This window comes from Barrientosiimonas endolithica, assembly GCF_030296655.1.
Taxonomy (GTDB): domain Bacteria; phylum Actinomycetota; class Actinomycetes; order Actinomycetales; family Dermatophilaceae; genus Barrientosiimonas; species Barrientosiimonas humi.
The window spans coordinates 728,078-841,666 of sequence record NZ_AP027735.1; the positions used below are offsets into that span (position 1 = coordinate 728,078).

The window sequence follows — 113,589 nt, forward strand, 5'->3', positions numbered from 1 at the left end:
GACGATGGCCTGGGTGTTGAAGCTGCTGAACGCGCTGTCCAGCTCGGCCTGGGAGGCCGCACTGCCGAGCTTGTCGCGAACCTTGTCCTTGATGCTGTCTGCGGTGAGCAGCGTGACGATGGCATTGACGACGGCCAAGCCGGCACCGGCGTACATCAGCTTCTGGGCCAGGTCGATCGACTTCGGCTTGGCCGCGTCGACCGGTGCGCCCATGCCGCCACCGGGCATCTGCGGCGCGCTGCCGTAGCCACCCTGCGGAGCGCCGGGGTAGCCGCCGCCCTGCGGGGCGCCGTGACCGGGCTGACCCTGGGGCGCGCCGTAGCCGGGCTGCCCCTGCGGGGCGCCGTAGCCGGGCTGACCCTGCGGGTAGTTCTGGCCGCCGGGCTGACCGCCCTGCGGGTCATACGGAGGCTGGTTGCTCATCTGGGATCCCCCAACGAAGAAGATTGTGCGGTCGCACGCCACCTTGTCAGGTTCGCCACACCGGTACCAGTGCGACACTGCCGTTCGGCGGTCGAAAATGTGCGCCCTCCGGGGGCGGGGCAGGGCGCCGGCCGCCTCACAGCGGCTGCAGCACCTCCAGGCCGGGCAGGTTGCGCACGATGCCGAAGACCAGGAAGGCCACGGCCACGCTGATGCCGATCCCGGTGGGGGCGAGCCCGCCGCCGCGTGCGTCCGGGTCGCGCCCGCGCCACAGCGACCGGACCAGGAGCACCCCGACGACCAGCAGGAGCGGGAGCAGGAGGGCGTGCTCCTGCATCGCCTCGCTCACGTCACCGTGCAGCAGGTCGTACGCCGCGCGCGTCCCGCCGCATCCCGGGCAGGCCAGGCCGGTCGTGGAAAGCAGGAAGCAGTCGGGGTACGCCCCGGGCTGGTGCGGGTCGTTGCGGTAGAGGTAGGTGACGAACGCGGCCGCGCCGAGCAGCCCGGCGGCCCACGCCAGCAGGCGGGGCCACCGGGCTCGCGGAGCCTGGGCCGAGGTCACTACTCCTGGTTCTCCAGCTCCTGCAAGAAGGACGGGTCGGCGAGGCCGCTCGCCACCATGGCGATGAGGGCCAGGGCCGTGGCCAGCGCGATGATGCTCGTGACCAGGCCGACCGTCGCCATGGTGCGGTTGGTCTGGACGCCGTTGGACCGGTCGATCTCGCCCTTGCCCATGAAGCTGAGCACGATCCCGGCGATGGCCATCGGTGCCCCGAGGTAGCAGCAGAACATCAGCGGGATGCTCGCGATGCCGAGGATCATCGACCACAGCGCCTTCTGGTTCTGCGGGTTCGTCGGCGGGCCGTAGCCGGGCTGGCCGTACCCCGGCTGGCCGGGGTAGCCACCGGGCTGGCCGTAGCCCGGGGCGCCGTACGTCGGCTGCCCGGGGGCGCCGTACGTCGGCTGCCCGGGTCCGCCGTAGCTGCCGCCCTGCGGGCTCCCGTAGCTGCCGCCCTGCGGGCTCCCGTAGCTGCCGCCCTGCGGGCTCCCGTAGCCGCCGTCCTGCGGGCTCCCGTAGCCGCCGCCCGGCGGGGTGCCGTAGCCGCCCTGGGGGCTGCCGTACCCACCGGGCTGCTGCCCGCCCTGGGGGTAGTTCGGGTCACCGGGCTGGCCGCCCTGGTCCTGCGGCGGTTGGTTGCTCATCTGGGGGTCCTTGCGACGGAAACGTGCGGGCGGGAGACACCCTGTCACCTTCGTCGCCCCGCGACCATCGCGACACCGCGGCTACCCTGCGGCAATGCGGATCGACCTGCACACCCACAGCTTCGCCAGCGACGGCACCGAGAGCCCCGGCGATCTCGTGCGGGCGGCTGCGGCGGCGGGGCTGGACGCCGTGGCCCTGACCGATCACGACACCACCCAGGGCTGGGCCGAGGCCGCGCGCGCCGCCCGCGAGGCCGGCATCGCGCTCGTGCCGGGCATCGAGGTCAGCACCCGCACCGACGACGGCATCAGCGTGCACGTGCTCGGCTACCTGTTCGACCCGGCCGAGCCGGCCCTGCTCGCCGAGCTCGATGCCTCGCGCGAGTCGCGCGTCGGCCGGGCGCGCACGATGGTCGACCGGCTGGCGCAGGACTACCCGATCACCTGGGACGACGTGCTCGCTCAGGCCAGCGAGGGCGCCACGATCGGCCGTCCGCACATCGCCGACGCCCTCGTGGCGAACGGGGTCGTGCCCGACCGGTCGGCCGCGTTCGCCGACCTGCTGCACTCCCGGTCGCGCTACCACGTGCCGCACTACGCGCCGCACCCCGTCGAGGCCGTACGCCTGCTGCGCCGAGCGGGCGGCGTCGCCGTCATGGCCCATCCGTTCGCGGCCCAGCGCGGACGCGTGGTGGCCGACCCGGTGGTGGAGGAGATGGCGGCCGCGGGTCTCGCGGGGCTGGAGGCGAACCACCGTGACCACGACGAGCCGGCGCGCTCGCACGCCCTCGACCTGGCGAACCGGCTCGGCCTGCTCGTCACCGGCAGCAGCGACTACCACGGCACCGGAAAGCCCAACCGGCTCGGTGAGAACCTCACCGAGCCGGCTGTGCTGGAGCAGATCGAGGCGCTCGCGAGCAGCGGCACCTCGATCGTGCGTCCCTAGAAGTCGCTCGTCCGCGACCCGTCGTGCCCGTCCGAGCCGTTGTCGCGCGGGTCGACCCGGCCGTCGACGCGCTCGCGGCGCACGGCGCGGCGGGCGCGGGTGACCAGGTGCAGACCCTCGGGGCCGTGCTCGGTCACGCCCTCGATGACCGCGCGCTCGACCAGCTCCTGACCCAGGGCGCCGCGGCGCATCATCGGGTCGGCGTTGAGGTCCTTGACCAGCGCGAAGCACATCACGGCCATCACGAGCACGAACGGCAGCGCCGACACGATCGTGATGTTCTGCAGCGAGGTGAGTGCCGCGGACGCGTCTCCCTCGGCGAACCCGGCCAGCAGCATGACCGCGGCCACGCCACCGGTGAGGACACCCCAGAAGATGACCGTGCCGCGGGCGGGCTCGGTGTCGCCCCGCTCGGACAGCGTGCCCATCACGATGGACGCCGCGTCGGCACCGGACACGAAGAAGATCGCGACCAGGAACATCACCAGCACCGCCGCGACCGTGGCGAGCGGGAAGTGGTCGAGCACCTGGAACAGCGCCGTGTCGGAGTTGACCGAGCCGTCGGCCGCCGCGAGGTCCTTGGTCTGGCTCTGCTGCCAGATCGCGGCGCCACCGAAGATGGCGAACCAGACCAGGCTGACCAGGCTCGGGACCAGCAGCACACCGGTCACGAACTGGCGGATGGTGCGGCCCTTGCTGATCCGGGCGATGAACATGCCGACGAAGGGCGTCCAGCTGACCCACCACGCCCAGTAGAAGATCGTGTAGCCGGCGAGCCAGTCGTGCATCGCGGCGCCGCCCGAGGCGTCGGTGCGGGCACCCATGCTGGCCAGGTTGTCGAAGTAGCTCCCGATCGCGGTCGGCAGCAGGTTGAGGATGAAGATCGTCGGGCCGACCACGAACACGAACACGGCCAGCACCAGGGCCAGCACCATGTTGATGTTGGACAGCCACTGGATGCCGCGGGCCACGCCCGACACGGCGCTCAGCACGAAGCCGATGGTCAGCAGGCCGATGATCGCGACGAGGGTGAGCTGGCCGACGGTGTCGACCCAGCCGGTGGCCTGCAGACCCGCGGAGATCTGCAGCGCGCCCAGACCGAGCGACGCGGCCGAGCCGAAGAGCGTCGCGAAGATCGCGAGCATGTCGATGATCTTGCCGATGGGGCCCTCGACCCGCTCGCCGAGCAGCGGCCGGAAGACCTCCGAGATCAGCTGGCGGCGGCCCTTGCGGAACGTGCCGTAGGCGATCGCGATGCCGACGACGGCGTAGATCGCCCAGGGGTGCAGCGTCCAGTGGAACAGCGTCGTGGCCATCGCGACCTGCGTGGCTTCGGGGTCTGCGCCTCCGCGCCGGAGCCGGGCGGCGGCGACAGGTAGTGCGACAGCGGCTCGGCGACACCGAAGAACATCAGGCCGATGCCCATGCCGGCGCTGAACATCATCGCGATCCACGAGACCGTCCGGAACTCCGGCTTCTCGTGGTCGGCGCCGAGCGGGATGTTGCCGTAGCGGCTCGCGGCCAGCCAGATCGCGAACACCACGAACGCCGAGGCCAGCGTCACGAACAGCCAGCCGGTCGTGTTCATGACCCAGCCGAGGGCGTCGCCGGACGTCTCGCTCAGCTGCTGCGGCGCGGAGAACCCGAACACCACGAAGGCCAGCGCCAGCACCGAGGTGACGCCGAAGATCAGCCAGTCGACACCGCTGCTGTTGCGCTCGCCCCACGGCTCGCGGATCGGTCCGCGGATGCCGCCGAGCAGCGGGTGGCTGGGTTCGGGCGGCGCAGCCGTCGCCCCGGTGTCGTGGGGCTCGTCGGGGTAGAACCCGTCGGTGCGCTCGTGCTCATTTCGTGTCGTTGACACGGATCGACCTCGCTCGTCGTCGTACGTCGTTTCGTGCGGTCGTCATCTGCTTCAGACGGTGCGGCCTACCGGACCTGGCCGAAGACCGACTACCTACTTTTGTGCAACGCCTAGATCAGATCAAGTCGAGACTAGGCCCGCGCGCAGGTCGTGACCGGATTGAAGCCCTAGGAATTCGGGCGTACGAACGTGGTCGGCGGCTGCCGCTGAGCGACCCCCTGCGGTCGTTCACCGGCAGCCGCCGACTCGAGCTCCGCCGTGGGTGGCGCCGGCGATCCCCTCGTCGACCGGCGCCCCCGTGGCGCGTGACGGCGGTTTCCCCTGCGCCGTTCACGTCGGCTCGCGGCCCCCGACCGCTTGCCTGTAACCATGGTGCGCGAGCGGGCGCTGCGCTCGCCATGGGACTACGGCCGATCTTTCCCTCGCGTAGGTCCTACGACCTTGGCCGAGGGACCCGACAGGGACCGGTCCTAGGACTCCTGCTCGGCCTCGGTCTCGGGGACCCGGCCGAGCAGCTCGGGCGGCAGCGTCCAGGCGATCGCGGCCCGCTGGGTCACGCCGAGCTTGCGCAGCACGTTGCCCACGTGGGTCTTCACGGTCTTCTCGGAGATGTGCAGCCGGCGGGCGAGCTCGGCGTTGCTGGAGCCGTCGCGCGCGATGAGCACGGCGACCTCGACCTCGCGGGCCGTGAGGTCGGTGGAGACCACCGGCGGCTGGTAGGTGCGGATGAGCTCGGCGACCTCGGTCTGCACCCGCTCGCACAGGTCGGTCGCCTCCTTCGCCTGGCCGGAGACGGTGGCGATGCCGGCGTCGTCGGCGCTGCGCCGCAGCTCCTGCAGCGTGCGGGTGAGCACGTCGAGACGCTCGCCGATGCGGTTGAGCAGGTCGGCCTCGGTGCGCACCCGTTCGCTGTCCAGCTCGGGGTAGAGCTCGTACAGCTCACCGCCCAGCTGCTCGTCCTGCAGCAGGGAGACCATCAGCGCGCGCGACAGCCAGGTCTGGGCGCGCACGAACTCCTCGGAGAAGGTGTGCGGCTTCAGGCTCTGCGAGCTGATCATGCCCACCGGCTCGCCGGTCTCGACGTCCAGCAGGGGCGTGAACACGGCGTCGTTGGACAGCTGCTCGGCGTCGCCGAGCGGCGCGCCGCGGTGCAGCATGCGGCCGTCGTCCTGGCTGTAGAGGTAGGGCTTGCCGGAGGAGCGCACCCAGTGCGAGACGCCGCCCGGCGCGGCGGTGAGCATCTCGGAGGCGAGCCGCTGGTCGCCGTCGAAGATGTAGGACAGCACGATGCTGCTCTCGCCCCGGAAGTGCCCGATGTAGAACGCGTCGAGCGGCGCCAGCCCGGCCAGCGCCGCCTTGATCGCGGCATAACGGCGGGTGGTGTCGCCGCGGTCGGCCGAGCGCAGCCGGCGGTCGGCGTTGCGCAGGATCGCCACCGACTCGGGGCTGAACCGTGACTCTGCCTCGGCCACCGCGCCGCTCCCGGTCAGTCCTGCGACGGGGTGCTCTGGCCGGACTGGCCCCCACGCGTACGACGACGGCGGCGCCGCGGCGCGTCGCCCGAGCGGCGCGGGGTCTCGCCCGCGGCCTTCGGCTCGCGCTGGTCACCGCGCTGGCCGCCGCGGGAGCGGCCGCCACCGCGCGAGCCACCACGGCCCCCACCGCGCTGCCCGCCCCGGCCGGCGGAACCGCCGCGGGACTTGCCCGTCTCGCCCAGGTCCTCGATCGCCTCGCTGTCCAGCCCGGCGCGGGTGCGCTCGGAGCGCGGCAGGGTGCCCTTGGCCCCGGCGGGGATGTCGAGGTCGGCGTACAGGTGCGGGGAGGAGGAGTAGGTCTCGGCCGGCTCGGGGATGCCGAGGTCGAGGGCCTTGTTGATCAGCCCCCAGCGCGGCATGTCGTCCCAGTCGACGAAGGTCACGGCGATGCCGGTGTTGCCGGCGCGACCGGTGCGGCCGACGCGGTGGACGTAGGTCTTCTCGTCCTCGGGGCACTGGTAGTTGATGACGTGGGTGACGTTCTCGACGTCGATGCCGCGGGCGGCGACGTCGGTGGCGACCAGCACGTCGACCTTGCCGGTGCGGAAGGCCCGCAGCGCCTGCTCGCGGGCGCCCTGACCGAGGTCGCCGTGGATGGCGGCTGCGGCGAAACCGCGGTCGACCAGCTCGTCGGCGACCTTGGCGGCGGTGCGCTTGGTGCGGGTGAACACGATCGTCAGCCCGCGCTCCTCGGCCTGCAGGATGCGGGCGAGCATCTCGACCTTGTCCATGGCGTGGGCGCGGTAGACGAACTGCTCGATCGCCTTGACGGTGTGGCCGTCCTCGCCCTCCTCGGACATCGCGCGGATGTGCGTGGGCTGGGTCATGTAGCGGCGGGCCAGCGCGACGACCGCGCCCGGCATGGTGGCGCTCCACAGCATGGTCTGGCGCGAGGCCGGCGTCTGCGCCAGCAGCTTCTCGACGTCGGGCAGGAAGCCCAGGTCGAGCATCTCGTCGGCCTCGTCGAGCACCACGATGCGCACGTACGACAGGTTCAGGTGGCCCTGGGCCGACAGGTCGATCAGTCGGCCGGGGGTGCCGACCACGACCTCGACGCCGCGGCGCAGCGCCTCGATCTGCGGCTCGTAGGCGCGGCCGCCGTAGACCGTGAGCACCCGGGCGCCACGCTTCTTGCCGGCGCGCTCCAGGTCGCCGGCGACCTGCACGGCGAGCTCGCGGGTCGGCACCACGACCAGCGCCTGCGGGGCGCCGGGGGAGGGCAGCTCGGAGAAGCCGGGGTCGGTCGGGGTGACGGCGTTGTGCACGATCGGCACGCCGAAGCCCAGCGTCTTGCCGGTGCCGGTCTTGGCCTGCCCGATGATGTCGTGGCCGCCGAGCGCCACGGGCAGCGTCATGGCCTGGATGGGGAACGGGTTGACGATGCCGGACTCGCGCAGCGCCTGCACGATGTCGGGGTTGACGTCGAAGTCGGCGAACGTGGTCTCGCCCGGCTCGGGGGAGCCCTCGACGGTGGGGATGCTCTGGTCGGTCACGGGGTGTGCTCTTCTCGATCGGCGGGGCCGCGCGCACGACCGTGCGGGCCCCCTCAGGTCCAGGAGCCGATCGGAGTTCTCCATGCCCGCGCGGAGGCGGGCTCGGTCAAGTCGTCGCAAGCCGACCGGGCACCAGTTGTCGCGCTCATCGTATCGGGTGGGTCGGGCATGACTAGCATCGAGCCATGGCTGAGGGCTCCCCGCGCGACCTGTCCGACCCGGCGTTCCGCGAGGGGGTCCTGGACCTGCTGGGGGCGCTGGCCTACGGCGAGCTGGTCGGGTTCTTCACCATCGTGCGCGACGCCGAGGGCGCCCCCGAGATGTCGATCCGCATGCGCCTGGCCCAGGTCGCGGTCACCGAGTTCGCGCAGTACGAACGTCTCACCGCGCGCATCGAGGAGCTCGGCGCGAGCCCCGAGAAGACGATGGAGCCGTTCGCCGCGAGCTTCGACGAGTGGCACCGCCGCACCGAGCCGGGCAGCTGGCTCGAGGGGCTGATGAAGGTCTACAGCGGGAACGCCCTGGCCGCCGACTTCTACAAGGAGATCGCCAAGTACGTCGACCCCCAGACCCAGGACCTCGTCGCCGACGTGCTCGGCCGGGGGTCGCACGTGGAGTTCGCCGCCGCCACGCTGCGCGCGGCGATCGCCGACGACGACAAGGTCGCCGGCCGGCTGGCGCTGTTCGGGCGCCGGATGATGGGCGAGGCCCTGTCCCAGGCTCAGCGGGTCGCGGCCGACCGCGACGCCATCACCGGGCTGCTCGTCGACGACGGCAGCGGCACCGGCGCCGACCTCGCCGAGCTCACCCGGCTCTTCGCCCGGATCACCGGCAACCACACCGCCCGCATGGAGGCGCTCGGCCTGCAGGCCTGACGGCCCCGACCCACCCCTGGGGAGGCGTTCCGCGCCGCGCGGGAGCGACTGAGTAGCGCTTCGGAAGGGGGCGCCACACCCCTGCGGGTATCGCTGTATATCGATTACGGCACAAGATCGGGCGATCGCTGGACATCCCCGCGCGTGTCCTTGCCAATGGCCCCCACCAACGGCAAAGTCGAGGCAGAAAGATCCCGTGCGCCTCCCCTGCGCACGGGCCGCACACGGGACCGCGGACGCGGTCCAACGAAGGAGCTGTGTCACATGGTTTCTCAGATCATCTGGTGGATCGTCGTCGGCCTCATCGTCGGCGCCCTGGCCCGCCTCGTCATGCCCGGCAAGCAGGGCATCAGCATCGTCGCGACGATCCTGATCGGCATCGTCGCCGCCTTCCTCGGCGGCCTCATCAGCTACTCGCTGCTGGGCATCAACGACGACGGCGGCATCCAGTGGATCCCGCTGATCATCAGCGTCGTCCTCGCCGTGATCGGTGTGGGCGCCTACGCCGGCATGCAGTCCAAGCGCGTCGGCAGCTCGCTGCCCGGCCGCATGGACGGCAGCGGCCGCGCTCGCTGAGCCGCAGCAGGCGTACGACCGTAGACAAGCGAACGGCCCGACCCCGCGAGGGGTCGGGCCGTTCGTCGTGCGCTGCGTCTGTCGTCAGCCGCCGAAACCCACGCGGCCCTTCGTCTCGCCCGCGATGTCGACGTAGCCGATCGCGGTGCCGGGCACGACCACACGCTGGCCGCGGCTGTCTGCGAGGGTCAGCGGGCCGCCCGAGGCCAGTGCCTCGGTGACGGCCTTCTCGACCTCGTCGGTGCTCAGGTCGGTGTCGACGAGCACCTCTCGTGCGACGTTCTGCACGCCAATACGAACCTCCACGGTGCCTTCCTTTCGAGTGCGGCGACGTTTCGGTCAGCGTAGGCAGCCGCCCGCGCGTCAGGCCGGTGGGGTCTCGCTCTCGTCCTGCTTGGGGAAGCCGGTGAGGCCGCGCCAGCCCAGCGTCGACACGATGCGCGAGGCCTCCTCGCGCGGGATGTCGTCGCCGCGGGCGATCCAGTAGCGGGCCACCACCTGGGACATGCCGACCAGCGCGACCCCGATGAGCTTGGACTGCTCGTGCGGCAGACCGGTGTCCTCCTGCACGACCGCGGCGACCGACTCGGCGCACTTGTCGGACGCGCGCAGCACCCGCCGGGCCACCTCGGGCTCGTTGATCAGGTCGGACTCGAACACCATCCGGAAGGCGGCGTCCTTGCGCTCGACGAAGTCGAAGAAGGCGCCCACCGCGGCCGCGACGCGCTCGGAGTTGTCGGTCGTGGAGTCCAGCGCGTCCTGCACGAGCGAGGGCAGCTCGGAGGTGTGCGTCTCCAGCAGCGCCAGGTACAGGTCGAGCTTGCCGGGGAAGTGCTGATACAGCACCGGCTTGCTGACCTGGGCGCGTTCGGCGATCTCGTCCATCGCCGTGGCGTGATAGCCCGACTCGACGAAGACCGACTGCGCCGCCTCCATCAGCTGGGCGCGGCGCGCCGAGCGGGGAAGACGCCCCGACCGGCCGCGAGTCTCGGGAACAGACACCTGGCTTGCCTCCTCGTATAGCTCGGGCAATCTTATGGGTGATTCGTTACCCACGAGTTCACCGGAGCGCGATCCGTTCTCGACCGGGCGCTGCCGGGGTGACAATGGGCCGGTGACCAGTGCGCGTTATGCCCGGCACCTGCTGCTCCCCGAGGTGGGCGCGGCGGGCCAGCGCCGGCTGGCCGCCTCGCGCGTCGTCGTGATGGGCGCCGGCGGGCTCGGCGCCCCGGTGCTCAGCTATCTCGCGGCCGCCGGCGTCGGCGAGCTGACCCTCGTCGACGACGACACCGTCGACGTCACCAACCTGCAGCGGCAGGTGCTGTTCGCGACCGACGACATCGGCCGCCCCAAGGCCGAGGTCGCCGCCGAGCGGCTCGCCGCCCTCAACCCCGACGTACGTCTGTCGCCCCGCCGCGAGCGCATCACCGAGGAGTCCGTGGCCGGCCTGGTCGCCGGCGCCGACCTGGTCGTCGACGGCACCGACAACTTCGCGACCCGCTACCTCGTCAACGACGCGTGCGTGCTCGCGGGCGTGCCGCTGGTGTGGGCCTCGATCCTGCGGTTCGACGCGCAGGTCGCGGTGTGGTGGGCCGGTCACGGGCCGTGCTACCGCTGCGTCTTCCCGCGCCCGCCCGAGGCCGGGCAGGTCCCCTCGTGCGCCGAGGGCGGGGTGCTCGGCGCGCTCGCCGGCACGGTGGGGGCGGTGCAGGCCACCGAGGCGCTGAAGCTGCTCATGGACGTCGGCGACCCGCTGGTCGGGCGGCTGCTGGTGCACGACGCGCTGCGCCAGACCTGGGACGCCGTCCCGGTGCGCCGCGACCCGGGCTGCGCGGTCTGCGGGGACGCCCCCACCATCCGCGCGCCGCGCACCGAGCAGGTGACGTGCGCGGTCGCCGCCGACGACGTACCCACCGTCTCCGCGCAGGAGGTCTCGGCGCTGCTGCGCGACGACGCCGTGCGGGTGGTCGACGTGCGGGGCGAGGCCGAGCGCAGCATCGCGGCGATCGCGGGGAGCGAGGCGGTGCCGCTCGAGGCGTTCCGCGACGGGTCGGCCTTCGCGCTGCTCGCCGACGACGAGCGGCCGCTCGTCCTGGTCTGCAAGTCCGGGGCCGCTCCGCGGAGGCCGTACGCCTGCTGCTGGCCGGCACCGGCCGCGCGGCCCGCTCGCTCGACGGCGGCGTGCTCGCGTGGGCGCGTGACGTCGACCCGGCCGTGCCGACGTACTGATCTCGTGGGGGACACCGTGGACGAACCCGTCGGCGAGGGCGCGCAGCAGGTGCGCGAGCTGCCCGAGGTGGCCGACCGGGTGCTGGCCGTGGTCGACCAGGTTCCGCCCGGGCGCGCGGTGAGCTACGGCGACGTGGGGCGGGCCGCCGGGTGCGGTCCGCGGCAGGTCGGCCAGGTGATGTCGCGCTACGGGTCCCTGGTCGCGTGGTGGCGGGTGCTGCGCGCCGACGGGCGACCGCCCCAGTGCCACGAGGCGACCGCGCTGGAGCACTACCGCTCCGAGGGCACGCCGCTGCGCGGTGAGCGCGTGGACCTCACGCTGGCCCGGCACCCGCTGGAGGCGCCGGTGGCCGTGCCGCACGAGGATGCCCCGCGCGACTGAGCGTTGTCGGTGCTGCGTGATGGGATGGCGCCGTGCTGAGGATGCGTCGCGCGGCCGAGCTCGGAGCCGCCCCACCGCTGCTGGACGAGGTCCAGCAGCGCGCCGTCGACGCCACCGACCCGGTGCTGCTGGTGCGGGGCGCGCCGGGCACGGGCAAGTCGCTCGTGGCGGTCGAGATGGTGGCCGCCGCGGTGGCGCGCGGGGTGGCCCCCGAGCACTGCCTGGTGCTGTCGCCGACGCGGCAGGCCGCCGCCGCGCTGCGCGACCGGGTCACCGCGCGGCTGGCCGGCACGACCAGCGAGCCGCTGTCGCGCTCGCACCAGGCGCTGGGCTTCGGGCTGCTGCGCCAGGCGGCAGCGCTGCGCGGCGACCCGACGCCGCGGCTGCTCAGCGGCCCCGAGCAGGACGTCGTGCTGCGCGAGCTGCTGGCGGGTTATGCCGCAGGTGACGCCCCGTCTCCACCGTGGCCGGTCGACCTGCGAGAAGCCTTGGGCACCAGGGGTTTTCGGGCCGAGCTGCGTGATCTGCTGATGCGCGCGGTCGAGTGGGGGCTCGACGCGCCGCGGCTGCGCGAGCTGGGCGAGCAGCTCGACCGTCCGGCCTGGGTGGCGGCCGCCCAGGTGCTCGCCGACTACGACGGCGTGACGGCGCTGAGCCGGCCGGGGGCGTACGACCCGGCGTGGATCCTGGGCGCCGCCGCCGAGCTGCTGCAGGACGACCCCGAGGCCCTCGCCCGGGCGCGCGACACGATCCGGTTCGTCGTGGTCGACGAGGCGCACGAGCTGACCTTCGCGGCGGCGCGGTTGCTGCGCACGCTCGTCGGGCCGCAGACGCAGGTGCGGCTGCTGGCCGACCCCGACAGCACCGTGCAGGGTTTCCGCGGGGCCGACCCGCGGCTGGCCGGGCAGCTCGCGAGCGAGTGGGGTGCGGGTGAGCCGTTCGTGCTCACCCACTCCCACCGGCAGCCCGCCGAGCTGCGCGCGGCCGCCGAGCAGGTCAGCACGCGCATCGGCGCGGTCGGGGGCGCAGCGCACCGCGAGCTGAGCACGCGGCCGGGCGGCCGGGTCGAGGTGGCGCTGCTGCGCGCGGTGGCGCAGGAGGCCCAGTTCGTCGCCGGCGTGCTGCGCCGCGCGCACCTGCTCGGCGGCGTGGCCTGGTCCGACCTGGCGGTGGTCGTGCGCGGCCGGGGCCGCACGGCTCCGCTGCGCCGGGCGCTGGCCGCCGCGGGCGTGCCGGTGGCCACGCCACCCGCGAGCGTCCCGCTGCGCGACGAGCCTGCGGTGCGCCCGCTGCTGATGTGCCTCGACGTCGCCATCGACCTCGCGCTCGGCTCGGGCGAGCGAGCCGCGGGCGACGACGCCTCGGTCGCGGGCGACGATGCCGACCGGGCGAGCCTGCGCGCCGGGGCGGAGGAGGAGCCGCGAGCGATCAGCGCGGAGCTGGCGGTCGACCTGCTGACGTCGCCGCTGGGCGGTGCCGACGCGGTGACGCTGCGGCGGTTGCGGCGCGAGCTGCGCCGGGCCGAGATCGAGGCCGGGGGCGAGCGCAACAGCGACGAGCTGCTGTCGGCCGCGGTGGTCGACGACCCCGACCGGTTGCGCCTGCTCGGCCCCGAGGCGAGCGCGGTGCGCCGGGTGGCGACGGTCGTACGTGCTGGCCGCGAGGCCTATGCGCAGCCCGGGGCGACCGCCGAGACCGTGCTCTGGGCGATGTGGCAGGCCAGTGGTCTGGCCGAGCCGTGGGAGCAGCGGGCGCTGGCCGGTGGGGTGTCGGGGGAGCGGGCCGACCGCGACCTCGACGCGGTGGTGGCGCTGTTCGGTGCGGCGGCGGCCTACGTCGACCGGTTGCCCGCCCACGGCGTGCGCGACTTCCTCGAGCACCTGCGCAGCCAGGACGTGCCGGGCGACAGCCTGGTGGCGCGCGCGCCCGACGACGAGCAGGTGGCGCTCGTGACCCCGGCCGCGGCGGCCGGCCGCGAGTGGCACACGGTGGTGGTCGCCGGCGTGCAGGACGGCGTGTGGCCCGACCTGCGGCTGCGCGGCTCGCTGCTCGGCTCCGAGCAGCTCGTCGACGTGCTGACCGGGCGCGGCTCGACCTACCGCGAGGCGCAGGCCGCGGTGCGTCACGACGAGACCCGGCAGTTCCTGGTCGCGCTCACCCGCGCGCGCGAGCGCGTGGTGGTGACGGCCGTGCGCTCCGAGGACGAGCAGCCGTCGGTCTATCTCGACATCGTGGATCCCCTTGATCAGCAAGCGGATTCAGACGACCACCTGGAGCTGCTGCGCCCGTTCACCGACGTGCCCCGGCCGATGACCCTGCCGGCGGCCGTCGCCGACCTGCGCCGTTCGCTGACGAGCCCCGAGACGACCCCGAGCAGCGCGAGCGTGCCGCCCGCGACCTGGCCCGGATGAGCCGTGAGGGGATCGCCGGGGCCGACCCCGACTCGTGGTGGGCGCTCACCGAGCTCACCGACGACCGGCCGCTGCGCCGGCCCGACCAGCGGGTGCGCATCAGCCCTTCCAAGCTCGACGCGTTCAGCACGTGCGGGCTCAACTGGTTGCTCACGACGCGCGGCGGCGAGGGCCCCGACGTCGGTGCCGCGGGCGAGGGCACGCTCATCCACGAGATCGCCGCCGAGCTCGGCGACACCGACCCCGACGCGATGCACGACGCGCTCGACGAGCGGTGGGTGCGGCTCGGGCTCGGCGACACCTGGATGTCCGAGCGCAAGCGCGCCCAGGCCCACCAGATGATCGACAAGCTGCGCGCCTACCTCGACGAGGCCAAGGCGGCCGGGTGGGAGCCGGTGGGGGTCGAGCGCGCGTTCCGGCTCGACCGCGGCCGGGCCCGGCTCGGCGGCGAGGTCGACCGACTCGAGCAGCACGGCGAGCAGGGCCTGCGGGTGATCGACTACAAGACCAGCTCCACCCCGGTGCCCAAGAACGACCTGCCGGAGCACCCGCAGCTCGGCGCCTACCAGGTGGCCGTGCTGGGTGGCGCCTTCGCCGAGGGTGACACCAGCGCCGGCGCGGCCCTGGTGCAGCTGCGCGCGAACAAGAAGTTCGCGGTCCAGCCGCAGCCGCCGCTCGAGGGCGAGGAGACCTGGGCGCACGAGCTGGTCGACGAGGCGGCCGAGGGGATGGCCGGGGCGACGGTGCTCGCCAAGATCGGGGAGCGGTGCCGCATGTGCCCGGTGAAGCGCTGCTGCCCCTTGCAGCCCGAGGGAGGGGTGGTGTCGGAGTGAGCGCAGCAGTCGCCGACCAGGCGCCGGTCGAGGTGCGCCACGACGCCGACGCGATCGCCGACGCCCTCGGCCAGCACCGGCCGACCCCCGAGCAGCGGGCGGTGATCGAGGCGCCGCTCGCGCCGCTGCTCGTCGTGGCGGGGGCCGGGTCGGGCAAGACCGAGACCATGTCGGCCCGGGTCGTGTGGCTGGTGGCCAACGAGCTGGTGCGACCCGAGGAGGTGCTCGGTCTCACCTTCACCCGCAAGGCCGCCGGCGAGCTCGCCGAGCGGATCGGCCGGCGGCTGCGCCGGCTGGAGCGGGTGGGGCTGTGGACCCCGCACGTCGACGACGACGGCACCCCCGGGCTCGGCGACAGCCCGACGGTGTCCACCTATCACGCCTACGCCGGGCGCATCGTGCGCGAGCACGGGCTGCGGCTCGGGGTCGAGCCCGACTCGCGCATGCTGTCCGAGGCGGCTTCCTGGCAGCTGGCGCACGCGGTGGTGACGGCGTACGACGGTCCCGTCGACGCGCTCGAGCGCACCGAGCGCACGATCACCGCCGACGTCGTCGACCTCGCGGGTCAGCTCGCCGAGCACCTGCGCACGCCGGAGGAGCTGCTGGCGCACGACCTGCGCCTGGTCGAGGCGATCGACGCGCTGCCGTTCGGAGCGGGTCTGCGCTCGCTGGGCGAAGACGTCAAGAAGCTGCGCGACACCGCGCTGTCGCGCACCCAGGTCGTGCCGATGCTGCAGCGCTACGCCGAGCTCAAGCGCGAGCGGTCGGCACTCGACTTCGCCGACCAGATGAGCGTCGCCGCCCGCCTGGCGCAGGCGTTCCCCGTCGTCGGGCAGCGCGAGCGGCAGCAGTTCCGGGCGGTGCTGCTCGACGAGTTCCAGGACACCAGCGAGGCCCAGCTGGTGCTGCTGGAGTCGCTGTTCGCCGCCGAGGGCGAGCGGGTGCCGGTGACCGCGGTGGGCGACCCGCACCAGTCGATCTACGGCTGGCGGGGCGCCAGCGCGACCACGCTGGCGGCCTTCCGCGACCGGTTCCGCGACGCCGACGGGCCGGCCCGCGTGGTGCCGCTGTCGACGAGCTGGCGCAACGACGCGGCGGTGCTCGACGCGGCCAACCACGCGGCCGGCCCGTTGCGCGACGCCAGCCTGGTCCCGGTCACGACCCTGCGACCGCGGCCCGGTGCCGGGGTGGGCGCGGTGCTGGCCGAGCGGCACCTCACGGCCGCCGACGAGGCCCGGGCCGTGGCCGCGTGGGTGCGCGGGCGCTGGTTCGACGACGAGGGGCACCGCACCGGGGCGACCGCCGCGGTGCTGTGCCGCAAGCGCTCGCAGTTCCCGGCGGTTGCCGAGGCGCTGAGCGCGGCCGGCCTCCCCGTCGAGGTCGTCGGCATCGGTGGTCTGCTCACCACCCCCGAGGTCAACGACCTGGTGAGCCTGCTGTGGGTGGTCCAGGACCCCTCGCGCGGCGACCGGTTGATGCGGCTGCTGGTGGGTCCGGCGGTGCGCCTCGGCCCCGCCGACCTCGACGGGCTGGCCGCGTGGTCGCGCGAGCTGCTGCGGCGCGGCGCGCCCGAGACGTCCGGCCGCCAGGTCGACATCGCCGGTGACAGCCGCGAGCAGGCGTCGCTGGCCGAAGCCGTCGACGAGCTGCCCGACGCCGACTGGCGCGGGCCCGACGACGAGCGGGTGAGCGAGGCCGCGCTGCGCAGGCTGCGCCGGTTGCGCAGCGTGATCCGCCGCATGCGCTCGCTGACCGGGCTGCCGCTCACCGAGCTGGTGCACGAGGGCGAGCAGGCGCTCGGGCTCGACATCGAGGTGCTCGCCCGCCCCGAGCACACCCCGGCCACCGCGCGCGTCCACCTCGACGCGTTCGCCGACGTCAGTGCCGGCTTCGCCGCCTCGGCCGACCGGCCCACGCTGGGCGGTCTCCTGGAGTGGCTCGACGCTGCCGAGAGCGAGGAGCGCGGCCTCGATCAGGGCTACCTCGAGGTCGAGCACGACGCCGTGCAGGTGCTCACCGTCCACGCGGCCAAGGGCCTGGAGTGGGACGCCGTCGCGGTCCCCGGGCTCAGCGAGGCGGTCTTCCCCGCGCACAACGGCGGATCGCAGTGGTGCGCCGACCCGCCGGGGTGGCGGATCAGCAGCCAGGGCAGCCCCGGCCAGCCGGCCTCCTGGGCGCTCAACGACAAGGCGTGGGTCAGCGGGGTGAGCGAGCTGCCGTACGCCCTGCGCGGCGACCGCGAGGGCCTGCCGGTGCTGGAGTGGTCCACCGCCCCCGACGTGAAGGAGCTGCGCGGGCGGATCAGCGCCTTCTTCGCCGAGGGCGGGCAGTGGGCGATCGCCGAGGAGCGGCGACTGGCGTACGTCGCGCTCACCCGGGCGCGCTCCGCGCTGCTGCTCACCGCGCCGGTCTGGGACACCACCACGAGCCCGCGGGTGACCTCACGCTTCCTCACCGAGCTGGTCGACGCCGGGCTCGTCGAGCGCGGGACCTGGGTCGAGCCGCCGGTCGTCGAGGACGGGGTCAAGCCCGAGAACCCCACCCTCGCCGAGCTGCCCACCGCCGTGTGGCCGCACGACCCGCTCGGGCGGCGGCGCGAGCAGCTGGCCGACGGCGCCGACGCCGTGCGGGCGGCGCTCGAGACGGTCCCCGACCAGGGCGCGCTGCCGCTCGACGAGCACGACGACGAGATCTTCGTGCTGCTCGCGGAGCGGGCCCAGCAGCAGGCGCCGCGCGACCCGGTCGTCACGGTGCCGCGGCACCTGTCGGCGTCAGCAGTGGTCGGGCTGGCCTCGGACCCGGTCGCCTTCGCCCGGCAGCTGCGGCGCCCGATGCCGACGCCGCCGGCGATCGCGGCCCGGCGGGGCACGGCGTTCCACGCGTGGGTCGAGCAGCACTTCGCGCAGGCCGCGCTCGTCGACATCACCGAGCTGCCCGGCGCCGCCGACGACGACCCGGCGCCCGACGAGCAGCTGCCCGCGATGAAGCAGCACTTCCTCGACTCGGAGTGGGCGGGGCAGCAGCCGCTGGAGCTCGAGGTCGCGGTCGAGACCGTGATCGACGGCATTGCCGTTCGCGGTCGCATCGACGCGGTTTTCCCCGACCGCGAGATCGACGACGCGACAACGGGTTTCGTCATCGTCGACTGGAAGACCGGGCGCGCCCCGAGCGGTGCCGACGCCCGCATCCGCACGCTGCAGCTCGCGGCCTACCGGGTGGCCTACGCCCGGCTGCGCGACGTGCCGGTCGACCGGGTCCGTGCGGCGTTCTTCTACGCCGCCGACGGCGTCACCGTGTGGCCCGACCTGCCGGACGAGAGCGACCTGGTGGAGCTGCTGCGCACCATCCCCGGCTGACCGCGGCGCACGCCACGCGCGAGGTGCGGCGCGGCCGCACGCCTTGGCGGTGGTCCGCCGGGGGTGCGGTGGGGCGCACGGTTCGGCGGTGGTCCGGCAGGGCGTACGGCGGTCACGCCTTGGCGGTGGTCCGTCACCAGGTGCGGTGGGGCGCACGGTGCGGCGGTGGTCCGGCAGGGCGTACGGCGGTCAGGCCATGGCGGTGGTCCGTCACCAGGTGCGGTGGGGCGCACGGTGCGGCGGTGGTCCGGCAGGGCGTACGACGGTCACGCCTTGGCGGTGGTCCGCCGGGGGTGCGGTGGGGCGCACGGTGCGGCGGTGGTCCGGCAGGGCGTGCCCGCACGGGTCAGCGGTGGTCCGCCGCCTGGGGGCCGTCGGTGCCCGTGCCGGTCCCGCCACCGGTGCTGGCGTCGTCCCGGTTGTCGTCCGTGGCGACGTCCTCGTCCCCAACCACGTCATCGTCGCCGTGGCCGACCGACGTGACGTCGTCCGCGGACGCGTCCGACTGCTTCGCCTCCACGGACTCCTGGTCGCCCGTGTCATCCGCGGCGACCGTGCCACCCTCGTCACCCTCCTCGGACGCAGCCGCGGGTCGCCCGTCGGGTCCGGCGACCGGGATCTCCAGCGTCTCCTCGTCGTCGGTCGACGGGTGCTCGTCGACCGACTCGATGTCGTCGGGGTCGACCTCCTCGGACACCGCGGCCGGGGCGGGGCGGCGGCCGGGCGGGGGCGGGGTGAGGCTGTCGTCGAGCGCGGTCTGCTCGTCGAGGCGGCGCAGCGCCCGGGTGCAGCGCGCCACCAGGTGCTCGTCGCCGACGGCCCGGGCGTCCATCAGGTCGGCCATCAGCCGCAGCTCGGCCGCGAGGCGGATGCGCCGCTCGAGGTGCTGGTCGGGCCGCTCGCGGCGCGCCTGGGCGTAGGACTCCACGACGGTGTCGAACGCGTCGGGTGCGGCACCGAGGAACAGCAGCGCGAAGTCGGCGGCCGGGTCGCTCACCGCCGCCGACTGCCACCCGTCCAGCGCCGTCACCTGCTCACCGTCGACCAGCACGTCGGTCTCGTCGAGCGTGCCGTGCGTCGGGACCGTGGGGAAGTGCCACAGCGTGACGCCCTCCATCGCGCGCTCCCACCGGGCCAGCAGACCGGTCGGCACATGACCCGTCGCGGCGGCTCGGTCGAGGTCGCCGAGCCGGCGCGCGCGCACGGCCTCGGCGTCGTACGTCGGCAGCCCCGCCTCGTCGTAGACGGCCGGGTCGAGGTCGTGCAGCTGCGCGATCACGGTGCCGAGCGAGCGGGCCAGCGGCGAACGGGCCTGCAGGTCGCGGAAGGACACCGCCTGGCCGGGCAGCTGCGGATAGACCGCGACGATGCTGTCGTCGGACGTGCGCGCCACCCCGGCCACCTCGGGCAGCGCGACCTCGAGCCGGGGGCGCAGCAGCCGGGCCAGCGCGCTGCTGCTGTCGACGGCCGCCCCGGCGGCGGTCGTCAGCGAGGCGCGCACCGTCCAGCGCTTGCCGTCCTCACCGGTGACGTCGACGCACTGGTAGGGCGCGCCGCTGCGCACCGGCTGCCCCTCCACCTCGATGGGGCGCAGTCCGGGGACCGCGGCGTCGGCGAGGGCAGCGAGCACGAGTGGTCGACGAAGCACGCCCCCAACGGTACGTGCCGGACGGGGCCTAGCCTGGGAGCCGTGGCCGGGAGCACGGAGACCTTGTTGGAGCTGAGCCTGTCGCGATCCGCGCTCGACCGCGCCGCGATCCTGCGACGCGACCCCGAAGCCGTCCCGCGGGCCCTCGCCGACCCGCGCACCAAGGTGCTCGACCTGTTCGGCGACCGCGCGCCGTACGCCGGCACCGCCGACGCGCCGCGGCTCGTCTATCGAGCCGGTGACCCGAGCGACGCCGACGGCCTGGTCCTGCTCCTCGGGCGCGACCGCGACGGAGCGACCGTGCTGGCCGTCGTGCACCCGCCCGAGGACGACGGCGGGCAGCAGCGCGGCAACCTGCGCAAGCTCGCCGTGGCCCTCGACGACCACGACGTCGACGTGTTCGCCAGCGCGCAGGGACTCGCGAACTGGCATGCGGGACAAGGGTTCTGCCCCGCCTGCGGCGCGCCCACCGAGCCCTCCGAGAGCGGCTGGACGCGCGTGTGCACCCGCGAGGGGCGCAACCAGTTCCCGCGCACCGACCCGGCCGTGATCATGGCGGTCGTCGACGCCGACGACCGGCTGCTGCTGGCCCGCGGACCCCAGTGGCCGCAGGGGCGGCTGTCGGTGCTCGCGGGTTTCGTCGAGCCCGGGGAGTCGCTCGAGGCAGCCGTCGCGCGCGAGGTGCTCGAGGAGGTCGGGCTGGTCGTCACCGGCGCGACCTACCGCGGCAACCAGCCCTGGCCGTTCCCCGCCTCGCTCATGGTCGGGTTCACCGCCCGGGCGCAGGGCAGCGAGCTGCACCCCGACGCCGACGAGATCGTCGAGGCACGCTGGCTGACCCGCGCCGAGGTCGCCGAGGAGGTGGCCGCCGGGACGCTCGGCCTTCCCGGCCGGCTGTCCATCGCGCGGCTGCTCATCGAGGACTGGTTCGGCGGTCCGATCGACGAGCCGCACCCGTTCGACGACCCGCGCAGCCGGTGACCGCGGCGCGGTCCGCACCCGGCCGGCGCTGTCGTACGTCTCTGCGAGACTGGCGGGGATGAACGCCGACGAGGTTCTCGAGGGCCTGGACCCCGAGCAGCGCGCGGTCGCTGCCACCCCGCTCGGCCCGATGGTCGTGCTGGCCGGTGCCGGCACCGGCAAGACCCGCGCGATCACCCACCGCATCGCCTACGGCGTGCACAGCGCCGCCTACCAGCCGCAGCGCGTGCTGGCCGTGACGTTCACCGCCCGCGCCGCCGGCGAGATGCGCACCCGGCTGCGCTCGCTCGGGGTCCCGCAGGTGCAGGCCCGCACCTTCCACGCCGCGGCCCTGCGCCAGCTGCACTACTTCTGGCCGCGGGCGATCGGCGGGGCCGCGCCCGAGGTGCTGCCGCACAAGGCGCCGGTGGTCGGGGAGGCGGCGTCGCGGCTGCGGCTGCAGCTCGACCGGGTCGTCATGCGCGACCTCGCCTCCGAGATCGAGTGGTCGAAGGTGTCGATGCTGACCTCCGAGACCTACCCCGCGGCGGCCCGTCGCGCCGGCCGCAGCCCGGCCGAGCTCGACCCGACGGCGATGGCCCGGCTCATCGAGCTCTACGAGGAGGTCAAGACCGAGCGCGGCGTCATCGACTTCGAGGACGTGCTGCTGCTGATGGTCGGGATCCTCGCCGAGCACCCCGAGATCGCGCGCGAGGTCCGCGCGCAGTACCGCCACTTCGTCGTGGACGAGTACCAGGACGTCAACACGCTGCAGCAGCACCTGCTCGACCAGTGGGTGGGGGAGCGCGACGACCTGTGCGTCGTCGGCGACCCGGCGCAGACGATCTACTCCTTCACCGGGGCCTCGCCGCGCCACCTGCTCGACTTCGGCCAGCGGCACCCGTCGGCGCAGCAGGTGCGCCTGGTGCGCAACTACCGCTCCACCCCGCAGGTCATCGGCCTGGCCAACCTGGTGCTGGCCGGCTCGGGACGTGACGCGGTGCAGCTGCAGGCGCAGCGCGCGGGCGGCCCGGCGCCCGAGCTGACCGCCTACCCCGACGACCAGGCCGAGGCGCGCGGCGTCGCCTCCGAGCTGCGTCGGCTCGTCGACACGGGCGAGAGCCCCGCCGAGATGGCGATCCTGTTCCGCACCAACGGCCAGTCCGAGGCGCTCGAGGCCGCGCTCACCGAGCTCGAGGTGCCCTACCTCGTGCGCGGGGGCGAGCGGTTCTTCAACCGCGCCGAGGTGCGCAACGCCGTGCTGCTGCTGCGCGCCGCCGCCCGCAGCGACGACGGCAGCACCCCGCTCGGCGACCTGGTGCGCGACGTCATCACCGGGGCCGGTTGGTCGGTCGAGCCCCCGGCGGGCGGGGCCCAGCGCGAGCGGTGGGAGTCGCTCAACGCGCTCGCCACCCTGGCCGACGACTTCGCGGCAGCCGGCGAGGACGTACGCCTGCCGCACCTGGTCGCCGAGCTCGACCGGCGCGCGGGGAGCAGCACGCGCCGACCGTGCAGGGCGTCACGCTCGCCTCGCTGCACGCGGCCAAGGGTCTGGAGTGGGACACCGTCTTCGTCGTGGGCGCCTCCGACGGGTTGCTGCCGATCTCGATGGCCACCGGTCCGCAGGAGATCGAGGAGGAGCGGCGCCTGCTCTACGTCGGCATCACCCGGGCGCGCCGGCGGCTGGGGCTCTCCTTCGCCGCGGCCCGGTCTCCCGGTGGCCGCGCGACCCGCCGCCCGTCGCGGTTCCTCGACGGCGCGGCGAGCGTGCTGGGCGAGCAGGCGCGCTCGCGCCCCAAGGCCAAGCCGGTGCGCGAGCGGCGGGTGGCCCGGGCGTCCAAGTGCGCCGGCTGCGGCCGCGACCTGACCACTGCTGCCGAGCGCAAGGTGGGCCGGTGCGCCGACTGCCCACCGACGTACGACGTCGCGCAGTTCGAGGCGCTGAAGGCCTGGCGGCTGGCGGTGGCCAGGGCGACCAGCGTGCCTGCGTTCGTCGTGTTCACCGACGCGACGCTGACCGCGATCGCCGAGAAGCGCCCCGCCAGCGAGGCGCAGCTGCGGCAGATCGCGGGGGTCGGGACGACCAAGCTGGAGCGCTACGGCGCCGGCGTGCTGGCCGTGATGGCTGGAGGCGACCCCGAGCAGGAAGCCGAAAAGTGTTGTGCCGCAATGGGATCCGCGGACGACTGATCGGCCGTCTCACGATGTGGGACGTTAGACGGAAAATCAAGTTGCCGCGCGTTATCGGGCGGCCATAGCCTTTCGATCGTTCAGCCCACCGGCCTCGGCGGCCGGGTCGGGGACATCGAGACGAGAGGAGGGTTGGCCAGATGGACAACGCGATCACCATGACGAAGCAGCTGCCGCACGGCATCGCAGCGGCGTCCCTGCGTGCTGCCCAGCCGATCCTCCGTGATCTCCCGCTGGCGGCCCAGGGGACCCGTGTGTCCGCCTGCGGCGCCATCGGTGTCGCGCAGCGCGGCGGTGTCTTCATGGGCGGTTACGACGCCCTGATCGAGGGCTCCGTGCGTCCCAAGGGCGACGACGCCGCCTTCGTCAGCACCATCCCGACCTTTGCCGACCGTGTCGGCCGTTCCGCTCCCAGGAGAGCACCGGTCTAGCCAGACCGACCTCCTCCAGGCCGCGGAACCCGACACAGGGTCCGCGGCCTTTCTCGTGTCGCGGGGCCAGAGCAGAAAGCCAGCAGATGCCGACCAGCACGCCAGCCGCTCACCAGCACACGACCATGAAGGAGGAGGAGGAGACCATGCCGCTCACCGACCTGATCGACCAAGCGGTCGACGCCGTCGGCCTCGGCGCCGAGCTGCCCTGCCGGGTCAACGACCCGGAGCTGTGGTTCGCCGAGCGCCCCGAGGACGTCGAGTTCGCCAAGGCGCTGTGCGCCGCGTGCCCGCTCCAGCAGGCCTGCCTCGACGGCGCCAAGGACCGCCGCGAGCCCTGGGGAGTGTGGGGCGGTCAGCTCTTCCAGCAGGGCGTCGTCATCCCGCGCAAGCGGCCGCGTGGCCGCCCGCGCAAGCACCCGGTGGCCGCGTGACGTGCGCCGCCACCACTTCGCACCGAGACTTCAGGAGCACCACGATGTACCAGCTCATGCAGCAGCAGCTGGCGCAGCAACGCTGTCGCCAGCACGAACCAGTCGGCGTCCGACGGCGGTCACTCCAGGTGGCCCTGAGCGGTCGTCGCCAGGAGCGTCGTCGCCTCGAATCCTGAGCGATGACAACGAGTTCCGCACTACGGGCAGCGCCCCGGTCGTCCCCGGCCGGGGCGTTGTTCTGTCCGCCCGTCCCCGGGCTCTGCCCCGGCCTCCCGCCCTCGCCCCCGCCACTGGGGAGGGGTTCAGCGGCGCAGGAGCGAGCGGCCCAGTACGCCCAGCGCCAGCACGGCGCACCCGGCCAGCACCGAGGTGAGCGGCAGCGAGAACGCCAGCACCAGGCAGCCCAGCAGCCCGACCACCTGCACCGCGCGCGGCCAGCGGCGCTCCTCGGCCGGCTGCCGCCAGGCCGAGGCGTTGGCGACGGAGTAGTAGACCAGCACCCCGAACGAGGAGAAGCCGATCACCCCGCGCAGGTCGGTCGTGAGCACGAGCACCACGAGCACGGCGCCGATGACCAGCTGCGCGTGGTGCGGGACCCGGTGCTGCTCGTCGACCGCGGCGAACCAGCCCGGCAGGTCGCGCTCGCGGGCCATGGCGAGGGCCGTGCGGGAGACGCCCGCGAGCAGCGCGAGCAGCGCACCCAGCGCCGCGGCGGCGGCCCCGACGCGCACGACCGGGGTGGCCCAGCCGGCGCCGGCCGCGGCGACGGCCTCGGCCACCGGCGCGCTCACCCGGGGCAACCGGTCGCCGAGGAGAGCGACCAGGGTGGCGCCGACCGCGACGTACAGCACGATGGCGGTGGTGAGGGCGACGAGCACCGCGCGCCCGATCATCTCGGGGCGGCGCACCTCCTCGGCCAGCGTCGCGATACGGGCGTAGCCGGCGAACGCGAAGAAGAGCAGCCCGGCGGCCATCAGCACGCCGCGCAGATCGCCCGAGGGCAGCGGCGTCACCGCGGGGCGGCCACCCGCGAGTCCGGCCCACCCCACGACGAGCACCAGCACAAGCGTGACGAGCGACATGACCAGCAGCACCGAGGCGACGCGGGCCGTGCGGGTGACGCCGCGCAGGTTGGCGACGGTCAGCGCGACCACCGCGGCCACCGCCACGAGCCGAGCCCACCAACCTCCGGCGGGGACGGCGTACGACGCGAAGGTCAGGGCCATGGCGGCGCACGAGGCGGTCTTGCCGACCACGAACCCCCAGCCGGCGAGGAAGCCCAAGGTCGGGCCGAGCATGCGCCGGCCGAAGACGTACGCCCCGCCGCTGGTCGGGAAGGCGATGGCCAGCTGGGCGGTGCTGGTGGCGTTGCACAGCGCGACGAGCGCCGCGAGGGCGAGGGCGGCGAACAGCCACGAGCCGGCTTCCGCGGCGGCCGGGGCGAAGACGACGAAGACGCCGGCGCCGATCATGGCGCTCAGGCCGACGACGACGGCATCGGTGGTGGTGAGGCGGCGGGCGAGCTCCGGCTGGGGCGCAGCGGTCACGGCGCCAGCGTATGGGGGTCAGCCCACCTGCGGGAGGCGCGCCCCGGGGACGTACTCGTCGACGATCCCGCGCACCGGCACCGTGCCGCCGATCTGGCACAGCACCGCCAGCGCGCCCATCCACGCGCGGTGGATCAGCAGGTACTGCGGGGGCATGTTGAGCCGGAAGCCGACGGTGAACTCCGAGCTGCGTGGGTCGTTGAGGTAGGCGAAGATCCCGCGCAGCCAGTCGCGGGTGAAGTGGAAGGTGTCGCTGCGCAGCGGGTCGAGGAACGCCTCGAGGTACGTCAGCAGCGACTCGGCGTCGACGCTGATGCTGGAGCGCACGAAGCCTTCGTCGCGCAGCACCTCGAGCAGGTCCTCGGCGCGGTCGGCCAGCGCGAGCGTGAGCATGGCGCCGAGCGCGGGCGGCAGACCGTCGGGGAGGCGGCTGACCGCGCCCAGGTCGAGCACGCCCATCCGGCCGTCGGGGAGCATCCGGAAGTTGCCGGGGTGGGGGTCGGCGTGCAGCAGGCCGGTGCGCTGCGGCGCGCTGATGATGAACTCCAGGTAGCGCTCGGCCGCGGCGTCGCGCTCGTCGGGCGTGCCCTCGCGGATGATGTCGGCGAGCGGCCGGCCCTCGATCCACTCCGAGACGATGACCTGCTCGGAGACCTCGAGCACCTCGGGCACGCAGATGGCGGGGTCGCCGGCGTAGGCCTCGGCCATCTGGCCCTGGGAGTAGGCCTCGAGCTGGTAGTCCAGCTCCTCGGCCATCCGTCCGCGCAGCTCCTCCAGGACCGGCTGCAGGTCGAGCCCGGGCACCCATCCGGCGCTGACCCGCGCGACACGGGTGACCTGGGTGAGGTCGGACATGAGCGCCTCGGCTGCCCCGGGGTACTGCACCTTGACGGCGACCTCGCGCCCGTCGTGCCAGACCGCGCGGTGCACCTGGCCGATCGAGGCGGCCGCCGCCGGGACGTCGTCGAAGCGCTCGAACAGGTCACGCCAGTCGTCGCCGAGCTCGGCGGCCAGGACCGCGTGCACGGTGCGGGCCGGCAGCGGCGGCGCGGCCTCCTGCATCTTGGTGAGCGTCGCGCGGTAGGGCGCGGCCATGTCCTCGGGGATGGCCGACTCGAACATCGACAGCGTCTGCCCGAACTTCAGCGCTCCGCCCTTGAGCCCGCCCAGCACCTCGAAGACCTGCGCGGCGGTGCGCGCCTGCATCTCCCGGGAGACGGCCTCGGCGGGCTGGCCGCCGACCCGCTTGCCGAACCCGATCGCGGCGCGCCCGGCCATGCCGAGGGGGATCGTCGCGAGTCGCGCGGAGCGCGCGACGGCCTTGCGGGGCAGCTCGGTCATGGCGCCATTGTCACGCAGTCGCATCTCGGGTGCGGGACCCACTCGTGGTGTTGCACGACGGGATAGGGCAGTCGCGCGGTCAGCGACAGGCTCGGGGGCACCGGGATGCCGTGGGCCAGGCAGCGAACGAGCGTCGCGACCAGGCCGGTGACCAGGGCCGCGTGGGCGGGGTCGAGGTCGAGCTGGGCCGGGTCGCGCAGCCCGGTGTCGAGCCCGGCGAGCAGGTGGGCGCGGTGCGGGTCGCGGTCGAGCCGGTGCAACTCGAGGCAGCGCGCGCACAACGGCCCGCGCGTCGGCAGCAGCGGCCCGACGACCGCCTGGTCGCCGCGCACCAGCACCGGCAGCACCGGCACCCGTTGCTCGCGCCAGCCGGCGCAGGCGTCGAGGTCGAGGGCCTCGCAGGTGACGTCGACGACGAGCCCCACCGGTCGCCCGTCGTCGGCCGGCGTGCCGGGCAGGACGACGTCGAGGGCGTAGTGGCGCAGCACCTCGCCGATGCTCGCCGGCAGCGTGCCGCGCCCCTCGACGAGGATCCGCTCCAGCACGGGGCGCGACAGCGTCGCGCGCTCGGCCGCCCGGGCGAGATGGTCGAGCAGGTCGGCGATCGGCGCCGGGGTCGACGGTCGCTCGGCGACCGCGTGCAGCTCGAGCGAGGACGAAGCACCCAGCGCCAGCAACGCCCTCGCCGGGTCGGGCTCCACGTCGTCGACGATCAGCGGCGCCCGGCGCGGGAGGCGCACGAGGAGGAGTGCTCGCCGCGGCGGGTCGTGCGCAGGGGGACCACCGGCCGTGGGGTGTCGGTCACGGGTCCTCCTGCGGTCGGGCGGCTCTGGCGTCGGATGGCTCAGCCTGGCACTACCCACCGACAGGGCCCGGAAGTTGTCCACAGGCTCCCGTCGCCGCGGCATGCTGGTCTCGTGACGACCGTCGCCGTGCTGTCCGACATCCACGGGGTGCGGCCCGCGCTCGAGGCAGTGCTGGCCGAGCCCGACGTCGTCGCGGCCGATCGCGTCGTGCTGACCGGCGACATCGTCTCCGGACCCCAGCCCGCGCAGGTGATGGAACGGCTGCTCGGCCTGGGGGACAGGGCCGTCTGGGTGCGCGGCAACGCCGACCGCGAGGTCGTCGAGACGGTCGACGGAAAGCACAGCCAACATGCCGAAACCGTCTGGGCTGCAAGGAGTCTGAGCGACAAGCACGTGGCGGTGCTGCGTGGGCTCCCGCATCCGCTGACGCTGCCGGTCGGCGGCTTCGGCGAGGTGATGTTCTGCCACGGGAGCCCGCGTGACGACGACGAGGTCGTCCTGGTCGACACCCGGGTGAGCCGGTGGCGGGAGGTGCTCGCGGACGTACCCGACGACGTGCGCACCCTCGTCTGCGGGCATACGCACATGCCGTTCCAGCGCCTCGTGGAGGGGCGGCTGGTGGTGAACCCGGGCAGCGTGGGGATGCCGTACGGCCGCGCCGGAGCGCACTGGGCCCTGCTCGACGGGCGCGCACCGGGTGGCGTGGTGCAGCTGCGCGTGAGCTCGTACGACATCCCCGCCGCGGTCGAGGAGGTCGCCGGGTGCGGCATGCCCGGTGCGCGCGAGTGGGCCGAGGAGTTCCTGACCGCCGCGAACAGCGACGTGGACGCGCTGACTGCCTTCGGGCCGCGCGACGGCAGGGCGGCTCACGGCTGACGCCCGCTCGACGGTGGGTGCTTGTCGGTGGGGCTGCCTACGGTGTCCGTATGAACCAGCAGCTGCCGTTCGAGAGCGGGAGCCCGGCGCCGGCCGAGCCGGAGTTCGAGGTCGAGATCCGGCGCAGTGCCCGGCGCAAGCGCTCGGTGAGCGCTCGCCTCGAGGGCGGCCGGATCATCGTGATGGTGCCCGACCGGCTCTCGGCGCGCGAGGAGCAGCGCTATGTCGACGACATGGTGGCCAAGATCACGGCGCGCACCCGGCGGTCGAGGTTCTCCGACGCCGACCTGGCGCGCCGGGCCGAGCAGCTGTCGCGGACGTACCTCGCGGGTGCGGCCCGTCCCGCCGGGGTGCGCTGGGTGACCAACCAGAACTCCCGCTGGGGCTCGTGCACCCCAGCGACCCGGCAGATCCGGCTGTCGCACCGTCTGCAGGGGATGCCGCAGGAGGTCGTCGACTACGTGCTGCTGCACGAGCTCGCCCACCTGCTGGTGCCGCGCCACGGCCCGCGGTTCTGGGCGCTGCTCGAGGGCTACCCGCACCTGGAGCGAGCCAAGGGGTTCCTCGAGGGCGTCGCGCACGCCGAGCACCGACCCGAGCCGTTCGCGGACGACGTGGAGGGCGTCGACGAGGCGGACTGATTCGCGGGCCGGGCGCCGGGTCCGCGTCCTAAGCCCCGATATCGGCCCTTGTTGCAGAGTTTCGTGGCCGCGAGGTGTCGTAGCGGCCGATATCGGCCCTTGTTGCAGAGTTTCGGGGCCGCGAGGTGTCGCAAGCGCCGATATCGGGGGTTGTTGCGGGGTTTTGGGCGGCGAGGTGTCGTAGCCGCCGATATCGGGGGTTGTTGCGGGGTTCTGGGGCGGCGGGGTGTCGCAAGCGCCGATATCGGGGGTTGGTGCAGGGGTTACGGCGCCGGGCGGGTGGCGGCGCGGGCAGCCGCGACCAGGTGCGGCAGGTCGGGGTCGGAGGCCTCGGGCAGCGCGTCGACGGGCCACCACGCCAGGTCGTCGGACTCCTCGGAGATCTGCTCCTCGGCACCGGCTGGCGCCCAGGCGGCATAACGCACGTCGAGGTGCTCGGTGCAGCGGGTGAAGCCCGACCCCAGCTCGTGAGCGTGCAGCTCGATCGGCTGCTGCGAGACCACGATGCCGGGGATGCCCGACTCCTCGGTGGCCTCGCGCAGCGCGGCGTCGCGCAGCGAGGCGTCCTCGGGCTCGAGGTGGCCGCCGAGCTGCAGCCACAGCCCGACCTTGGGGTGCAGCGTCAGCAGCACCCGGCGCTCGTCGTGGTCGAGCAGCATCACGCCGGCGGTCAGGTGACAGGTCGGCCCGTCTCGCCACGCGCCGCCCGGCTCCTGGGCGAGATGCTCCAGATAGCGCAGCTGCAGCGACTGCTGCCGCTCGTCGGGCGCGGCCCAGGCGGCCAGCGCCGCGTGCGCGTCAGCACGCAGCGCCAGCATCCCGGGCGGTACGTCCGCGGCCGCCCCGCTCACCGGTCGCCAGCGCCGGGGGAGTCGCCACCGCGGGGGTCGTCACCGTCGGAGTCGTCACCGCGGGAGTCGTCGCCCGGCGCGTCATCACCGGGAGAGTCGTCACCGGGGAGTCCTCGTCCGCGGAGTCCGCCGTCCCTCCCGACGAGCCGTCCTCGCTGAAGTCACCGGTCGACTCGGTCGCCGGGTTCGCCCGGAAACCGATGCCCTGCGACCCTCGCCGGTCGGCGTCGAGCTCGGCCTGCCCCTGCGTCAGCAGCGCGTCCAGCGCCTCGTCGACCTCGTCGCGGGCCGGCTCCTGCGGCAGCTCGCCGGTGCGCCGCGCGACGTAGCCGAGCGGGTCGTCGAGGTCTGCCACGCCCGGTGCCGAGTCGGGGTGGCTCCACGCCTCGTCGCGGCCCTCGGGCCCGGCCGCGTCCTCGAGCGCGGCCCACACGGTGGCGGCCTCGCGCAGCCGGCGTGGGCGCAGCTCGAGCCCGACCAACGACGCGAAGAGACGCTCGGCGGGGCCGCCGGCAGCCCGGCGACGGCGTACGGCCTCGGACAGCTGGGCCACGTGCGGCAGGTGCGGCTCGCACGCCTTCTGGGACACGGTGTCGACCCAGCCCTCGACCAGGGCGAGCAGCCGCTCCAGCTGGACCAGCGCCCGCTGCTGGGCCTCGCTCGGCTCGGGCGTGAACAACGAACCCTGCAGCGCCTTCTGCAGCTCCTCGGGGTCGGACATGTTGGCCTCGCCGATGGCCCGCTCGATGCGCTCGGTGTCGATGCTGATGTCGCCGGCGTAGGACTGCACCGCGGCCAGCAGCGCCGGGGCGAGCCACCCGACCTGCGCGAACAGCCGGGCCCGGGCGGCCTCGCGCACCGCCAGGTAGAGGTGCACCTCGCCGGTGTCGACCCCGAGGCCGTCGGCGAACGCGGGCACGTTGGCCGGCAGGATCACCACGGCGTTGTCCTTGATCAGCGGCAGCCCGACCTCGGTGCCGGTGACCAGCTCGCCGGCGAGCGCCCCGACCGCCTGGCCCACCTGCATGCCGAACATGGCCGAGCTCATCCGCGCCATCATCGGCTCCAGCTGGCCCATCATCGAGCTCAGGTCGACGCCCGGGGGCAGACCCAGCTCGGGCGGCAGGCCCTCGCTGCCGAGCTCGCGCATCTGCTGCTGCATCGCGCGCTGGATCGCCGCGCCGACGCCGCTCGCGACCGGCTCGACCAGCTGCTTCCAGACCGGCATCGTCTGCTCGATCCACTCCGCGCGCGACCAGGCCTGCCCGCGCGAGGCGGGAGCAGTGAAGTCGGTGACGGCGTCGAGCCACAGGTTCGCGACCTGCACGACCTGCTCGACGTCCTTGGTGGTGGCCTCGCCGACGCTGGCGTCGCCGCCGGCGGCCACGGCCTTGCGGGCGACGTCGGTGGCGAGCGAGATGTTGATCGGCCCGTCGGTGGAGCCGCTCATCATGGCCTGCATCTGGGCCTGGACCATCTGCAGCATCGCGGGGTCGACCTGCTCCAGGCCCATCGAGCGCAGCGCCTCGGCGAGCTGGGGGTTGTCGGCCGCGCCGTCGCCGAGCAGCGCGCGCAGCATCTCCTCGAGCTGCTCCTGGCCCTCGTCGTCGTCACCCGGTCCGCTGGGCTGCAGGTGCGGTGTGTCGGGCACGCGTGGCTCCTTCGAACGAAGTCGTGCGGCGGTCGCCGCAGCAGGACGGAACTCCTGCCCAGATAACCACGTCACCCGGGGGCGGAGTTCCGCAGCCCGGGAAGGTTCGCGGTCGGCGTAACCGGGAATGTCCGTACGCCGGGGGCCGGCTGGCCCAGCACCGTGCGGTCGGGCAGGATGCCAGGGCGCCCACGGGCAACGTGCAGGTTGATCGGCGAGGATGTCCGCGCCCCGTCGCCCCGGGCGTGGCGGGCCGGGCGCGTGAGCGCGAACGAGGGGTGCGACGGGTGTCGCGACGAACGTGAGGGAAGTGCGTGACCGAGCAGGAATCGATGGACCCGAGGGTGCGTCTGGCGCAGGTGCGCGACGAGCCGTTGTCGGTGGACGAGGTCCTCGGGGCCGTGCGTGACCCCGACGCCGGCGGCGTCGGTCTGTTCGTCGGCGTCGTCCGCCGCCACGACCACACCAAGGGGGTCGAGGCCCTCGACTACTCCGCGCACCCGACCGCCGAGGCCGTGCTCGCGCGCACGGCCGAGCAGGTCCTGCGCGACGACGTCACCGCCGTCGCGGTGACCCACCGCACCGGGCACCTCGAGGTGGGCGACCTGGCCGTGGTGGTGGCCGTCAGCGCCCCGCACCGCGGGCCGGCGCTGGAGGTCTGCCGCGAGCTCATCGACACCCTCAAGACCACCGTCCCGATCTGGAAGCACCAGCAGTTCGACGACGGGTCCGACGAGTGGGTGGGTCTGCCGTGAGCACCCCGGCCCCGCCGCCGGCCGGCGCCCCCGCCCCGGCCCCCGCCGCCCCCGGACCGCTGCGCCGGTCGGGGAGGGCGCTGTCGACGCGCTCGGTCGTGCTGCTGTGCGCGGTGCTGCTGATGCTCGTCGTGTTCGCGATCGGTCAGCTCATCCGGATGCCGTACGTCATCTTCAGCCCGGGGCCGGCCCAGGACACCCTGGGGAGCTCCGACGGCAAGCCGGTCGTCCAGATCGACGGGACGCGGACGTACCCCACCGACGGCAGCCTCGACTTCACCACCGTCTCGCTGTACGGCGGTCCGGACCACCCGGTGAGCTTCTGGCGGTGGGTGCGGGCCAAGTTCGACGAGAACAGCGTCATCCAGCCCGAGGAGGACGTCTTCGGCGACAAGACCGGGCAGGAGATCCAGCAGGAGTCGGCCGCGGAGATGACCGGGTCGCAGCAGGCGGCCGAGGTGGTCGGGGTGCGGGCGACCGGCGCGAAGGTCGGCGAGCAGGTCTACATCGGGAGCATCGGCGAGGGGTCGCCGGCGACGGGCAAGCTGCGCGCCGGTGACCGGCTGCTGCAGATCAACGGCACGGACACCCCGACCCTGGCGTCGGTGCACGCGGTGATGGACAAGGTCACCGCCGGGCAGCCGGTGCGGGTCACGTTCAGCCGCGACGGCAAGCAGTCGACCGTCTCGGTCGGCACCACCCGGGGCGAGGACGGCCGCGCGCTGATGGGCATCGTGCTCGCGCCGCGCTACACCTTCCCCTACACGGTCAAGGTCAACGCCGGCGACGTCGGCGGGCCGTCGGCGGGGCTGATGTTCAGCCTCGCGATCTACGACAAGCTCACGCCGGGCGCGCTCACCGGCGGCAAGGAGTTCGCCGGCACCGGCACCATCGACGTCGACGGCAGCGTCGGCCCGATCGGCGGCATCCAGCAGAAGATGGTGGGCGCTCGCGACAGCGGCGTCGACTACTTCCTGGCCCCGGCCGCCAACTGCGGCGAGGTGCGCGGCAACGTGCCCGACGGGCTGTCGGTCTACAAGGTCTCCACCTTCGACGACGCGCGCTCGGTCGTGCAGAAGGTCGCCGCGGGCCAGACCAGCGGCCTGCCCACCTGCTGAGCCGCGGCGGTCAGCCGAACGTGGCGCGCAGCGCCTCGAGGAGCCCGGGCGCGATGTCCTCGCCGATCGCGACCTTGTCGTCGGAGTCGTACGCCCGCTGCCGCAGCAGGCACACGCCCTCGCCGTCGCGCAGCACGGCGACCAGCAGACGTACGTCCTGGCGGGCCGGGTGCGCGGCCAGCGCCTGCGTCGCGGCCTCGGGGTCGTCGGGCAGGTCGCGCTCGGCCTCGGGCGGCACGACGATGCGCTCGATCGCCAGGGCCGCGCCGTCGACCTCGTCCGGCCAGGCCAGCCGGCCGAGCATCTCCTCGATGCTGCTGGTCGGCGGCATGCCCTCCTGCTCGATCGTGCTGAACGCGTCGGGGTCGACGCCGGCCAGCTGCGGCGCCAGGCTCGGTTCGCGCGCAGCGATGTCGCCGTTGCGGGCGATCGCGAACAGCCGCGGCGGCTGGTCCCAGCCGGCGCGCGCGACGTGCTGCTCGGTGTCGACGGCGCAGCTCAGCAGCGGGCTCATCGGCGGGTTGGGCTGATCCTCGGGAGAGCTCACCCGCACATCCTGCCCCAGGGTTCACGGGTTAGGTTATGGGCTCACACCCACCGGCGATCGGACAGCCCGTGAGCACCTCTGACGACGACGTCCCTGGCGCGGACGAGCCCCGCGGTCGGCGATTCGGTCGCCCCCGGATCCCTCGGCTCGGTGGCCTGCCCAGACGTTCGCCCCTCGCGACGACCGTGGCCGTCCTCCTGGTCGTCATCGTGGTCGCGATGCTGTGGTCGCGGGTCTGGACCGAGAAGCTGTGGTTCGACAGCGTCGGCTACTCCCTGGTCTGGCGCAACCAGCTGATCGTCAAGTCCGTGATGTTCCTGGCCGGCGGGCTGGTCACCGCGGTGCTGGTCGGGATCAGCCTGCGCCTGGCGTACCGCCACCGCCCGATCTACGCCCCGGTCACCGTCGAGCAGGACAACCTCGACCGTTACCGCGAGGCCATCGACCCCTTCCGCCGGGTCGCCTTCTGGGCGCTGCCCGCGATGCTCGGTCTGTTCGCCGGGCTCGCGGCGCAGGCGCAGTGGCAGCTGCCGCTCATGTGGATCAACCGCGAGCCGTTCGGCGTCAACGACCCCGAGTTCAACAAGGACATCGGGTTCTACGTCTTCACCCTGCCCTGGCTGCGCTTCCTGGTCAGCTTCGGGACGATGGTGCTGGTGCTGTCGCTGCTCGCGGCGCTCGTCACGCACTACGTCTACGGCGGCATCAACCTGCAAGGTGGCGGACCGCGCACCACGCCGGCCGCCCGCATCCACCTGTCGCTGCTGCTGGCCGGCCTGGTGCTGCTGCGCGCCGTGTCCTACTGGCTCGACCGCTACAGCCTCACCACCAACGACAACCGGCGCTGGCACGGCATCGGCTACACCGACCAGAACGCCGTGCTGCCGACCAAGGCGATCCTCGCGATCGCGGCGCTGCTGTGCGCGGTGCTGTTCGTCTCGACCATCTGGACGCGCACCTGGCGACTGCCGATCCTCGGCGTCTCGCTGCTGGTCGTGTGCGCCGTGCTCGTCGGCGGCATCTACCCCGCGCTCGTGCAGCGCTTCCGCGTCGGCCCGTCGGAGCAGACGCTCGAGGCGCCGTTCATCCAGCGCAACATCCAGGCCACCCGCGCTGCGTACGGGCTCACGAACACCCAGACACAGGCGTACGAACCACGCACGGACGCCTCTCCGGGCCAGCTGCGCCAGGACGCAGACACGGTGCCCGGCATCCGCATCGTCGACCCGGCGATCGTCTCGCCGACCTTCCGCCAGATGCAGGGCCGGGTGAACTACTACCAGTTCCCCGACACGCTCGACGTCGACCGCTACGACATCGGCGGCGAGAAGGTCGACACCGTCATCGCGGTGCGCGAGCTGGACCTGGAAGGCGTGCCCGCGGGGCAGCGCAACTGGGTCAACGACCACGCGGTCTACACCCACGGGTTCGGCGTCGTCGCGGCGTACGGCAACCGGCGCACCAGCGACGGCGAGCCGCAGCTGTTCGAGCGCAACATCCCGCCGGTCGGCGAGCTCGGCGACTACGAGCCGCGCATCTACTTCGGGGAGTCCTCGCCGAACTACTCGATCGTCGGCGGCGAGCCGGGGTCCAACCGGGAGCTGGACTACCCCGACAGCGCGACCGGCGGCGAACGGCGGACGACCTATCAGGGCAACGGCGGGGTCGGCATCGGCTCGTTCACCCGGCAGCTGGCGTACGCCATCAAGTACCGGCAGTACAACATCCTGCTGTCCGACGTGGTGAACCCGCGCTCGCGCATCCTCGACTACCGCGAGCCGCGCGAGCGGGTCGAGCGGGTGGCGCCGTGGCTGACCCTCGACGGCAACACCTATCCGGTCGTGGTCAACGGCCGGGTGAAGTGGGTCGTCGACGGCTACACGACCAGCGCGCAGTACCCGTACTCGCAGCTGTCGTCGCTGGGGGAGACCACCTCCGACTCGCTCACCAGCCGCTCGCAGAGCGTGCAGAGCATCCAGGGCGGGCGGGTCAACTACATCCGCAACTCGGTCAAGGCCACGGTCGACGCCTACGACGGCTCGATCGACCTGTACGCCTGGGACGAGAAGGACCCGATCCTGAAGGCATGGCGCAAGTCGTTCGGCGGCACGGTCAAGCCGATGTCGCAGATCAACGGTGCGCTGATGAGTCACCTGCGCTACCCCGAGGACGTGTTCAAGGTGCAGCGCGAGCTGCTCGCCCGCTATCACGTCACCGACCCGGCAGCGTTCTACCAGGGCAACGACTTCTGGCAGGTGCCGAACGACCCGACGCAGGGCGGGCAGACGCCGACCCCGCCGTACTACCTGTCGATCGCGATGCCCGACCAGAGCTCGCCGTCGTTCTCGCTGACGAGCACGTTCATCCCGACCGGGAGCCGGCAGAACCTCACCGGGTTCATGGCGGTCGACGCCGACGCGGGCGACCAGACCGGGCAACGAAGGCCGGGCTACGGCACGATCCGGATCCTGGAGATGCCCCGCGACTCCACGATCCGCGGACCGGGCCAGTTCCAGAACGAGATCCAGTCCTCGGGTCAGAGCACGACCGACCAGACGCTGGGCACGACGAACCTGTCGCAGTACCTCAACCTGGCCCGGCAGCAGGGCTCGCGCATCACGATGGGCAACCTGCTGACGCTGCCGGTGGGTGGCGGCCTGCTCTACGTCGAGCCGGTCTACGTGCAGGCGTCGGGCAACACGTCCTACCCGCTGCAACGGCTCGTGGTCACCTCGTTCGGCAACCGGCTGGCGTGGGCCTCGACGCTCGACGGCGCGCTGGACCAGCTGTTCGGCGGGAACTCGGGGGCGACGGCCGGCGACGCCGGCACGCCGAACAACCCGGGTACGTCGCCCTCGCCCAGTCCGTCCCCGTCGCCGTCGCCGAGCCCGAGTCCGAGCCCGTCGTCCCCGGGCACCAGTCCGCCGACCGGCACGCCGTCCCCGACCGGGTCGCCCGACCCGAACGCGGCGCGCGACGTGCAGCGCTACTACAACGAGGGGCAGGCGGCGCTGAAGCGCGGCGACTGGGAGGCCTACGGCGAGGCGCAGCGCAAGCTCGGCGAGGCGATCCGGCGACTGGCCGGCTCGGCGCCGACCGGCGGTTCGGTGACGGTGACCCCGCCGCCGACCGCCACGCCGTCGGGCTGAGCGGCCCCAACGCTGGTCGAGTAGGCCCGCGAGGGACGAGCGGGCCGTATCGAGACCCGCTCCCGCCCCCACGCCCGTGACTGTGCACGACACGCGGTAAGCCCGCGAGCGCGTACCGCGTGTCCTGCACAGTCACGAGCGGCCCGGCGCCGAGATCGCTGTGCTGGCACGGGATCTCGGCGGGCGGCATCCTCGATTTGGTGCTGCCGTCACGCTGTCGTAAGGTAGAGCCATACCGACGCGGGGTGGAGCAGCTCGGTAGCTCGCCGGGCTCATAACCCGGAGGTCGCAGGTTCAAATCCTGCCCCCGCTACGAGAAGGGCCCCTGGCCAGCGGAATCGCTGGCCAGGGGGACTTCGCCTTTCGTCCACGGTCTCCCGGCTACGGGTCTAGCGTCCGGCCTCGACTTCCGAACACTGTCAGTGCTCGCCGATAGGATGACCTCGAGGCGCGCCCCGATCCCGGCGGTGCAGCACAGCCGGGGAGGAAGGGCGGGCATGGCGACGGTCGAGTACAAGAACAGCCATCTCAGCGCTGCCCGCTCAGCGAAGAACGACGAGTTCTACACGCAGTGGGCGGACATCGAGCGTGAGATGAACGCGTACCTTGAGTACGACCCGGATGTGTTCCGCGACAAGGTGGTCCTGCTGCCGTGCGACGACCCCGAGTGGTCGAACTTCGCGAAGTTCTTCGCGTTGCACTTCATGGACTACGGTCTCAAGAAGCTTGTCTCCACCTCCTACGCGCCCGACAGCAATCCGGCCGAGCTCGACTACCAGCCGACCCTGTTCGAGATGAACGACCCGCAGTTCGACGAGATCAAGACCCGCACCAACGGCAAGAAGTTCGTGCTCGAGCCGAAGGACATCAACGACGACGGCGTCGTCAACATCGAGGACCTGAAGTGGGAGTACCTCGACGGCGACGGTGACTTCCGCAGCGCGGAGGTCACAGCGCTGCGCGACGAGGCCGACATTGTCATCACCAATCCGCCGTTCAGCCTGTTCCGGACCTTCGTCGCGTGGCTCATAGAGGGCGACAAGCAGTTCTCGGTCGTGGGCAGCAGCAACGCGGTCACGACCAAGGACTTCTTCGCGCTGATCAAGGCGAATCGGCTCTGGAAGGGGGCCACGGCCAACAACACGGACATGGTGTTCGGTGTCCCCAAAGGGTTCCCGGTCAAGGAGTCCGACCGGCTGAAGGCTGAGCGACTCGGGTACCCCTCAACCGACGCATACGACTTCACCCGGTTGGGAAATGCATGCTGGTTCACGAACATGGACCACGGGCGCCGTCACGAGCCTCTGCAGCTGATGACGATGGAGGACAACCTCAGATTCAGCAAGCACAAGGAGATTAAGAGCGTCGGGTACAGGGAGTACGACAACTTCGATGCCATCGACGTCGCCTTCACCGACGCAATCCCCGGCGACTACGACGGCGTGATGGGCGTGCCGATCTCGTTCCTCGACAGGTACAACCCCGACCAGTTCGAGATCATCAGCCTCACCCAGACGTGGTCGGACGTGTCGACCAAGACGTACCCGGCACAGATACTCGTGAGCCCCGACGGACGGCGGAAGACGGTGGGGGCCCTCAACAGCGGGCCGGCGTTCAAGGTCGCTGAGCCCCCTGTCGGAAGCAGCTACTACGACATCAACGGAGAGTTCTACACGTCTGCGTACAAGCGGGTCCTCATCCGGCGGAAGGACACCTCGTGAAGACCAATCTCAAGGAGTACGCAGTCGAGGATGTCATCAACGGTTTCGTCTACAACGAGCTGGAGGGCAAGGGCCTCTACGGTCTCGCCGGCAAGCTCGTCATCCAGCCCGAGTACCAGCGCCACTACATATACGGTGACGGCAAGAAGGACGTCGCTGTGATCGAGTCCCTCTTGAAGGGCTACCCGCTCGGCCTCATCTATTTCAACGTTGACGACGAGAACGACCAGCTCGAGGTGCTCGACGGCCAGCAGCGCATCACGAGCATCGGACGGTTCATGACCGGCAAGTTCGCGATCAAGGTGGCCGGCAAAGAACAGACGTTCTCGTCGCTTCCACTTGAGGACCAGAAGCTCCTGCGGGAGAGCCCGCTGCTTGTCTACGAGTGCGAGGGCCCCGAGTCCGAGATAAAGGAATGGTTCGAGACCATTAACATCGCTGGCGTCCCGCTCAACAAGCAGGAGCTGCTCAACTCGATCTACTCCGGACCGTTCGTCACTGCAGCGAAGGCCGAGTACAGCAACTCCAACAACGCGAACATGCAGAAGTGGTCGTCCTACGTGAAGGGTGATCCCAAGCGACAGGAGGTCCTTGCCGTCGCGCTGGATTGGGTCGCCTCCTCCCAGGGCAAGACGATCGACTCCTACCTTGCGCAGCATCGCCACGATGCTGGGATCGCCGAGCTGAAGACTTATTTCACCTCGGTCATCGACTGGGTCAGCGGCGTCTTCATCCGGCCACCAGACAAGGAGATGCGAGGCATCGAGTGGGGCCGCTTGTACGAGGAGTATCACTCGAAGGCCTACGACGCCGCGAAGATCGACGCCAGGGTCGACGAGCTGCGCAGTGACCTGGTCGTTAAGAACAAGGGCGTCTACGAGTATGTCCTTGGGGGAGAGAAGGAGCCCCAACTTCTCGAGGTCAGATTGTTCGACGAGAAGTCCAAGAGCGTTGCCTATACGCAGCAGACCAAGAAGGCGAAGGCCGACGGTGTGTCCAACTGCCCGCTGTGTGCTATCGGTGACGACAACAACAAGGCGCGGATCTACCAGCAGAAGGAGATGGACGCCGACCACGTGACTGCCTGGTCCAAGGGTGGTTCGACAGATCTCTCGAATCTCACGATGCTGTGCGAGACGCACAACCGCGCCAAGGGCAACAAATAGCCCCCACTACGGAATGTCAGGAGTTGATCGTGCCGAAAGGTGACAGCCTGCCGACCGTGTGGGAACGGCCTCCGCACACCAAGGCCAAGCACGACATCCTCACGCGCTACCTCGGTGCGTGGTTCGGCATCTTCGGGCGCAGCAGATACCACCAGCGTGTCAACGTGCTTGACGGCTTCGCCGGACCCGGCCGCTACGACGACAACGAGCCCGGCTCGCCGGTTCTGACGCTCAATACGCTCCTGGAGCACAGGTCCTTCGCGGACTTTGGCGACACGACGTTCAACTTTATCTTCAACGAGTGGAACGGCCAAAGGTTCGCGTCCCTGCAGAGGGTCCTCGCCGACGTCAAAGCAAGCCGCGTACCGTGGCCGAAGAACGTCCAAGTCATGGAGCGCGACCTGAACTTCCAGGAGCTGGCACGCGAGCTGCTGGGCTCTATCCCCGCGGGCAAGCAGTTGGCTCCGACATTCGCGTTCATCGACCCGTTTGGCTACCGCGACGTCCCGCTGGCTCTGATCCGCGACCTGGTCGACCATCCGTCGTGCGAGCTGTTCATCTACTTTGACTTCAACAGCGTCAACCGGTTCGCGAACGCTGGCAACGTCGATCCGCACTTCACGGCGCTGTTCGGGTGCGACGAGTACAAGAATGCTCCGGCATCCGACGCCGGCCGTGGGCAGTTCATCCACGACCTGTACGAAAGGCAGCTGCGCCGTGAGTGCGAATTCGCCCACATCTGCAGCTTCGAGATGATCACGAAGAACGGTCACACCGGCAGCTACCTCTTCTTCTGCACGCGGGACGACCAGGCCTACGACAAGATGAAGGAGGCGATGTGGAAGCTCGCTCCCGGCGGGGGCTACAGGTTCGACGACCGGCTCGCGGGCGCGCCCGTGCTCTTCGAGGACGAGGCCAACACCGGACCCCTGCAGGACGAACTCGCGCAGCACTTCGCCGGTCAGACGGTGAAGTTCGAGGACGTCTGTCAGTACGTCATCACGGAGACGCCGTTCCACAGCGGGCAGGTCAAGAAACTGACTCTCAAACCGATGCAAGAGGCTGGACGCATCTCGTCACCGAACCAGAGGCGGAAGAACACCTTCCCCAAGGGTACGCTCATCGAGTTCCCGAGCGTGACCGCCTGGCGACGGTCGTGATCAGAGCGCCGCGGCCAACTCTGGCATGTCGTCCCAGGTGCGCCCGTCGAGCTCGCGGCCGTTGGCCTTCGGCGTCCGTCCGCCCCACTGCTTGAAGAAGAACGCCACTCCTGCCTCGACGCACTGGTCTCGGATGTCCTCGACCCAGGCCGGGTCCATGGGGCGCGCGCGTGTCCCGGACTCGCCGCCGGCGATAACCCAATCGATGCCCTCTAGATCCAGTTCGGGCAGTGCCGTGATGAGCGGCTCGCAGGACAGGAACCGTGTCGCCGCAGGGACAACCCGGAGGTGGTCGACCCGGTCGACGACGTCGAGCGACTCCACCGAGACGCCCATCCACAGGTTGTCGGGCCAGTCGAGCCTGTCGGCGACCCTCGCCATTCGGTGGGCGCGCTTGGTGAGCACCTGGTAGGTGTGCTGCGGGGTGTGGCGGATGACGTCGAAGATGTCTCGGATGAAGTCCAGAGGGACTTTGGCATGGAAGAGGTCGCTCATCGAGTTGACGAAGACGACCTTCGGGGTCCGCCACCGGTAGGGCTGGTCGAGCGAGCGCGGGTGGATCGTGACCCCGAAGCCGGGCCCGGACGTCCTGGGGTCGCCGTCGTTCTGGTACTTCTCCGCGCCCATTGCCTTAAGGCGCTTTGAGAGGGCGAGGGCGTAGCAGTTGTCGCAGCCAGCCGCGACTCGGTCGCAGCCGGTAACGGGGTTCCATGTGACCTCCGTCCACTCGATCGCGCTGATCGTGGCCAACAGGATCACCCCTTCTCGTCCCCTGGGAGCGTATCGGCCGACGGGTGGACCGCACGTCAGAACCGCCGCACGCCTTACTGGCCTCCTCGGTCACTGAACCGCCCCGGGATGTCTGGAGACTTCATTAGTTGGAGGATGAAGTCATGGCACGTCCCAGCAAGTACCCCCGGGAGTTGCGAGAGCGCGCTGTCCGGGCGGTAGCCCAGGCGATGGCGCAGGGTGAGTACCCGAGCGAGTTTGAGGCGATCCGAACGATCGCCAGGAAGCTTGGCATCGGGTCGCCCGAGACGCTGCGCAAGTGGATCAGGCAGGCCGAGGTGGACGGCGGCACGCGTCCAGGGAAGACGACCCAGGAGCTGGCCGAGATCCGGGAGTTGAAGAAGGAGGTCGCCGAGCTTCGGCGGGCGAACGAGATCCTCAAGACCTCCTCGGCTTTCTTCGCGGCGGAGCTCGACCGCCAGTCAAGGTTCTGATCGACTACATCGACGAACACCGCGAGGAATTCGGGGTCGAGCCGATCTGCCGGGTGCTCAGCGAGCACGGCGCCAAGATCGCCCCGTCTACCTACTACGAGGCCCGTAGCCGCAAGCCGTCGAAGCGCGCCCTGCGCGATGCCGACGTCAGTGAGCTGATCCGCGCAGCGCGCGAGCAGCGGTTCGTGGCGAGGTTCGGTGCGCGCAAGATGTGGCTCTACTTACGCCGGCAAGGGCACGAGGTGGCCCGATGCACCGTGGAGCGGCTGATGACAGCGAACGGCTGGCAGGGCGCGCTGAGGGGCAAACGAGTGCGGACCACGATCCCCGACCCGAGGGATGCCCGGGCCGCTGACCTGGTCGACCGGGACTTCACCGCGACCGCACCGAACCAGCTCTGGGTCGCCGACTTCACCTACGTCGCGACCTGGTCGGGCACGGTCTACGTCGCGTTCGTCTTCGATGTCTTCTCACGGATGATCGTGGGCTGGCGGGCGGCTACCAGCATGACCACCGAACTCGTGCTCGACACTCTTGAGCACGCGACGTGGTCACGCCGACAGCAGGGGATCGAGGACCTGACCGGCCTGGTGCACCACAACGACGCCGGCAGCCAGTACACCTCGTTCGCGTTCACCACGCGCCTGCTCGAGGCCGACGTGGACGCATCGGTGGGTTCGGTGGGCGACGCCTACGACAACGCCCTAGCCGAGTCCCAGATCGGGATTTACAAGACCGAACTGGTCCGGCCCGAAGGACCCTGGCGCGACGTCGAGCACGTCGAGATCGAGACCCTGCACTGGGTTCACTGGTTCAACCACGAGCGGACCCACGAATCGGTCGACGATCTCACACCGATCGAGGTCGAGGCCGCGCACTACGCTGCAAGAAACCGTCTCGTCCCGACCGGGTAGAGACACAACCAGAAGCCTCCGGAAACTCCGGGGCGGTTCACACATACGTACCGATTCCCCTCGCGGATCATGCCACTCAGCACAGACACGGAACCGGTCTCAGCCCTGCGCTCGTCGGCGCCCTTTCGTTTGCCGGAAACTCGAGAACGGGGTCGGCTCCCCGTCAGATCCCCTCCACCTGCACGGGGTGGTCGGCGAGCAGCAGGTCGAGGTCGTCGGGGTCGGAGGTGAGGACCACAGTGGGCTGGGCGAGGCCCGTGGCTGTCGCCGCGACGAGAGCATCCACAATGAGGTCACGGGACTTGCACCGACCCCGCGCGGCCTGGCTGCGGAGCTCCCCGGCTCGGAATCCGATGTAGGCGTCGACGTCGACCACGCGCAGCGCCTTCGTGACCCGGCGGACCTGCGCGTCCCGAGGCGAGCCATCGGTGACCTCGGCCAGGGTGGCGGCGGAGGCGTACATGATCGAGTCGGTGCGACGGGCGACCTCCGCCCAGGCGTACATGCGCCGATCGCCCCGAGCGAGGGCCGAGAGCGCCTCGGCGTCGAGCAGGATCGACCGCGGGCCGATCACTGGGCGAGCCGCTCCATGATCGCCGCAACCTCGGCCTCGTCGACCGGGCCGTGCTCGTCGTCCATCTGGGCGAGGATGTCGTCCAGGGCGTCCCGCTCCAGCTGCCGCGCGACGGCTCCCGAGACGTACGCCGAGAACCCGCGTGCCCCGACGCGGGACCGCACGCCTGCTGAGGTCTCGGCGGGCATGGTGACGGAGTGCTTCTCGACCCCGGTGGAGGCGCTCATGGCGGAATCATACTCCAAGTAGGATAAAAGCGAGTGATCCGCTCAGTCGGGCAGCGGGCCGGTGAGGAGGCGGTCGACGTTGGGGCCGAGCGCCGCGACCATCTCGTCGATCGACAGGCGGGCGAGCGGCTCCAGGCGGATGACCTGGCGCAGCAGGATGACCCCTGCGATCTGGGTGAAGGCCAGCGGGAGCCGGCGGTCGGCGTCACCGAAGGCCTGCTCGACGCGGTCGTGCAGCTCGGGCAGCACGAGGCCCTGGAGCATGTCGCGCACCAGCGACTCGTCCCCCGCGATGGCCGACCGGAACGACGCCTCGAGCCCGGCGGCGCCGGGGAGGACCACACGGTGAGCACGGCCCGCAGCACGCCGCTGCCCAGCTGCTCGTCGGGCACGTCGGCGACGGCGGCGAGCACGTCGGCCGGGTCGTGGGGCAGGGCGATCGCGGCGACGAACAGGCCGCGCTTGTTGTCGAAGTAGTGGCTGATCAGTGCGACGTCGACCCCGGCCTCGGTCGCGATCGCGCGCAGCGAGGTCTGCTGAAAACCCTTCTGGGCGAACAGTTCTCGGGCGGCGGTGAGGATCCGCTCGCGCGCGTCGGACGCGCCGGGCGGTCGCCCTCCCCGCGGGCTCATCGGGTCTTTCGCGGCATCGACACGGCAGCCAGGGTAAGGGCGACGAGGGCGAACCCGGCGAGCACCAGCGCGTCACGGACGGCGTCGGCGGACGGGTCGGTCTGCGAGCCGACCGCGCGCAGGCCCTCGACGGCGTACGACAGCGGCAGCACGTTCGCGGCCCACTGCAGCAGCTGCGGCATCGCCTCGCGGGCGACCAGGAGCCCGCACAGGAACAGCTGCGGCACGATGACCAGCGGCATGAACTGCACCGCCTGGAACTCGGTGCGCGCGAAGGCCGACGCCAGCAGTCCCATCGCGACGCCCACGGCGGCAGACGCCGCCGCGACGATCAGCAGCCACCCCACCGGCCCGCGGGTCTGGACCCCGAGCAGCCACCGGCAGACGGCCCACAGCACCGTCGCCTGCAGGATCGCCATCAGCGTGAACGCGACGGCATAGCCGAGCAGCAGGTCGGCCCGGTGCATGGGGGTGGTGAGCAGCCGCTCGAGCGTGCCCGACGTACGCTCGCGCAGCATCGCCACGCTCGTCACCAGGAACATGACGACCATGGGCAGGATGCCGAGCATGGTGACGGCCAGCCGGTCGAAGATCGGGGCGCCGTCGTAGACCCACCACAGCAGCGACAGCAGCAGCGCGGGCACGACGAGGATCAGCGCGACGGTGCGGTGGTCGGCTCGCAGCTGGTCAAGCACGCGGCGGGTGGTGGCCAGGGTGATGCGCGGGTTCATGCCGGTTCTCCTTCGGCCTCGCGGGTGTCCTGCTCGCGGATGATGCGCAGGAACGCCTCGTCGGGGGTGCTTGCGCCGGTGCGGCGCAGCAGCTCGGCGGGGGTCAGCTGGGCCACGAGCCGTCCCTCGCGCATGAGCAGGAGGCTGTCGCAGCGCGACGCCTCGTCCATCACGTGGCTCGAGACGAGCAGCGTGACGCCGCGGTCGGCGAGGCTGCGGAAGTACGTCCACAAGGACTCGCGGGTGACCGGGTCCAGTCCTACGGTCGGCTCGTCGAGCACCAGCAGCTGCGGGTCCCCGACGAGGGCGCAGGCCAGCGAGGCGCGGCTGGCCTGCCCGCCGGACAGCCGCTCGACGCGCTGGTCGGCCTGGTCGGTGAGCCCCACGGCGTGGACGGCCGCGGCGACGTCGCGCGCGCCCGCGCCCTGCAGCGCGGCGAAGTAGCGCACGTTCTGCGCCACCGTGAGGTCGCGGTAGACGCTCACCGCCTGGGTGACGTAGCCGACCTGGTCTCGCAGCGCGGATGAGCCCGGCGGCTGCCCGAGCACGCGCGCCCGGCCCGACTCGATGCGCTGCACCCCGACGAGGGAGCGCAGCAGGGTGGTCTTGCCGCAGCCGGACGGACCCAGCAGGCCGACCACGGAGCCGGACCCGACCGCGAACGACAGGCCGTGCAGCACGCGCCGCCCGCCCCGGCGTACGACCAGCCCCGCCACTTCAACAGCCGTTGAACTCAACATGTGTTGAATATGCGCCCGCCGCGGACCCCCTGTCAAGGAGGGGCGGCCCAGATAGTCGAGGTGAGGCCCAGTTATTAAGGGGGCCGCCCCTCCGACAAGGGGCCGCCCCTCCCTGGTGGGAGGGGCGGCCGGAGTCGTGCGTACGCCGGTGCGGGCTCGGTCAGTCGTCCTCGCGGTTGATCCGCCACAGCGTGCAGGCGGCCATGACCAGCCCGATCAGGGCGAGCATGCCGAGCGCCAGCAGGAACATCGACGGGGTGTGCTGCCACAGCGGGTCGTCGGCGTCGCCGAAGATCTTGTTCTGGCCGGGGTTGTCGGGGTCGGGCCGGGTGAAGATCTCCCGGATGTTGACCACGGCGGCCGAGCCGGCGTACCCCCAGCGCGACGGGGTGATCCACGACAGCTGCTCCAGCACCGGCCGGCCGGTGACCGGGAACAGGCCGCCGCACAGCACCAGCTGCGCCATGACCGACACCACGAGCAACGGCATGACCTGCTCGGACGTCTTCACGAACGAGCTCATCAGCAGGCCCAGCGACACGGCGCTGAACGCGGTGAACCAGCAGACGATGATCAGCTCCAGCGTCGGCGAGCCGAGCAGGATCGCGTCGGCGGGCTTGTTCTTGACCAGCAGCACGAGGCTGACCAGCAGCGCGCTCTGGATGAGCGTGAGCAGCCCGAAGATGACCAGCTTGCCCCACAGATAGGCCTGCGAGGAGAGCCCGACGGCCTTCTCGCGCAAGAAGATCGCGCGTTCGCTGACCAGCTCGCGCACGCTCGCGGCGGTGCCCATGAAGATCGCTCCGACGATCAGCACCACGAGGATCTGCAGCGGCTCGCTCGCGATGACCGTCGGCTGGCCGTTCGCGTCGGTGGCCGGCTGCGGGCCGAGGCCGAAGCTGCCCGGCACCACCATCGTGATGACCGCGAGCACGACCGGCATCAGCAGCATGAACGCGGCGTAGCCCTTGTCGGCGAGGATCACCTTCAGATGTCGACGAGCGAGGGTCGACAGCTGCGAGGGGATCGACTGCTGGCGCGGCGGCTTCTCGGGCGGTCCGGTGTGCGGGCGCGGGGCACGCAGCGGCGCCGACACCTGCTCCTCCATCAGCGGCGAGTCGCGGAAGCGCAGCTTGACGCCCTCGGGGTCGCGAGCGACAGCGGTGAACACGTCGGCGTGGTCGCTGGCGCCGAAGAAGCGCAGCAACCCGTCCGGCGGGCCGAAGTAGGCGACCTTGCCGCCCGGCGCGAGCAGCAGCACCTTGTCGCAGACGCCCAGGTTGGCGACCGAGTGGGTGATGACCACGACCGTACGTCCGCCGTCGGCCAGGTCGCGCAGCGTGCGCATGACCTGCTTGTCCAGCCCCGGGTCCAGGCCCGAGGTCGGCTCGTCGAGGAACAGCAGCGACGGCCGGGTCAGCAGCTCGAGCGCGACCGAGGTGCGCTTGCGCTGACCGCCGGAGAGCTTGTCGACGCGGGTCTCGGCGTGGGCGGTGAGGTCGAGCTCGGCCATCACCTCGTCGACCCGCTGGTCACGCAGGTGCGCGTCGAGGTCGTCGGGGAAGCGCAGCTCGGCGGCGTAGCGCAGCGCCTGCTTGACGGTCAGCTGGCGGTGCACCACGTCGTCCTGCGGCACGACGCCGATGCGGTGGCGCAGGTCCTGGTAGTTCTCGTAGAGGTCTCGTCCGTCGTAGTAGACCTCGCCCTCGGTCGCCTGCTGCGAACCGGTGAGCGCCTTGAGCAGCGTCGACTTGCCGGCGCCGGACGGGCCGATCACCGCCAGCAGGCTGGAGCCGTCGAGCGCGAACGACACGTCGTCGAGCAGCACCTTGCCGTTGCCGAGCTTGAACGTGAGGTGGTTGGCGACGAAGTTGACGTCGCCCTCGTCGACACTGGCGACGAGCTGACCGTGGCGCACGGTGAAGCGTGAGTGGCCCACCGCGAGCAGGCCGCCCTCGCCGAGGAAGGCGTGGTCGACCTTCTGCCCGTTGACGTAGGTGCCGTTGCGGCTGTCGAGGTCCTGCACGTCGAACCCGCCGGGGCGCGGGGTGAGGCGCACGTGCTGCCGCGAGGCGAGCAGGTCGTCGACGACGATCTGGTTCTCCAGGCCGCGGCCGATCGTGAGCACCTGACCGCCCGCGGTGCCGGTGGTCGCGGTGGGCATGACCTGCGGCACCTGGCCGGTGACCGTGGCGTGGCCGCCGCCCTGGTCGGCCGAGATCGGACCGCTCGGCAGCGTCCAGCGCTCGAAGACCACGCCCGCGTGCTGGCCCGGCGCGTCGGGCACGGTCGCCGCGGGGCGGTGCTGCGGCAGCGGCTGGCTGACCCGCGACGACGCGGCCTGCTGCGGAGCGGCCTTCGGCGCGGCTGTCTGCGGTGCCTGGGCCGGCTGCGCGGGGGTGGGCCGGGCAGGAGCAGCTGCCCCCGGGCGTACGTCGGTGGGGTCGGCGACCGCGGGTGCGGGGCGACCTGCCCGGCCGGGGAGCGGACCGCTCGGGTGCCCGTTGCCCGGGCGCGCACCGCCCGGCTGCGCGCCGCCCGGCTGCGCGCCGCCCTGTCGCGGAGTGCCCTGCTGCGGACGCGGCGCCGACCCGCCCGGCATCACCTGCGCCCGGACCTGCGGGCCGTCGGCGGCACCCAGCCGCAGCGAACCGCCCTGGCCGATCGGCGCCGGTGACTGCGGGGCGATGCGCCGGGCACCGACGTACGTGCCGTTGCTGCTGCCGAGGTCGACGACCACCCAGGCGCCGCCCTCGTGGCGCACCTCGGCGTGCCGCCGGGAGACGCGCGAGTCGACGACCGTGAGGTCGCACCCGCGGTCACGACCGATGACGAACCGTTGACCCGGGCTGACCGTGCTGGCGCGACCGTCGAAGACCAGTCGCAGGCTCGTGGGCTCGGCCGGTCCGTTCGTCGGCTGGGTCATAGGCGTACTCCGTGACGGTCGTCGGTGCATACGGGCGCGGCACGAGGTGGCCCCCTCGCCCGTCAGGGTAGCCGTGCAGCGTCCCGGAGTCGCTGTGCCTGTCAGATGCTGACGAGCCAGCCGTCGCGGACCTCGAACGTCGAGGCGCCGATGCCGATGCGGTCGCCCTCGTGCAGGTGCGTGCGCTCGATGCGTCGACCGTTGACGAAGGTGCCGTTGCGGCTGCCGAGGTCCTCGATGACCAGGCCCTCGTCGTCGACCGTGATGCGCACGTGCTGGCGCGAGACCAGCATGTCGTCGAGCACGATCGAGTTGGTGCGGCCGCGGCCGATAGTCAGCGCCTCGTCGGCCGGCTCCTCGCCCGTCGGGGGCTCGCTGACCGCCGGGGTCACCTGGGTCGGCAGCTCCTCGGCCTCCTCGCCGGGGGCCGCCCCGCCGGGAGTCCCTGCCCCCTCCGGCTGCTGGGGCTCGGGCTGCTGCGGCTCGGGACGGTTCCAGTCCTGCTGCGCGGGCGCGGCGGCCGGGGCGTCCTGCCGCTGACCCCACTCGGGCGCGGCCTCGCGGGCCACCGGCTGCTGGGCCGCCGGCTCGGACGGCTGCTGACCCCACGCGGGAGGCGCGGACTCCTCGCGCTGGGGCGGGGCGTACGAGCTCGGCTGGTCGGTCTGCTGACCCCAGGCCGGCGCCGACTCGCGGGCCTCGGGCTGCTGCGCCGCCCGCTGCTCGGGTGCCTGCTGGCCCCACGGCGGGGCGTCGGCCTGCGGGCGCGACTCCGGCTCGCGGACCTGCGGCTCCTGCCGGGCCGGCTGCTCGGGCGCCTGCTGACCCCACGCCGGGGGAGCGGACTCCTCGCGCTGGGGCGGGGCGTACGAGCTCGGCTGGTCGGCCTGCTGACCCCAGGCGGGAGCCTCGGGCTGCTGCGCCGGCTGCTCGGGCGCCTGCTGACCCCACGCCGGGGGAGCGGACTCCTCGCGCTGGGGCGGGGCGTACGAGCTCGGCTGGTCGGCCTGCTGACCCCAGGCCGGAGCCTCGGGAGCCGCGGACTGGGCCGGCTCCTGCGCGGCCGGCGCCTCGTCCTGGTTCCAGGAGTGGGCGGGCGGGGCCTCCTGCTGCGGGGCGCTCGCGGCGGGCGGCGCCTGCGCACCCCACGACGGCGCTGCGTCCTCGCGACGGGCCTCGGGCGCGGCGAAACCCTCGTCCTGCCGGGCATCGAAGGCCTCGCCCTGGCTCTCGCCGTACGTCTGCGCGGGCCGGCCGCCACCGCCGGACTCCTCGCGGGGAGCGTCGACCTGCTGCGGCGACTCGGACTGCCACCCGACCTCGGACGGCGTGGCGCCGCGGCCCGGGGCCTCCTCGGCGACGTCGGCGCGCTCGTCCTGCCGGCCCTGCCAGCCGACGGGGGAGCCGGGCTGACCCGGCGCCTCGGCCGGGGCCGCCTGCTCGCGCGGCGGCGCGTAGGACTCGGCGGTCGAGGCCGACGGGCCCGCCCACGCGTTGCGACCCTGCGCGGGCTCGGAGCCCTGCTGGTCGAAGCCCTGCTGGCCGAAGCCCTGCTGGTCGGAACCCTGCTGCTCGGCCCCCTGCTGCTCGAAGCCCTGCGGCGCCGCCGGCTGCCCGGGCGCCTGCTGCCCCCACGACGGAGCGCCCTGCGACGGAGCGTCCTGCGACGGAGCGTCCTGCGAGGGGGCGCCGTAGGCGGCGCCCGACCCGCCCTGCTGGGCGGGCGACTGCTGCGCGGGAGACTGCTCGCCGGCGGAGCCGCCACGACCCCGGGCCGACGGGCCCTGCCACGCGCTCACCCCGCCACGGCCCTGGCGCGGACCACGCACGATGGCGGCGGCGCCGTCGGACTGGCCCTGGGCGTACGACGACTGCCCCTGCGACTCCTGCACCACCTGCTCGTGGTCGTAGACCTGCGTCGGCGAGCCCTGCGGCTGGCCGGGCGCGCCGTAGGGCTGCGTGGTGTAGGGCGGCTGGGCGGCGTACGGGTCCTGGCCCCCGGACTGGTGGGGACCGCCCTGGGGTCGGCCCTGCTCATCGTGCGGCTGCGACATCTGCTCTCCAAGCCTCGGCGAGGTCACGCGGGTCGTGCTCGGCCGACAGCGTATCGCCGGACAAGATCACATCCGCGGGCTCCGGGCGCGGCACTACGCTCGGTCCATGAGCAGCACGACCACGAACCCACGCTCCCCGCACCGCGTGGTGATCATCGGCTCGGGCTTCGGGGGCCTCTTCGCGGCGCGAGCGCTGCGCAAGGCGCGCGACGTCAAGATCACCCTCGTGTCGGCGACGACCCATCACCTCTTCCAGCCCCTGCTCTACCAGGTGGCGACCGGCATCCTGTCCGAAGGACTGATCGCCCCGGCCACCCGCGAGGTGCTCGCGCGGCAGGAGAACGTCGAGGTCGTCTTCGGCAAGGTCACCGACATCGACCTGGCCCGGCGCACCGTCACCGCCAAGGCGCTCGACGAGACCCAGACGTACGACTACGACTCGCTGATCGTCGCCGCCGGCGCCGGGCAGAGCTACTTCGGCAACGACGAGTTCGCGCGGCACGCGCCCGGCATGAAGAGCATCGACGACGCCCTCGAGCTGCGCGGCCGCATCTTCGGCGTCTTCGAGCTCGCCGAGCTGGCGGCCGCGGCCGGACGGGCCGACGACGTGCGCAAGCTGATGACGTTCGTCGTCGTCGGCGCCGGCCCGACCGGCGTCGAGATGGCCGGGCAGATCAGCGAGCTGTCGCGCCGCACGCTGCGCCGCGACTTCCGCAACATCGACCCCACCTCGGCGCGCATCATCCTGCTCGACGCCGCCCCGGCCGTGCTCAGCGCGTTCGGCGACCGGCTCGGCAACAAGGCGACCGAGCGGCTCAAGAAGATGGGCGTCGAGGTCGAGCTGGGTGCCAAGGTCGTCGGGGTCGACGCGACCGGCATCGAGGTCGAGGACGCCGGCGGCGCCCACCGGCGCATCGACGCCATCTGCAAGGTGTGGGCGGCCGGTGTCTCGGCCAGCCCGCTGGGCAAGCAGCTCGCCGAGCAGTCGGGCGCGCAGCTCGACCGGGCCGGGCGCATCAAGGTCGAGGACGACCTGACGCTGCCGGGGCACCCCGAGGTGTTCGTCGTCGGCGACATGATCTCGCTGAAGGACTACCCCGGGGTCGCGCAGCTGGCGATCCAGGGCGGTCGCTACGCCGCCCGCGCCATCCGGCGCCGGCTGGCGGGGAGAAGCCGCAGGGCCCGTTCGAGTACTTCGACAAGGGCTCGATGGCGACCATCTCGCGGTTCAGCGCGGTGGCCAGCATCGGCAAGCTGCGCTTCTCCGGCTTCGTCGCCTGGGTGCTGTGGCTCGGGGTGCACCTCGTCTACATCATCGGCTTCAAGAGCCGGGTCACGACGCTGCTGCACTGGGCCGTCGCGTTCCTTGGCCGGGCGCGCGGCGAGCGCACGTCCACCGAGCAGCAGATCTTCGCGCGGCTCGCGCTGGAGCGGCTCGGTGACGACTTCACCCCGTCGGTGAACATGGGCGTGCGCGAGGACCAGCGCGACCCCGCCTGACCGAGCCGGCCCCGAGGGGCTCACCTAGGGTGCTGGCATGCCGCTGGACTACCCGATCGCCGAGCGGACGCTGCCCAACGGGCTCCGGGTGATCGTCTCGCCGGACCACACGGTGCCGGCCGTGACGGTCAACCTCTGGGTCGACGTCGGGTCGCGTCACGAGCCGGAGGGCAAGACCGGCTTCGCCCACCTCTTCGAGCACCTGATGTTCCAGGGCTCGCGCAACGTCGCGGAGGGGGAGCACTTCGCCCGGCTGATGGCCGAGGGCGCCCGGCTCAACGCGACGACGTGGTTCGACCGGACGAACTACTTCGAGACGGTGCCGACCGGCGCGCTGGAGCTGGCGCTGTGGATGGAGGCCGACCGGCACGGGCACCTGCTCAACGCGGTCAACCAGGCCAACCTCGACAACCAGCGCGACGTGGTCAAGGAGGAGCGCCGCCAGCGCTACGACAACCGGCCCTACGGCGACGCCCTCGAGCGGCTCTACGCCGCGGTCTTCCCCGAGGGCCACCCCTACCACCACTCGACCATCGGCTCGATGGCCGACCTCGAGGCGGCGTCGCTGGCCGACGTGCACGCCTTCTTCACCGAGCACTACGGCCCGAACAACACCGTGCTCACGCTCGTCGGTGACGTCACGGCAGACGACGGATTCGCAGCGGTGGAGCGCTATTTCGGCGACCTGCCCGCCTCGGCCGCGCCCCGCCGCGGCCCCGTCGAGCCGTTGCCGCCGCTCGAGGCGCCGGTGCGCGTCGACGTCGACGACGACGTCCCGACGCACCGGCTCTACCTCGCCTGGCGCCTGCCGGTCGCGCACACCCCCGAGTTCTGGGCGGCGGAGCTGGCCTTCGACCTGCTCGCCGGGCTCGCGACGTCGCGGCTCTACCGCCGGCTCGTACGCCGGGAGCAGGTCGCGAACTCGGTGTCGCGCAGCGCGTTCGGGCTGGTCGACGGAGTCTCCCTGGGGCTGCTCGTCGTCGACGTCGCCGAGGACGCCGACCCCGACGCCGTCGAGCGGGAGGTGCTGGAGGAGGTCGCGCGGCTCGGGGAGGAGCTGCCCACCGAGGTCGAGATGGAGACGCTGCACCACGAGACCGAGCGGTGGTGGCTGAGCGCGATGGCCGGCCAGGAGGAGCGGGCCGACACCATCAGCCAGTACGCCCTGCTGCACGACGACCCGCAGATCGTGAACACGTTCGTCGACCGCACGCGCGCCGTGACCCCGGAGCAGATCCGCGACGTTAGCCGCGCGTGGCTGCGGCCCGAGTCGCGCGCCGTCGTCGCCTACCGGCCGCGGAAGGAGTCCTGATGCTGCCGCGCCCGATCCCGAAAGAGCCTGCGCCGTGGGCGTTTCCGACACCGCAGGAGCGTGCGCTCGACAACGGCGCCCGGCTGCTCGTCTATCCCGTCCCGGGGCAGCACGTCATCTCGACGCGGGTCGTGATCCCGGCCCCGCTGTCGAGCGAGCCGCGCGACCGTGAGGGCGTCGCCACCCTGGTGAGCCGCACCATGGACGAGGGCACCGAGCAGCGCACGGGCGAGGAGATGGCCGAGCTGCTGGAGCGCAACGGGGTCGGCCTCGCGGCGGCGGCCACCGAGGGCGGCATCGTGATGGAGGTCGACGCCACGCGCCCGCAGCTGAGCACCGGCCTCGAGCTGCTGACCGAGTGCCTGTCGCAGCCGGTGTTCGACCAGGGCGAGGTGCGCCGTCACCAGCGGCAGCGCCTGGCCGACATCGAGCAGGCGCTGGCGCGTCCGGCAAGCCGCGCCGCTCTTGAGTGGATCGCGACGAAGTACGCCCCCGCCGCCCGCGCCTCGCGGCCCTCCGGCGGCGGGGCCGAGACGGTCGCCGCCATCACGCGCGACGACCTCGCCGCGTTCCACCGCGACCACGTCGGGCCGCGCGGGGCGACGGTGGTGGTCGCCGGCGACATCGACGTGGACGAGGCGACCGCCGACGTCGCCCGCACGCTCGGCTCGTGGGGCGCCGAGTCAGGTTCTGCCGCAACAGAACCCGCCGACAACCCCACGGCGGCCGACGCCGCGCGCATCGTGTTCGTCGACCGCCCCGGATCGGTGCAGACGGAGATCTACCTGGGGGCGTCCGGTCCCAGCCGTCGGGTGCCCGGAGGTTGGGCGCCCTACCCGGCGCTGGCGTACCTGCTTGGGGGTCGCCCTCCTCGCGCATCGACGCGCTGCTGCGCGAGGAGAAGGGCTACACCTACGGCATGCGCGCGACGTTCCGGCCGAGGCTGCGCGGGGGAGAGGTGCTGGTCTCGGGGTCGGTGCGCGGTGACGTGACCGCCGAGTCGCTCGACCTGCTGCTCGGCGTGCTCGACGGCGCCGCCACAGACGGCTTCACGGCCGAGGAGGTCAAGGCCGCGGTCGACTTCGTCGGCAAGACCGCGCCGGCGCGCTACGCCACCGCCGACGTCATCGCCGACGAGGCGGCCCACCTCGCCTTCGACGGTCTCGGGACGAGCTTCGTCACCGACTACCTCGAGGGTCTGCGGTCGCTGGATCCCCAGCGGCTGCAACGTGATTGGGCTGCGGTGGCCCACGACTGGACGGTCGTGCTGGTCGGTGACGCCGACGCCGCGGCCGAGCAGGTCCGCGCGCTCGGACGCGGCGACGTCACCGTCGTCTCCTGACGACGGCGGCCCACGAACCACGACGGCGGCACAGAAGTTATCTGTGCCGCCGTCGTACTTTCTGTGCCGCCGTCGTCGACGGCGGGCGGGTGACGGGCTCACCCTGAGGGACCGGTCTGCGGCGTTCGCGGGACGGGCGGGCGCTGGCGGCGCTTGACTGCGTCCAGCGACGGCAGCCCCAGCCGTTCGAGAGGTCAGCGCCGCGGCGCGGAGAGGCCTGGACGTGAGCGACGACGACACCCGCCCCCTGCCGCGACCGCCCGGGTTCGACCAGGGGCAGCAGCCAGTTCCGCCGTACCCCGGCGCCGGTCAGGAGCAACCGATCCCGCCGTACGCCGACGGGCAGCCTCCTGAGCGCAAGGTCGCCAAGCCGTTGCTCGGGTGCGGTTGTCTCGGCGTCGTCGGCCTCCTGCTGCTCGGCGGGTGCATGGCCCTGCTGGGCGTGGGCGACGACGACCCGGCCGAGGATCCGCCGTCGAGCTCGACCGCCCCCGTGGTCACGAGCACGGTGACGGTGACCGAGACGACGACCGAGAGCGAGACACCGGAGCCGACCTCCGAGACGGCCGAGCCCGAACCCACCGAGGACCAGCCGTCACCCACCACGGAGCCGGAGCCCGAGCCGTCCGAGCCGAGCCGCACGCAGGAGCCCGAACCGAGCCCTGAACCGACGCAGGAGCCCGAACCGAGCCCGGAGCCCGAGCCAAGTCCGGAGCCCGAGCCCAGCGCCCCGGCGCCGTTCGCCGACCCGCCGGAGGAGGGCGGCGGGGCGTACTACAGCAGCTGTGCCGAGGCGAGAGCGGCGAACGCCGCGCCGCTGTACGCCGGGCAGCCCGGATACCGGCGCGGTCTGGATCGCGACGGCGACGGGGTGGCCTGCGAGAGCGGCTGAGCCGGCGAGGGGATTCAAGGCGGTTCGCCAAGTGGTTCCCGGTGCCCGGCCGCGCGTCGCCCGGCCAGGTAGCGAAGCCCCGGCCCGAGCACCCGGTCGACGCCCCGCGCGACCCCGCCTCCGCCTGACGACGGCGGCCCACGAACCACGACGGCGGCACAGAAGTTATCTGTGCCGCCGTCGTACTTTCTGTGCCGCCGTCGACGATGCCGGCCGGGCGGTCAGCCCTTCGGCGACAACGCGTCCGCGAGCACGTCGAGCCCCTCGCGCAGCAGGTCGTCGCTGATCACCAGCGGGGGCAGCAGGCGCAGCACGTTGCCGTACGTCCCGCACGTCAGCGCGATCACGCCCTGCTCGTGGCAGCGCTTGGCGGCGGCGGCGGTGAGCTCGGCGTCGGGCTCCTTGGTGCCGGGCTTGACGACCTCGACGGCCATCATCGCGCCGCGGCCGCGCACGTCGCCGATGGCCGGGTTGGTGGCCTGCAGCTCGCGCAGCCGGTCGCCGATGATCGTCTCGATCTCGCGCGCGCGGCCGGCGAGGTCCTCGGCCTCCATGGTCTCGATCGCCCCGAGCGCCGCGGCGCACGCGACCGGGTTGCCGCCGTAGGTGCCGCCCAGGCCGCCGCCGTGCACGGCGTCCATCAGCTCGGCGCGACCGGTGACCGCCGCGAGCGGCAGACCGCCCGCGATGCCCTTGGCCGTGGTCACCAGGTCGGGCACGACGTCCTCGTGGTCGCTGGCGAACCAGGCGCCGGTGCGGCAGAAGCCGCTCTGCACCTCGTCGGCGATGAACACGATGCCGTTGTCCTTGCACCACGCCGCGAGGGCCGACAGGAAGCCCGGCGCCGGCACGATGAAGCCACCCTCGCCCTGGATCGGCTCGATGATGACCGCGGCGATCTGGTCGGCGCCGATCGCCTTGTCCGCCGCGAGGATCGCGCGCTGCGCGGCCTGCTCACCGGTCATCCCCTCCGGGTCGCGGAAGGGGTAGGACGTCGGCACCCGGTAGACGTCGCTGGCGAACGGTCCGAACCCCTTCTTGTAGGGCATCGCCTTCGCGGTCAGCGCCATCGTGAGGTTGGTGCGCCCGTGGTAGGCGTGGTCGACCGCGACGACCGCCTGGCGGCCGGTGGCGTAGCGCGCGATCTTGACGGCGTTCTCGACCGCCTCGGCGCCGGAGTTGAACAGCGCCGACTTCTTGGCGTGGTCGCCGGGGGTGACCTCGGCGAGCTTCTCGCAGACGTCGACGTAGCCCTCGTACGGCGTGACCATGAAGCAGGTGTGCGTGCTCTCGCCGACCTGCTGACGTACGCCCTCCACGACGCGCGGAGCGGCCGACCCCACGCTCGTGACGGCGATGCCGGAGCCCAGGTCGATCAGCCGGTTGCCGTCGACGTCCTCGACGATCCCGCCGCCGGCGCGGGCGACGTACACGGGCATGACCGAGCCGACGCCTGCGGCGACGGCGGCGCTGCGCCGCTCGGCGAGCTCGCGGGACCTGGGCCCGGGAAGTTCGGTGACCAGCTCACGACGCTGGGGGATCTCGGTGCTGACGGCAGTCATGACTGGCTCCTTCGGTGTGCACGTCATCGGGCGACACCGCCATCATGGCAGTCTTTCGAAACCGAAGTGTCAGCCGGCCGCATCCTGGGAGCCGAGGCGGCCCAGCAGCTCCTCGTGCAGCAGGCCGTTGCTCGACAGCGCGTTGCCCGACCAGATCCCGTCGCGCCCGTCGAGTCCGGTGAACCGGCCGCCGGCCTCGGTGACGATCGGCGCGAGGGCGGCCATGTCGTGCACCGCGAGCTCGGCCTCGGGCGCGGCGTCGACGGCGCCCTCGGCGACGAGCATGTGCGACCAGAAGTCGCCGTACGCCCGCACCCGCCAGGCGTCCGCGACCAGCTGCTGCACCTGCTCGCCGCGGCCGATCCGGTCGAAGTCGCGCACGTCGCCGAAGCTGATCGACGCGTCGGCGACGGTGCGCACCTGGGAGACCGAGATGCGCCGCGCGCGGGTGAGCGTGCGGCCGGTCCAGGCGCCCGAGCCCTGCGCGGCCCACCAGCGCCGCTGCAGCGCAGGCGCCGACACCAGCCCCAGCACCGGCTCGCCGTCGACGACCAGGCCGATCAGCGTGGCCCACACCGGGACGCCGCGCACGAAGTTCTTGGTGCCGTCGATCGGGTCGATGATCCACTGCCGCGGACCGTGGCCGGTGGACTCCAGCTCCTCGCCCACCACGGCGTCGCGCGGTCGGGTGCGCTTCAGCTGGGCGCGCAGCAGCTCCTCGGCCGCGGTGTCGGCGTCGGACACCGGCGTGAGGTCGGGCTTGGTCTCGACCACGAGGTCGTCGGCGAGGAAGCGCCCCGTCGTCGTGGGCTCGACCGCATCGGCCAGGACGTGCGCCAGGCGCAGGTCGTCGTCGTACGAGGGCACGGGCCGACCGTAGCCGACCGGACCCGCCGGGCCGGGGACGTCGGAGCCGCTGCGTGGGCGTCGCGACCGCCCGGTCGGCCCCCGCTCGGCCGGGTCGGTGGGGGCCGAGATGCAGAGGACACCCATGAATGTTCACGCTGCGTACGTCTGTGGTTTCCTTGATCCGTCGCGCCTGCCAGGGGTGCGAATCCCCGAACCCGGAAGTGTCCGCGCTGCATGCTCTCGGCCACGTTGCTGATCGTCGCCATCGTCGTGATCGTCGCGCTCGTCTTCGACTTCACCAACGGTTTCCACGACGCCGCGAACGCGATGGCGACCTCCGTCGCGACGGGCGCGCTGACTCCCCGCCGGGCCGTCGCGCTGGCCGCGGTGCTCAACGTCGTCGGGGCCTTCCTGTCGACCGAGGTCGCCAAGACCATCAGCGGCGGCATGGTCGACGACAGCTTCGTCACCCCCGAGATGGTGCTGGCCGGGCTGTGCGGCGCGATCCTGTGGAACCTGCTGACCTGGCTGCTCGGCCTGCCCTCGAGCTCCTCGCACGCCCTGTTCGGCGGGCTCATCGGTGCGGTGCTGGTGGGAGCCGGCGCCTCGGGCGTGCACTGGCCGGTGATCGTCTCCAAGATCCTGCTGCCCGCCGTGGTCGCCCCGGTCGTCGCCGGCCTGGCCGCGGCGCTCGCGACCCGCGCGGCCTACCGCGTGATGCGCGGCGCCGACCGCGAGGGCGGGGCACGCATGTTCCGGGCGGGGCAGACCGTGTCGGCGTCGTTCGTGGCGCTCGCGCACGGCACCTCCGACGGGCAGAAGACCATGGGCGTCATCACGCTGGTGCTCGTCACCGGCGGCTACCAGGCCAGCGGCACCGGACCGCACCTGTGGGTCATCGTCGCCGCGGGCCTCGCGATCGGCCTCGGCACCTACTCCGGCGGCTGGCGCATCATGCGCACGATGGGCAAGGGCCTGGTCGAGATCCAGTCGCCGCAGGGCTTCGCCGCCGAGACCTCCTCCAGCGTCGCGATCCTCGCCTCCTCGCACATGGGCTTCGGCCTCTCGACGACGCACGTCGCCTCCGGCTCGATCCTCGGGTCGGGGCTCGGCCGCGGCACCGAGGTGCGGTGGGGGACCGCCCGGCGGATGGCGTACGCCTGGGCGCTGACCCTCCCCGCGGCCGGCGCCGTCGGGGCGCTCGCCGCCCTGCTGACCCGGCTCGGCACCGGCGGTTCGCTGCTGGTCGTCGTCATCCTCGCGGTGTTCTCGGCGATCATCTGGCGGGTGAGCCGCCGCGCGGCCGTGTCGCACGCCAACGTCAACGAGCAGTCCGACGTGGTCGTCCTGGCCCGTCCGGGGGCCGACTCGGTCGCCGACCTGCCCGAGCCCGAGACCGCCACCAGCCGCCGCTGACCGCCCGAGACTGACCGAGGAGACCCCGATCGACATCGACTGGCAGGCGTTGCTCGACGTCGCGCTCACCACGGTGGTGGGAGCGGTGCTGATCGTCGTGCTGTTCGCCGTCTCGACCCGGTTGCTGGTGAGCGACGCGGCCGAGCGCTCGCGCGGGGTGCGCACGGCCGCGTGGCTGGGCTACGCGGTGGTCGCGGCCGCCGCGGCGTTCGGGATCTGGCTGATCGTGCCGTACTTCCGCGGCTGAGCTCAGTCCCCGCCCGTACGCGATCGCAGGAGTCGGCGCAGCGACTCCAGCCGTGCCTCGCCCGCCGGGCCGGCGTGGCCGGCGGCGACATAGGCGTCCAGACCGCAGTCGTCCTCGTCGTGGGTGCAGCCGCGCGGGCAGTCGACGGTGCCCGGCTCGAGGTCGGGGAACAGGTGCACGATCCGCCCGGGGTCGACGTGCGCCAGCCCGAACGAGCGCACCCCCGGGGTGTCGACCACCCAGCCGCCCTCGGGCAGCTCCAGGGCGACCGCCGACGTCGAGGTGTGCCGGCCGCGCCCGGTCACGGCGTTCACGTCGCCCGTGGCCCGCGCCGCGTCGGGCACCAGCGCGTTGACCAGGGTGGACTTGCCGACACCCGAGTGCCCGACGAGCACGCTGACCCGCCCGTCCAGCCGTTGGCGTACGTCATCCAGGCCGACGACCTGCCCGTCGACGACCCGGGTGACGACCCAGGGGACGTCGAGAGGGGCGTAGCGGCCGAGGAAGCCCTCGGGGTCGACCAGGTCGGCCTTGGTGAGCACGAGCAGCGGGTCCATGCCGGCGTCGTAGGCCGCGACCAGGCAGCGGTCGACCATGCGCGGCCGCGGCTCGGGGTCGGCGAGGGCGGTGACGATCGCCAGCTGGTCGGCGTTGGCCACCAGCACCCGCTCGACGGGGTCGGTGTCGTCGGCGGTGCGGCGCAGCAGGGTGCTGCGCTCCTCGACCCGCACGATGCGCGCGAGGCTGCCCTCGGCGCCGGTGGTGTCGCCGACCAGCGCCACCCGGTCGCCGACGACGATGCTGGTGCGGCCGAGCTCGCGGGCGCGCATGGCGGTGACCAGCCGATCGTCGACGAGCACGGTCCAGCGGCCGCGGTCGACGGCGACGACCATGCCGACGACGGCGTCGAGGTGGGCGGGCCGGTCCTTGGTGCGGGGGCGGCTGCCGCGCCGGTTCGGCCGCACGCGGACGTCGGACTCGTCATAGACCCGACGACCGCTCACGCCTGCCTCACCCGACCCCGGCCAGCTGCTCCCACAACCGCGGGAAGGCGGGCAGGGTCTTGCCGGTGGTCTCGACGTTCTCGATGACCAGCCCGGGCACCCGCAGACCGAGCACGGCGGCGGCCATGGCCATCCGGTGGTCGGCGTACGTGCGGAACAGGTCGCCGTGCAGCGGCCGGGGCCGGATGGTGAGCCCGTCCTCGGTCTCGCTCACGTCGCCGCCGAGCCGGTTGAGCTCGGTGGCGAGGGCGGCGAGCCGGTCGGTCTCGTGCCCGCGCAGGTGCGCGATGCCGCGCAGGTGCGAGGGGAGTCGGCCAGGGCTGCGAGCGCGGCGACCACGGGGGTGAGCTCGCCGACGTCGTGCAGGTCGATGTCGATGCCGACGATCTCGCCGGTGCCGGAGACGGTGAGTCCGTCGCGGGTCAGGGCGACGTCGGCGCCCATCGCGTCGAGGATGTCGCGGATCGCGTCGCCCGCCTGGGTGGTGAACTGCGGCCAGGCCGGCACCCGCACGGTCCCGCCCGCGACGAGCGCGGCGGCGACGAACGGCGCGGCGTTGGACAGGTCGGGCTCGACCTCGACGTCGAGGAGTGGATCTCGCCGGGCTCGACGACCCAGGTGTTGGCGTCGGTGTCGTCGACCATGACGCCGGCGTCGCGCAGCACCTCGACGGTCATGTCGATGTGCGGCTGCGAGGGCAGCGGCTTGCCGTCGTGGATGACGCGCACGCCCTGCTCGAACCGGGCGCCCGCGAGCAGCAGCGCCGAGACGAACTGCGAGCTGGCCGAGGCGTCGAATCGCACCGACCCGCCGGGCACCGTCCCGACGCCCTGGACGGTGAACGGCATGCCGTCGCGACCCTCGTCGTCGATCTGTACGCCCAGCGTCCGGAGCGCTCCGAGCACCGGACCCATGGGCCGGGTGCGGGCGTGCGGGTCGCCGTCGAAGTGCACCGGCCCGTCGGCCAGGCCGGCGACGGGCGGCAGGAAGCGCATCACCGTGCCGGCGAGGCCGCAGTCGACCTGGGTCGGACCGCGCAGCGGGGCCGGGGTCACGAGCCAGCCGTCGTCGGTGTCCTCGATGACGGTGCCGAGGGAGCGCAGCGCCTGCGCCATCAGCAGCGTGTCGCGCGAGCGCAGCGGCCGCCGCAGCAGGCTCTCGTCGCCGGCCAGCGCGGCCAGCACGAGGAAGCGGTTGGTGAGGGACTTGCTGCCCGGCACCGTGACCGTGGCGTCGATGGGCCCGTCGGCGACGGGCGCCGGCCAGTCGGTGGTCACGGTGCCGGGGTGGGTATGAGCAGAACTCAAGGCAGTGAATTTCCTGCCTGACGGGCCAGCAGCTTGGCCTCGCGGCGCGCGCTGCGGGCGGCCCGACGGGCGCTGCGGCCGGTCTCGGCGGCACCGGCCGCCGCGCGCCAGCGCAGGCTGGGCTTGCCCTCGGTGTCGACCGCGGCCAGGATCACGCCGCCGAGGATGGCGACGTTGCGCAGGAAGTTCGCCTTCTTCTGAGCCTTGACCTTCGGGTCGGACTCGGCCCAGAACGCCTGGTGCACATAGGTGCTCGGCGCGAGGGCGCCGGCGAGCAGGGCCGACGCCGGGCGCGGGAAGCGGCCGGTCGCGAGCAGGGCGCCGCCGGAGAGCTGGGCCGCGCCGCTCGTGCGGACGACCAGCTCGGGGTTGTTCGGCAGGCCGGTCTGCTGGGCGGCCATCTCGACGAACGGGGCCGCCTCGGCCGCAGCCTCCTGCGGCTTGCGCAGCCGGTTGAGACCTTCGACGATGAAGTACGACGCGAGCATCGGCCGGGCCAGACGCCGGATCAGCATGTGCGCTCCTCGGGTTGGGGCGTGTCAACGGATGCGACCTACGTTATGCGGTCCCGGGCGCGGCGGCGAGGGGAGCCGGGGGTCGCTCGTAGGCTGATCGGCATGTGTGGTCGTTATGCCGCGAGCGCGAGCCCCGACGACCTCGTCGAGGAGTTCGAGGTCGACGAGGAGCGCCTGCACGAGATCACCCGCAGCGTGCTGAAGTCGCCGCAGTCGCCGCCCGCCGGCACGCCCGACTACAACATGGCCCCCACCAAGCAGGCGCCCGTCGTGCTCACCCGCGCCCCGCGCGAGGACCGCGAGGCCCCGCCGCAGCGCCAGCTGCGGCTGCTCACCTGGGGTCTGGTGCCCGCGTGGGCCAAGGACCCCAAGGTCGGGCTGCGGATGATCAACGCGCGCTCCGAGACGCTGCTCGACAAGGGCGCGTTCGTCAAGGCCGCGGTCGCGCGGCGCTGCCTGGTGCCCGCCGACGGGTGGTACGAGTGGCAGGTCAGCCCGACCGCCCTCGACGCCAAGGGCAAACCGCGCAAGCAGCCGTTCTTCGTGCACCGGGCCGACGGCGACCGGCTGGCCTTCGCGGGGCTCTACGAGTTCTGGCGCGGCCGCTCGCTCGCCGACGACGACCCGGACGCCTGGCTGGCCTCGTTCACCATCGTCACCACGGCCGCCGAGCCGGGCCTGGACCGGATCCACGACCGGCAGCCGGTCGTGCTCGACCGTGACCGCTGGGCCGACTGGCTCGACCCGGCGACCACGGACCCCGACGAGGTGCGGGCGCTGCTCGCCGACGCACCCACGGGGCGCTTCGAGGCGTGGCCGGTCGGGCGGGGCGTCGGGTCGGGTCGCAGCAACGGCCCAGGCCTGGTCGAGCCGGTCGCCGAGTCCGAGCTCGAAGGGGTCGTCGACCCCGAGACGGGTGAGATCCTCGGGGGCGAGTTCCGTTGAGCGTCAAGGAGATCGAGACGCCGGTCGGTCTCGCCCGCGCGCACGTGCAGCGGGCGCGCGAACCCCGCGGGTCGATCGTGCTGAGTCACGGCGCAGGCGGCGGCATCGAGGCCAAGGACCTGCAGGCGCTCACCGCACTCGTCGACGACGGGTGGACGTACGTCCTCGTCGAGCAGCCCTGGCGCGTCGCCGGCAAGAAGCTGGCCCCGCGCCCGCCCGTGCTCGACCAGGCGTGGCTGCCGATCGTGGCCGCCCTGACCAGCGGCCGCTGGGCGCTGCCGCGGCCGCTGATCCAGGGCGGTCGCTCCGCCGGCGCGCGCGTCGCGTGCCGCACGGCGACCGAGGTCGGCGCCGACGCCGTGCTCGCGCTCTCCTTCCCGCTCCACCCGCCCGGCAAGCCGGAGAAGTCGCGGGCCTTCGAGGCGCAGCTGGTGCTCGACGCCGGGCTGCCGCTCGGCGTCGTGCAGGGGAGCGCGACCCGTTCGGCACACCCGACGACGTCCGCGCCGCACTGGGGGCGCAGGCCCAGGTCTTCGCCGCGCGCGGCGACCACAGCTTCAGTCGGCACCCCGACGACGTGCTCGCGGCCGTCCGTGACTGGCTCGGCGGCCTGCCCGCCCATGCCTGACCGCCGGCCCCCACCCCCTCCCGGGTGGGAATGTGCGCCACCCCGGTGCCGTTGCAGGGGGTGAGCGATTTTCCCGAGGAGGACCCTTGCTGCTGGCAGCGAACGCACCGACCGGCGCCGTGCCCGAGCCCATGCTTTCGGGCACAGGAGGCGGTCAGCCCGGCGCACTAGGCTGGGGCGCGATGAGTGACACCCACGCCCCTGGCACCGCGTCTGCCGACGCCGGTCGCGACAGCGAGGTCGACGTCGCCAACGAGTCGCAGGCCGAGCGTGCCGCTCGGTTCGAGCGCGAGGCGATGCCCTACCTCGACCAGCTCTACTCCGCCGCGCTGCGCAACACGCGCAACCCGGCCGACGCCGAAGACCTGGTGCAGGAGACCTATGCGAAGGCGTACGCCGCCTTCCACCAGTACAAGCCCGGCACCAACCTCAAGGCCTGGCTCTACCGGATCCTGACCAACACCTACATCAACAGCTACCGCAAGAAGCAGCGCCAGCCGCAGCAGTCCGACGCGGCCGACATCGAGGACTACCAGCTGCACCGCGCCGAGTCGCACAGCTCGACGGGTCTGCGCTCGGCCGAGTCCGACGCGCTCGACCACCTGCCCGACGACGACGTCAAGCGGGCGCTGCAGGAGCTCCCCGACGACTTCCGGATGGCGGTCTACCTCGCCGACGTCGAGGGGTTCGCCTACAAGGAGATCGCCGAGATCATGGACACCCCGATCGGCACCGTGATGTCGCGCCTGCACCGTGGGCGTCGCCAGCTGCGCGAGCTGCTCACCGACTACGCCGTCGAGCGTGGCTTCGTGCGTGAGGAGGCTCGGTCGTGACCGCTGAGCAGTCCATCGACAAGCCCGACTGCCGGGCCGTCATCGAGCAGATCTACGCCTACCTCGACGGCGAGCTCGACGAGCGTGACGTGGCCCGCCTCAAGCAGCACCTCGAGGAGTGCCCGCCCTGCGTGACGGAGTACGAGCGTGACCAGCTGCTCAAGGCGCTCGTCCGCCGCTCGTGCGCCTGCGAGCAGGCCCCCGAGAAGCTGCGGGCCCAGATCCTCACCCAGATCACCACCGTGTCGGTAACCACCGTCGAGGTGCGCCGCCAGGGCTGATCCGGCCCGGCTCGTCCGACCCCGAGCACGAGACAGCCCCCGTGCGCCGTGATGGCGCTGCGGGGGCTGTTCTTGTGCGCTGGCTCGTCGGCTCAGGCGTTGGGGCGCTTGCCGTGGTTGGCGCCCTTGCCCTTGCGCGAGCGACGCTTGCGGGCGCGCTTGCTCATGGAGATCTCCTTGGGTTCGCTCCGGCACGAGAGCCGGAATCGCCCGCCATCGTCGCACATTCGGCGGCACGGCACCCAACCGAGCGCGTCTTCCGCATGGCAGAATGCGCGTTGTCATGTCCCCTCATGGCACCGCGCACCCCCGGTCCCCCGATCGTGGGGTCGACGAGAGGAAGTCCATGAACGAGCAGCTGCTCTTGCTCCTGTCCGGCTCGGTTCCCCAGTCGCCGACTGTTATCGGCTGGAACCCTGGTCCCGGGGGCAAGTGACTCCAAGCGCTAACCCCTCACACACTGCGGACCCCTCGCCAGAGCCCCCACGGCTCCCGGCGAGGGGTCCGTGGCCTTGGCGCTACGTCTCGGCACTGCTGCTGGCACTCGCGCTCGGTGTGGCGGCCGGCACATGGTGGGGCCCGGTTCGCCTGCACCCACCGACGCTCGCCCTGCTGATCGGTCTTGGGCTGGCGGCGGAGCTGCTGCGGCGCGTGGAGTCTGAGCGGAGGACCTCCGTCTCGTTCATCTCCGTCATCCTGACCGCAGCCATCCCGCTTGTCGGCCCGGTGGGGGCTGCCTTGGTGGGCGCCCTGCCAGCGCTCGTCCAGCCGCGCGGGACGCCTGCGATCGCGCGGGCGTTCAATATGGCCCAGACGGGCCTCATCGGCCTGGCCGGCGGCTGCGTCTATCTCGGCGCGGGCGGGGCCATGGTCTTCGGAGCCAGTTCCGGCGTCACGGATCTGTTGGCTGGCCTGCTGCTGCCCCTGCTGGTCGCCACGCTGGTCATGATGCTGCTCAACGCCGCCCTGATCGCCGGCATCCTGCGGCTGTCAGGGGGAACGTCTCTGCGCTTCGCCTTCCTGCACACCTCGCGCGACGGTCTCGTGCTCTACCTCGGCTACGGCCTCGTCGGGTTCCTGTTCGTCGTGCTCTGGCAGGTCGAGCGGCTCGGACCGCTGAGCCTGCTGCTGGTCGTCGCCCCGCTCATGCTGGCCCAGTGGTCGATCAGCGGCCTGGTCGAGGAGCGCGAGACCCAGCTGCGCACCGTGCGCACGCTCGTGGCTGCCGTGGAGACTCGCGGCGCCCAGCGGCGCGGACAGGGGAGCGGGTCGGCGAAGTCTGCGAGGCCATCGGTGAGCAGCTCGGCCTCACCCCGCGGATGTCCGAGGCGCTGCAGTTCGCGGCGGCGCTGCACAACGTGGGGCTGATCGCCCCGCCCGAGCGCGGCGAGGCCCGCCACCTCACGCCGGACCGGGCGCGGCGCATCGCCGAGCACCCGACCCGCGGCGTGCAGATGCTGCAGCACATCGACTTCCTGGAGGAGTCGCGCAGCGCGATCCTGCACCACCACGAGCGCTGGGACGGCGACGGCTATCCGCAGGGCCTCGCCGCCGAGCGGATCCCGCTGCTCGCGCGCATCGTGGCCGTGGCCGACGTCTACGTCGCGCTCACCTGGGGCCGCGACCGGATGCCGCCGGAGCAGGCGCTGGAGATCGTCGACGCCCGCGCCGGCACCCACCTGGACCCGCGCTGCGTCGCCGCGCTGCGCGCCGCGTGGGACCGCGGCCGGATCGTCGACCGGCCGCGCCCCGCCGGCCCCGACCTGCCGCTCGACCACGACGCCCCCGAGGTGTCCGACCTGATGGCCTCGGGGGTGCCGCGGTGAGCGGGGAGTCCTCCGTTCCCACCGGGCAGGCCGCGACGCCGGGGCTGGCCCGGGTGCAGCCGCGGCCGTGGGCCCAGACCCTCGTCGTGGTGCTGGCCGCTCTCACCGTGATCGTCGCGTTCGTGCTGCGCCTGCGGGGCGAGCGGCTCGGCACCCCGAGCTGATGGTGCTCGGCTGCTTCTTCCTCGCGATGCTGGCCGGGGAGGCGCTGCGCCTCGACGGGCAGGACCACCCGATGATGTTCCCGCTGTCCGGGGCCGCCACCGCAGGGCTCGCGCTCGCGGGCGAGCTCGACGGGCGCACGCTCGGCTACGGCGCGGCCGAGGTGGTCATCGCCCAGGTCGCGGCCATGCTGCTCGGCGCGGCCTGGCTCCAGCACCGCACGGGCGGGCGGCCCCGGGTCCACCACTACGCCGTACGCCTGCTCGTCCTGTCCCTCGTCGCGGTCGTCTATCGCGAGGTGCCGCTCGGTCCGGGAGGTCGCACCCTGGTGGCTGCCGCGACCGACGGCACCCACGTGCGCTGGCAGGTGGCGCTGCTGATGCTCGCGGTGCTGCTGGCCGCGACCGTGCTGGCGTTCGCGCTGCAGCTCCTCCTGCGGCCGCGCGGCGGTCATCGCGCGCGGTGGCACTTCTTCCAGGAGGACGTGCGCTCGGCCCTCCCGGTCACCCTGGCCGCCATGTCGGCCGCCGTCGTGGTGGCGCTCGGCCTGCGGGCGCTCAGTCTGTTCGCCGTGCCGCTGTTCCTCACCCCGCTGGTGCTGATGGGGTTCGCCATCCAGCGCCAGCGCCGCGCGGGTCGCGCCCGGCAGCAGTCCATCGCCGCGCTGTCGCGGATGACCGACCTCGCCGGATACACCCGCGAGGGGCACTCCGAGCGCGTCGCGGCGCTGTGCGACGTCGTCGGGCGGGCGATGCACCTGACCGACCGCGAGCTGGTCGACCTCGAGGCCGCCGCGCTGCTGCACGACATCGGTCAGGTCGCGCTGCGCGACCCGATCCCCGGCGGGGCGACCGTCGGCCTCGCACCCGTCGACCAGGAGCGAATCGCCGACGACGGCGCCGCGATCGTGCGGCGCACCGAGGCGATGGACCGCCCCGCCACCATCATCAGCGAGCACCCGACGCCGTTCCGGATCCTGCGCGAGGAGGGCCGTCCGCTCTCACGGGCAGCGCGAATCCTGAAGGTCTGCAACGCTTTCGACGACCTCGGCGGCACGCGCGGCGACCGCGACGCCGCGCTCGAGCGGATCCTGCTGGGGCTCGGCTACGAGTACGACCCCGAGGTCGTCGACGCGCTGACCGAGGTCACCGAGCGGGTGACCCGCGCGGCCTGAGCCGCGAGGTCAGGCCCGGCCGGCCGCGCCGCGTGCGCCGCCCTCCTGCTCGTCGACGGTCGGCTCGAACGGGTCCTGGTCGTACTGGTCGACCCGCGGGTCCCCGGCGTCGGCGTAGTAGTCACCCGGTGCCGTCGCGTCCTTGCCGTCGGGCACGCCGGCCGCCCGGAAGATCAGGGTCAGCAGCGCGGCGACGAGCATGTTGAGCACGAACGCCGTGAGCGCGATGTAGCCCAGCTGCTTGATCAGCGGGATGTCCAGCAGCGAGCCGCCGAAGTGCTCGGTCGCGGGGCTGGACACGGTGTAGGCGGCGTACGTGCCGTAGCCGAAGCCGACCGCCCAGCCGGCCAGCAGCGCCCACCGGTGGAACCAGCGGGTGTAGAGGCCGCACACGATCGCCGGGAACGTCTGCAGGATCCAGATGCCGCCGAGCAGCTGGAAGTTGATGGCGTTCTGCTTGTCGAGCGTGAGAACGAAGCCCAGCGCGAACAGCTTGACCGCCAGCGACACCAGCTTGGAGACCTTCGCCTCCTGCGCGGGGGTCGCCTCGGGCCGGATCCACGCCTTGTAGACGTTGCGGGTGAAGGTGTTGGCGGCCGCGATCGACATGATCGCCGCCGGCACCAGCGCACCGATCGCGATGGCCGCGAAGGCGATCCCGGTGAACCAGTCGGGGAACTGGTCCTCGATCAGCTGCGGCACCACGAGCTGCGGGTTCGGCTTGCCGTCGAGCCCGATGGGCTGGGTGCCGGCCGCGATCGCGACCCAGCCGAGCAGCGCCAGCAGCGCGAGCACGAACGAGTAGGCCGGCAGGATCGAGGCGTTGCGACGGATCGTGTCGCGGCTCTTGGAGGAGAGCACGGCGGTGATCGAGTGCGGGTACATGAACAGCGCCATCGCCGAACCGAAGGCGAGCGTGGCGTACGCGATGTGCTGGGTCGACGCGGGGACGAACGCCCCTGTCGGCTTGCCCGTCGCGGGGTTGGGGGTGTTCATCTTCTGCTCGGCCGCGGAGAAGATCGTGTCCCAGCCGCCGACCTTGCCCGGCAGGTAGAGGATCGCGACGATGATCACCAGGTAGATCAGCAGGTCCTTGACGAACGCGATGATCGCGGGCGCGCGCAGACCGCTGGAGTAGGTGTAGGCCGCGAGCAGCGCGAACGCGACAAACAGCGGCGCGTCCTTGGCGACGATGTTGTCGCTGCCGCCGATGCCGGCCACCTCGAGGACGGCCTGGATGCCGACCAGCTGCAGCGCGATGTAGGGCATCGTCGCGATGAACCCGGTCGCGGCGACCGCGAGCGCGAGGCCGCGCGAGCCGTACCGCCCCTGCACGAAGTCGGCCGCGGTGACGTAGCCGTGGCGGTGGCTCACCGACCACAGCCGCGACATGAAGAAGAAGATCATCGGGTAGACGATGATCGTGTAGGGGACGGCGAAGAATCCGGACACCGCACCCGCGCCGTACATCGCCGCGGGAACCGCGATGAAGGTGTAGGCCGTGTAGAGGTCGCCGCCCAGCAGGAACCAGGTGATCCAGGTGCCGAAGCTGCGCCCGCCGAGGCCCCACTCGTCGAGGGAGTCCAGCGAGTCGGCGCGGCGCCAGCGCGAGGCGAGGAAGCCCATGATCGTCACCACGGCGAACAGCAGCACGAGGATGACGACGGCGACGGTGTTGACGCCCGTGTTGGGGGTGCTGGGGTCGGCGGCGCTCGGTGCGGCCGCGAGCAGCCCGGTCATGCGCGCGGCTCCTGCTCGTCGTCACCGTGCTCGCGGCGCATCGTGTCGACCGGGTCGGCGGGGGCGCCGGTGCCGCGGGCGCGCTTGATCAGCGCGTGCGCGCTCAGCGTGCAGGCCGCCGTGAGGAAGACCCACAGCAGCTGGTACCACACGAAGAAGGGGAAGGCGCCGAGCCTGGGGCCGGTGCGGGCGTACGTCGGCACGGCGGCGATGGCGATCATGGGCAGCAGGAGCAGCACGCCGGCTGCCCACAGCAGGGGGCGGTTCGACGGGGGACTCCGTCGGGGCGCCGCGGGACGTCCTGGGACACCTTCGTCCTCCTTCGCGCTGGTGGCCGACCTGGCCAGAAGCACGCCGAACTTACCGGAGCCGGGGCGCGCGGCGGCCGGTTTTGCCCAACGGCGCGCGGGCTCTCGCGCGGCGAGACGACGAGGCGCCCCGGACTGGGTCCGGGGCGCCTCGTCAGTCGTGCTGGGCCGTGGTCAGGAGGCCTTCTTCGTCTCGGCGAAGATCTTGGCGATCTCGTCGATCTTGCCGAGCAGCTGGTCGGCGACATCGACGTCGAAGCTGCCCTTGGTGCCGGTCGCGCCGGCGAGCTTGGTGGCCTCGTTCACCAGCGTGTTCAGCTGGGGGTACTTCTCGAAGTGCGGGGGCTTGAAGTAGTCGGTCCACAGCACCCACAGGTGGTGCTTGACCAGCTCGGAGCGCTGCTCCTTGATGATCATTGCGCGCATGCGGAAGTCGGCGTCGTCGGGCTTGTCGGCGACCTTCTCGCAGATGGCCTTGACCGACTCGGCCTCGATGCGGGCCTGGGCGGGGTCGTACACGCCACACGGGAGGTCGCAGTGGGCGCTGACCTCGACGGTGGGGGCGAACAGACGGGCAAGCATGGGGCGAATCCCTTCGGTCTGGTGGCCTGGCTCGAACACTTCGCACGCTACCCAGCGCCGGCGCCGGGGAGCAGGGGCCCCAGCCAGATGCGACCTCGTCGCAGGAGGGCTGAGCGCTCAGCGCCGGGGCAGGCGCAGCAGCACCCGGGCGACCACGGCGCTCGCCGGCAGCGGCCCCACCGACCGGGAGTCCACGGCGCCCGGGGCGTCGGTGCGGTCCGACTCCACCCACCACTGCGTGCCGACCGCTCGCACGACCCGTTTCACCGCGAGCGGGCGGGGTCCGTCGGGCCCGGCGGGCAGCTGCACCACGTGGGCCCGTCCGGCGCGCACGCGCGCGCCGTAGCGCACGAGCAGGCGGTCACCGTCGACGTACGTCGGCTCCATCGAGCGGCCGCGCACGACCGCGATGCCGAGAGGCAGCGGCACCCGGTCAGGCGTCGCCGGCGCGGCTCGCGCCGGTCGCGTCGTCGTGGATGTGCGCGTGCAGCGGGTCGGTGAGCGCCTCCTCGCGGTTGGTCTCCTCGGCGTGCACGCGGGACAGGAAGGCCTTGGTGCGCTCGTGCTGCGGGTTGCCGATGACCGCCTCGGGCGGGCCGGCCTCGACGACGACGCCGCCGTCCATGAACACGACCCGGTCGGCGACCTCGCGGGCGAACGCCATCTCGTGGGTGACCACGATCATGGTCATGCCGTCCTGGGCGAGCTCGCGCATCACGGTGAGCACCTCGCCGACGAGCTCGGGGTCGAGCGCCGAGGTGGGCTCGTCGAACAGCATCAGACGCGGCTTCATGGCCAGCGCCCGGGCGATCGCGACCCGCTGCTGCTGACCGCCGGACAGCTGCGCGGGGTAGTGGTCGGCGCGCTCGCTCAGCCCGACGCGGTCGAGCAGCTCCAGCGCGGCGCGGCGCGCCTCGCCCTTGCTGACGCGGCGGACCTGGACCGGCGCCTCCATGACGTTCTCGAGCGCGGTCTTGTGCGGGAAGAGGTTGAACCGCTGGAAGACCATGCCGATCTCGCCGCGCTGGGCGGCGATCCGCTTGTCGTGCAGCCGGTGCAGCTGGCCGCCCTTGTCCTCGTAACCCATGAGCTCGCCGTCGACGAAGATCCGGCCGCCGTCGATGGTCTCCAGCTGGTTGATGCAGCGCAGGAAGGTGGTCTTGCCCGAGCCGGACGGTCCGAGCAGGCAGACGACCTCGCCCTCGTGCACCTGGATGTCGATGCCCGAGAGAACCTCGTTGCCGTGGAAGGACTTCGTGACGTTGACGGCGTCGACGAGCGCCTGGTCACCGCGGGTGGTGGTCATCAGGAGGAACCGCCTCTTCCGATCATCGTCGCCAGCTTGCGGGCGTTGTTCTCGCGCGTGCCGTAGCCACGGCCGAAGTGCCGCTCCAGGTAGTACTGCCCGATCATCAAGATCGTGCAGATGATGAGGTACCAGGCGAACCCGGCGAGGTAGGCGCCGATGACCCGGAAGGTGTCGTTGGCGACCTGGTCGACCTGGAACCACAGCTCCATCGAGATCGGGATGGCGAACATCAGCGAGGTGTCCTTGACCATCGCGATGGTCTCGTTGCCGGTCGGCGGGACGATGACCCGCATCGCCTGCGGCAGGATGATCCGCCGCATCGCCTTGCCGTTGCTCATGCCGAGGGCCTTGGCCGCCTCGTTCTGGCCGGTGTCGACCGACAGGATGCCGGCGCGGGCGATCTCGGCCATGTAGGCCGCCTCGGACAGGCCGAGCCCGATGATGCCGACCCAGATGGTCTGCGAGAGGGCGTTGACGTTGAGCGAGAAGAACGTCAGGTCGTTCGACAGCCCCACCCAGTCCGACAGCTCCTTGCCGAACGGCACCCCGATGTCGAGCACGGGATAGAGCGCGCCGGCGCTGCCGAGGAAGACCAGCAGCACCAGGCGCGGGATCGCCCGGAAGAACCAGGTGTAGACGAACGCCACGCCGCGCAGCACCGGGTTGTCCGACAGGCGCATCACCGCGAGGGTCACGCCGAGCGTCACGCCGAGGATCATCGCCCCGATCGTCACGACGATGGTGCCCTTGGCGAGCCCCTCGAGCACCGGCGTGTAGTTCATGACGTTCGGCACGAAGCCGAGGTCCCACGCGGGGTTGGTCACCAGGGAGCTGATGCCCATCGCGACGACCACGGCGATGCCCGCCAGCGCGACCCAGCGCCAGGGATGGCGTACGGGCTTGGCGTCGATCTTGCCCGGTCGCTCGGCCGGCGCGTCCGGCCGAGCGGAGGTGTCGGCCGACATCAGTCGGTCGCGGGGTTCACGGCGAAGGTGCTGATGGCGCCGGCCTTGGTGCCGTACTTGTCCAGGATCTTGTCGTACGACCCGTCGGACTTCATCGCGGTGAACGCCTTGGCGAGGGCCTGGCCGAACGCCTCGTCACCCTTGGGGAAGGCCACGCCGTAGGGCGCGGAGTCGTAGTTCTTGCCGACGAGCTCCAGCTTGCCCCCGCTCTTGTTGACCGCGTCGACCGAGACGGGCAGGTCGGCCGCCATGGCGTCGACGCGGCCCGAGGTCAGGTCGAGGGTGGCCCGGGTCTGGTTGTCCTGGATGAGCAGCTTGATCGGCTGCTTGCCCTCGCCGGTGCACTTCTTGCTGCGGTTCTGCAGGTCGGTGACCTGCACCGTGCCCTTCTGCACCGACATCGACAGGCCGCAGGGGGAGTCGGGGTTGACCTTCTTGGGGTTGCCCTTGGCGGTGACCCACTGGGTGCCGGCGGTGAAGTAGGAGGTGAAGGAGACCGTCTGCTTGCGCTCGTTGTTGATCGTGAACGAGGAGATGCCGAGGTCGTACTTGCCGCCCTTGATGCCGAGGATGAGGCTGTCGAAGCCGGCGTTCTGGAAGTTGGCCTTCAGACCGAGCTTGCCGAGGGCGGCCGTCAGCAGCTCGACGTCCATGCCGACGATCGTCTTGCCGTCGGAGTCGAAGTACTCGTTCGGCGGGTAGGTCGCGTCGGTGCCGACGTTGAGCGTCCCCTTCGACCTGTACTTCTCGGGCACCTGGCCGGCCAGCGCGGTGTCCTTGGTGGCGCTCACCGTCGGGGCGGCGGAGGAGGCGCTGCCGCCCGGCTCGAGGGTGTCGGAGCCGCAGGCGGCGAGGGCGAGCGACGCGGCAGCGGCGGCGGCCGTGACGATCGGGAGGGCAGGACGACGGGTACGACTGCGCATGACGGGGGTCCTTCCACGGGCTGACGCCGGCCGACTGGGTGCCGGACGTGCAGAGTGTGCCAGCAACCCCGCCCGGTGGCCCGGAGCACCCGGAAAGGTTCTCCGCACCGTGACCCGGGTGCGGCCGTCCGCAAGGGTGGCCCGACGCGGTTACGCTGGCGTCATGAAGATTGCCGTGGTCGGTCTGGGTTACGTGGGCCTCGCCAACGCCGTCATCCTCGCGCAGCGCCACCCCGTGGTCGCGCTCGACGTCGATGCCGGCCGGGTCGAGGCCGTCAACGAGCGGCGCTCGCCGATCGTCGATCCCGACCTGGAGGACTACCTCGCCAACCGCGAGCTCGACCTGCGCGCGACCCTCGACGCCGAGGACGCGCTGTCGGGCGCCGAGCTGGTCATCATCTCCACCCCGACCAACTACGACCCGGAGAAGGACTTCTTCGACACCTCCACCGTCGAGGCCGTGCTGGCCCAGGTCGAGAGCGTGGCCCCGCAGGCGAGCGCGGTCATCAAGTCGACCATCCCCGTCGGGTTCACCGACCGGATGCGTGCCAAGCACCCGGGCCTGACCATCCTGTTCTCCCCGGAGTTCCTGCGCGAGGGCCGCGCGCTCTACGACAACCTGCACCCGAGCCGGATCATCGTCGGCGGCGACAGCCCCGAGGCCAAGGTCTTCGCCGACCTGCTGAGCGAGGGTTCGCTCGACGACGACGTGCCGGTGCTGCTCACGGGCGCGGCCGAGGCCGAGGCGATCAAGCTGTTCGCCAACACCTTCCTGGCGATGCGCGTCGCGTTCTTCAACGAGCTCGACACCTACGCCCTCTCCCGCGGCATCGACCCGCGCGCGGTGATCGAGGGCGTCGGGCTCGACCCGCGCATCGGCCTGCACTACAACAACCCCTCGTTCGGCTACGGCGGCTACTGCCTGCCGAAGGACACGCGGCAGCTGCTGGCCAACTACCAGGACGTCCCGCAGAACCTCATCCGCGCGATCGTCGACTCCAACACCACGCGCAAGGACTTCATCGCCGAAGACATCCTGCGCCGCCGCCCCAAGGTCGTCGGCCTCTACCGCCTGGTCATGAAGGAGGGCTCGGACAACTTCCGGATGTCCTCCATCCAGGGCGTGATGAAGCGGCTCAAGGCCAAGGGCGTCGAGGTGCTGGTGCACGAGCCGACGCTGACCGACAAGGAGTTCTTCCACTCCGAGGTGGTGCCCGACGTCGAGGAGTTCATCAGCCGGTCGGACGTCATCCTGACCAACCGCCGTTCGCCGGCCCTGGCCTCGGTCGAGGACAAGGTCTACACCCGAGACCTTTTCGGCCGCGACTGAACCTGACGCTCGGGGGTTAGGCCGACGAGCACCGTCGTGGACGGGTGGTTCGGCCGAGAGGAGCACTGGGAGCAGCCGTGACGCTCGAGGACGTGTGGAGGACGATCCGCACCCACTGGGTGCTGCTCGTCGCGTTCACGCTGGTGGGGACGGCGGCAGCCGCCGGATACTGGCGCTGGCGCGAGCCGGTCTACACCGCGACCGCGGTCGCGTACGTCGTGCCGCAGGACGGCTCGGCCGGCGGTGGGCGCTCGTCGGAGGGGCCGCCGTCGGCGGTCGCCATGGCCAAGGCGCGCTCCTGGGTGCCGCTGGCGACGAGCGTCGACACCGCACGGGAGACCGTGCGGGCGCTGGGGCTCGACCTCGAGCCCGACCAGCTGGCGGCCCGGGTGAGCGCCGAGCACGTGCGCGACACCCCGACCATCTCGGTCAGCGTGACCGGCTCGACGCCGCGGGAGGCCCAGCGGCTCGCCGACGGGGTCGTGCAGGCGATGCGCGGCCAGGCGAGACGCCTCGACGGGGCCTCGTCCGGGGTCGATATCGAGCCGATCCAGAACGCCCACCTGCCCACCCATCCCACCGAGCCGCACCCGGAGTGGATCCTGCCGATCGGCGCCCTGCTGGGGCTGCTGCTCGGACTGCTCGTCGCGCTCGCGCGCCGTCGCCGGGCCGGGCGCGTGCGTGACCAGTCCGACGTCGAGCGGCACATCGGCACCAGCGTGCTGAGCGTGCTGCCGGCGTCGAAGGACCTCGAGGCGCGCGACCGGGTGCCGCGCGGCGCGGGCAGCCACACCACCCGCGACGCCCTGCAGCAGCTGCGCACCAACCTGACGTTCGTCAACGTCGACCACGCGCCGCGCACCGTGGTGGTCACCGCGGCGCGGGCCGGCGAGGGTCCTCGACGGTGGCCGCCAACCTCGCCCGCACGATGGCCGACGCCGGCCAGCGGGTGGTGCTCATCGACGCCGACCTGCGCGAGCCGGCCGTGGCCGACATCTTCCAGCTCGACGCGCGCGTGGGGCTCACCCAGGTGCTCGCCGGCAGCGTCGCGCTCACCGACGCCGTGCAGGAGGGCGACCGGGCCAACCTGCGGGTGCTCACCGCCGGCCACCTGCCGCCCAACCCGAGCGGACTGCTCAGCTCGGCCCGCATGCACCACCTGCTGCTCACCCTCGGGCGCGACGCGATGGTCGTGCTCGACTCGCCGCCGCTGCTGGAGCACCGTGACGCGGCGCTGCTGAGCGCGAGCGCGGACGGCGCGCTGCTGGTCATCTCGGCGGCGGGCGCCCGCGAGCCCACGCTGTCGCGCGCGGTCGCCGCGATCAACCGGGTCGGCGGGCAGCTGCTGGGCGCCGTGCTGACCCAGGTCAGCGGCAAGCAGTTCAAGCGCATCGTGGCCGCCGACACCCGGTTCGGCTACGGCACCGACCTGTCCCGGCGCGAGCCGGACGAGAGCGACGAGCCGCCGCGGCACGCCCGCGGTGCGATCTTCGACGAGGCCGCCACCGACATACCGGATCAGTCGGGTGCCGAGATCGAGCGGCGGACCGCCCCGGGCGAGGGGAGCGGTCGGCCTACCGTCGGCGACCGAAGCACGTCTCGTCCTGACCTGCTTGCGCCCGAGAACCCCTGTCGATCAAGGAGATCCGCTGCGATGACCGGCGTGCTGGTGCACGAGTGGATCGAGGCCCACGGCGGCGCGGAGCAGGTGCTCGACGCCATGGCCGCGGAGTTCCCCGACGCCGACATCGCGTGCCTGTGGGACGACGCGCCGCAGCGCTACCCCGGTCGGCGCGTGGTCGACAGCTGGCTGGCGCGCACGCCCCTGCGGCGGCACAAGGCCGCGGCGCTGCCGCTGATGCTGCCCACGTGGTGGCGTCGCCCGGGGCGATACGACTGGGCCCTGATCGGGTCGTACGCCTTCGCCGCTCAGGCGCGCTTCCCGGCCTCGCCCGACCTGCGCAAGCTGGTCTACGTGCACAGCCCCGCCCGCTATGTCTGGGAGCCGGAGCTGGACGGGCGGGGGTCGTCGCGGTTCGTGCGCGCGGTGGCCCCGCCGCTGCGTCACCTGGACCGCCGGCTGGTCTCGGGTGCGCACGCGTTCGCGACCAACAGCGCGTTCGTGCGCGACCGGGTGGCGCGCACGTGGGGCAGGGACAGCGTGGTCATCCCGCCCCCGGTGGCAGCGGGGGCGATCGCGGCCGGAGACGACCACGACCTGACCGACGCCGAGCGGCGGGTGCTCGACGCGCTGCCCGAGGTCTTCGTGCTCGGGGCCTCGCGGTTCGTGGGCTACAAGCGGCTCGACCTCGTGATCGAGGCAGGGGAGCACGCCGACCTGCCGGTCGTGATCGCCGGCGGCGGGCCGCTGGAGCAGCCGCTGCGCGAGCAGGGCGCGGCCGCGGGTGTGCCCGTGACGTTCGTCAGCCGGCCGAGCAGCGCCCTGCTGCACGCGCTGCTGCGGCGGGCGTCGGTGTTCGTCTTCCCGGCGGTGGAGGACTTCGGCATCCTGCCGGTCGAGGCGATGGCCGCCGGCACCCCCGTGCTGAGCAGCGCGCGGGGCGGCGTCACCGAGTCGGTGCTCGACGGCGTCACCGGCGCCCACGTGGCCGAGTGGCGCCGCGAGCCGGTGCGCGCCGCGGTCGAGCAGGCGCTCGCCGCGTCCGCGCAGGACTGCCGCGACCGGGCGATGGACTTCGACGAGCCGGTCTTCCGGCGGCGGCTGCGCGCGTGGGTGGACGAGCAGCTGGCGGGCTGAGGCCCCGTCGTCTCAGAGCTGCAACCACCCCTGCCAGCCGGCGTGCAGCACCAGCCAGGCGATGAGCCCGTAGCCGGCCTGGCCCGGGTGGAAGCCGTCACCGGCCGCGAGGTCGCTCTGCCACTGGTCGTGACCGAGCAGCGGGCGGAAGCAGTCGACATAGGTGATGCGGCGGCGGGCGCACACGTCGGCCTGGGCGTCGACCAGCACCTCGAGGCGCTGGTTGAGGTCGGGGTCGGCGGTCGGGGGCGGCCCGACGACGAACGCCGCGATGCCGGTCGTCGACGCGTCGTCGAGGATGTTGGCGAGGTTGAGCCGAGAGCGGGCGGTGGTCATGCCGGCCTCGACGTCGTTGGTGCCGAAGCCGACGACCAGGCGCTTCTCGTTGACCGGGGAGCCCAGCGGGGCGCGGTCTCCTGGCGCCAGCGGGCGAGCACGTCGGTCGAGGACTCACCGGCGACGCCGAGGTTGTAGGAGCGCAGGCGTACGTCCGTGTGCGGGGTGCGCGCGACCACCCGGGACACCCAGCCGAGAGCCTTGGGGTCGCCGACCCCGGCGACGTAGGAGTCGCCGACGAAGCACAGCCCGATGTCGCGCGGACCGTCGGTCACGTGGAACTCGGCGCTGGGGGTGAAGTCGGGCTCGCTGCCCTGGTGCGGGTAGGTCATACCGTCGCTCTCGTCATTCGTCCTCGTCGTCCAACCGCGCCAGCCAGGTGGCCAGCCGCTCGACCGGCACCTCGAACTCGGGGTTGAGGTCGACGAACGTGCGCAGCTGGTCGGCGAGCCAGGCCAGCGTCACCTCGTCGTCGCCGCGCCGCTGCGCCAGCTCCTCGATGCCGCGGTCGGTGAAATACACGCGCCGAGATTATCGCGACGGGTGCCCGGGATCCGCGCGGCGCACCGCCCGCGCGCGAGGTCGCTCAGGTGACGTCGATGTCCCGCTGCCACGACTGGGTGCGGTAGTCGGTGACCCAGCCGAGCGAGGTGTAGAGCCCGTCGGCGCCGGTGGGGGAGTCGGCGTCCACCTCGAGGCCCACGCGGCCGCGACCCCGCTCAGCGGCGTCGCGCAGCACGGTGAACAGCAGCGCCTTGGCGACGCCGCGCCCGCGCGCCCGGCGGTGCACCCCGATGTAGTCGATGTAGCTGCCCGGCCGGCCGGAGGCGTCCGGGGGCAGCACGGAGCTGACCACACCGCCGCCGAGCACGGGCCCCTCGTCGGTGTCGACCGTCGCGAGCCACCAGTGGTCCCACCGGTGGCCGGGGTCCTCGCGCAGCCGCTGCGCGAACTCGGCGAAGCTCTCGCGGTAGGAGTTGAAGTGGTCCTCGAAGGACTCCTCGAGCACCTGGTGCACGGCCCGCAGGTCCTCGGCCACCGGCATCCCGGTCTCGTGCGTGGCGACCCGCCGGACGTGCACGCCCTCGCGCGGCTGCGGCAGGTCGGCGTCACCGGGGGCGGTGGGCCGCGTCATCTGCAGCCAGGTGCGGGTGTGCCGCAGCCCGACCGAGGCGTACCACTCCGCCAGCTGCGCGTCGCCCTCGTAGACCGTGGCGTCGAGCTGGGTGTGCTCGACGAAGCGCTGGGCGCCGACGTAACGAGCAGTCGCGACGATCCACTCCAGCAGCCCTGCCGCCAGCGAGTCCTGTTGTGCCGCAGGCAGATCCGGGCACACGGTCAGGTCGATGTTGGTGCGGCCGGCGGCGCGGTCGTGCACCGACGCCCACGCTCGGACGGTGCCCGACTCGTCGACGACGACGACCTGGTCGCGCGTCCACGAGCCGGTGCCGGTGACCTCGGACGCGACGGTGTCGAGGTCGACCGGCGAGGCCTTGCCGCGCACGCGTTCGCGCCGGCGCTGCACCAGGCGTACGAGCGGTTCGACGTCGCCCGCCACCGGCACCCGGACGGCCCAGCCCGACCGGAGGTCGAGCGTGGGCACGTCGGGCTTGGGCGGCGGGGCCATCCGGCTCAGCGGTCGAACGCCTTGGCGACGAGCTCGGCCTGCTGCGCCTGGTGCTTCTTGCTGCTGCCGGTCGCCGGGGAGGCGGAGGCCGGACGGCTCACCACGCGCAGCGGCCGGTTCTCACCGTGCTGCGCGAGCTGACCCGGCAGGTTGAGCGCCATGAACGGCCACGCGCCCTGGTTCTCCGGCTCGTCCTGGACCCACACCAGTTCGGCGTTGGGGTAGGTCTTCACGACCTCGGCGATCTCGGCGCCCGGCAGCGGGGCGAGCTGCTCGACGCGCACGATCGCCGTCGCCTCGTCGCCGCGCTTGGTGCGCTCGGCCTCGAGGTCGTACACGACCCGGCTCGAGGCCAGCAGCACGCGGGTGACCTGGTCGCCGCTCAGCTGGGCGGCGTCGGCGATCACCGGCTGGAACGTGCCGCTGGTGAACTCGTGCGGGCTCGAGGTCGCCGCCTTCAGCCGCAGCAGCTGCTTCGGCGTGAAGACGATCAGCGGGCGGCGGGGCCGGGCGTACGCCTGGCGGCGCAGCAGGTGGAAGTAGTTCGCCGGGGTGCTGGGGTAGGCGATCGTCATGTTGTCCTCGGCGAACATCTGCAGGAAGCGCTCGATGCGTGCCGAGGAGTGGTCGGGCCCCTGCCCCTCGTAGCCGTGCGGCAGCAGCAGCACGACCGACGAGCGCTGCGCCCACTTCTGCTCGGAGGAGGAGATGAACTCGTCGACGATCATCTGGGCGCCGTTGACGAAGTCGCCGAACTGGGCCTCCCACAGCACCAGCGCGTCGGGCCGCTCGACGGAGTAGCCGTACTCGAAGCCCATCGCGGCGTACTCCGACAGCAGCGAGTCGTAGATCCACAGCCACGCCTGCCCGTCGGACAGGTAGCGCAGCGGCGTCCACTCCTTGCCGGTGACCTTGTCGATGAGCACCGCGTGCCGCTGCACGAAGGTGCCGCGGCGGGAGTCCTGGCCGGCGAGGCGGACCGGGGTGCCGTCGAGCATCAGCGAGCCGAACGCGATGAGCTCGCCCATCGCCCAGTCGATGCCGCCGCTGGAGACCATCGCGGTGCGCTTCTCCATGAGCTGCTTCAGCTTGGGGTGCAGCGTGAAGCCCTCCGGCGGGTTGACCCACGTGTCGCCGATGAGCTTCAGGTCGCGGTCGTCGATCGCGGTCGGCCGGTCGATGCTGAGCGCGCCGGCCTCGTCGTCGTCGCGCTGGGCCGACGGACGCTCCAGACCGGTCTCGCCCTCGGCGTCGGTGCCCTGCCGGGCCTCCGACTCGACGTTCTGGGCGGCGTCGGAGCTCGAGGCCGCGGCGGCCTTGCGGGCCTCCTTGGTCTCGACGAACACCTGCTCCAGCTGCTTCTGGTAGTCCTTCAGCGCGGCCTCGGCGTCCTCGACGGTGATGTCGCCACGGCCGATGAGCGCCTCGGTGTAGAGCTTGCGGACGCTGCGCTTGGCCTCGATCAGCTCGTACATCAGCGGCTGGGTCATCGAGGGGTCGTCGCCCTCGTTGTGCCCGCGCCGCCGGTAGCAGATGAGATCGATGACGACGTCCTTGTGGAACTTCTGGCGGAACTCGTACGCCAGCTCGGCCACCCGCACGCAGGCCTCGGGGTCGTCGCCGTTGACGTGGAAGATCGGTGCCTGCACCATGCGGGCCACGTCGGTGGAGTAGGTCGAGCTGCGCGAGCTGCTCGGCGCGGTGGTGAAGCCGACCTGGTTGTTGACGACGATGTGGATCGTGCCGCCGGTGCGGTAACCGCGCAGCTGGCTGAGGTTCAGCGTCTCGGCCACGACGCCCTGGCCGGCGAACGCGGCGTCGCCGTGCATCAGCACCGGCAGCACGGTGAAGGCGGTGCCGGCCAGGTTGATGCGGTCCTGCTTGGCGCGCGCGATGCCCTCGAGCACCGGGTTGACCGCCTCCAGGTGCGAGGGGTTCGCGGCGAGGTAGACCTTGGTCTTCTTGCCGTCGTCGGAGACGAACTCGCCCTCGGTGCCCAGGTGGTACTTCACGTCGCCCGAGCCCTGGACCGACTTGGGGTCCTGGGTGCCCTCGAACTCGCGGAAGATCTGGCCGTAGGACTTGCCGGCGATGTTGGCCAGCACGTTCAGCCGGCCGCGGTGCGGCATGCCGATGCAGACCTCGTCCATGCCGTCGTCGGCGGCCTCGTACATGATCTTGTCGAGCAGCGCGATGACGGACTCGCCGCCCTCGAGGCTGAACCGCTTCTGACCGACGTACTTGGTCTGCAGGAAGGTCTCGAACGCCTCGGCCGCGTTGAGCCGGCGCAGGATGCGCAGCTGCTCGTCGGAGGTCGGCTTGGCGAACGGCACCTCGACCTTCTCCTGGACCCACTCGCGCTCCTCGGGGTCCTGGATGTGCATGTACTCGATGCCGATGGTGCGGCAGTAGGAGTCGCGCAGGATGCCGAGGATCTTGCGCAGCTTCAGGAACGGCTGCCCGCCGAACCCGCCGGTGGGGAAGGTCCGGTCGAGGTCCCACAGGGTGAGGCCGTGCCGGGTGATGTCGAGGTCGGGGTGCTTGCGCTGGCGGTACTCCAGCGGGTCGGTGTCGGCCATCAGGTGACCGCGCACCCGGTAGGCGTGGATCAGCTCCTGCACCCGCGCGACCTTGTTGATGTCGTCGTCGTGGGTGACGGCGATGTCCTGCACCCAGCGGATCGGCTCGTACGGGATGCGCAGCGCGGCGAAGATCTCGTCGTAGAACTCGCCCTCGCCGAGCAGCAGCTGGTGCACCCGGCGCAGGAACTCGCCGGACACCGCGCCCTGGATCACGCGGTGGTCGTACGTCGAGGTCAGCGTGAGGATCTTGCTGACGGCGTTGCGGACCAGCTGCTCGTTGCTCGCGCCCTGCCACTCGGCGGGGTAGTCGAGCGAGCCGACGCCGATGATCGCGCCGGCGCCGCGCATCAGGCGCGGGACGGAGTGGTTGGTGCCGATGCCGCCGGGGTTGGTCAGCGAGATGGTGGTGCCCTGGTAGTCGGACAGCTCCAGCTTGTTGCCCCGGGCCTTGCGGACCATGTCCTCGTACGCCGTCCAGAACTGGGCGAACGACATCGTCTCGGCGCCCTTGATGTTGGGCACGACGAGGGTGCGGGTGCCGTCGTCCTTCTGCAGGTCGATGGCCAGGCCGAAGTTGACGTGGCCGGGCTTGACCAGCGACGGCTTGCCCTTGTCGTCCTCGGTGAGGGCGTAGTTCATCTCCGGCATCGTCTTGAGGGCCTTGACGATGGCATAGCCGATGAGGTGGGTGAAGCTCACCTTGCCGCCGCGGCTGCGGGCGAGGTGGTTGTTGATGACGATGCGGTTGTCGATCAGCAGCTTCGCCGGGATCGCCCGCACGCTGGTGGCGGTGGGGACGCTGAGGCTGTCCTCCATGTTGGTGACGATGCGGGCGGCCACGCCGCGCAGCGGGACGGTGTCGGTCTCCTTCTCCTCCACCGGCTCCAGCGTGGTGCTGAACTCGTCGCGCGGGGTGAGAGCGCTCGCGCTGCCCTCGGCCTCGGACGGCTTGGGCTGGCCGGGCGCGGTGTGGTTGCGCTCGCGCTCCTCGTTGGTGGGCTCGCCCATCGGCAGGTCCGGGGTCACGCCGGTGCCGGTCTCGTCGTCGGCGGCGGGCGCCTCGGGGGAGTCCTCCGGGGGAGCGGCGGGCGACTCGGCCTTGGGGACCGGGCGCCCGGAGCCGCCGGAGCCGGTGTTGTCGACCGAGGCGTCGGCCGCCGGGGCCTCGGTGTCGTCGGCCTCAGGCGCCTGGTCGCGGGAGCTGGTGTCCGCGGCGTCGTCCTGGCTCGTGCTGTTGCTCGAGGACGTCTGCTGCGCGCGGGCGGGGGCCTTCGCCGGGCCGGTGGTCGGCGCCTTCACGCGGCCGCCGGACGCCCCGGACGATCCGTTGGAGCCTGCCGGGGCGGACGGGGCCGAGCGGGCCTCGCCGGCCGAGCTCGAGCCGGACGTGGACGCGCTGCCGGACGTGGGCGCGCTGGCAGAGCCCGGCTCGTAGGTCTCGAAGAACTCCCACCAGGCCTTGTCGACGGAGTTCTTGTCCTGCTTGTACTGCTCGTACAGCTCATCGACCAACCACTCGTTCGGGCCGAACGTTGACAGGGGGTCGCCGCTGCTGGGCTGGTGGGACACGCTGGATGCGCCTCTTTCACGTCTCGTCGTCGAGTGCCAAGGCCCAGCCTACTGCGCAGGCACAGCCCCGGAACCGACGGCTCGGGGTGCGGCCCGCCGAGGCCGGCGGGCCGCACCCCGTGGGCGTCAGGAGACGTCTCGACGCGTCGTGAGGAACGCGCCGATGCCGGCGAGCACGACGGCGTACGCGAGCAGCGTGAGCGAGGACTGCCACCAGTTGAAGTAGGGCGACGCAGCACCCGAGGTGGTCTGCTGGCCGGCCATCGGGTCGCTGGTGACGAGCATGCCGCTGGTGAGGTTTCCCGGCAGGAACTTGGCGGCCGTCTCCCAGCCGCGCGCCGAGAAGAACAGGTTGAGCGCGATGTGCAGCACGAACGCCGCACCGACCGCGGACATGACCGCGGCCACCTGGTTGCGCACCAGCATCCCGAACCCGAAGCCGAGCAGCATCCAGACGGTGTTGGCCAGCACGACCAGCGCCATGGTCTTGAGCACCTCGGGGTCGCCCAGCAGCAGCGGTTCGCCCTTGCTCTTGATCACGAGGCTTGCGAGGCCGACGCTGGCCACGTTGTGGACGACGCCGAACACCACGCCCAGCGGGACGAGCGCGATCATCTTCGAGATGAGCACCACCCAGCGGTTGGGCGTGGCGAGGAAGGTCGAGCTGATCGTCTTGTGGCGGTACTCGTTGGTGATCAGCATGACGCCCAGCGCGAGCGGGACCAGCGTCGTGAGGCTGAACTGGATGCCGGCGGAGTAGATGATCTGCGCCGTCCCCGGCGTCATCCTGGCGAACGGGTTGCCGGCGCCGGGATCGTTGGGGTCGGTGGCGTTCTGCGAGCCGAGCAGCGAGGCGAACATCAGGGAGAGCAGCCCGGCCATGAGCCCCATGCCGATGGCCATCGCCCACCACATCCGGGTCGTGAAGACCTTGCGGATCTCGGACTTGATAGCGGCCCCCATCACTGCATCCCTCCCTCGTGCTGCCCAGGCTGGTCGTCGTCACCCAGGTTGCGGTTGCGGTTCTCCGGCTGGGAGGTGAGCTGGAAGAACAGGTCCTCCAGGTCCGACTTGGAGTCGCGAAGCTCGTAGATCGGGAGCCGTGCCGCCAGGGCGAGGTCGCCGATCTTGCGCGGGTCGTCGCCACTGACCTCGAGCGTGTCGTCACCCGTGCGCTGGGCGTGCAACCCGGCCTGGGCGAGCTGGCGGACCAGCTGCTCGGCGTCGGAGGTGCGCACGAGCGAGCGTCGGGGGCCGTGGAGCTCGGCGATCGAGCCCTGCTTGACCATGCGGCCGTTGGCGATGATCACCACGTCATCGACGGTCTGCTCGACCTCGCTGAGCATGTGGCTGGAGACCAGGATCGTCTTGCCCTCGCTGGCGAGGTGGCGCAGGAAGCCGCGCAGCCACCGGATGCCCTCGGGGTCGAGACCGTTCGCCGGCTCGTCGAGGATCAGCACGCGCGGGTCGCCGAGCAGCGCGGCCGCGAGACCGAGACGCTGCCGCATGCCCATGCTGTAGGCCCCGGCTCGCTTCTTGGCCGCAGCCGAGATGCCGACCAGGTCGAGCAGCTCGTCGACCCGGGAGTCGGGCACCTTGATCGCAGCAGCGATCACCCGCAGGTGGTCGCGGCCGGAGCGCCCGGGGTGGAAGTTGGTTGCCTCGAGCGCGGACCCGACCACCTGGCCAGGGTTGTCGAGGTGCTGATAGGTCTGCCCGTCGATCGTGGCGGTGCCGCCGGTCGGCCGGACCAGGCCGAGCAGCATGCGCAGCGTGGTGGTCTTGCCGGCGCCGTTGGGGCCCAGGAAGCCCGTGACCACGCCCGGCTCGACGGTGAAGGACAGGTTGTCGACCGCCCGGAAGCTGCCGAACGACTTCGACAGCGAGTCGATCTCGATGCGCGCCCCCTGGCGCGGTGGTGACGCGGTGCTGGTCATGCGATTCCCCGATTCGTTGACATGCCAACACCCAATCACCCCCACGCGGGTGAGGGACAACCGACGTGCCCGGCGCTCCTAGGATGTTCATTCATGACCGAGTGGCTGTTGGTGCTCGGCGGTGTGCTGCTGACCGTCGGCACCGCCGTCTTCGTGGCCGCCGAGTTCTCCCTCGTCGCGCTGGACCGCCCGTCGGTGCAGCGGGCCGTGGAGTCCGGCGACTACGCCGCCGGGTCGGTGCTCACCTCGCTGCGCCAGCTGTCGACCCAGCTGTCCGCGAGCCAGGTCGGCATCACCCTCACGACCCTGGTGCTGGGCTATCTCGTCGAACCCTCGCTGGGTCGGTTGCTGGAGAGTCCGCTCGAGGCGATCGGGGTCGGTGGTACGGCCGCGGTCGCCGCCTCCACGACCCTCGCCCTGGTCATCGCGACGATCTTCTCGATGATCTTCGGCGAGCTGCTGCCGCAGTTCCTCGGCATCTCCGCGCCACTGCCGGTCGCCAAGCTGGTCGCCGGCCCGGTGCGCGTCTTCAGCGTGATCATGCGGCCGTTCATCGTCGTGCTCAACGGCTCCGCCAACCGCGCGCTGCGGGCGATGGGCGTCGAGCCGCAGGAGGAGCTGTCGGCGGCCCGCACGCCGCAGGAGCTGGCGTCGCTCGTGCGGCGCTCGGCCGAGGCGGGCACGATCGAGGCCGGCACCGCCCGGCTCCTGACCCGCTCGCTGAACTTCGGCGAGCGCACCGCCGCCGACGTGATGAGCCCGCGGGTGCGCTGCGTCGCGATCGAGCGCACCGCCAGCGCCGCCGACGTCGTCGCTCTCGCGCGCAGCTCCGGCCACAGCCGCTTCCCCGTGATCGGCGACGGCTGGGACGACGTGAGCGGTGTCGTCCACGTGAAGAAGGCGATCGCGGTCCCGCCCGAGCGGCGCCCGGACGTCCCCGTCACCGCCCTGATGATCCCGCCGGTGGTCGTGCCCGAGACGATCCGGCTCGACCCGCTGCTCCTGCTGCTGCGCAAGGGCGGTTTCCAGCTGGCCGTCGTCATCGACGAGTACTCCGGGACCAGCGGCGTGGTCACCCTCGAGGACGTCATCGAGGAGATCGTCGGAGAGGTCAGCGACGAGCACGACCGCGTCCGCGACACCAGCCGGATGCTGCCCGACGGGTCGTGGACGCTGTCCGGGCTCTGGCGTCCCGACGAGGTGCGCGACCGCATCGGCGCCGACATCCCCGACGGCGCCACCTACGAGACGCTCGGCGGTTTCGTCATGGCCCAGGTCGGGCGCGTCCCGCAGGTCGGTGACGAGGTGACGATCGGGCGCTGGCGACTGCGCGTGGTGTCGATGGACGGCCGCCGGGTCGATCGCGTACGGCTGTGGCCGCTCGTCCCCGACCGGCTCGAGGGCGAGGCGAGCGTCTGATGGCCCTGTGGTTCTCGTTGGTCCTGCTGCTGGGCAACGCCTTCTTCGTGGGTGCCGAGTTCGCGGTCATGGCCGCCCGGCGCTCGCAGATGGAACCCCTTGCGGCACAAGGGAGTCGGCGCGCCAAGCTGGTGCTCGAGGCGCTGGAGAACCTCGCCTCGCTGCTCGCCTGCGCGCAGCTCGGCATCACGGTCTGCTCGGTGCTGCTGGGCGCGGTCGCCGAGTCGGCTCTCGAACACCTCATCGCCGGGCCGATGGAGGCCTCCGGGGTGCCCGAGCCGGTGATCAAGGTCGCCGCGCTCGTGATCGCGCTGCTGATCGTCGTCTACCTGCACGTGGTCGTCGGCGAGATGATCCCCAAGAACCTGGCGATCGCGGGGCCGGAGCGGTCGGCCCTGCTGCTGGCGCCGCCGCTGCTGTGGATCACCAAGGCGCTGCACCCGCTCATCCGGCTGCTCGAGACGATCGCGAAGTGGCTGGTGCGGCGGTTCGGCGTGGAGCCGCAGAGCGAGGTGGCCTCGACCTTCTCGGCCGAGGAGGTGCACATGATCATGCAGGAGAGCCACCGCGAGGGGCTGATCGACCCGGGGGCGCAGGAGCGGATGCTCGGCGCTCTTGAGTTCAGCGACCGGGTCGCGGCCGACGTCGCGGTGCCGATCGGCGACGTGGTCACGCTGGCCGTCGGCTCGACCCCCGCCGACCTGGAGCACCTGGTGGCCAAGCGGGGCTTCTCCCGCTTCCCGGTGACCGACCGGCACGGCGAGGTGGCGGGATATCTGCACCTCAAGGACGTGCTGTACGCCACCGACGAGCTCTACGACGAGCCGGTGCCGCCCAAGCGCATCCGCCCGCTCGCGACCGTCCGGCCCGAGGACGAGGTCGAGGACGCGCTGCTGACCATGCAGCGCCTCGGCTCCCACCTGGCGCGGGTGGTCGACGAGCAGGGCCAGGTGACCGGTGTGGTGTTCCTCGAGGACGTGCTGGAGGAGCTGGTCGGCGAGGTCGCCGACACCACCCAGCGCCCCTGACCCCGGCCGTCGACGACGCAGGGCAGGGGAGCTGCCTCGGCGGGCGGTTCAGGCCTGGTAGGTGCCCATGAGGATCGCGCGGCCGGCGGTCTTGAACGCCAGGTTGAACGACATCACGGCGCCGGAGGTGTCCTCGTCGATGCCGAGCTGGGGCTCGGTGACCGCGTGCACCACGAAGAAGTAGCGGTGCGGCACGTCGCCCTCGGGCGGGGCGGCGCCCATGAACCCGTGCTCGCCGCCGTCGTTGCGCAGCATGAACGCCTCGCCGGGCAGCGTCGACCCGGGCTTGCCGGCGTCGCGGGGAGGGAGGTCGTGTCGGCCGGGAGATCGACGACCATCCAGTGCCAGAAGCCCGAGGGGTCGGCGCGTCGGGGTCGAAGCAGGTGACGACGAAGCTTTGCGTGCCCTCGGGCGCGCCCGACCAGGACAGCTGGGGCGAGACGCTGCCGCCCTCGGCGGACTGCTCGTCGGCGAGCGGCTGACCCTCGGTGACGTCGTCGCTGGTCACGGTGAACGACGGGACCGCGGGGAGCAGGTCGTAGGGGTTGGGTGCCTGGGGCCGTTCGAGTGAGGTCATGTCCGCCATCGTGGCACGCACGGACGGCATGATCGGCGGCATGGGCGAGACGGCAGTGGTGGACGAGGCTGACTTCGAGGAGATCCTCGCGGCGGTGCGCACGTTCGTGCGCGAGCGCGTCGTGCCGCGCGAGCAGGAGATCGCCGACGCCGACGCGATCCCCGCCGACCTGCGCGCCGAGGTCGCCGAGCTGGGGCTGTTCGGCTTCGCCCTGCCCCAGGAGTTCGGTGGGCTCGGGCTCGACCTGGCCCAGGACGTACGCCTGGCCGAGGAGCTCGGCTACACCAGCCTCGCGGTGCGCTCGCTGTTCGGCACCAACAACGGCATCGCGGGGCAGGTGCTGGTGGGCTACGGCACCGACGAGCAGCGCGAGCAGTGGCTCTCGCGGCTGGCGTCGGGCGAGGTGGTCGCGTCGTTCGCGCTGACCGAGCCGGGGGCGGGATCCAACCCGGCAGGCTTGCGCACCAAGGCGATTCGCGACGGCGACGACTGGGTGATCAGCGGCAGCAAGCGGTTCATCACCAACGCCCCGTCGGCCGACCTGTTCGTGGTGTTCGCGCGCACGGCGCCCGCCGAGCCGGGCCGTCCGGGCATCGCGGTCTTCCTCGTGCCGGCCGACGCCGACGGGGTCGAGATCGGCCCGAAGGACGCGAAGATGGGCCAGGCGGGGGCCTGGACGTCCGACGTCAGTCTCACCGACGTACGCCTGCCGCCGGCCGCGCTCGTCGGCGGCGCCGAGGACGTGGGCTACCGCGCGGCCATGACCAGCCTGGCGCGCGGCCGGGTGCACATCGCCGCCGTCGCGGTCGGACAGGCCCAGCGGGCGCTCGACGAGTCGGTGGCCTGGGCGGCGACCACCACCCAGGGCGGCACGCCGATCGGTGAGTTCCAGCTGGTGCAGGCGATGCTCGCCGACATGCAGACCGACGTGCTGGCCGGGCGCGCGCTGGTGCGCGAGGCGGCTCGGCTGTGGGTCAGCGAGGAGGACCGCCGGGTCGCGCCGTCGGCGGCCAAGCTGTTCTGCACCGAGATGGCCGGGCGGGTGGCCGACCTGGCGGTGCAGGTGCACGGCGGCACCGGCTACATGCGCGGCGTGCCGGTGGAGCGCATCTATCGCGACGTGCGTCTGCTGCGCCTCTACGAGGGCACCAGCGAGATCCAGCGGCTGATCGTCGGCGGCGGGCTGGTGCGCGCGGCCCGGGGACGCTGAGCCCGGCCGCCGGGCCGAGGCCTACGGTGGAGGCATGGCCCTCTCCATCGGTGCGCACGTCGAGCAGGAAGACCCCGTCGCCGAGGCGGTCGCGCGCGGCGCGTCGCTCGTGCAGATCTTCCTGGGCGACCCGCAGAGCTACAAGGGCCCGGTCGTGCGCTTCGAGGGTGGCGCGCAGGCGCTGCGGTCGGCGGTCGCCGACGCCGGCATCGACCTGTACGTCCACGCGCCCTACCCGATCAACGTCGCCTCCTTCAACAACCGGATCCGTATCCCCGGGCGCAAGCTGCTGCAGCAGCACCTGACCGCCGCGGCCGAGGTGGGGGCCAAGGGCGTGATCGTGCACGGCGGTCACATCGGCGTCGACGAGGACTCCGCCAAGGGCTTCGACAACTGGCGCAAGTGCATCGACGGTCTCGACATGCCGGTGCCGCTGCTCATCGAGAACACCGCCGGCGGCGACAACGCGATGGCCCGGCGCCTCGAGGCGATCGCCCGGCTGTGGGACGCGATCGGCGAGGCCGAGGGCGGCGACACGGTCGGCTTCTGCCTCGACACCTGCCACGCGCACGCCGGGGGCATTGAGCTCGCGAGCGTGGTGGAGAAGATCCGCGGGATCACCGGTCGCATCGACCTGGTGCACGCCAACGACTCGCGCGACGCGTTCGACTCCGGCGCCGACCGGCACGCCAACTTCGGGTCGGGCGAGATCGACGGCGAGGAGCTGGCCGAGGTGGTGCGCGCCGCCGACGCGCCGGTGGTGTGCGAGACGCCGGGCGGGGCCGAGGGGCAGGGCGCAGACATCGCGTGGTTGCGCGAACGGGTCTGACGACCAGACATGAGTGAGGCGGACAGGGATGCCTGTCCGCCTCGCGCGCATTCGTGATGGTGTCGTCCGGTCGACGTCGGTGCCCCCTGCAGGATTCGAACCTGCGCACCCGCCTCCGGAGGGCGGTGCTCTATCCCCTGAGCTAAGGGGGCGCGAGGAGAAACTCTAACAGCGCGCGGACGGTGCTCCGAACCGGCCGGTCGCGCCCGACGGCGTCCGGCACGATGAGGCCATGACCACCGAGACCCCGGGCGCGCCGGAGGGGTTCGTGCCCGCCGAGGTCGCCTGATGCGCAACGAGGTTCACGACCCGCAACCGGCCGAGGACCTGCGCCGGGCGGTCGAGGCGCGGCTCGCGGTGCCGGCCGAGCGCGAGCTGTGGCTGACCCGCGACAGCCGGCCGACGACGTACGGCGGGCTGGTGGGTCGTGCGGGGGAGCCGACGGCGCGGTGGGTGCTGCTGCGCTCCTCCGACGGGCGGCAGCTCGACGTCGCGTGGCGCGACCTGCCGACGCAGACCCTGCGCAACCCGGCGTTCGCGGTGGTGCTGGCGCACGCCCGGCTGGTGGCGGGGGTCCAGGTCGTGGGCCTCGAGCGCCCGCTGGACCGGGCGGACAGCGCCTGGGGTGCGGCCGCGCGCACCGGCCGCACCCGCATCCTCGCGACCGCGGTCGAGGCGGTGGCGGCGGTGGTGCTGGCGGCCCCGGCCGTACCACGAGCTGGTCTGCTGCCGGAGGATCACGAGCGGGCCCGTATCGTGCTGGCGTCCGCACTCCGCCTCGCGGGCATGCCAGCCCCGACCCACGTGTAGAGGAGCCCACGTGAGCGTCCCCGACGTCGACGCGCTCCCCGCGCACGTCTGGCCCGGCAGCGCCCGGCGGCTGCCCGACGGGTCGATCGAGATCGGGGGTGTGAGCCTGCGCCGCCTCGCCGAGGAGGTCGGCACCCCGGTCTACGTGCTCGACGAGTCCGACGTACGCCGTCGCGCAGCGGACTTCCGGGTCGCCTTCGGCGAGGCCTTCGCCGCGATCGGCGCGACCTGCGACGTCTACTACGCCGGCAAGGCGTTCCTCAGCACCGCGTTCGCGCGGTGGATGCACGAGGAGGGGTTGCGGCTGGACGTCTGCTCCGGCGGCGAGCTGGCCGTGGCCGAGCGTGCCGGCTTCCCGGGCGAGCTGATCGGGATGCACGGCAACAACAAGTCCGTCGCCGAGATCGAGGCGGCCGTGGCCTACGGCGTCGGCCGGATCGTCGTCGACTCCTTCGAGGAGATCGAGCGCATCACGGACGCCGCGCGCCGGCACGGGGTGGTGGTGCCGGTGATGCTGCGGGTCAAGACCGGCGTCGAGGCGCACACGCACGAGTTCATCGCGACCGCGCACGAGGACCAGAAGTTCGGCTTCAGCCTCGACCAGGGACAGGTCGCGCAGGCAACGCAACAGGTGCTCGACCGCCCGGATGCGTTGCGGCTGTTGGGTTTTCACTCGCACATCGGCAGTCAGATCTTCGAGACCGACGGCTTCGCCGAGGCGGCTCGGCGACTGGTGAGCCTGCAGCTGCAGGTCGCGCGCGAGCACGGCACGACGCTGCCCGAGCTCGACCTCGGCGGCGGCTTCGGCATCGCCTACCTCGCCGGTGACACCCCGCTGCCGGTGCGCGAGATGGCCGAGGGGCTGGCCGAGATCGTGCGGGCGGCGTGCGCCGACGCCGGCACCCCGGTTCCCCGCATCTCCGTCGAGCCGGGCCGGGCCATCGTCGGCCCCGCCGGGGTGACGCTCTACGAGGTCGGCTCGGTGAAGCCGGTGCAGGCGACCGACCAGCTGGTGCGCACCTATGTCTCCGTCGACGGCGGCATGAGCGACAACCCGCGCCCGGTGCTCTACGACGCCGACTACACCTGCGCGCTCGCGGGCCGCAGCAGCGGCGCCCCGCCGGTGCTGGCGCGGGTGGTCGGCAAGCACTGCGAGAGCGGTGACATCGTCGTGCGCGACGTCGAGCTGGCCGGTGACGTGCAGGCGGGTGACCTGCTGGCCGTCCCCGCGACCGGCGCCTACTGCCGCAGCCTGTCGAGCACGTACAACCACGTGCCGCGCCCCCGGTCGTCGCCGTCCGCGACGGTCAGGTCCGCACCTTGATCCGCCGCGAGACGATCGCGGACATCCTTGCGCTGGAAGGGGATTCGTGAGCGAGTCCAACGCAACCACCGAGCCGCTGAGGGTGGCGCTGCTCGGGTGCGGCACGGTCGGGTCGAGCGTGGCCCGGCGACTGGTCGAGCACCCCGAGGAGTTCTCCGCGCGCGTCGGCCGGCCGCTGGAGCTGGTGGGGGTCGCGGTGCGTGACCTCGACAAGCCGCGCGACGAGGCGGGCCTGGACCGCTCGCTGCTCACGACCGACGCCGAGGGTCTGGTGACACGGGCCGACCTGGTGATCGAGCTGATCGGCGGCATCGAGCCGGCGCGCTCGCTGATCCTGTCGGCGTTCGAGCACGGTGCCAGCGTGGTGACCGGCAACAAGGCGCTGCTCGGCGAGGACGGCCCGCGCCTCTACGAGGCGGCGTCGGAGGCGGGCGTCGACCTGCACTTCGAGGCGGCGGTCGCCGGTGCGATCCCGCTCATCCGGCCGATGCGCGAGTCGCTCGCGGGCGACCAGGTGCGCCGTGTCATGGGCATCGTGAACGGCACCACCAACTTCATCCTCGACAAGATGGACCGCACCGGCGCCGACCTGGCCGACGTGCTCGCCGAGGCCCAGCAGCTCGGTTATGCCGAGGCCGACCCGACCGCCGACGTCGAGGGCCACGACGCCCAGGCCAAGGCGGCGATCCTGGCCTCGCTGGCCTTCCACACCCGGGTCGCGACGTCCGACGTCAGCTGCGAGGGCATCACCGCGATCACGTCCGACGACATCCGCACGGTGCGCCGGATGGGTTGTGTGCTCAAGCTTCTCGCGATCTGCGAGCGGGTCGAGCGTCCCGACGGGACCGCCGGCGTGAGCGCCCGGGTGCACCCCACGATCGTGCCGCGGTCGCACCCGCTCGCGTCGGTGCGCGAGGCGTTCAACGCCGTCTTCGTCGAGACCGAGCTGGCCGGCGAGCTGATGTTCTACGGCCCCGGCGCCGGCGCCGACCCGACCGCATCGGCGGTGCTGGGTGACCTGGTCCAGGCGGCCCGGCACCGGGTGACCGGCGCGCGCGGGCCGGGCGAGTCGGCGTACGCCCAGCTGCCGGTCGTGCCGCTCGGCGACGTGCGCACGCGCTACGCGATCCGCGTGGACGTCGAGGACCAGCCCGGCGTGCTCGCCCGGGTGGCAACGGTTTTCGGCGACACGGGCGTGTCGATCGAGTCGATGATCCAGGGCATCCGCCGCAGCGACGACGGGCTGGCGCCGCTCACGATCGCGACGCACGAGGCCGCGGAGGGGCGGCTCGCCGAGACGGTCGAGCGGCTGCGCGGGTTGGACGAGGTCGGCACCGTGTCGTCGGTGCTGCGCATGGAAGGACTGTGACGATGGCGCACCAGTGGCGCGGAGTGATCCGCGAGTACGCCGACCGGCTGCCGATGCTCGACGGAGCGCCGGTCATCACGCTGCACGAGGGCGGCACGCCGCTGATCCCGGCCGAGAAGCTCAGCGAGCGGGTCGGCGCCGAGGTGTTCCTGAAGTTCGAGGGGCTCAACCCCACCGGCTCGTTCAAGGACCGCGGCATGACCGCCGCGATCTCGATGGCCGCCAAGGCGGGCGCCAAGGCCGTGGTCTGCGCGAGCACGGGGAACACGTCGGCGTCCGCGGCGGCGTACGCCACCAAGGCCGGCATGACCTGCGCGGTGCTGGTGCCCGACGGCAAGATCGCGATGGGCAAGCTCAGCCAGGCGATCGCCCACGGCGCGACGCTGCTGCAGGTCGACGGCAACTTCGACGACTGCCTCACCGTCGCCCGCAAGCTGGCCGAGGCCTATCCGGTCGAGCTGGTGAACTCGGTCAACCCGGCCCGCATCGAGGGACAGAAGACGGCGGCGTTCGAGGTGGCCGACGCGCTCGGCGACGCCCCCGACATCCACTGCCTGCCGGTCGGCAACGCCGGCAACATCACGGCCTACTGGAAGGGCTACCGCGAGGCGGTCGAGCCCTCGCGCAGCGGGGCGCCGGCGCTGGCCACGCGGACCCCGCGCATGTGGGGGTTCCAGGCCGAGGGCGCGGCGCCGATCGTGCTCGGCCACCCGGTCGACGACCCCGACACGGTCGCCACCGCGATCCGCATCGGCAACCCCGCGTCGTGGAAGCAGGCCGAGGCCGCCCGCGACGAGTCCGGCGGCGTCATCGACAAGGTCTCCGACGAACAGATCCTCGAGGCGCACCGGCTGATCTCCAGCAGCGAGGGCGTGTTCGTCGAACCGGGCTCGGCCGCGAGCGTCGCCGGCCTGCTCCAGCAGCACGAGCGCGGCGAGGTGCCCGCGGGCGCGCGCATCGTGTGCACCGTGACCGGGCACGGGCTGAAGGACCCGGCCTGGGCGCTGAAGCTGGCCGACGGCTCGGAGGTGGTGCCGACCCAGATCCCGGTCGACGCGATGACCGCCGCCGTCGAGCTGGGCCTGGAGGGATGAGCGGCGAGCTGCGCCCGGTCCCGACCGGGCAGCGCGTCGCGCTCCAGGTGCCCGCGAGCTCGGCCAACCTGGGCCCCGGCTTCGACTCGGTCGGGCTCGCCCTCGACCTGTGGGACGACGTCGAGGTCGAGGTCACCGGCGACCGGCTCGTCATCGAGTGCGAGGGGAGGGTGCCGACCAGGTGCCGCGCGACGCCTCGCACCTGGTGCACCGGTCGATGTCGGTCATGTGGCGCAGCCTCGGGTTCGCGACGCCACGCGGCCTGAAACTGTTGTCGCGCAACAGGATTCCGCACTCTCGCGGGTTGGGTTCGTCCGCCGCGGCGATCGTCGTGGGGGTGGCCGCGGCCGCCGCCACGGTCGGTGTCGACGTCTCCTCCGACGAGGGCCGCCGGCAGATCGGCGACGTCGCCGGAGACCTCGAGGGGCACCCCGACAACTCCTCGGCGAGCGTGTACGGCGGGCTCACCGTCTCGTGGGCGACGGACTCCGACTCCGGCTGGAGCACGGCGCGCCCCGCGCTGCACCCCGACGTCGCGCCGGTGGCGTTCGTGCCCGCCAGCACCCTCGCCACCGACAAGGCCCGGGCGGCGCTGCCGACGCAGGTGGGCCACGGCGACGCCGCACGCAACTCGGGCCGCGCGGCGCTGCTCGTGCACGCGCTGACCCAGGACCCGGCATTCCTGCTGCCCGCGACCCGCGACTGGCTGCACCAGCAGCAGCGGCGATCGGCGTACGTCGAGACGATGCGGCTGGTTGACCGGCTGCGCGCGGCCGGCCACGCGGCCACCGTCTCCGGGGCCGGACCGACCGTGCTCGTGCTCGCGACGCAGCAGACGCGCGCGCAGGTGCTCGCCGCGGTGGGGGAGGGCGCCGGCTGGCGGGCGCTCGCCGGCCCGGTGCCCGACACCGGCGTGAGGGTTGTTTCGCGGCCGTGAGGGCTTCGGTGTAGATTGAAGGTGCATCGAGGCCATCGGCGGTTCAACGCCGGGAGCCGCACCCGTTGAGCGGGTGGATGCGATCTCATCTCACGAGGGCGCACCGCCGACGCATGTCGGCACAGCGCCGTGAGTCTGGCGGCCGGGATCTGACCCGGCCGATGCAGCACCCCAAACCGTGCCCCGCAGAGGGCGCCAGACGAGGGGAAGGAACCTTCGTGACAGAAACCACCGATCTCGCCGCGCAGTCTGCGGGTGAGTCGAAGCCCCGTGGCAGCCTCAGCGCGATGAAGCTCGACGAGCTCAAGCGCCTGGCCGCCGGGATGGGCATCACCGGCACGTCGAAGATGCGCAAGAGCGACCTGATCGCCGCCATCAACGGCGACCGCTCGGGCGGTTCGCGCCCCGCGCCGACCGTGTCCGGCGGAGCCGGCAGCACCGACCAGGCGAGCGGCCAGACCCCGGCCGAGGGGCGTACGTCCGACGCCGGGTCCGCCGCGTCCGACCGGGCCGGCGACTCCTCGGGCCAGCAGCCCGCGCGCCGCTCGCGCCGCGCTGCCAGCGCCCCCACGGCTCCGGCCGAGCGCTCGCAGGGCCAGGCCCGCGAGGCCGGCGACGGCGACCGCGACGCGCAGCGCGAGGGCCGCGACGACCAGGGGCAGCAGGCCCGCGCCGACCGGCAGCAGGGCGACCGTCAGTCCGACGGCGGCCAGCAGGACGAGCGCCAGCAGGACGACCGCCAGGGTGACCGGCAGCGTCGCCAGGGCGACCGTGACAACCGCCGCGACGACAACCGTCGCGACGACAACCGTCGTGACGACAAGCAGCGCGGCGACCGTGAGCAGGGTGACCGCCAGCAGGGCGGCAACCAGGGCGGCCGCGAGAACCGTCGCGACGACAACCGCCGTGACGACAAGCAGCGCGACGACCGCCAGCAGGGCGGCAACCAGGGCGGCGGCAACCGCGACCAGCAGGGCGGCGGCAACCGTCGCGACGACAACCGTGACGACGACCGCGGCGACCGCCGTGGCCGGCGCCGTCAGCGTGGCCGAGACCGCAAGCGCGGCCGCGGTCGTGGCGACGACTTCGGCGAGGTCGACACCCAGGTGCGCGAGGACGACGTCCTCGTGCCGGTGGCCGGCATCCTCGACGTGCTCGACAACTACGGCTTCGTGCGCACCAGCGGCTTCCTGCCCGGTCCGGGCGACGTCTACGTCCCGATGGGCATGGTCAAGAAGAACGGCATGCGCAAGGGCGACGCCGTCACCGGCAAGATCCGGGCGCTGCGCGAGGGCGAGCAGCCCCCGGCGCGGCAGAAGTTCAACGCGCTGGTGCAGGTCGACACCGTCAACGGCGGCTCGCCCGAGCAGGCCGGCAACCGGGTCGAGTTCGGCAAGCTGACCCCGCTCTACCCGCAGGAGCGGCTGCGCCTGGAGGACGACCAGAAGAACATCACCAACCGGGTCATCGACCTGGTGGCGCCGATCGGCAAGGGACAGCGCGGTCTGATCGTCGCGCCGGCCAAGGCCGGCAAGACCCTGGTGATGCAGTCGATCGCCAACGCGATCACCACCAACAACCCCGAGTGCCACCTGATGGTCGTGCTCGTCGACGAGCGTCCCGAGGAGGTCACCGACTTCCAGCGCTCGGTCAAGGGCGAGGTCATCGCCTCGACGTTCGACCGTCCGGCCTCCGACCACACCGAGGTCGCCGAGCTGGCCATCGAGCGCGCCAAGCGGCTGGTCGAGATGGGCATGGACGTCGTCGTCCTGCTCGACGGCATCACCCGCCTGGGCCGTGCGTACAACCTCGCCGCGCCCGCGAGCGGTCGCATCATGTCCGGTGGTGTGGACTCCGCGGCGCTGTACCCGCCGAAGAAGTTCTTCGGTGCCGCCCGCAACATCGAGAACGGTGGCTCGCTCACCATCCTCGCCACGGCGCTCATCGAGTCCGGGTCGAAGATGGACGAGGTCATCTTCGAGGAGTTCAAGGGCACCGGAAACTGGGAGCTGCGCCTGTCGCGTCAGCTCGCGGAGCGCCGCATCTTCCCGGCGGTGGACGTCAACCAGTCCTCCACCCGCCGCGAGGAGATCCTGCTCGGCCAGGACGAGCTGAAGATCATGTGGAAGCTGCGCCGGGTGCTCGCCGCGCTCGACCAGCAGCAGGGCATCGAGCTGCTGCTCGACCGGCTGAAGAAGACCAAGAGCAACGTCGAGTTCCTGATGCAGGTGCAGCAGACCTCCTCGATCAAGCTCGACGACGAGGACGACTGAGCCCTCGCTCGGATCTCGCACGACGGGTGTGGCCCGCGACGACGGAATGTCGTTGCGGGCCACACCCGTCTCGGTCGTCGCCTCGGGGCGGCGCGCTGCCGGTCAGCCGAGACGGACCTCGGCGGCGCGGACGTAGGCGAGCCGGTGACCGAGGCTGATCTGGTAGTAGCGGTCCTTCCCGACGATGTCGACGTGGTCGTTCGGGGTGTCCAGGGAGAACGTCTTGGCCTTGTAGTAGTCGGTCACGGGTGACTCGTCGGTGACGACGTAGGCCTGCCCCGCGGGGATCGAGTAGATCAGCGGGCTCACCGGCTGCACGTCGGCGGGGTCGGCGTACGCCTCGGGCTCGGGGTAGCACCGGCCGTACGTCTTCGCGGACTCCCCGCTGGCCGTGATCACCCGCCGGCGCCCGGCCACCGGCCGCGCGGTCGGCGCGCTCGCGGGGTTGCGGAACCAGCCCTTGACCCCGAGGTACCAGATCGCGGTCCAGTCACCGTCGACCTCGGCCACCACGAAGTCGAGGCCGGCCGTGGCGCGCGCACTGTGGTCGCTGACGTACGTCGTCGCGGGCTGCCCTGCTGGTGCAGCCCGATGTCGTTCACCAGCGCGGCGTCCTCGCGCGGGGCGACCCGCAGCGTGACGAAGTTGGTGTCCTTGTCGCCGCAGGTGTCACCCGCACCGGCGCACCCGGTCACCGGCTGCTTGTTGCCGACGAAGCCGGGCAGGATGCGCACCACGTCGCCCGCGCGCACCCGGCGGCCGAGCGTGGCGCGGTCGAGCGGGGAGCCGATCAGGTCGAAGTAGTGCTCCCAGTCCCAGAACGGGCCCGGGTCCCAGTGCATCCCGGGGATCGTCGGGGTCGTGGTGCCGGGCACCTGGTCGTGGCCGATGATGTGCGCGCGGTCCTTGGGGATGGCGTACTTGTCGCACAGGTAGCGCACCAGCCGGGCCGACGTGCGATACATCGGCTCGGAGAACCACGGGGCGCCCTCGGCGGCGTAGCCCTCGTGCTCGAGCCCGATCGAGTGGGAGTTGACGTACCAGTTGCCGGCGTGCCAGCCGACGTCCTTGGGCAGCAGGTGCTGGGCGATGTGGCCGTCGCTGGAGCGCAGGGTGTACTGCCAGGAGACGTAGGTCGGGTCGCTCACCAGGTCGAGGGCGACGTCGTAGGGGCACTCCGTGTCGTGGATGACGACGTAGTCGATCGTCGGCGACTTCGGCCGGAAGGCCAGGTCGTGGTTGCCGTAGTCGCCGGGGTCGGGGCCGAACTGCTCGTACGGCGCCGGCAGCCACTCGACGTCGAGGCCGCGCGGCGCGTCGATCTGCGGTGCGCGCGGGTCGAGCTTGCGGGCGGCGTCGGCCCGGTCGCGCAGGGCGACGCGTTGCTCGCCGGGGAGCCGACCGCGCGGCGCGCGGTCGCGAGCCGGGTGCCGTCGGGCAGGGTGAGCGCGGCGCCGCTGCGCACGGCGGCGAGCGCGGCGTCGGCGAGGTCGAGCTGGGCCTGGGCGGAGGTGAGGCCGCTGGTGGCGGCGACCGCGGCGTACCAGCTCGCGGGGTCGGTGGACCCGCCGGTGGGCCGGCCGAGGGCGCGCTGCTGCTCGGCGATGATCGCGGCGGCGCCGCGCACGTTGGCGGCGGGGTCGGTGCGCAGCTGCTCCTTGCCGAGCCCGGTGGCGCGGGCGGCGTCGCCGAGGGTGTCGAGCACCGCCGGGGCGGGCTTGTCGGCGCGGGCGTGGGCGCGCCGGGCGGCGTCGCCGTCGACGAGGTGCATCGGCCCGTAACCCTGCGAGGCGCTGGGCCGTCCGTCGTGGTCCTGCCAGCGCGTCTGGGCGTAGGAGACACCCGCGAGCAGCGCCACCGGCAGGCCGTACGCCCTCGCCGCCTCGGTGAAGACCGCGTGCTGGTCGACGCGCACCAGCGCTCGGGCCGGCCCGGCCAGCAGGGCGGTCGCCGGCACGGCGGCGCCGGCCAGCAGGAAGTGTCGCCGCGAGAGTGCGGGGCGGCGCGTGGGCTTCGGTTCGGTGCCGGTCATGAAGGCCTCCTCGGTGAGCCGGTCATCTCGGCACCCTGCCACTGCGCACACCCGCGTGGGGGTTGTCGCGCGAGACTCCCGCCAGCCGCAGCGACCCGGAGGATCAGCGGGGCGGCCCGGCGGCGACCCGGCGGCGCAGCTCCTCGACCCCGGCGGGGGTGCCGGGCACGTCCCACCACGACTCCACCCACCAGGTCGCACCCGCCTCGGCCCAGCCGGACGGGTCGTGGGTGTCGCCGAAGTCACCGTGGCTGTCGCCCTCGACGACGACGTCGTAGCCCTCCCACGGCAGCCCGTCCGCCTCGCGCAGCGCCCGCACCCGGTCGACGATCTCGCGCAGGGCGGCGGGGTCGAGGTTGCTGTGGCCCGGCTCGGCGTCACCGCCGACGACCGCGGGGAAGATGCCCTGCCAGCGGGCGGCGCGCTCGAGCGAGGGCTGCCGCTCGCGACCGCGCACCAGCGCCCCGACCGCCCAGACCGGCGGGTGGGGCCGCTGCGCGGTGGGTGGTGGACCGCCCGGCTCGAGCTCGCCGGTGAGGTCGAGCCGGTAGTGCGCACCGGTGTGCGAGAACTTCTCGCCGGCCGACAGCCGCGACCAGATCGCCAGGCACTCGTCGAGCAGCTCGGCCCGCTCCTTGCGCGGCGTCTCGCCCTCGAACGCGGTCCAGTTGGAGTTGAGCGCCCCCAGCCCGACCCCGAGCGTGACCCGCCCGCCGGAGAGCCGGTCGACCGACCCGGTCAGCGCCGCGAGGTCCCACGGGCGGTAGCGCGCGGCCGGCGTGACCACCGTGCCGAGCCGGATGCGCTCGGTCGCCACCGCGGCCGCGCCCAGCTGCACCCAGGCGTCCTGCCGCCACACCCTCCCAGCTGAGCACCGCGTCCCACCCGGCCTGCTCGCCCAGCCGGGCCAGCTCGACGAACTCGGTCTCGCTGGCGAACGGCACCACGAATCCATGTCTCATGCCCGGACGCTATGCCCGGCCACCGACAGCCCGCTCGATCCTGGGGGAGATGGGCGCCGCAGCCCTGGCGCAGCCGGGAATGTCCGGCGCCGGACGCTCGTTTAGGCGTACGTCTGCCGCTCTGGCAGACTTGACCGCTGGTCACCGGTTCACGTCTGGCACAAGCCGGGCGACCCGGAGACGTCGACAGCAAGGAGACCCCCGTGAAGAAGGACCTTCACCCCACGTACGCCGAGACCACGGTGACCTGCACCTGTGGCGCGACGTTCACCACCCGCAGCACTGCCGAGAGCGGCCGCATCCACGCCGAGGTCTGCTCCCAGTGCCACCCGTTCTACACCGGCAAGCAGAAGATCCTCGACACCGGTGGTCGGGTCGCTCGCTTCCAGGAGCGCTACGGCAAGAAGGCCGCCAAGTAGCTCCCGCGCACGCCGGTCTCGCCCTCGACGGGCGGGGCCGGCGTTCGTCGTCTCCTGACCCGCCCACGCCCGTACGCCTCGGGCCCCTCGTGAAAGGACCGGCGCCGTGCTGGAGTCTGCCGAGTCCGTCGTCGCGGAGTACGCCGACCTCGAGCGAGCGCTCGCCGACCCGGCGGTGCACGCCGACCCAGCGGCTCTGCGCCGGCTGAACAAGCGCTATGCCGCGCTCGGGCCCACGGTGACCGCCTTCCGCACCTGGCGCGCCGCGCAGGACGACCTGGCCGCGGCCCGCGAGCTCGCGAGCGAGGACGCGTCGTTCGCCGCCGAGGTGCCGGCGCTGGAGCAGGCCGAGCACGACGCGGCCGAGCGGCTGCGCACCCTGCTGCTGCCCCGCGACGAGGACGACGACCGCGACGTGCTGCTGGAGGTCAAGGCGGGGGCCGGGGGCGCCGAGGCGGCGCTGTTCGCCTCCGACCTGGTGCGGATGTACCTGCGCCACGCCGAGCGCGCGGGGTGGCGGGCCGAGATCGTCGACGCGACCGAGTCCGACCTGGGCGGCTACACCGACGTGCGGCTGTCGGTGCAGGCCAAGGGCACGCCCGAGCCGGGCACTGCGCCGTGGGCGCGGCTGAAGTACGAGGGCGGGGTGCACCGGGTGCAGCGGGTGCCGGTCACCGAGTCGCAGGGGCGCATCCACACCTCCGCCGCCGCGGTGCTGGTCACGCCCGACCTCGAGGACGCCGAGGACGACGTCGTCGAGCTGGCCCCGAACGACCTGAAGATCGACGTCTACCGCAGCTCCGGGCCCGGTGGTCAGTCGGTCAACACCACCGACTCGGCCGTGCGCATCACCCACCTGCCCACCGGCGTGGTCGTCAGCTGCCAGAACGAGAAGTCGCAGCTGCAGAACAAGGAGTCGGCGCTGCGCGTGCTGCGGGCGCGGCTGCGGCAGATGCAGATCGACGAGCGCGAGGCGCAGGCCGCCGAGGCGCGCCGCTCGCAGGTGCGCACCATGGACCGCAGCGAGCGGATCCGCACCTACAACTTCCCCGAGAACCGCATCGCCGACCACCGCACGGGCTACAAGGCCTACAACCTCGACGCCGTGCTCGACGGCGACCTGGGCGCGGTGATCGACTCGGCGGTGGCGGCGGACGAGGCAGCGCGGCTGGCGGCGGTCGGCGAGTGAGCGGCGAGGAGCGCGCAGCGCAGGTTGCGGGCGACGAAGGAGCACGCGGCCGGAGCGGAGTGCGACCGAGCGCGACAGAAGGTGTGAGCGGCGAGGAGCGCGCAGCGCAGGTTGCGGGCGACGAAGGAGCACGCGGCCGGAGCGGAGTGCGACCGAGCGCGACAGAAGGTGTGAGCGGCGAGGAGCGCGCAGCGCAGGTTGCGGGCGACGAAGGAGCACGCGGCCGGAGCGGAGTGCGACCGAGCGCGACAGAAGCCGTGAGCGGGGACCCAGCACGCTGGTCGAGTAGCGGCGAGGCGCTAGCCGAGCCGCGTATCGAGACCCCCGCAGCACGATCCGGGCGGTGGCGGGGCGGCTGCGGGCGGCGGGGGTGGCCTCGCCGGAGTCCGACGCCGCGCTGCTGCTGGCGCACGCGTGGGGTCGAGCCGCCGCTGACGTACGTCGGGCTGACCTGCTGGGGGAGACGCCGCCGGAGCCGGTGGTCGAGCGGCTCGAGGGGCTGGTGGCCGCGCGGGTGCAGCGCATCCCGCTGCAGCACCTGACCGGCCGGGCGCCGTTCCGCGACCTGGAGCTGCAGGTGGGGCCGGGGGTGTTCGTGCCGCGCCCGGAGACGGAGATGCTGGTCGACCTCGCGGCGGCGGGGCTGCCGCAGGGTGGCCGCGTCGTCGACCTGTGCACCGGGTCCGGCGCCATCGCGCTGGCGCTCGCGGCCGAACGGCCCGACGCCGTGGTGGCGGCGGTCGAGCTGGACCCGCTGGCGCGCGCCTGGGCCGACCGCAACCGCGCGACGCTGGGGCTCGACCTCGACCTGAGGTCGGGGGCTGCGCAGGACGCCTTCCCCGAGCTGGAGGGTGAGGTGGACGTCGTGGTGAGCAACCCGCCGTACATCCCCGTCGGCATGGAGCCGGTCGACCCGGAGGTGCGCGACCACGACCCGTCGGTGGCGCTCTACGGCGGCAGCGACGACGGGCTGCGCATCCCGCTCGAGGTGGCGGCGCGGGCGAGGGCGCTGCTGCGCCCCGGGGGACTGCTCGTCATGGAGCATGCCGACGTGCAGGGCGCGACCCTGCCGGCTCAGCTCGTGCGGCAGGGCTGGGTCGAGGTGCACGACCACGACGACCTCACCGGCCGTCCCCGGGCGGTCACCGCCCGCGCCCCGCAGGCGTGAGGCGGCCGGGCGTGCGTCACCCAGCCGGGTCCGGCGGACGGCGCTCTCGAGTGGTCACTTGTTGCGGGTGCGAGCCGCGCGGCACCAGCAACGAGTGACCACTCAACCGCCGTGCTGACGTACGTCCTCGCGGACCTGCGGTTGCACGTGCGGCGTGGGGGAGGCGGCCTCGGCCGGGGCCGGGAGCGAGGTCAGCCCCACACCCACCCCGGCGGCGAGCACCGCCACCGCACCCATGACCCGCAGCTGGGCCTTGCGGTCGTCGTTCTTGTTCATCGGTCCACCTCGTGCCATGAGTGACGGACGCTGGAGACCTACTGTGCGCTCCCGCGCTGTCGGAGTGCTGGAGGCGCGCTGCGACCGATCTGTGGGGCTGGGCCCGGCGGGGTCGGCCCGGGCGGCTCACGCCGGGCTGACCACCACGCCCGCGAGGTCCTCGACGATGGCACCGGCCTGGGCGGGGGTGATGAGGGCGCCGCGCAGCGCGCGCAGCCGCGTGACGTCGCACGGACCGAGGTCGGCGCCGCGCAGGTCGGCGCCCTCGAGCTGGGCGTCGGTGAGGTCGGCGTCGCGCAGGTCGCACCCGTCGAAGATCGCCCAGCGCAGGTCGGCGGCCCGCAGCACCGCCTCGGCCAGGCGGCACCCGGTGAGGTCGGCGTGGGGGAGCGGGACGCCGATCAGGTTGGCGGCGAACAGGTTGCAGCGCTCGAGGCGGAACCCGAGGCCGCCCACCCGCTCGAACCGGGCGCCCATCAACCGGCAGCCGGTGAAGACGGTCTCGGCGAGCCGCGCCCCGGTGAGGTCGACGCCGTCCATCGCGCAGTCGACGAAGGCGATCTCGGACAGGTCGGCGTCGCGCAGGCGCAGCTCGCGCAGGTCGCAGCGCACGAACGTCAGCGGCCCGTCCGCGGCGGCCACCGCCTCGAGCACGGCGGCCGGGTCGTCGAACGTCTCGTCCTGGTGCTCCCTGCGCATGCGGTGCAGCATGGCAGCCGCCGCCGACTACGCTCGGGGTCGTTCGCTGATGGACGACGAAGGGGTGGAAGTCATGGGCTTCCTGGACCGACTGTTCGGACGAGACAAGACCGGCCCGAGCCACCAGGCTCCCGGGCCCCAGCCCGGCTGGCAGCAGCCGGCCGGTCAGCCGCCGGCGGGTGGCGCCGTGCCGCCCGGCCAGCAGCCGCCGCCCCCGGGTTACGGCGCCCCGCAGCCGGGTTACGCCGCCCCCAGCCGGGCGCGCCGCAGCCCGGTCAGCAGCAGACCGAGGACGAGCAGGCCGTCCAGCGCTACGAGTACCTCCTGCGCACGGCCCCGCCCGAGAAGCTCGAGCAGGCGCACGAGCAGGCGTTCGCCCAGCTGACGCCGGCCCAGCGCCAGCAGGTCCTGAACAAGCTGGCCCAGGCCAACCCCGACGAGACCCCGCGCGACGACAGCCCGCAGTCCCTCGCGCGCAGCGCGACGCGCATCGAGATGCAGCGCCCGGGCACCCTGCGCAACGCCTTCGGCGGCCCCGGCGGCGGTCAGCTGCGCGGCGGCATGGGCGGCGCCGGTCTCGGCATGGGCGGGCTGCTGCTCGGCACCGTCGCGGCCGCCTTCGTCGGCACCGCGATCGCGAACGAGCTGTTCAACGACATGGACGCCCAGGGCGAGCTGGCCGACGGCGCCGACCCGGGTGCCGAGGGTGGCGACCAGGGCGGCGACGCGGGTGACCCCGGCGCCGACCAGGGCGGCGACCTCGGCGGCGAGGCGGGCGTCGACCAGGGCGGCGACCTCGGCGGCGAGGCGGGCGTCGACCAGGCCGGCGACTTCGGCGGTGGCGACTTCGGTGGCAGTGACTTCGGCGGCGGTGACTTCGGCGGCGGAGACTTCGGTGGCGGTTTCGACGGTGGCTTCTGAGGTGACTCGTTGACCCGGGTCTTCGACTGCAGCGACGAGACGCAGCGCGCCGAGGGGATCGAGGCCGCACGGGCGGCCCTCCTCGAGGGGCGCCTCGTCGTGCTGCCCACCGACACGGTGTACGGCCTCGCCGCCGACGCCTTCGACGTCGCCGGCGTCTCGCTGATCTTCGAGGCCAAGGGGCGCGGGCGCGACATGCCGCCGCCGGTGCTCGTGCCCAACCCGCGCACGGTCGACGGGCTCGCGATGGCGATGCCGTCGTACGCCAAGCGGCTGGTCAAGGAGCTGTGGCCCGGCGCCCTCACCATCGTGGTGCGCTCCCAGCAGTCGCTGTCGTGGGACCTCGGCGACACCAACGGCACCGTCGGGCTGCGGATGCCCGACGACGAGCTGACCCTGACCCTGCTCGCCGAGACGGGGCCGCTCGCGGTCAGCAGCGCCAACCGCACCGGCGAGCCCGCGGCCCGCACCGCGACCGAGGCGGGGTTCATGCTCGGCCCCTACGTCGACGTCTACCTCGACGACGGCGAGCGCTCCGGCGGGGTGCCGTCCACGATCGTCGACTGCACCAAGCCCGACCCCGTCGTGCTGCGCGAGGGGGCGATCAGCATCGAGCGCATCCGCGAGGTGCTCGGCGAGGGCATGCACCTGGTGGTGCCGCCGCGCCCCGAGCCGGCCGCGGCCGAGCCCGGTCCCGACCCGGACGCCCCGGTGCACTCCTCGGCCGACGTGCCCGAGGGGGAGGAGGGCTCGCTCGGCCAGCACTGGCACGACTCCGAGACCGGAGCGACGTACGCCGAGACCGACGCCCAGGCCGACGACGACCCGAACTGGTCCTACGGCGACGACGTGCCGCACGTCGCGCAGCGGCCGGTCCCGCCGCCCGAACCCGCGCACGACCCGCAGTCCCCGACCCCGAACGAACGGTGAGCAGATGACCACGCCCTTCTACGGCCCCGACTACTCCGAGCTGCAGCAGTTCGACCCGGAGATCGCCGACGTGCTCGTCGACGAGCTCGAGCGCATCCGCGGCGGGCTGCAGCTGATCGCCAGCGAGAACATGTCGAGCCCGTCCGTCATCACCGCGCTCGGCTCGACGCTCACGAACAAGTACGCCGAGGGTTACCCCGGCCGCCGCTACTACGGCGGGTGCGAGGTCGTCGACGTCGCCGAGAACCTCGCGATCGAGCGGTGCAAGGCGCTGTTCGACGCCGACCACGCCAACGTGCAGCCGCACTCCGGCGCCAGCGCCAACCAGGCGGTCTACGGCGCGTTCATGAAGCCCGGCGAGACGCTGCTCGCGATGGCGCTGCCGATGGGCGGCCACCTGACCCACGGCACCAAGGTCTCCTTCTCGGGCAAGTGGTTCGACGCCGTGCACTACGGCGTCGACAAGGAGACCGAGAACATCGACTACGACGAGGTCGAGCGCCTCGCCAAGGAGCACCGGCCCAAGGTCATCTGCGCCGGCGGCTCGGCGATCCCGCGGCTGATCGACTTCGAGTTCTTCCGCAACCTCGCCGACGAGGTCGGCGCGATCTTCTGGGTCGACGCCGCGCACTTCATCGGTCTGGTGGCCGGCAAGGCGATCCCCTCGCCGGTGCCGTACGCCGACGTCGTCACCTTCACCACGCACAAGGTGCTGCGCGGCCCGCGCTCCGGTGCGCTGGTCTGCCGCGAGGAGCACGCCAAGGCGCTCGACAAGGCCGTCTTCCCGATGATGCAGGGCGGCCCGCAGATGCACACCGTCGCCGCGAAGGCGGTGAACTTCAAGGAGTGCGCCTCGCCGGAGTACGCCGACTACGCCAAGCAGGTCATCGCCAACGCCCAGCAGCTGGCGACCTCGTTGGGGGACAAGGGCATCCGCCCGACCACCGGCGGCACCGACACCCACCTGTCGCTGCACGACCTGCAGGGCATCGGGGTCACCGGCGCCGAGGCCGAGGAGCGCGCCGACGCGGCCGGCATCGTGCTCAACAAGAACGCCATCCCGTTCGACCCGCAGAAGCCCAACGTCGCCTCGGGCATCCGGGTCGGCGCCCCGTGCGTCACGACCCAGGGCATGGGCACCGAGGAGATGAAGACCATCGCCGAGCTCATCCACACGGCGATCACCGAGGGCGACGGCACCCGCGAGCACCCGGCCGCGGTCAAGGTCCGCGGCGAGGTGACCGACCTGGTCACCCGGTTCCCGGCGTACCCGCACTCGGCGCAGGTCTGACCGATCCGTGCGGGAGTACGTCCTCGTCTGCCTGGTCGTCACGGTCGTGACGTTCCTGGCGACGCCGTTCGCCCGGTGGATCGCGGTGCGGTTCGACGCGATCACCCCGGTGCGCGGTCGGGACGTGCACACTGTGCCGATCCCGCGGCTGGGAGGTCTCGCGATGCTGGCCGGCCTGGTGGCCGGCCTCGCGGTGGCCTCCCAGCTGCCGTTCCTCTCCCAGCTGTTCCGGGTCGAGGACGGTCAGGGACCCAAGCTCGCCGGCGTGCTGGTCGGCGCCGTCCTGATCTGCGCGCTCGGGGTCATCGACGACCTTCGCGGTCTCGACGCGCTCACCAAGTTCGCCGGGCAGATGCTCGCCGGAGGGCTCATGGCCTTCTCCGGAGTGCAGCTGATCAGCCTGCCGATCGACGGACGCACCATCCTGCCGCAGCCGATCCTGGTCGTCCTCACCGTCTTCATCGTCGTGGCCACCACCAACGCGGTGAACTTCGTCGACGGGCTCGACGGGCTGGCCGCGGGCGTGGTCGGCATCGCGGGCCTGACCTTCTTCATCTGGACCTACTTCCAGCCGCGCTTCGACCCGCCCAACGTGTTCTCGGTGGCGGCGCTGCTGAGCGCGGTGCTGGTCGGCTGCTGCCTCGGCTTCCTGCCGCACAACTTCTTCCCCGCGCGCCTGTTCATGGGCGACTCGGGGGCGCTGCTGCTCGGGCTGCTGCTGTCGGCGGCGACGATCAGCTTCACCGGTGACTACGACCCCGCCATCGCCGAGGTCTCCACGGCGGTGTCGTGGTGGCTGCCGATCGCGCTGCCCGTGGCGATCCTGCTGCTGCCGGTGGTCGACATCCTGCTGGCCTTCCGCCGGCGCGGCCGCAACTTCACCCGCCCCGACGCCAAGCACCTGCACCACAAGATGCTGCGCATCGGCCACACCCACCGCCGCGCGGTGCTGATCCTGTACGCCTGGTCGTTCTCGATCGCGGTCGGAGTCCTGTCCTTCTCCTACACCGCCGTGCCGGTGGCCACGAGCATCCTCGCGGTGCTGCTCGCCGGCTCGCTCGTGCTGACCTGGGGAGTGCCCCGGTGGCTCGACCAGCACCGCTTGTGATAACTTTCACAAGCACGTCCGGCCACCCGCCGGGCCGGCCCTGACCCCGATGGAGAGCCCGTCATGAGCCCCCGCCGCACCCGCTCGTCGGAAACATCCGACCCGGGTCGTCGCATGCTCGTCGGTGGCTCGGTCCCCGCGCTCGTCGCCGCGGCGGCCCTCGCGCTGGTCGGCGCCGTGATCTCCGGAGCCCCCGCCGCGCTCGGCGCGCTCGCCGGGGAGTGCTCGCCGCGGCGTTCTTCGGCGGCGGGCTGCTCGCGCTCGACCACATCCTGCGCGCCTGGGCGCCCGGCCTGGCGCTGCCGTCCGCGCTGATCGTCTACTTCTGCCAGCTGCTGCTGATGGTGGCCGCCGGCCTCGCGGTCGCGGCCCTGCCAGGGCTCGACCGGACGTACGTCGGGCTCGGGGTGCTGGTCGCCACGCTCGCCTGGATGGGCGGCCAGCTGCGCTCGTTCGTCACGGCCCGGGTGCTGGTCTCCGACGTGCCCCTGCCGAAGGCGGCCCGATGAGCGAGCCGCGCAAGGGTTCGGCCTACCGGCCCACCGAGCCCTCGTCCGACCTGCTGGCCGCGCACGCCACCGCCACCCTGGTCACCGGACCGGCGATGTTCGCCGGGATCGGCTGGCTCGTGGACCGCTGGCTCGGCACCGGACCGTGGCTGCTGCTGGTGGGTCTGCTCGGCGGGATGGCGCTGTCGTTGTACTCCCTGTACGTCCGGTACGGTACGTCAGGACAACCGAGCGCCTCCCCGGGAAGCCGCGGTCCGCCGAGCGACCGGAACGACCCGATGGGTCCTGAGGCCCCCGTCTTCCGCACCCCGTTGATGACCCTGATCGAGGAGAACTTGTGAGCCTCAGCGCACTGAGCGCCCAGGCCGTCGCGGCCCTTCCTGCAGCCGACGACGGCAGCGGACGGACGGGTCACTTCCCGCCGTCGCCCGAGAGCTTCTGGCTCCCGCTCGTGTCGGTCGGTCCGGTGGCGATCACCCGGATCATGGTCATCGCCCTGATCTCGATGCTCGCGCTCGCCGGCTGGCTGCTGTGGTCGACCAAGAACGCCACGGTCGTCCCGAGCAAGAAGCAGTGGGTGACCGAGCAGGCCTACTCCTTCGTGCGCGGCGGCATCGCCGAGGACTCCATCGGCTCGCGCGAGTTCATCAAGTACGTCCCGCTCCTGTTCAGCCTGTTCCTGTTCATCCTGCTGAACAACCTGATGGGCATCATCCCGCCGTTCCAGATCCCGACGATGTCGCGCATCGGCTTCCCGATCGCGCTGACCGCGATCGTCTACGTCGTCTACCACTGGATCGGCATCAAGAAGCACGGCGGCCTCGTCGGCTACGTCAAGTGGATGATCCCCCGGGCATCCCCGGCTGGCTGCTCCCGCTGATCGCCTTCCTGGAGCTGATGACCTTCTTCATCACCCGCCCGCTGACCCTGGCGCTGCGACTGTTCGGCAACATGTTCGCCGGTCACATGCTGCTGCTGGTGTTCATCGTCGGCGGTGTCGAGCTGTTCCTCGCCGACAGCATCGCCCTCAAGCTCGTCGCGATCCCCGCCTGGCTGATGGCCGTGGTCATGACCGCCTTCGAGGCGCTGATCCAGTTCCTGCAGGCCTACGTCTTCACCCTGCTGGCCGCCTCCTACATCGGCGGCGCGCTGGCGGACGACCACTGATCTTGCCGGTCCTCCCGGTGCACGGCCACAACTGAACACGCAACACGAACGCTCCGGGTGCACGCTGCGTCCGGCACACACCGAGAAACGAAAGAGGAACAACCCCCATGGGTTCTGTCACGGGTTCCATCTCCCTGGTCGGCTACGGCCTCGCCGCCATCGGCCCCGCCATCGCCGTGGGTCTGATCTTCGCCGCCTACATCAACGGCGTTGCGCGCCAGCCGGAGTCGGCCAACATGCTGCGCCCGATCGCCATCCTGGGCTTCGCGCTCGCCGAGGCGCTCGCGATCTTCGGTCTGGTGCTCTTCTTCATCAACAACTAGGACCGACACGTGCCGCGCACCATGGGTGTGCCGCGGTTGATGAGGGAGAACCATCATGTTCGTTGAGACCGCAGTGAGAAGCGGGCTCGTGCAGGCCGAGCAGACCGACGAGCCGAGTGCCTCGCTGCCGATCCTGCCGTACTGGCCCGAGCTGGTCTTCGGCCTGGTGGTCTTCGGGATCTTCTACTGGATCGTGAAGACCAAGGTCGTGCCGCGCCTCGAAGAGGTCTACGCCGAGCGCACCGCCGCCATCGAGGGCGGCATGGAGCAGGCCGAGGCCGCTCAGCAGCAGGCCGAGGAGGCCAAGGCCAAGTACGAGGCGCAGCTCAAGGAGGCCCACGCCGAGGCGGGGCGCATCCGTGAGGACGCCCGCGCGCAGGGTGCGCAGATCGTCGCCGAGGCCCGCAACCAGGCGGGCGTCGAGGCGCAGCGCATCACCGAGTCGGCGCAGAAGTCGATCGAGGCCGAGCGTCAGCAGGCCGCCGTCTCGCTGCGCAGCGACGTGGGTCGCATCTCGACCGACCTCGCCAGCCGCATCGTCGGTGAGTCGCTGCAGGACGAGACGCGTCAGCGCGGCATCGTCGAGCGCTTCCTCGCCGAGCTCGAGGCCGGCGACGTGACGCCCGAGAAGGTCGGTGGCCAGCAGGCCGCGGCCCCGCAGGGTGGCGCGACGCGGCAGGGGAGCGAGTCCTAGATGGACGGCTCGTCCCGCGGAGCACTCAAGGCCGGGCGCGACCAGCTCGCGCAGCAGCTCGGGCAGACCGACGCCAAGCAGCTGGCCGACGACCTGTTCTTCGTCGGCCGCACGCTCGACAGCAGCGCGGC

At 72.4% G+C, this 113,589-nt stretch carries 103 protein-coding genes, 2 tRNA genes, 9 pseudogenes and 1 other annotated feature (2 of these 115 only partly in view); of the genes and pseudogenes, 63 read left to right on the forward strand and 51 right to left on the reverse strand.

The window, feature by feature from the left end; translation table 11 throughout:
- The 3 genes from QUE40_RS03800 to QUE40_RS03810 form a co-directional block, all read right to left on the reverse strand.
- Positions 1–423, reverse strand: partial view of a hypothetical protein gene (locus QUE40_RS03800; protein WP_289232369.1) — the 5' portion only. 261 nt of this gene lie to the left of the window's left edge; the window shows 423 of its 684 coding nt (coding positions 1–423); the start codon lies at positions 421–423; its stop codon lies off the left edge, out of view.
- Between the two features lie 136 nt (positions 424–559).
- Positions 560–985, reverse strand: coding sequence for a DUF2752 domain-containing protein (locus tag QUE40_RS03805; protein ID WP_289232370.1), 426 nt, complete (start codon positions 983–985; stop codon positions 560–562).
- A complete protein-coding gene (locus QUE40_RS03810; RefSeq protein WP_289232371.1) occupies positions 985–1,626 on the reverse strand; it encodes a DUF4190 domain-containing protein in 642 nt (213 codons plus the stop codon). Before QUE40_RS03810 ends, QUE40_RS03805 begins: the two co-directional genes overlap by 1 nt.
- A gap of 94 nt (positions 1,627–1,720) precedes the next feature.
- Between QUE40_RS03810 and QUE40_RS03815 the strand changes: the two genes are divergently transcribed.
- On the forward strand, positions 1,721–2,572 hold the full coding sequence (locus QUE40_RS03815) for a PHP domain-containing protein (protein WP_289232372.1): 852 nt from the start codon (positions 1,721–1,723) through the stop codon (positions 2,570–2,572).
- On the opposite strand, the pseudogene QUE40_RS03820 reads toward QUE40_RS03815, so the two are convergent.
- The 3 genes and pseudogenes from QUE40_RS03820 to QUE40_RS03830 form a co-directional block, all read right to left on the reverse strand.
- Positions 2,569–4,436 (reverse strand): annotated as a pseudogene (locus QUE40_RS03820) (BCCT family transporter). The gene QUE40_RS03815 and the pseudogene QUE40_RS03820 sit on opposite strands and share 4 nt — an antisense overlap.
- Positions 4,437–4,906: 470 nt before the next feature.
- Positions 4,907–5,908, reverse strand: a complete 1,002-nt coding sequence (locus QUE40_RS03825) for a helix-turn-helix transcriptional regulator (protein WP_276488534.1) — start codon at positions 5,906–5,908, stop codon at positions 4,907–4,909.
- 14 nt (positions 5,909–5,922) lie between these two features.
- A complete protein-coding gene (locus QUE40_RS03830; protein ID WP_289232373.1) occupies positions 5,923–7,464 on the reverse strand; it encodes a DEAD/DEAH box helicase in 1,542 nt (513 codons plus the stop codon).
- 185 nt (positions 7,465–7,649) lie between these two features.
- Between QUE40_RS03830 and QUE40_RS03835 the strand changes: the two genes are divergently transcribed.
- Together QUE40_RS03835 and QUE40_RS03840 are read left to right on the forward strand one after the other, a co-directional pair.
- Positions 7,650–8,339 (forward strand): ferritin-like fold-containing protein, encoded by a 690-nt coding sequence (locus QUE40_RS03835; RefSeq protein ID WP_142004490.1) that lies wholly within the window; start codon positions 7,650–7,652, stop codon positions 8,337–8,339.
- A gap of 264 nt (positions 8,340–8,603) precedes the next feature.
- Positions 8,604–8,915 carry a GlsB/YeaQ/YmgE family stress response membrane protein gene (locus QUE40_RS03840; RefSeq protein WP_142004491.1) on the forward strand — a complete coding sequence of 104 codons (312 nt, stop codon included), beginning with the start codon at positions 8,604–8,606 and terminating at the stop codon, positions 8,913–8,915.
- 84 nt (positions 8,916–8,999) lie between these two features.
- Here the strand turns inward: QUE40_RS03840 and QUE40_RS03845 are convergent, their stop codons facing one another.
- Both QUE40_RS03845 and QUE40_RS03850 read right to left on the reverse strand, forming a co-directional pair.
- Positions 9,000–9,221, reverse strand: a complete 222-nt coding sequence (locus QUE40_RS03845) for a DUF3107 domain-containing protein (RefSeq protein ID WP_142004492.1) — start codon at positions 9,219–9,221, stop codon at positions 9,000–9,002.
- Positions 9,222–9,278: 57 nt separating this feature from the next.
- Positions 9,279–9,851 carry a TetR/AcrR family transcriptional regulator gene (locus tag QUE40_RS03850; protein ID WP_142007373.1) on the reverse strand — a complete coding sequence of 191 codons (573 nt, stop codon included), beginning with the start codon at positions 9,849–9,851 and terminating at the stop codon, positions 9,279–9,281.
- 178 nt (positions 9,852–10,029) lie between these two features.
- On the opposite strand from QUE40_RS03850, the gene moeB reads away from it, so the two are divergent.
- The 4 genes from moeB to QUE40_RS03875 are packed head-to-tail and all read left to right on the forward strand — an operon-like array spanning position 10,030 to position 18,126.
- Positions 10,030–11,526 carry a molybdopterin-synthase adenylyltransferase MoeB gene (moeB, locus tag QUE40_RS03855; protein ID WP_350227065.1) on the forward strand — a complete coding sequence of 499 codons (1,497 nt, stop codon included), beginning with the start codon at positions 10,030–10,032 and terminating at the stop codon, positions 11,524–11,526.
- A 41-nt stretch (positions 11,527–11,567) separates the two neighbouring features.
- Positions 11,568–13,937: an ATP-dependent helicase gene (locus QUE40_RS03865; RefSeq protein ID WP_289233004.1), complete on the forward strand. Its 2,370-nt coding sequence runs from the start codon at positions 11,568–11,570 to the stop codon at positions 13,935–13,937.
- A complete protein-coding gene (locus QUE40_RS03870; RefSeq protein WP_289232374.1) occupies positions 13,934–14,770 on the forward strand; it encodes a RecB family exonuclease in 837 nt (278 codons plus the stop codon). The genes QUE40_RS03865 and QUE40_RS03870 overlap by 4 nt, the downstream gene beginning before the upstream one ends.
- Complete coding sequence (locus tag QUE40_RS03875) at positions 14,767–18,126, forward strand: ATP-dependent helicase (RefSeq protein WP_289232375.1); 3,360 nt, start codon at positions 14,767–14,769, stop codon at positions 18,124–18,126. Before QUE40_RS03870 ends, QUE40_RS03875 begins: the two co-directional genes overlap by 4 nt.
- 346 nt (positions 18,127–18,472) lie before the next feature.
- Here QUE40_RS03875 and QUE40_RS03880 read toward each other — a convergent pair whose 3' ends face one another.
- Positions 18,473–19,774, reverse strand: a complete 1,302-nt coding sequence (locus tag QUE40_RS03880; protein ID WP_289232376.1) for a phosphotransferase — start codon at positions 19,772–19,774, stop codon at positions 18,473–18,475.
- Positions 19,775–19,816: 42 nt separating this feature from the next.
- On the opposite strand from QUE40_RS03880, the gene nudC reads away from it, so the two are divergent.
- From nudC to QUE40_RS03900, 4 genes and pseudogenes are all read left to right on the forward strand, one after another.
- Positions 19,817–20,755 carry an NAD(+) diphosphatase gene (nudC, locus tag QUE40_RS03885; RefSeq protein ID WP_236022229.1) on the forward strand — a complete coding sequence of 313 codons (939 nt, stop codon included), beginning with the start codon at positions 19,817–19,819 and terminating at the stop codon, positions 20,753–20,755.
- Between the two features lie 58 nt (positions 20,756–20,813).
- Positions 20,814–22,924: pseudogene (locus QUE40_RS03890) on the forward strand (ATP-dependent DNA helicase UvrD2).
- Positions 22,925–23,064: 140 nt separating this feature from the next.
- Complete coding sequence (locus tag QUE40_RS03895; RefSeq protein ID WP_142004496.1) at positions 23,065–23,355, forward strand: hypothetical protein; 291 nt, start codon at positions 23,065–23,067, stop codon at positions 23,353–23,355.
- Between the two features lie 146 nt (positions 23,356–23,501).
- The gene (locus tag QUE40_RS03900; RefSeq protein WP_142007378.1) at positions 23,502–23,789 is read left to right on the forward strand and encodes a WhiB family transcriptional regulator; all 288 of its coding nucleotides are present in this window, start codon (positions 23,502–23,504) and stop codon (positions 23,787–23,789) included.
- Positions 23,790–24,091: 302 nt separating this feature from the next.
- Here QUE40_RS03900 and QUE40_RS03905 read toward each other — a convergent pair whose 3' ends face one another.
- The 3 genes from QUE40_RS03905 to QUE40_RS03915 are packed head-to-tail and all read right to left on the reverse strand — an operon-like array spanning position 24,092 to position 27,417.
- Positions 24,092–25,336: an APC family permease gene (locus QUE40_RS03905; RefSeq protein ID WP_289232377.1), complete on the reverse strand. Its 1,245-nt coding sequence runs from the start codon at positions 25,334–25,336 to the stop codon at positions 24,092–24,094.
- A gap of 18 nt (positions 25,337–25,354) precedes the next feature.
- On the reverse strand, positions 25,355–26,677 hold the full coding sequence (locus tag QUE40_RS03910; RefSeq protein WP_289232378.1) for an ABC1 kinase family protein: 1,323 nt from the start codon (positions 26,675–26,677) through the stop codon (positions 25,355–25,357).
- Positions 26,674–27,417 (reverse strand): hypothetical protein, encoded by a 744-nt coding sequence (locus tag QUE40_RS03915; RefSeq protein WP_289232379.1) that lies wholly within the window; start codon positions 27,415–27,417, stop codon positions 26,674–26,676. Before QUE40_RS03915 ends, QUE40_RS03910 begins: the two co-directional genes overlap by 4 nt.
- A 177-nt stretch (positions 27,418–27,594) precedes the next feature.
- Here QUE40_RS03915 and QUE40_RS03920 point away from each other — a divergent pair, with 177 nt between their 5' ends.
- Together QUE40_RS03920 and QUE40_RS03925 are read left to right on the forward strand one after the other, a co-directional pair.
- On the forward strand, positions 27,595–28,359 hold the full coding sequence (locus QUE40_RS03920) for a metallophosphoesterase family protein (protein WP_289232380.1): 765 nt from the start codon (positions 27,595–27,597) through the stop codon (positions 28,357–28,359).
- Positions 28,360–28,409: 50 nt separating this feature from the next.
- Entirely contained in the window at positions 28,410–29,000 is a 591-nt protein-coding gene (locus QUE40_RS03925) for a M48 metallopeptidase family protein (protein ID WP_289232381.1), read from the forward strand.
- Between the two features lie 263 nt (positions 29,001–29,263).
- Here QUE40_RS03925 and QUE40_RS03930 read toward each other — a convergent pair whose 3' ends face one another.
- Both QUE40_RS03930 and QUE40_RS03935 read right to left on the reverse strand, forming a co-directional pair.
- Positions 29,264–29,818 (reverse strand): NUDIX hydrolase, encoded by a 555-nt coding sequence (locus QUE40_RS03930; RefSeq protein WP_289232382.1) that lies wholly within the window; start codon positions 29,816–29,818, stop codon positions 29,264–29,266.
- Positions 29,799–31,502 carry a zinc-dependent metalloprotease gene (locus QUE40_RS03935; RefSeq protein ID WP_289232383.1) on the reverse strand — a complete coding sequence of 568 codons (1,704 nt, stop codon included), beginning with the start codon at positions 31,500–31,502 and terminating at the stop codon, positions 29,799–29,801. Before QUE40_RS03935 ends, QUE40_RS03930 begins: the two co-directional genes overlap by 20 nt.
- A gap of 332 nt (positions 31,503–31,834) precedes the next feature.
- Between QUE40_RS03935 and QUE40_RS03940 the strand changes: the two genes are divergently transcribed.
- Together QUE40_RS03940 and QUE40_RS03945 are read left to right on the forward strand one after the other, a co-directional pair.
- The gene (locus QUE40_RS03940) at positions 31,835–32,257 is read left to right on the forward strand and encodes a molybdenum cofactor biosynthesis protein MoaE (protein ID WP_142007380.1); all 423 of its coding nucleotides are present in this window, start codon (positions 31,835–31,837) and stop codon (positions 32,255–32,257) included.
- Positions 32,254–33,375: a YlbL family protein gene (locus QUE40_RS03945; protein ID WP_289232384.1), complete on the forward strand. Its 1,122-nt coding sequence runs from the start codon at positions 32,254–32,256 to the stop codon at positions 33,373–33,375. The genes QUE40_RS03940 and QUE40_RS03945 overlap by 4 nt, the downstream gene beginning before the upstream one ends.
- A 10-nt stretch (positions 33,376–33,385) precedes the next feature.
- On the opposite strand, the gene QUE40_RS03950 is transcribed toward QUE40_RS03945, so the two are convergent.
- Complete coding sequence (locus QUE40_RS03950; RefSeq protein WP_289233005.1) at positions 33,386–33,889, reverse strand: PPA1309 family protein; 504 nt, start codon at positions 33,887–33,889, stop codon at positions 33,386–33,388.
- Positions 33,890–34,107: 218 nt separating this feature from the next.
- On the opposite strand from QUE40_RS03950, the gene QUE40_RS03955 reads away from it, so the two are divergent.
- The 5 genes from QUE40_RS03955 (at position 34,108) to QUE40_RS03975 (ending at position 41,118) form a co-directional block, all read left to right on the forward strand.
- Entirely contained in the window at positions 34,108–37,071 is a 2,964-nt protein-coding gene (locus QUE40_RS03955; RefSeq protein WP_289232385.1) for a UPF0182 family membrane protein, read from the forward strand.
- Between the two features lie 239 nt (positions 37,072–37,310).
- A tRNA-Met gene (locus tag QUE40_RS03960) sits at positions 37,311–37,384 on the forward strand.
- A gap of 184 nt (positions 37,385–37,568) precedes the next feature.
- A complete protein-coding gene (locus QUE40_RS03965) occupies positions 37,569–38,792 on the forward strand; it encodes an adenine-specific methyltransferase EcoRI family protein (protein WP_289232386.1) in 1,224 nt (407 codons plus the stop codon).
- Positions 38,789–39,958 carry an HNH endonuclease family protein gene (locus QUE40_RS03970; RefSeq protein WP_289232387.1) on the forward strand — a complete coding sequence of 390 codons (1,170 nt, stop codon included), beginning with the start codon at positions 38,789–38,791 and terminating at the stop codon, positions 39,956–39,958. Before QUE40_RS03965 ends, QUE40_RS03970 begins: the two co-directional genes overlap by 4 nt.
- Positions 39,959–39,987: 29 nt before the next feature.
- On the forward strand, positions 39,988–41,118 hold the full coding sequence (locus QUE40_RS03975) for a three-Cys-motif partner protein TcmP (protein ID WP_289232388.1): 1,131 nt from the start codon (positions 39,988–39,990) through the stop codon (positions 41,116–41,118).
- On the opposite strand, the gene QUE40_RS03980 is transcribed toward QUE40_RS03975, so the two are convergent.
- Positions 41,119–41,877, reverse strand: coding sequence for a DUF5131 family protein (locus tag QUE40_RS03980; RefSeq protein WP_289232389.1), 759 nt, complete (start codon positions 41,875–41,877; stop codon positions 41,119–41,121).
- 134 nt (positions 41,878–42,011) lie between these two features.
- Here QUE40_RS03980 and QUE40_RS03985 point away from each other — a divergent pair.
- Positions 42,012–43,255, forward strand: a protein-coding gene (locus tag QUE40_RS03985; protein WP_289232390.1) for an IS3 family transposase whose coding sequence is annotated in 2 segments (ribosomal slippage) — positions 42,012–42,300 and positions 42,300–43,255 — 1,245 coding nt in all. Because the reading frame shifts where the segments join, the coding sequence is not laid out codon by codon here.
- Positions 42,299–42,427: a sequence feature (AL1L pseudoknot), on the forward strand. (Overlaps the previous gene by 129 nt.)
- Positions 43,256–43,418: 163 nt before the next feature.
- On the opposite strand, the gene QUE40_RS03990 is transcribed toward QUE40_RS03985, so the two are convergent.
- From QUE40_RS03990 to QUE40_RS04020, 8 genes and pseudogenes are all read right to left on the reverse strand, one after another.
- Positions 43,419–43,829, reverse strand: a complete 411-nt coding sequence (locus QUE40_RS03990; protein WP_289232391.1) for a PIN domain-containing protein — start codon at positions 43,827–43,829, stop codon at positions 43,419–43,421.
- A complete protein-coding gene (locus QUE40_RS03995) occupies positions 43,826–44,056 on the reverse strand; it encodes a CopG family transcriptional regulator (RefSeq protein WP_289232392.1) in 231 nt (76 codons plus the stop codon). The genes QUE40_RS03990 and QUE40_RS03995 overlap by 4 nt, the downstream gene beginning before the upstream one ends.
- A 42-nt stretch (positions 44,057–44,098) precedes the next feature.
- A complete protein-coding gene (locus QUE40_RS04000; RefSeq protein WP_289232393.1) occupies positions 44,099–44,398 on the reverse strand; it encodes a TetR/AcrR family transcriptional regulator in 300 nt (99 codons plus the stop codon).
- 158 nt (positions 44,399–44,556) lie between these two features.
- Positions 44,557–44,688: pseudogene (locus tag QUE40_RS18865) on the reverse strand (helix-turn-helix domain-containing protein); the annotation flags it as partial.
- Positions 44,685–45,419, reverse strand: a complete 735-nt coding sequence (locus QUE40_RS04005; protein WP_289232394.1) for an ABC transporter permease — start codon at positions 45,417–45,419, stop codon at positions 44,685–44,687. The pseudogene QUE40_RS18865 and the gene QUE40_RS04005, both read right to left, overlap by 4 nt.
- On the reverse strand, positions 45,416–46,159 hold the full coding sequence (locus QUE40_RS04010; RefSeq protein ID WP_289232395.1) for an ABC transporter ATP-binding protein: 744 nt from the start codon (positions 46,157–46,159) through the stop codon (positions 45,416–45,418). The genes QUE40_RS04005 and QUE40_RS04010 overlap by 4 nt, the downstream gene beginning before the upstream one ends.
- A 160-nt stretch (positions 46,160–46,319) precedes the next feature.
- Entirely contained in the window at positions 46,320–49,085 is a 2,766-nt protein-coding gene (locus QUE40_RS04015) for an ATP-binding cassette domain-containing protein (RefSeq protein WP_289232396.1), read from the reverse strand.
- Positions 49,086–49,186: 101 nt separating this feature from the next.
- Entirely contained in the window at positions 49,187–51,139 is a 1,953-nt protein-coding gene (locus tag QUE40_RS04020; RefSeq protein ID WP_289232397.1) for an FHA domain-containing protein, read from the reverse strand.
- A 106-nt stretch (positions 51,140–51,245) separates the two neighbouring features.
- Here QUE40_RS04020 and QUE40_RS04025 point away from each other — a divergent pair, with 106 nt between their 5' ends.
- The 5 genes from QUE40_RS04025 to QUE40_RS04045 all read left to right on the forward strand — a co-directional run bounded on the left by QUE40_RS04025 (position 51,246) and on the right by QUE40_RS04045 (position 56,185).
- A complete protein-coding gene (locus tag QUE40_RS04025; protein ID WP_350227067.1) occupies positions 51,246–52,601 on the forward strand; it encodes an NAD(P)/FAD-dependent oxidoreductase in 1,356 nt (451 codons plus the stop codon).
- Positions 52,602–52,676: 75 nt separating this feature from the next.
- Positions 52,677–53,951, forward strand: coding sequence for a M16 family metallopeptidase (locus QUE40_RS04030; RefSeq protein WP_289232398.1), 1,275 nt, complete (start codon positions 52,677–52,679; stop codon positions 53,949–53,951).
- Positions 53,951–54,943, forward strand: coding sequence for a M16 family metallopeptidase (locus QUE40_RS04035; RefSeq protein ID WP_289232399.1), 993 nt, complete (start codon positions 53,951–53,953; stop codon positions 54,941–54,943). The genes QUE40_RS04030 and QUE40_RS04035 overlap by 1 nt, the downstream gene beginning before the upstream one ends.
- Complete coding sequence (locus tag QUE40_RS04040; protein ID WP_289232400.1) at positions 54,871–55,293, forward strand: peptidase M16 family protein; 423 nt, start codon at positions 54,871–54,873, stop codon at positions 55,291–55,293. Before QUE40_RS04035 ends, QUE40_RS04040 begins: the two co-directional genes overlap by 73 nt.
- A 223-nt stretch (positions 55,294–55,516) precedes the next feature.
- Positions 55,517–56,185 carry an excalibur calcium-binding domain-containing protein gene (locus QUE40_RS04045; protein WP_289232401.1) on the forward strand — a complete coding sequence of 223 codons (669 nt, stop codon included), beginning with the start codon at positions 55,517–55,519 and terminating at the stop codon, positions 56,183–56,185.
- A gap of 221 nt (positions 56,186–56,406) precedes the next feature.
- Here the strand turns inward: QUE40_RS04045 and gabT are convergent, their stop codons facing one another.
- Positions 56,407–57,747 (reverse strand): 4-aminobutyrate--2-oxoglutarate transaminase, encoded by a 1,341-nt coding sequence (gene gabT / locus QUE40_RS04050; protein WP_142004519.1) that lies wholly within the window; start codon positions 57,745–57,747, stop codon positions 56,407–56,409.
- Positions 57,748–57,816: 69 nt separating this feature from the next.
- Positions 57,817–58,614, reverse strand: a complete 798-nt coding sequence (locus QUE40_RS04055) for an inositol monophosphatase family protein (RefSeq protein ID WP_236022235.1) — start codon at positions 58,612–58,614, stop codon at positions 57,817–57,819.
- Between the two features lie 216 nt (positions 58,615–58,830).
- Between QUE40_RS04055 and QUE40_RS04060 the strand changes: the two genes are divergently transcribed.
- Together QUE40_RS04060 and QUE40_RS04065 are read left to right on the forward strand one after the other, a co-directional pair.
- On the forward strand, positions 58,831–60,012 hold the full coding sequence (locus tag QUE40_RS04060) for an inorganic phosphate transporter (RefSeq protein WP_142004521.1): 1,182 nt from the start codon (positions 58,831–58,833) through the stop codon (positions 60,010–60,012).
- Positions 60,013–60,061: 49 nt separating this feature from the next.
- A complete protein-coding gene (locus tag QUE40_RS04065; protein WP_142004522.1) occupies positions 60,062–60,259 on the forward strand; it encodes a hypothetical protein in 198 nt (65 codons plus the stop codon).
- A 2-nt stretch (positions 60,260–60,261) separates the two neighbouring features.
- Here QUE40_RS04065 and rsgA read toward each other — a convergent pair whose 3' ends face one another.
- The 3 genes and pseudogenes from rsgA to QUE40_RS04080 all read right to left on the reverse strand — a co-directional run bounded on the left by rsgA (position 60,262) and on the right by QUE40_RS04080 (position 63,085).
- Entirely contained in the window at positions 60,262–61,263 is a 1,002-nt protein-coding gene (rsgA, locus tag QUE40_RS04070; protein WP_142004523.1) for a ribosome small subunit-dependent GTPase A, read from the reverse strand.
- Between the two features lie 7 nt (positions 61,264–61,270).
- A pseudogene (gene aroA, locus QUE40_RS04075) lies at positions 61,271–62,570 on the reverse strand (3-phosphoshikimate 1-carboxyvinyltransferase).
- A complete protein-coding gene (locus tag QUE40_RS04080; RefSeq protein WP_142004525.1) occupies positions 62,567–63,085 on the reverse strand; it encodes a DoxX family protein in 519 nt (172 codons plus the stop codon). Before QUE40_RS04080 ends, aroA begins: the two are co-directional and overlap by 4 nt.
- Positions 63,086–63,187: 102 nt before the next feature.
- On the opposite strand from QUE40_RS04080, the gene QUE40_RS04085 reads away from it, so the two are divergent.
- From QUE40_RS04085 to rsrA, 4 genes are all read left to right on the forward strand, one after another.
- On the forward strand, positions 63,188–64,030 hold the full coding sequence (locus QUE40_RS04085; RefSeq protein WP_142004526.1) for an SOS response-associated peptidase: 843 nt from the start codon (positions 63,188–63,190) through the stop codon (positions 64,028–64,030).
- Positions 64,027–64,722: an alpha/beta hydrolase family protein gene (locus QUE40_RS04090; protein ID WP_289232402.1), complete on the forward strand. Its 696-nt coding sequence runs from the start codon at positions 64,027–64,029 to the stop codon at positions 64,720–64,722. Before QUE40_RS04085 ends, QUE40_RS04090 begins: the two co-directional genes overlap by 4 nt.
- Before the next feature lie 118 nt (positions 64,723–64,840).
- Positions 64,841–65,491, forward strand: coding sequence for a sigma-70 family RNA polymerase sigma factor (locus QUE40_RS04095; protein ID WP_170206759.1), 651 nt, complete (start codon positions 64,841–64,843; stop codon positions 65,489–65,491).
- A complete protein-coding gene (gene rsrA / locus QUE40_RS04100) occupies positions 65,488–65,772 on the forward strand; it encodes a mycothiol system anti-sigma-R factor (protein ID WP_236022236.1) in 285 nt (94 codons plus the stop codon). The genes QUE40_RS04095 and rsrA overlap by 4 nt, the downstream gene beginning before the upstream one ends.
- Positions 65,773–65,864: 92 nt before the next feature.
- Here the strand turns inward: rsrA and QUE40_RS19600 are convergent, their stop codons facing one another.
- A complete protein-coding gene (locus QUE40_RS19600) occupies positions 65,865–65,939 on the reverse strand; it encodes a 50S ribosomal protein bL37 (protein ID WP_370587309.1) in 75 nt (24 codons plus the stop codon).
- 637 nt (positions 65,940–66,576) lie between these two features.
- Here QUE40_RS19600 and QUE40_RS04110 point away from each other — a divergent pair.
- Genes QUE40_RS04110 through QUE40_RS04125 form a run of 4 tightly spaced genes read left to right on the forward strand, consistent with a single transcriptional unit; the run spans position 66,577 to position 68,934 of the window.
- Positions 66,577–67,140 (forward strand): hypothetical protein, encoded by a 564-nt coding sequence (locus QUE40_RS04110; protein ID WP_289232403.1) that lies wholly within the window; start codon positions 66,577–66,579, stop codon positions 67,138–67,140.
- Complete coding sequence (locus QUE40_RS04115) at positions 67,062–67,598, forward strand: HD-GYP domain-containing protein (protein ID WP_350227128.1); 537 nt, start codon at positions 67,062–67,064, stop codon at positions 67,596–67,598. The genes QUE40_RS04110 and QUE40_RS04115 overlap by 79 nt, the downstream gene beginning before the upstream one ends.
- The gene (locus tag QUE40_RS04120; RefSeq protein ID WP_289232404.1) at positions 67,595–67,762 is read left to right on the forward strand and encodes a hypothetical protein; all 168 of its coding nucleotides are present in this window, start codon (positions 67,595–67,597) and stop codon (positions 67,760–67,762) included. The genes QUE40_RS04115 and QUE40_RS04120 overlap by 4 nt, the downstream gene beginning before the upstream one ends.
- Positions 67,762–68,934 (forward strand): HD-GYP domain-containing protein, encoded by a 1,173-nt coding sequence (locus QUE40_RS04125; RefSeq protein WP_289232405.1) that lies wholly within the window; start codon positions 67,762–67,764, stop codon positions 68,932–68,934. Before QUE40_RS04120 ends, QUE40_RS04125 begins: the two co-directional genes overlap by 1 nt.
- 9 nt (positions 68,935–68,943) lie before the next feature.
- Here QUE40_RS04125 and mctP read toward each other — a convergent pair whose 3' ends face one another.
- The 7 genes from mctP to QUE40_RS04160 all read right to left on the reverse strand — a co-directional run bounded on the left by mctP (position 68,944) and on the right by QUE40_RS04160 (position 74,761).
- Complete coding sequence (gene mctP / locus QUE40_RS04130) at positions 68,944–70,674, reverse strand: monocarboxylate uptake permease MctP (protein ID WP_142004530.1); 1,731 nt, start codon at positions 70,672–70,674, stop codon at positions 68,944–68,946.
- Positions 70,671–70,913, reverse strand: coding sequence for a DUF3311 domain-containing protein (locus QUE40_RS04135; RefSeq protein WP_289232406.1), 243 nt, complete (start codon positions 70,911–70,913; stop codon positions 70,671–70,673). Before QUE40_RS04135 ends, mctP begins: the two co-directional genes overlap by 4 nt.
- A 243-nt stretch (positions 70,914–71,156) precedes the next feature.
- Positions 71,157–71,564 carry a superoxide dismutase, Ni gene (gene sodN / locus QUE40_RS04140; protein ID WP_142004532.1) on the reverse strand — a complete coding sequence of 136 codons (408 nt, stop codon included), beginning with the start codon at positions 71,562–71,564 and terminating at the stop codon, positions 71,157–71,159.
- 117 nt (positions 71,565–71,681) lie between these two features.
- Positions 71,682–71,993, reverse strand: coding sequence for a S26 family signal peptidase (locus QUE40_RS04145; protein ID WP_236022237.1), 312 nt, complete (start codon positions 71,991–71,993; stop codon positions 71,682–71,684).
- 4 nt (positions 71,994–71,997) lie between these two features.
- Positions 71,998–72,870, reverse strand: a complete 873-nt coding sequence (locus QUE40_RS04150; protein WP_142004533.1) for an amino acid ABC transporter ATP-binding protein — start codon at positions 72,868–72,870, stop codon at positions 71,998–72,000.
- Positions 72,870–73,838 (reverse strand): amino acid ABC transporter permease, encoded by a 969-nt coding sequence (locus QUE40_RS04155; protein WP_142004534.1) that lies wholly within the window; start codon positions 73,836–73,838, stop codon positions 72,870–72,872. Before QUE40_RS04155 ends, QUE40_RS04150 begins: the two co-directional genes overlap by 1 nt.
- Positions 73,838–74,761 carry an ABC transporter substrate-binding protein gene (locus QUE40_RS04160; RefSeq protein WP_142004535.1) on the reverse strand — a complete coding sequence of 308 codons (924 nt, stop codon included), beginning with the start codon at positions 74,759–74,761 and terminating at the stop codon, positions 73,838–73,840. The genes QUE40_RS04155 and QUE40_RS04160 overlap by 1 nt, the downstream gene beginning before the upstream one ends.
- A 163-nt stretch (positions 74,762–74,924) precedes the next feature.
- On the opposite strand from QUE40_RS04160, the gene QUE40_RS04165 reads away from it, so the two are divergent.
- From QUE40_RS04165 to QUE40_RS04175, 3 genes and pseudogenes are all read left to right on the forward strand, one after another.
- Complete coding sequence (locus tag QUE40_RS04165; RefSeq protein WP_142004536.1) at positions 74,925–76,091, forward strand: nucleotide sugar dehydrogenase; 1,167 nt, start codon at positions 74,925–74,927, stop codon at positions 76,089–76,091.
- Positions 76,092–76,210: 119 nt separating this feature from the next.
- Positions 76,211–76,264 (forward strand): annotated as a pseudogene (locus QUE40_RS19605) (hypothetical protein); the annotation flags it as partial.
- A 731-nt stretch (positions 76,265–76,995) separates the two neighbouring features.
- Entirely contained in the window at positions 76,996–78,849 is a 1,854-nt protein-coding gene (locus QUE40_RS04175; RefSeq protein ID WP_289232407.1) for a polysaccharide biosynthesis tyrosine autokinase, read from the forward strand.
- 12 nt (positions 78,850–78,861) lie between these two features.
- Here QUE40_RS04175 and QUE40_RS04180 read toward each other — a convergent pair.
- The 6 genes and pseudogenes from QUE40_RS04180 to QUE40_RS04205 all read right to left on the reverse strand — a co-directional run bounded on the left by QUE40_RS04180 (position 78,862) and on the right by QUE40_RS04205 (position 86,900).
- Positions 78,862–79,517, reverse strand: a pseudogene (locus QUE40_RS04180) (GDSL-type esterase/lipase family protein).
- Positions 79,518–79,530: 13 nt separating this feature from the next.
- The gene (locus tag QUE40_RS04185) at positions 79,531–79,707 is read right to left on the reverse strand and encodes a DUF6104 family protein (protein ID WP_170206762.1); all 177 of its coding nucleotides are present in this window, start codon (positions 79,705–79,707) and stop codon (positions 79,531–79,533) included.
- Between the two features lie 64 nt (positions 79,708–79,771).
- Positions 79,772–80,812 (reverse strand): GNAT family N-acetyltransferase, encoded by a 1,041-nt coding sequence (locus tag QUE40_RS04190; protein WP_142004540.1) that lies wholly within the window; start codon positions 80,810–80,812, stop codon positions 79,772–79,774.
- A 5-nt stretch (positions 80,813–80,817) separates the two neighbouring features.
- Entirely contained in the window at positions 80,818–84,906 is a 4,089-nt protein-coding gene (locus QUE40_RS04195) for a multifunctional oxoglutarate decarboxylase/oxoglutarate dehydrogenase thiamine pyrophosphate-binding subunit/dihydrolipoyllysine-residue succinyltransferase subunit (RefSeq protein ID WP_433997041.1), read from the reverse strand.
- Positions 84,907–85,089: 183 nt separating this feature from the next.
- Positions 85,090–85,926 carry an ABC transporter permease gene (locus QUE40_RS04200; protein ID WP_142004542.1) on the reverse strand — a complete coding sequence of 279 codons (837 nt, stop codon included), beginning with the start codon at positions 85,924–85,926 and terminating at the stop codon, positions 85,090–85,092.
- The gene (locus tag QUE40_RS04205) at positions 85,926–86,900 is read right to left on the reverse strand and encodes an ABC transporter ATP-binding protein (protein WP_142004543.1); all 975 of its coding nucleotides are present in this window, start codon (positions 86,898–86,900) and stop codon (positions 85,926–85,928) included. The genes QUE40_RS04200 and QUE40_RS04205 overlap by 1 nt, the downstream gene beginning before the upstream one ends.
- 93 nt (positions 86,901–86,993) lie before the next feature.
- On the opposite strand from QUE40_RS04205, the gene QUE40_RS04210 reads away from it, so the two are divergent.
- Positions 86,994–88,319 carry a hemolysin family protein gene (locus tag QUE40_RS04210; protein ID WP_142004544.1) on the forward strand — a complete coding sequence of 442 codons (1,326 nt, stop codon included), beginning with the start codon at positions 86,994–86,996 and terminating at the stop codon, positions 88,317–88,319.
- Positions 88,319–89,347, forward strand: coding sequence for a hemolysin family protein (locus QUE40_RS04215; RefSeq protein WP_142004545.1), 1,029 nt, complete (start codon positions 88,319–88,321; stop codon positions 89,345–89,347). Before QUE40_RS04210 ends, QUE40_RS04215 begins: the two co-directional genes overlap by 1 nt.
- A 48-nt stretch (positions 89,348–89,395) precedes the next feature.
- Here the strand turns inward: QUE40_RS04215 and QUE40_RS04220 are convergent.
- A pseudogene (locus tag QUE40_RS04220) lies at positions 89,396–89,924 on the reverse strand (YbhB/YbcL family Raf kinase inhibitor-like protein).
- Here QUE40_RS04220 and QUE40_RS04225 point away from each other — a divergent pair.
- Together QUE40_RS04225 and QUE40_RS04230 are read left to right on the forward strand one after the other, a co-directional pair.
- Positions 89,923–91,134, forward strand: coding sequence for an acyl-CoA dehydrogenase family protein (locus tag QUE40_RS04225; RefSeq protein WP_236022238.1), 1,212 nt, complete (start codon positions 89,923–89,925; stop codon positions 91,132–91,134). The pseudogene QUE40_RS04220 and the gene QUE40_RS04225 overlap by 2 nt on opposite strands.
- Before the next feature lie 34 nt (positions 91,135–91,168).
- The gene (locus tag QUE40_RS04230; protein ID WP_142004547.1) at positions 91,169–91,963 is read left to right on the forward strand and encodes a deoxyribonuclease IV; all 795 of its coding nucleotides are present in this window, start codon (positions 91,169–91,171) and stop codon (positions 91,961–91,963) included.
- 80 nt (positions 91,964–92,043) lie between these two features.
- Here QUE40_RS04230 and QUE40_RS04235 read toward each other — a convergent pair.
- Positions 92,044–92,115 (reverse strand) — tRNA-Arg (locus tag QUE40_RS04235).
- A 136-nt stretch (positions 92,116–92,251) separates the two neighbouring features.
- On the opposite strand from QUE40_RS04235, the gene QUE40_RS04240 reads away from it, so the two are divergent.
- The 7 genes and pseudogenes from QUE40_RS04240 to rho all read left to right on the forward strand — a co-directional run bounded on the left by QUE40_RS04240 (position 92,252) and on the right by rho (position 99,770).
- Entirely contained in the window at positions 92,252–92,773 is a 522-nt protein-coding gene (locus QUE40_RS04240) for a hypothetical protein (protein ID WP_289232408.1), read from the forward strand.
- Positions 92,774–92,783: 10 nt separating this feature from the next.
- A pseudogene (lysA, locus tag QUE40_RS04245) lies at positions 92,784–94,147 on the forward strand (diaminopimelate decarboxylase).
- Positions 94,144–95,466 carry a homoserine dehydrogenase gene (locus QUE40_RS04250; protein ID WP_142004550.1) on the forward strand — a complete coding sequence of 441 codons (1,323 nt, stop codon included), beginning with the start codon at positions 94,144–94,146 and terminating at the stop codon, positions 95,464–95,466. Before lysA ends, QUE40_RS04250 begins: the two are co-directional and overlap by 4 nt.
- Positions 95,467–95,468: 2 nt before the next feature.
- Complete coding sequence (thrC, locus tag QUE40_RS04255; RefSeq protein ID WP_142004551.1) at positions 95,469–96,560, forward strand: threonine synthase; 1,092 nt, start codon at positions 95,469–95,471, stop codon at positions 96,558–96,560.
- Entirely contained in the window at positions 96,557–96,826 is a 270-nt protein-coding gene (locus tag QUE40_RS04260) for a hypothetical protein (protein WP_289232409.1), read from the forward strand. Before thrC ends, QUE40_RS04260 begins: the two co-directional genes overlap by 4 nt.
- Entirely contained in the window at positions 96,787–97,497 is a 711-nt protein-coding gene (locus QUE40_RS04265) for a homoserine kinase (RefSeq protein WP_433997068.1), read from the forward strand. Before QUE40_RS04260 ends, QUE40_RS04265 begins: the two co-directional genes overlap by 40 nt.
- A 287-nt stretch (positions 97,498–97,784) precedes the next feature.
- Positions 97,785–99,770 carry a transcription termination factor Rho gene (gene rho / locus QUE40_RS04270; RefSeq protein ID WP_217925254.1) on the forward strand — a complete coding sequence of 662 codons (1,986 nt, stop codon included), beginning with the start codon at positions 97,785–97,787 and terminating at the stop codon, positions 99,768–99,770.
- A gap of 102 nt (positions 99,771–99,872) precedes the next feature.
- Here rho and QUE40_RS04275 read toward each other — a convergent pair whose 3' ends face one another.
- The 4 genes from QUE40_RS04275 to QUE40_RS04290 form a co-directional block, all read right to left on the reverse strand.
- Positions 99,873–100,169, reverse strand: a complete 297-nt coding sequence (locus QUE40_RS04275; RefSeq protein ID WP_289232411.1) for a hypothetical protein — start codon at positions 100,167–100,169, stop codon at positions 99,873–99,875.
- The gene (locus tag QUE40_RS04280) at positions 100,166–100,918 is read right to left on the reverse strand and encodes an N-acetylmuramoyl-L-alanine amidase (protein WP_350227068.1); all 753 of its coding nucleotides are present in this window, start codon (positions 100,916–100,918) and stop codon (positions 100,166–100,168) included. Before QUE40_RS04280 ends, QUE40_RS04275 begins: the two co-directional genes overlap by 4 nt.
- A complete protein-coding gene (locus QUE40_RS04285; protein ID WP_289232412.1) occupies positions 100,915–101,802 on the reverse strand; it encodes a hypothetical protein in 888 nt (295 codons plus the stop codon). Before QUE40_RS04285 ends, QUE40_RS04280 begins: the two co-directional genes overlap by 4 nt.
- A gap of 103 nt (positions 101,803–101,905) precedes the next feature.
- Positions 101,906–102,661: an LLM class flavin-dependent oxidoreductase gene (locus tag QUE40_RS04290; protein WP_289232413.1), complete on the reverse strand. Its 756-nt coding sequence runs from the start codon at positions 102,659–102,661 to the stop codon at positions 101,906–101,908.
- A 306-nt stretch (positions 102,662–102,967) separates the two neighbouring features.
- Between QUE40_RS04290 and rpmE the strand changes: the two genes are divergently transcribed.
- The 3 genes from rpmE (at position 102,968) to prmC (ending at position 105,540) form a co-directional block, all read left to right on the forward strand.
- Complete coding sequence (gene rpmE / locus QUE40_RS04295) at positions 102,968–103,183, forward strand: 50S ribosomal protein L31 (protein ID WP_142004556.1); 216 nt, start codon at positions 102,968–102,970, stop codon at positions 103,181–103,183.
- A 106-nt stretch (positions 103,184–103,289) separates the two neighbouring features.
- Positions 103,290–104,372, forward strand: a complete 1,083-nt coding sequence (gene prfA / locus QUE40_RS04300) for a peptide chain release factor 1 (RefSeq protein WP_142004557.1) — start codon at positions 103,290–103,292, stop codon at positions 104,370–104,372.
- A gap of 343 nt (positions 104,373–104,715) precedes the next feature.
- A complete protein-coding gene (gene prmC, locus QUE40_RS04305; RefSeq protein WP_289232414.1) occupies positions 104,716–105,540 on the forward strand; it encodes a peptide chain release factor N(5)-glutamine methyltransferase in 825 nt (274 codons plus the stop codon).
- A gap of 102 nt (positions 105,541–105,642) precedes the next feature.
- Here the strand turns inward: prmC and QUE40_RS04310 are convergent, their stop codons facing one another.
- Positions 105,643–105,816, reverse strand: a complete 174-nt coding sequence (locus QUE40_RS04310; RefSeq protein ID WP_170206763.1) for a hypothetical protein — start codon at positions 105,814–105,816, stop codon at positions 105,643–105,645.
- A gap of 126 nt (positions 105,817–105,942) precedes the next feature.
- On the reverse strand, positions 105,943–106,515 hold the full coding sequence (locus QUE40_RS04315) for a pentapeptide repeat-containing protein (protein ID WP_289232415.1): 573 nt from the start codon (positions 106,513–106,515) through the stop codon (positions 105,943–105,945).
- Here QUE40_RS04315 and QUE40_RS04320 point away from each other — a divergent pair.
- The 10 genes and pseudogenes from QUE40_RS04320 to QUE40_RS04365 form a co-directional block, all read left to right on the forward strand.
- The gene (locus QUE40_RS04320) at positions 106,501–107,436 is read left to right on the forward strand and encodes a hypothetical protein (RefSeq protein WP_289232416.1); all 936 of its coding nucleotides are present in this window, start codon (positions 106,501–106,503) and stop codon (positions 107,434–107,436) included. The genes QUE40_RS04315 and QUE40_RS04320 overlap by 15 nt on opposite strands.
- 9 nt (positions 107,437–107,445) lie before the next feature.
- Positions 107,446–108,366 carry an L-threonylcarbamoyladenylate synthase gene (locus QUE40_RS04325; RefSeq protein WP_289232417.1) on the forward strand — a complete coding sequence of 307 codons (921 nt, stop codon included), beginning with the start codon at positions 107,446–107,448 and terminating at the stop codon, positions 108,364–108,366.
- Between the two features lie 4 nt (positions 108,367–108,370).
- A complete protein-coding gene (glyA, locus tag QUE40_RS04330) occupies positions 108,371–109,657 on the forward strand; it encodes a serine hydroxymethyltransferase (RefSeq protein ID WP_142004560.1) in 1,287 nt (428 codons plus the stop codon).
- 7 nt (positions 109,658–109,664) lie between these two features.
- On the forward strand, positions 109,665–110,765 hold the full coding sequence (locus QUE40_RS04335; RefSeq protein WP_289232418.1) for an MraY family glycosyltransferase: 1,101 nt from the start codon (positions 109,665–109,667) through the stop codon (positions 110,763–110,765).
- 221 nt (positions 110,766–110,986) lie between these two features.
- Positions 110,987–111,274: a hypothetical protein gene (locus QUE40_RS04340; RefSeq protein ID WP_289232419.1), complete on the forward strand. Its 288-nt coding sequence runs from the start codon at positions 110,987–110,989 to the stop codon at positions 111,272–111,274.
- Positions 111,271–111,615 carry an AtpZ/AtpI family protein gene (locus tag QUE40_RS04345; protein WP_289232420.1) on the forward strand — a complete coding sequence of 115 codons (345 nt, stop codon included), beginning with the start codon at positions 111,271–111,273 and terminating at the stop codon, positions 111,613–111,615. Before QUE40_RS04340 ends, QUE40_RS04345 begins: the two co-directional genes overlap by 4 nt.
- A 164-nt stretch (positions 111,616–111,779) precedes the next feature.
- Positions 111,780–112,441, forward strand: a pseudogene (atpB, locus tag QUE40_RS04350) (F0F1 ATP synthase subunit A).
- A gap of 107 nt (positions 112,442–112,548) precedes the next feature.
- A complete protein-coding gene (locus QUE40_RS04355) occupies positions 112,549–112,764 on the forward strand; it encodes an ATP synthase subunit c family protein (RefSeq protein ID WP_142004564.1) in 216 nt (71 codons plus the stop codon).
- 55 nt (positions 112,765–112,819) lie between these two features.
- Complete coding sequence (locus QUE40_RS04360; RefSeq protein WP_289232421.1) at positions 112,820–113,458, forward strand: F0F1 ATP synthase subunit B; 639 nt, start codon at positions 112,820–112,822, stop codon at positions 113,456–113,458.
- Positions 113,459–113,589 carry the 5' portion of a F0F1 ATP synthase subunit delta gene (locus QUE40_RS04365; RefSeq protein ID WP_289232422.1) on the forward strand. It continues 679 nt past the right edge of the window, so the window shows 131 of its 810 coding nt (coding positions 1–131); the start codon lies at positions 113,459–113,461; the stop codon falls past the right edge of the window. It begins immediately after the preceding gene.

Bases quoted from the DNA above. Each gene is read 5' to 3' on its own strand.
- QUE40_RS03810 (WP_289232371.1), bottom strand. From the start codon at position 1,626: ATGAGCAACCAACCGCCGCAGGACCAGGGCGGCCAGCCCGGTGACCCG.
- QUE40_RS03815 (WP_289232372.1), top strand. From the start codon at position 1,721: ATGCGGATCGACCTGCACACCCACAGCTTCGCCAGCGACGGCACCGAG.
- QUE40_RS03835 (WP_142004490.1), top strand. From the start codon at position 7,650: ATGGCTGAGGGCTCCCCGCGCGACCTGTCCGACCCGGCGTTCCGCGAG.
- QUE40_RS03840 (WP_142004491.1), top strand. From the start codon at position 8,604: ATGGTTTCTCAGATCATCTGGTGGATCGTCGTCGGCCTCATCGTCGGC.
- QUE40_RS03850 (WP_142007373.1), bottom strand. From the start codon at position 9,851: ATGGAGGCGGCGCAGTCGGTCTTCGTCGAGTCGGGCTATCACGCCACG.
- QUE40_RS03865 (WP_289233004.1), top strand. From the start codon at position 11,568: ATGCGTCGCGCGGCCGAGCTCGGAGCCGCCCCACCGCTGCTGGACGAG.
- QUE40_RS03870 (WP_289232374.1), top strand. From the start codon at position 13,934: ATGAGCCGTGAGGGGATCGCCGGGGCCGACCCCGACTCGTGGTGGGCG.
- QUE40_RS03895 (WP_142004496.1), top strand. From the start codon at position 23,065: ATGGACAACGCGATCACCATGACGAAGCAGCTGCCGCACGGCATCGCA.
- QUE40_RS03900 (WP_142007378.1), top strand. From the start codon at position 23,502: ATGCCGCTCACCGACCTGATCGACCAAGCGGTCGACGCCGTCGGCCTC.
- QUE40_RS03910 (WP_289232378.1), bottom strand. From the start codon at position 26,677: ATGACCGAGCTGCCCCGCAAGGCCGTCGCGCGCTCCGCGCGACTCGCG.
- QUE40_RS03925 (WP_289232381.1), top strand. From the start codon at position 28,410: ATGAACCAGCAGCTGCCGTTCGAGAGCGGGAGCCCGGCGCCGGCCGAG.
- QUE40_RS03930 (WP_289232382.1), bottom strand. From the start codon at position 29,818: ATGCTGGCGCTGCGTGCTGACGCGCACGCGGCGCTGGCCGCCTGGGCC.
- QUE40_RS03940 (WP_142007380.1), top strand. From the start codon at position 31,835: ATGGACCCGAGGGTGCGTCTGGCGCAGGTGCGCGACGAGCCGTTGTCG.
- QUE40_RS03950 (WP_289233005.1), bottom strand. From the start codon at position 33,889: ATGAGCCCGCTGCTGAGCTGCGCCGTCGACACCGAGCAGCACGTCGCG.
- QUE40_RS03965 (WP_289232386.1), top strand. From the start codon at position 37,569: ATGGCGACGGTCGAGTACAAGAACAGCCATCTCAGCGCTGCCCGCTCA.
- QUE40_RS03995 (WP_289232392.1), bottom strand. From the start codon at position 44,056: ATGAGCGCCTCCACCGGGGTCGAGAAGCACTCCGTCACCATGCCCGCC.
- QUE40_RS04005 (WP_289232394.1), bottom strand. From the start codon at position 45,419: ATGAACCCGCGCATCACCCTGGCCACCACCCGCCGCGTGCTTGACCAG.
- QUE40_RS04010 (WP_289232395.1), bottom strand. From the start codon at position 46,159: ATGTTGAGTTCAACGGCTGTTGAAGTGGCGGGGCTGGTCGTACGCCGG.
- QUE40_RS04015 (WP_289232396.1), bottom strand. From the start codon at position 49,085: ATGACCCAGCCGACGAACGGACCGGCCGAGCCCACGAGCCTGCGACTG.
- QUE40_RS04020 (WP_289232397.1), bottom strand. From the start codon at position 51,139: ATGTCGCAGCCGCACGATGAGCAGGGCCGACCCCAGGGCGGTCCCCAC.
- QUE40_RS04025 (WP_350227067.1), top strand. From the start codon at position 51,246: ATGAGCAGCACGACCACGAACCCACGCTCCCCGCACCGCGTGGTGATC.
- QUE40_RS04030 (WP_289232398.1), top strand. From the start codon at position 52,677: ATGCCGCTGGACTACCCGATCGCCGAGCGGACGCTGCCCAACGGGCTC.
- QUE40_RS04035 (WP_289232399.1), top strand. From the start codon at position 53,951: ATGCTGCCGCGCCCGATCCCGAAAGAGCCTGCGCCGTGGGCGTTTCCG.
- QUE40_RS04040 (WP_289232400.1), top strand. From the start codon at position 54,871: ATGCGCGCGACGTTCCGGCCGAGGCTGCGCGGGGGAGAGGTGCTGGTC.
- gabT (WP_142004519.1), bottom strand. From the start codon at position 57,747: ATGACTGCCGTCAGCACCGAGATCCCCCAGCGTCGTGAGCTGGTCACC.
- QUE40_RS04060 (WP_142004521.1), top strand. From the start codon at position 58,831: ATGCTCTCGGCCACGTTGCTGATCGTCGCCATCGTCGTGATCGTCGCG.
- QUE40_RS04080 (WP_142004525.1), bottom strand. From the start codon at position 63,085: ATGCTGATCCGGCGTCTGGCCCGGCCGATGCTCGCGTCGTACTTCATC.
- QUE40_RS04085 (WP_142004526.1), top strand. From the start codon at position 63,188: ATGTGTGGTCGTTATGCCGCGAGCGCGAGCCCCGACGACCTCGTCGAG.
- QUE40_RS04095 (WP_170206759.1), top strand. From the start codon at position 64,841: ATGAGTGACACCCACGCCCCTGGCACCGCGTCTGCCGACGCCGGTCGC.
- QUE40_RS04110 (WP_289232403.1), top strand. From the start codon at position 66,577: ATGGCCCAGACGGGCCTCATCGGCCTGGCCGGCGGCTGCGTCTATCTC.
- QUE40_RS04125 (WP_289232405.1), top strand. From the start codon at position 67,762: ATGGTGCTCGGCTGCTTCTTCCTCGCGATGCTGGCCGGGGAGGCGCTG.
- mctP (WP_142004530.1), bottom strand. From the start codon at position 70,674: ATGACCGGGCTGCTCGCGGCCGCACCGAGCGCCGCCGACCCCAGCACC.
- sodN (WP_142004532.1), bottom strand. From the start codon at position 71,564: ATGCTTGCCCGTCTGTTCGCCCCCACCGTCGAGGTCAGCGCCCACTGC.
- QUE40_RS04150 (WP_142004533.1), bottom strand. From the start codon at position 72,870: ATGACCACCACCCGCGGTGACCAGGCGCTCGTCGACGCCGTCAACGTC.
- QUE40_RS04155 (WP_142004534.1), bottom strand. From the start codon at position 73,838: ATGTCGGCCGACACCTCCGCTCGGCCGGACGCGCCGGCCGAGCGACCG.
- QUE40_RS04160 (WP_142004535.1), bottom strand. From the start codon at position 74,761: ATGCGCAGTCGTACCCGTCGTCCTGCCCTCCCGATCGTCACGGCCGCC.
- QUE40_RS04165 (WP_142004536.1), top strand. From the start codon at position 74,925: ATGAAGATTGCCGTGGTCGGTCTGGGTTACGTGGGCCTCGCCAACGCC.
- QUE40_RS04190 (WP_142004540.1), bottom strand. From the start codon at position 80,812: ATGGCCCCGCCGCCCAAGCCCGACGTGCCCACGCTCGACCTCCGGTCG.
- QUE40_RS04200 (WP_142004542.1), bottom strand. From the start codon at position 85,926: ATGGGGGCCGCTATCAAGTCCGAGATCCGCAAGGTCTTCACGACCCGG.
- QUE40_RS04205 (WP_142004543.1), bottom strand. From the start codon at position 86,900: ATGACCAGCACCGCGTCACCACCGCGCCAGGGGGCGCGCATCGAGATC.
- QUE40_RS04210 (WP_142004544.1), top strand. From the start codon at position 86,994: ATGACCGAGTGGCTGTTGGTGCTCGGCGGTGTGCTGCTGACCGTCGGC.
- QUE40_RS04215 (WP_142004545.1), top strand. From the start codon at position 88,319: ATGGCCCTGTGGTTCTCGTTGGTCCTGCTGCTGGGCAACGCCTTCTTC.
- QUE40_RS04225 (WP_236022238.1), top strand. From the start codon at position 89,923: ATGTCCGCCATCGTGGCACGCACGGACGGCATGATCGGCGGCATGGGC.
- QUE40_RS04230 (WP_142004547.1), top strand. From the start codon at position 91,169: ATGGCCCTCTCCATCGGTGCGCACGTCGAGCAGGAAGACCCCGTCGCC.
- QUE40_RS04240 (WP_289232408.1), top strand. From the start codon at position 92,252: ATGCGCAACGAGGTTCACGACCCGCAACCGGCCGAGGACCTGCGCCGG.
- thrC (WP_142004551.1), top strand. From the start codon at position 95,469: ATGGCGCACCAGTGGCGCGGAGTGATCCGCGAGTACGCCGACCGGCTG.
- QUE40_RS04260 (WP_289232409.1), top strand. From the start codon at position 96,557: ATGAGCGGCGAGCTGCGCCCGGTCCCGACCGGGCAGCGCGTCGCGCTC.
- QUE40_RS04265 (WP_433997068.1), top strand. From the start codon at position 96,787: ATGTGGCGCAGCCTCGGGTTCGCGACGCCACGCGGCCTGAAACTGTTG.
- rho (WP_217925254.1), top strand. From the start codon at position 97,785: ATGAAGCTCGACGAGCTCAAGCGCCTGGCCGCCGGGATGGGCATCACC.
- QUE40_RS04285 (WP_289232412.1), bottom strand. From the start codon at position 101,802: ATGACCGGCACCGAACCGAAGCCCACGCGCCGCCCCGCACTCTCGCGG.
- QUE40_RS04310 (WP_170206763.1), bottom strand. From the start codon at position 105,816: ATGAACAAGAACGACGACCGCAAGGCCCAGCTGCGGGTCATGGGTGCG.
- QUE40_RS04315 (WP_289232415.1), bottom strand. From the start codon at position 106,515: ATGCGCAGGGAGCACCAGGACGAGACGTTCGACGACCCGGCCGCCGTG.
- glyA (WP_142004560.1), top strand. From the start codon at position 108,371: ATGACCACGCCCTTCTACGGCCCCGACTACTCCGAGCTGCAGCAGTTC.
- QUE40_RS04345 (WP_289232420.1), top strand. From the start codon at position 111,271: ATGAGCGAGCCGCGCAAGGGTTCGGCCTACCGGCCCACCGAGCCCTCG.
- QUE40_RS04355 (WP_142004564.1), top strand. From the start codon at position 112,549: ATGGGTTCTGTCACGGGTTCCATCTCCCTGGTCGGCTACGGCCTCGCC.
- QUE40_RS04360 (WP_289232421.1), top strand. From the start codon at position 112,820: ATGTTCGTTGAGACCGCAGTGAGAAGCGGGCTCGTGCAGGCCGAGCAG.